General features: G+C 29.6%; 115 protein-coding genes and 1 pseudogene (2 of these 116 cut by a window edge). 74 read left to right on the top strand and 42 right to left on the bottom strand.

The window, feature by feature from the left end:
- From FBE93_RS02620 to luxS, 3 genes are all read right to left on the bottom strand, one after another.
- Positions 1–531 carry the 5' portion of a MetQ/NlpA family ABC transporter substrate-binding protein gene (locus FBE93_RS02620; protein WP_165434156.1) on the bottom strand. 240 nt of this gene lie to the left of the window's left edge, so 531 of the gene's 771 nt are visible here — the first part of the coding sequence; its start codon is at positions 529–531; the stop codon falls past the left edge of the window.
- Between the two features lie 11 nt (positions 532–542).
- Positions 543–1535 carry an isopenicillin N synthase family oxygenase gene (locus FBE93_RS02625; protein WP_002933848.1) on the bottom strand — a complete coding sequence of 331 codons (993 nt, stop codon included), beginning with the start codon at positions 1533–1535 and terminating at the stop codon, positions 543–545.
- 309 nt (positions 1536–1844) lie between these two features.
- On the bottom strand, positions 1845–2339 hold the full coding sequence (gene luxS / locus FBE93_RS02630; protein WP_002933849.1) for an S-ribosylhomocysteine lyase: 495 nt from the start codon (positions 2337–2339) through the stop codon (positions 1845–1847).
- 115 nt (positions 2340–2454) lie between these two features.
- Between luxS and gatB the strand changes: the two genes are divergently transcribed.
- Genes gatB through FBE93_RS02645 form a run of 3 tightly spaced genes read left to right on the top strand, consistent with a single transcriptional unit; the run spans position 2455 to position 5954 of the window.
- On the top strand, positions 2455–3873 hold the full coding sequence (gatB, locus tag FBE93_RS02635) for an Asp-tRNA(Asn)/Glu-tRNA(Gln) amidotransferase subunit GatB (RefSeq protein WP_002933850.1): 1419 nt from the start codon (positions 2455–2457) through the stop codon (positions 3871–3873).
- A complete protein-coding gene (locus FBE93_RS02640) occupies positions 3870–4766 on the top strand; it encodes an NAD(P)H-dependent glycerol-3-phosphate dehydrogenase (protein WP_072225864.1) in 897 nt (298 codons plus the stop codon). The genes gatB and FBE93_RS02640 overlap by 4 nt, the downstream gene beginning before the upstream one ends.
- Before the next feature lie 9 nt (positions 4767–4775).
- Positions 4776–5954 (top strand): metal-dependent hydrolase, encoded by a 1179-nt coding sequence (locus FBE93_RS02645; RefSeq protein WP_002933852.1) that lies wholly within the window; start codon positions 4776–4778, stop codon positions 5952–5954.
- A 7-nt stretch (positions 5955–5961) separates the two neighbouring features.
- Here the strand turns inward: FBE93_RS02645 and FBE93_RS02650 are convergent, their stop codons facing one another.
- On the bottom strand, positions 5962–7488 hold the full coding sequence (locus tag FBE93_RS02650) for an inorganic phosphate transporter (RefSeq protein WP_002852729.1): 1527 nt from the start codon (positions 7486–7488) through the stop codon (positions 5962–5964).
- Positions 7489–7629: 141 nt separating this feature from the next.
- Here FBE93_RS02650 and FBE93_RS02655 point away from each other — a divergent pair, with 141 nt between their 5' ends.
- A complete protein-coding gene (locus tag FBE93_RS02655) occupies positions 7630–8436 on the top strand; it encodes an inverse autotransporter beta-barrel domain-containing protein (RefSeq protein WP_002933853.1) in 807 nt (268 codons plus the stop codon).
- On the opposite strand, the gene FBE93_RS02660 is transcribed toward FBE93_RS02655, so the two are convergent.
- The gene (locus tag FBE93_RS02660; protein ID WP_002933855.1) at positions 8433–9809 is read right to left on the bottom strand and encodes a cation:dicarboxylase symporter family transporter; all 1377 of its coding nucleotides are present in this window, start codon (positions 9807–9809) and stop codon (positions 8433–8435) included. The two genes, FBE93_RS02655 and FBE93_RS02660, sit on opposite strands and share 4 nt — an antisense overlap.
- A 269-nt stretch (positions 9810–10078) precedes the next feature.
- On the opposite strand from FBE93_RS02660, the gene cetC reads away from it, so the two are divergent.
- From cetC to argS, 17 genes and pseudogenes are all read left to right on the top strand, one after another.
- Entirely contained in the window at positions 10079–10573 is a 495-nt protein-coding gene (gene cetC, locus FBE93_RS02665; protein WP_002866202.1) for an energy taxis response protein CetC, read from the top strand.
- 100 nt (positions 10574–10673) lie between these two features.
- Positions 10674–12052: pseudogene (cetA, locus tag FBE93_RS02670) on the top strand (bipartate energy taxis response protein CetA).
- A 17-nt stretch (positions 12053–12069) separates the two neighbouring features.
- Entirely contained in the window at positions 12070–12567 is a 498-nt protein-coding gene (gene cetB / locus FBE93_RS02675) for a bipartate energy taxis response protein CetB (RefSeq protein WP_002866200.1), read from the top strand.
- An 87-nt stretch (positions 12568–12654) separates the two neighbouring features.
- Positions 12655–14514: a tRNA uridine-5-carboxymethylaminomethyl(34) synthesis enzyme MnmG gene (gene mnmG, locus FBE93_RS02680; protein ID WP_002933856.1), complete on the top strand. Its 1860-nt coding sequence runs from the start codon at positions 12655–12657 to the stop codon at positions 14512–14514.
- Positions 14515–15801, top strand: a complete 1287-nt coding sequence (locus FBE93_RS02685; protein ID WP_002933858.1) for an arsenic transporter — start codon at positions 14515–14517, stop codon at positions 15799–15801.
- A gap of 90 nt (positions 15802–15891) precedes the next feature.
- A complete protein-coding gene (locus FBE93_RS02690; protein ID WP_002933860.1) occupies positions 15892–16395 on the top strand; it encodes a ubiquinol-cytochrome c reductase iron-sulfur subunit in 504 nt (167 codons plus the stop codon).
- Between the two features lies 1 nt (position 16396).
- Positions 16397–17647, top strand: a complete 1251-nt coding sequence (locus tag FBE93_RS02695) for a cytochrome bc complex cytochrome b subunit (RefSeq protein WP_002852758.1) — start codon at positions 16397–16399, stop codon at positions 17645–17647.
- The gene (locus FBE93_RS02700; protein WP_002933862.1) at positions 17644–18768 is read left to right on the top strand and encodes a cytochrome c1; all 1125 of its coding nucleotides are present in this window, start codon (positions 17644–17646) and stop codon (positions 18766–18768) included. The genes FBE93_RS02695 and FBE93_RS02700 overlap by 4 nt, the downstream gene beginning before the upstream one ends.
- A gap of 125 nt (positions 18769–18893) precedes the next feature.
- Complete coding sequence (locus FBE93_RS02705; protein WP_002933865.1) at positions 18894–20057, top strand: cyclopropane-fatty-acyl-phospholipid synthase family protein; 1164 nt, start codon at positions 18894–18896, stop codon at positions 20055–20057.
- Between the two features lie 115 nt (positions 20058–20172).
- A complete protein-coding gene (gene rpsB / locus FBE93_RS02710; RefSeq protein ID WP_002933867.1) occupies positions 20173–20964 on the top strand; it encodes a 30S ribosomal protein S2 in 792 nt (263 codons plus the stop codon).
- Complete coding sequence (gene tsf / locus FBE93_RS02715) at positions 20964–22037, top strand: translation elongation factor Ts (protein ID WP_002933869.1); 1074 nt, start codon at positions 20964–20966, stop codon at positions 22035–22037. The genes rpsB and tsf overlap by 1 nt, the downstream gene beginning before the upstream one ends.
- Positions 22038–22048: 11 nt before the next feature.
- On the top strand, positions 22049–22684 hold the full coding sequence (locus tag FBE93_RS02720; protein ID WP_002933871.1) for an ABC transporter ATP-binding protein: 636 nt from the start codon (positions 22049–22051) through the stop codon (positions 22682–22684).
- On the top strand, positions 22671–23438 hold the full coding sequence (gene fliR, locus FBE93_RS02725) for a flagellar biosynthetic protein FliR (RefSeq protein WP_002933873.1): 768 nt from the start codon (positions 22671–22673) through the stop codon (positions 23436–23438). Before FBE93_RS02720 ends, fliR begins: the two co-directional genes overlap by 14 nt.
- A 56-nt stretch (positions 23439–23494) precedes the next feature.
- Positions 23495–25135: a highly acidic protein gene (locus tag FBE93_RS02730; RefSeq protein ID WP_165434157.1), complete on the top strand. Its 1641-nt coding sequence runs from the start codon at positions 23495–23497 to the stop codon at positions 25133–25135.
- Entirely contained in the window at positions 25132–25755 is a 624-nt protein-coding gene (gmk, locus tag FBE93_RS02735; RefSeq protein ID WP_072225865.1) for a guanylate kinase, read from the top strand. The genes FBE93_RS02730 and gmk overlap by 4 nt, the downstream gene beginning before the upstream one ends.
- Position 25756: 1 nt before the next feature.
- Positions 25757–25996 (top strand): twin-arginine translocase TatA/TatE family subunit, encoded by a 240-nt coding sequence (locus FBE93_RS02740; RefSeq protein ID WP_165434158.1) that lies wholly within the window; start codon positions 25757–25759, stop codon positions 25994–25996.
- Between the two features lie 11 nt (positions 25997–26007).
- Positions 26008–27600, top strand: a complete 1593-nt coding sequence (gene argS / locus FBE93_RS02745; RefSeq protein WP_144662241.1) for an arginine--tRNA ligase — start codon at positions 26008–26010, stop codon at positions 27598–27600.
- A gap of 17 nt (positions 27601–27617) precedes the next feature.
- Here argS and FBE93_RS02750 read toward each other — a convergent pair whose 3' ends face one another.
- Together FBE93_RS02750 and FBE93_RS02755 are read right to left on the bottom strand one after the other, a co-directional pair.
- Positions 27618–27926: a multidrug efflux SMR transporter gene (locus tag FBE93_RS02750; protein WP_002933241.1), complete on the bottom strand. Its 309-nt coding sequence runs from the start codon at positions 27924–27926 to the stop codon at positions 27618–27620.
- Entirely contained in the window at positions 27926–28267 is a 342-nt protein-coding gene (locus FBE93_RS02755) for a multidrug efflux SMR transporter (protein ID WP_002783013.1), read from the bottom strand. Before FBE93_RS02755 ends, FBE93_RS02750 begins: the two co-directional genes overlap by 1 nt.
- Before the next feature lie 108 nt (positions 28268–28375).
- On the opposite strand from FBE93_RS02755, the gene FBE93_RS02760 reads away from it, so the two are divergent.
- The 12 genes from FBE93_RS02760 (at position 28376) to FBE93_RS02815 (ending at position 37682) form a co-directional block, all read left to right on the top strand.
- A complete protein-coding gene (locus tag FBE93_RS02760; RefSeq protein WP_002933240.1) occupies positions 28376–29083 on the top strand; it encodes a YebC/PmpR family DNA-binding transcriptional regulator in 708 nt (235 codons plus the stop codon).
- A gap of 9 nt (positions 29084–29092) precedes the next feature.
- Positions 29093–29575 carry a peptidylprolyl isomerase gene (locus tag FBE93_RS02765; protein ID WP_002933238.1) on the top strand — a complete coding sequence of 161 codons (483 nt, stop codon included), beginning with the start codon at positions 29093–29095 and terminating at the stop codon, positions 29573–29575.
- Positions 29576–29730: 155 nt separating this feature from the next.
- Positions 29731–31182 carry a DUF3373 family protein gene (locus tag FBE93_RS02770; RefSeq protein WP_165434159.1) on the top strand — a complete coding sequence of 484 codons (1452 nt, stop codon included), beginning with the start codon at positions 29731–29733 and terminating at the stop codon, positions 31180–31182.
- Between the two features lie 10 nt (positions 31183–31192).
- Positions 31193–31420: a hypothetical protein gene (locus tag FBE93_RS02775; protein ID WP_002822505.1), complete on the top strand. Its 228-nt coding sequence runs from the start codon at positions 31193–31195 to the stop codon at positions 31418–31420.
- Positions 31421–31499: 79 nt separating this feature from the next.
- On the top strand, positions 31500–32099 hold the full coding sequence (locus tag FBE93_RS02780) for a DedA family protein (protein WP_002933233.1): 600 nt from the start codon (positions 31500–31502) through the stop codon (positions 32097–32099).
- A gap of 81 nt (positions 32100–32180) precedes the next feature.
- Positions 32181–32957 (top strand): threonine/serine exporter ThrE family protein, encoded by a 777-nt coding sequence (locus FBE93_RS02785; protein ID WP_002933231.1) that lies wholly within the window; start codon positions 32181–32183, stop codon positions 32955–32957.
- Entirely contained in the window at positions 32954–33448 is a 495-nt protein-coding gene (locus FBE93_RS02790; RefSeq protein ID WP_002853757.1) for a threonine/serine exporter family protein, read from the top strand. The genes FBE93_RS02785 and FBE93_RS02790 overlap by 4 nt, the downstream gene beginning before the upstream one ends.
- Positions 33449–33517: 69 nt before the next feature.
- On the top strand, positions 33518–33781 hold the full coding sequence (locus FBE93_RS02795) for a zf-TFIIB domain-containing protein (protein WP_002933229.1): 264 nt from the start codon (positions 33518–33520) through the stop codon (positions 33779–33781).
- A gap of 74 nt (positions 33782–33855) precedes the next feature.
- Entirely contained in the window at positions 33856–34806 is a 951-nt protein-coding gene (gene czcD / locus FBE93_RS02800) for a CDF family cation-efflux transporter CzcD (RefSeq protein WP_002933228.1), read from the top strand.
- Positions 34796–34990, top strand: coding sequence for a cation transporter (locus FBE93_RS02805; protein ID WP_002933227.1), 195 nt, complete (start codon positions 34796–34798; stop codon positions 34988–34990). The genes czcD and FBE93_RS02805 overlap by 11 nt, the downstream gene beginning before the upstream one ends.
- Positions 34990–37089 carry a copper-translocating P-type ATPase CopA gene (copA, locus tag FBE93_RS02810; protein WP_165434160.1) on the top strand — a complete coding sequence of 700 codons (2100 nt, stop codon included), beginning with the start codon at positions 34990–34992 and terminating at the stop codon, positions 37087–37089. Before FBE93_RS02805 ends, copA begins: the two co-directional genes overlap by 1 nt.
- A gap of 71 nt (positions 37090–37160) precedes the next feature.
- Positions 37161–37682, top strand: a complete 522-nt coding sequence (locus FBE93_RS02815) for a DUF2165 family protein (protein ID WP_165434161.1) — start codon at positions 37161–37163, stop codon at positions 37680–37682.
- Here FBE93_RS02815 and FBE93_RS02820 read toward each other — a convergent pair.
- The gene (locus FBE93_RS02820) at positions 37679–39208 is read right to left on the bottom strand and encodes a DNA polymerase III subunit gamma/tau (RefSeq protein ID WP_002933222.1); all 1530 of its coding nucleotides are present in this window, start codon (positions 39206–39208) and stop codon (positions 37679–37681) included. The genes FBE93_RS02815 and FBE93_RS02820 overlap by 4 nt on opposite strands.
- A 3-nt stretch (positions 39209–39211) precedes the next feature.
- Complete coding sequence (rho, locus tag FBE93_RS02825; protein WP_002853705.1) at positions 39212–40510, bottom strand: transcription termination factor Rho; 1299 nt, start codon at positions 40508–40510, stop codon at positions 39212–39214.
- 108 nt (positions 40511–40618) lie between these two features.
- Here rho and FBE93_RS02830 point away from each other — a divergent pair, with 108 nt between their 5' ends.
- Both FBE93_RS02830 and ccoS read left to right on the top strand, forming a co-directional pair.
- Positions 40619–42976 (top strand): heavy metal translocating P-type ATPase, encoded by a 2358-nt coding sequence (locus tag FBE93_RS02830; protein ID WP_072225866.1) that lies wholly within the window; start codon positions 40619–40621, stop codon positions 42974–42976.
- Positions 42973–43179, top strand: coding sequence for a cbb3-type cytochrome oxidase assembly protein CcoS (gene ccoS / locus FBE93_RS02835; RefSeq protein WP_002933213.1), 207 nt, complete (start codon positions 42973–42975; stop codon positions 43177–43179). The genes FBE93_RS02830 and ccoS overlap by 4 nt, the downstream gene beginning before the upstream one ends.
- Before the next feature lie 23 nt (positions 43180–43202).
- On the opposite strand, the gene FBE93_RS02840 is transcribed toward ccoS, so the two are convergent.
- The gene (locus FBE93_RS02840) at positions 43203–43505 is read right to left on the bottom strand and encodes a cytochrome c (RefSeq protein WP_002852762.1); all 303 of its coding nucleotides are present in this window, start codon (positions 43503–43505) and stop codon (positions 43203–43205) included.
- 80 nt (positions 43506–43585) lie between these two features.
- On the opposite strand from FBE93_RS02840, the gene FBE93_RS02845 reads away from it, so the two are divergent.
- Genes FBE93_RS02845 through gmhA form a run of 4 tightly spaced genes read left to right on the top strand, consistent with a single transcriptional unit; the run spans position 43586 to position 47034 of the window.
- The gene (locus FBE93_RS02845; protein WP_002933210.1) at positions 43586–44149 is read left to right on the top strand and encodes an HAD family hydrolase; all 564 of its coding nucleotides are present in this window, start codon (positions 43586–43588) and stop codon (positions 44147–44149) included.
- Positions 44146–45099, top strand: a complete 954-nt coding sequence (gene rfaD / locus FBE93_RS02850) for an ADP-glyceromanno-heptose 6-epimerase (protein ID WP_002933207.1) — start codon at positions 44146–44148, stop codon at positions 45097–45099. The genes FBE93_RS02845 and rfaD overlap by 4 nt, the downstream gene beginning before the upstream one ends.
- Positions 45092–46477, top strand: a complete 1386-nt coding sequence (gene rfaE1, locus FBE93_RS02855) for a D-glycero-beta-D-manno-heptose-7-phosphate kinase (RefSeq protein WP_002933204.1) — start codon at positions 45092–45094, stop codon at positions 46475–46477. The genes rfaD and rfaE1 overlap by 8 nt, the downstream gene beginning before the upstream one ends.
- Positions 46474–47034: a D-sedoheptulose 7-phosphate isomerase gene (gene gmhA, locus FBE93_RS02860; protein ID WP_059110944.1), complete on the top strand. Its 561-nt coding sequence runs from the start codon at positions 46474–46476 to the stop codon at positions 47032–47034. The genes rfaE1 and gmhA overlap by 4 nt, the downstream gene beginning before the upstream one ends.
- Positions 47035–47037: 3 nt before the next feature.
- On the opposite strand, the gene FBE93_RS02865 is transcribed toward gmhA, so the two are convergent.
- The 3 genes from FBE93_RS02865 to waaF all read right to left on the bottom strand — a co-directional run bounded on the left by FBE93_RS02865 (position 47038) and on the right by waaF (position 50664).
- Positions 47038–48015 carry a hypothetical protein gene (locus FBE93_RS02865; RefSeq protein WP_207307190.1) on the bottom strand — a complete coding sequence of 326 codons (978 nt, stop codon included), beginning with the start codon at positions 48013–48015 and terminating at the stop codon, positions 47038–47040.
- A 147-nt stretch (positions 48016–48162) separates the two neighbouring features.
- Positions 48163–49662, bottom strand: coding sequence for an MBOAT family O-acyltransferase (locus FBE93_RS02870; protein ID WP_002933196.1), 1500 nt, complete (start codon positions 49660–49662; stop codon positions 48163–48165).
- 51 nt (positions 49663–49713) lie between these two features.
- On the bottom strand, positions 49714–50664 hold the full coding sequence (gene waaF / locus FBE93_RS02875) for a lipopolysaccharide heptosyltransferase II (RefSeq protein ID WP_002933188.1): 951 nt from the start codon (positions 50662–50664) through the stop codon (positions 49714–49716).
- Between the two features lie 58 nt (positions 50665–50722).
- On the opposite strand from waaF, the gene FBE93_RS02880 reads away from it, so the two are divergent.
- A complete protein-coding gene (locus tag FBE93_RS02880) occupies positions 50723–51541 on the top strand; it encodes a glycosyltransferase family 2 protein (RefSeq protein WP_002933186.1) in 819 nt (272 codons plus the stop codon).
- 2 nt (positions 51542–51543) lie between these two features.
- Here FBE93_RS02880 and wlaTC read toward each other — a convergent pair whose 3' ends face one another.
- The 3 genes from wlaTC to FBE93_RS02895 are packed head-to-tail and all read right to left on the bottom strand — an operon-like array spanning position 51544 to position 54222.
- Complete coding sequence (gene wlaTC, locus FBE93_RS02885) at positions 51544–52503, bottom strand: class E lipooligosaccharide biosynthesis protein WlaTC (RefSeq protein WP_048818625.1); 960 nt, start codon at positions 52501–52503, stop codon at positions 51544–51546.
- Entirely contained in the window at positions 52500–53456 is a 957-nt protein-coding gene (wlaTB, locus tag FBE93_RS02890; RefSeq protein ID WP_165434163.1) for a class E lipooligosaccharide biosynthesis protein WlaTB, read from the bottom strand. Before wlaTB ends, wlaTC begins: the two co-directional genes overlap by 4 nt.
- Entirely contained in the window at positions 53449–54222 is a 774-nt protein-coding gene (locus FBE93_RS02895) for a glycosyltransferase family 25 protein (RefSeq protein ID WP_002866160.1), read from the bottom strand. The genes wlaTB and FBE93_RS02895 overlap by 8 nt, the downstream gene beginning before the upstream one ends.
- A gap of 70 nt (positions 54223–54292) precedes the next feature.
- Here FBE93_RS02895 and FBE93_RS02900 point away from each other — a divergent pair, with 70 nt between their 5' ends.
- The gene (locus FBE93_RS02900) at positions 54293–55306 is read left to right on the top strand and encodes a hypothetical protein (protein WP_002932637.1); all 1014 of its coding nucleotides are present in this window, start codon (positions 54293–54295) and stop codon (positions 55304–55306) included.
- The gene (locus FBE93_RS02905) at positions 55303–56556 is read left to right on the top strand and encodes a DUF2972 domain-containing protein (RefSeq protein WP_002932640.1); all 1254 of its coding nucleotides are present in this window, start codon (positions 55303–55305) and stop codon (positions 56554–56556) included. Before FBE93_RS02900 ends, FBE93_RS02905 begins: the two co-directional genes overlap by 4 nt.
- 33 nt (positions 56557–56589) lie before the next feature.
- Here FBE93_RS02905 and wlaRG read toward each other — a convergent pair whose 3' ends face one another.
- The 11 genes from wlaRG to waaC are packed head-to-tail and all read right to left on the bottom strand — an operon-like array spanning position 56590 to position 65398.
- Positions 56590–57675, bottom strand: coding sequence for a class E lipooligosaccharide biosynthesis aminotransferase WlaRG (gene wlaRG / locus FBE93_RS02910; RefSeq protein ID WP_052861416.1), 1086 nt, complete (start codon positions 57673–57675; stop codon positions 56590–56592).
- Positions 57672–58748 carry a glycosyltransferase family A protein gene (locus FBE93_RS02915; RefSeq protein ID WP_002932642.1) on the bottom strand — a complete coding sequence of 359 codons (1077 nt, stop codon included), beginning with the start codon at positions 58746–58748 and terminating at the stop codon, positions 57672–57674. The genes wlaRG and FBE93_RS02915 overlap by 4 nt, the downstream gene beginning before the upstream one ends.
- Before the next feature lie 18 nt (positions 58749–58766).
- The gene (wlaRD, locus tag FBE93_RS02920) at positions 58767–59585 is read right to left on the bottom strand and encodes a class E lipooligosaccharide biosynthesis sugar-formyltransferase WlaRD (protein WP_165434164.1); all 819 of its coding nucleotides are present in this window, start codon (positions 59583–59585) and stop codon (positions 58767–58769) included.
- Positions 59578–60048 carry an acyltransferase gene (locus tag FBE93_RS02925; RefSeq protein ID WP_002932643.1) on the bottom strand — a complete coding sequence of 157 codons (471 nt, stop codon included), beginning with the start codon at positions 60046–60048 and terminating at the stop codon, positions 59578–59580. The genes wlaRD and FBE93_RS02925 overlap by 8 nt, the downstream gene beginning before the upstream one ends.
- Positions 60038–60442 (bottom strand): class E lipooligosaccharide biosynthesis 3,4-ketoisomerase WlaRB, encoded by a 405-nt coding sequence (gene wlaRB / locus FBE93_RS02930; protein ID WP_165434165.1) that lies wholly within the window; start codon positions 60440–60442, stop codon positions 60038–60040. The genes FBE93_RS02925 and wlaRB overlap by 11 nt, the downstream gene beginning before the upstream one ends.
- A 7-nt stretch (positions 60443–60449) precedes the next feature.
- A complete protein-coding gene (gene wlaRA, locus FBE93_RS02935; protein WP_079460535.1) occupies positions 60450–60881 on the bottom strand; it encodes a class E lipooligosaccharide biosynthesis 3,4-ketoisomerase WlaRA in 432 nt (143 codons plus the stop codon).
- Positions 60882–60883: 2 nt separating this feature from the next.
- Positions 60884–61915: a dTDP-glucose 4,6-dehydratase gene (gene rfbB / locus FBE93_RS02940; protein WP_165434166.1), complete on the bottom strand. Its 1032-nt coding sequence runs from the start codon at positions 61913–61915 to the stop codon at positions 60884–60886.
- Positions 61915–62793, bottom strand: a complete 879-nt coding sequence (rfbA, locus tag FBE93_RS02945; RefSeq protein ID WP_002932653.1) for a glucose-1-phosphate thymidylyltransferase RfbA — start codon at positions 62791–62793, stop codon at positions 61915–61917. Before rfbA ends, rfbB begins: the two co-directional genes overlap by 1 nt.
- Before the next feature lie 10 nt (positions 62794–62803).
- On the bottom strand, positions 62804–63505 hold the full coding sequence (locus tag FBE93_RS02950; protein WP_002932655.1) for a glycosyltransferase family 2 protein: 702 nt from the start codon (positions 63503–63505) through the stop codon (positions 62804–62806).
- Positions 63502–64380, bottom strand: a complete 879-nt coding sequence (gene htrB, locus FBE93_RS02955) for a lipid A biosynthesis lauroyl acyltransferase HtrB (RefSeq protein ID WP_002932656.1) — start codon at positions 64378–64380, stop codon at positions 63502–63504. The genes FBE93_RS02950 and htrB overlap by 4 nt, the downstream gene beginning before the upstream one ends.
- Positions 64370–65398: a lipopolysaccharide heptosyltransferase I gene (waaC, locus tag FBE93_RS02960; RefSeq protein WP_002932658.1), complete on the bottom strand. Its 1029-nt coding sequence runs from the start codon at positions 65396–65398 to the stop codon at positions 64370–64372. The genes htrB and waaC overlap by 11 nt, the downstream gene beginning before the upstream one ends.
- 66 nt (positions 65399–65464) lie before the next feature.
- Between waaC and FBE93_RS02965 the strand changes: the two genes are divergently transcribed.
- From FBE93_RS02965 to pssA, 18 genes are all read left to right on the top strand, one after another.
- Entirely contained in the window at positions 65465–66259 is a 795-nt protein-coding gene (locus tag FBE93_RS02965; RefSeq protein ID WP_002932659.1) for a 3'-5' exonuclease, read from the top strand.
- Positions 66260–66317: 58 nt separating this feature from the next.
- Positions 66318–67304: a UDP-glucose 4-epimerase GalE gene (gene galE / locus FBE93_RS02970; RefSeq protein WP_002891881.1), complete on the top strand. Its 987-nt coding sequence runs from the start codon at positions 66318–66320 to the stop codon at positions 67302–67304.
- Entirely contained in the window at positions 67298–68992 is a 1695-nt protein-coding gene (pglK, locus tag FBE93_RS02975; protein WP_059110942.1) for an ABC-type lipopolysaccharide transporter PglK, read from the top strand. Before galE ends, pglK begins: the two co-directional genes overlap by 7 nt.
- Positions 68989–70068 (top strand): GalNAc-alpha-(1->4)-GalNAc-alpha-(1->3)-diNAcBac-PP-undecaprenol alpha-1,4-N-acetyl-D-galactosaminyltransferase, encoded by a 1080-nt coding sequence (pglH, locus tag FBE93_RS02980; protein ID WP_165434167.1) that lies wholly within the window; start codon positions 68989–68991, stop codon positions 70066–70068. Before pglK ends, pglH begins: the two co-directional genes overlap by 4 nt.
- Complete coding sequence (gene pglI, locus FBE93_RS02985) at positions 70061–70990, top strand: GalNAc(5)-diNAcBac-PP-undecaprenol beta-1,3-glucosyltransferase (RefSeq protein WP_002932672.1); 930 nt, start codon at positions 70061–70063, stop codon at positions 70988–70990. The genes pglH and pglI overlap by 8 nt, the downstream gene beginning before the upstream one ends.
- Complete coding sequence (gene pglJ / locus FBE93_RS02990) at positions 70978–72075, top strand: N-acetylgalactosamine-N,N'-diacetylbacillosaminyl-diphospho-undecaprenol 4-alpha-N-acetylgalactosaminyltransferase (RefSeq protein WP_002932675.1); 1098 nt, start codon at positions 70978–70980, stop codon at positions 72073–72075. Before pglI ends, pglJ begins: the two co-directional genes overlap by 13 nt.
- A gap of 3 nt (positions 72076–72078) precedes the next feature.
- Complete coding sequence (pglB, locus tag FBE93_RS02995; RefSeq protein ID WP_002932677.1) at positions 72079–74220, top strand: undecaprenyl-diphosphooligosaccharide--protein glycotransferase; 2142 nt, start codon at positions 72079–72081, stop codon at positions 74218–74220.
- 9 nt (positions 74221–74229) lie between these two features.
- Entirely contained in the window at positions 74230–75360 is a 1131-nt protein-coding gene (pglA, locus tag FBE93_RS03000) for a N,N'-diacetylbacillosaminyl-diphospho-undecaprenol alpha-1,3-N-acetylgalactosaminyltransferase (RefSeq protein WP_002880710.1), read from the top strand.
- The gene (gene pglC / locus FBE93_RS03005; protein WP_002932689.1) at positions 75353–75955 is read left to right on the top strand and encodes an undecaprenyl phosphate N,N'-diacetylbacillosamine 1-phosphate transferase; all 603 of its coding nucleotides are present in this window, start codon (positions 75353–75355) and stop codon (positions 75953–75955) included. Before pglA ends, pglC begins: the two co-directional genes overlap by 8 nt.
- A complete protein-coding gene (gene pglD / locus FBE93_RS03010) occupies positions 75942–76532 on the top strand; it encodes a UDP-N-acetylbacillosamine N-acetyltransferase (RefSeq protein WP_032598731.1) in 591 nt (196 codons plus the stop codon). The genes pglC and pglD overlap by 14 nt, the downstream gene beginning before the upstream one ends.
- Positions 76533–76629: 97 nt before the next feature.
- The gene (pglE, locus tag FBE93_RS03015; RefSeq protein ID WP_052785356.1) at positions 76630–77790 is read left to right on the top strand and encodes a UDP-N-acetylbacillosamine transaminase; all 1161 of its coding nucleotides are present in this window, start codon (positions 76630–76632) and stop codon (positions 77788–77790) included.
- Between the two features lies 1 nt (position 77791).
- A complete protein-coding gene (pglF, locus tag FBE93_RS03020) occupies positions 77792–79564 on the top strand; it encodes a UDP-N-acetylglucosamine 4,6-dehydratase (configuration-retaining) (protein ID WP_002932693.1) in 1773 nt (590 codons plus the stop codon).
- Complete coding sequence (locus FBE93_RS03025; protein WP_002932694.1) at positions 79564–80457, top strand: PDC sensor domain-containing protein; 894 nt, start codon at positions 79564–79566, stop codon at positions 80455–80457. Before pglF ends, FBE93_RS03025 begins: the two co-directional genes overlap by 1 nt.
- Before the next feature lie 112 nt (positions 80458–80569).
- A complete protein-coding gene (locus FBE93_RS03030; protein ID WP_002866134.1) occupies positions 80570–80962 on the top strand; it encodes a chemotaxis response regulator CheY in 393 nt (130 codons plus the stop codon).
- A gap of 22 nt (positions 80963–80984) precedes the next feature.
- On the top strand, positions 80985–81836 hold the full coding sequence (locus tag FBE93_RS03035) for a 50S ribosomal protein L11 methyltransferase (RefSeq protein ID WP_059110941.1): 852 nt from the start codon (positions 80985–80987) through the stop codon (positions 81834–81836).
- Entirely contained in the window at positions 81833–83770 is a 1938-nt protein-coding gene (gene ftsH / locus FBE93_RS03040) for an ATP-dependent zinc metalloprotease FtsH (RefSeq protein ID WP_165434168.1), read from the top strand. The genes FBE93_RS03035 and ftsH overlap by 4 nt, the downstream gene beginning before the upstream one ends.
- A complete protein-coding gene (locus FBE93_RS03045; RefSeq protein WP_002870515.1) occupies positions 83767–84384 on the top strand; it encodes a phosphatidylserine decarboxylase in 618 nt (205 codons plus the stop codon). The genes ftsH and FBE93_RS03045 overlap by 4 nt, the downstream gene beginning before the upstream one ends.
- Before the next feature lie 9 nt (positions 84385–84393).
- Positions 84394–85122 carry a CDP-diacylglycerol--serine O-phosphatidyltransferase gene (gene pssA / locus FBE93_RS03050; RefSeq protein WP_002932700.1) on the top strand — a complete coding sequence of 243 codons (729 nt, stop codon included), beginning with the start codon at positions 84394–84396 and terminating at the stop codon, positions 85120–85122.
- On the opposite strand, the gene FBE93_RS03055 is transcribed toward pssA, so the two are convergent.
- On the bottom strand, positions 85113–85910 hold the full coding sequence (locus tag FBE93_RS03055; RefSeq protein ID WP_002932704.1) for a ferritin-like domain-containing protein: 798 nt from the start codon (positions 85908–85910) through the stop codon (positions 85113–85115). The two genes, pssA and FBE93_RS03055, sit on opposite strands and share 10 nt — an antisense overlap.
- An 89-nt stretch (positions 85911–85999) precedes the next feature.
- On the opposite strand from FBE93_RS03055, the gene FBE93_RS03060 reads away from it, so the two are divergent.
- The 3 genes from FBE93_RS03060 (at position 86000) to cetZ (ending at position 88370) form a co-directional block, all read left to right on the top strand.
- A complete protein-coding gene (locus FBE93_RS03060; RefSeq protein ID WP_002932707.1) occupies positions 86000–86362 on the top strand; it encodes a methionine-R-sulfoxide reductase in 363 nt (120 codons plus the stop codon).
- An 11-nt stretch (positions 86363–86373) separates the two neighbouring features.
- Complete coding sequence (locus tag FBE93_RS03065; protein ID WP_072225877.1) at positions 86374–87000, top strand: MarC family protein; 627 nt, start codon at positions 86374–86376, stop codon at positions 86998–87000.
- 80 nt (positions 87001–87080) lie between these two features.
- Complete coding sequence (gene cetZ / locus FBE93_RS03070; protein ID WP_002932710.1) at positions 87081–88370, top strand: energy taxis response protein CetZ; 1290 nt, start codon at positions 87081–87083, stop codon at positions 88368–88370.
- Positions 88371–88392: 22 nt separating this feature from the next.
- Here the strand turns inward: cetZ and aat are convergent, their stop codons facing one another.
- From aat to sstT, 13 genes are read right to left on the bottom strand one after another with little or no spacing between them, the layout of a single operon-like run.
- The gene (gene aat, locus FBE93_RS03075) at positions 88393–89040 is read right to left on the bottom strand and encodes a leucyl/phenylalanyl-tRNA--protein transferase (RefSeq protein WP_002932715.1); all 648 of its coding nucleotides are present in this window, start codon (positions 89038–89040) and stop codon (positions 88393–88395) included.
- On the bottom strand, positions 89015–91144 hold the full coding sequence (locus FBE93_RS03080) for an AAA family ATPase (protein ID WP_002932722.1): 2130 nt from the start codon (positions 91142–91144) through the stop codon (positions 89015–89017). Before FBE93_RS03080 ends, aat begins: the two co-directional genes overlap by 26 nt.
- Positions 91141–91431 carry an ATP-dependent Clp protease adaptor ClpS gene (locus tag FBE93_RS03085; RefSeq protein WP_002856038.1) on the bottom strand — a complete coding sequence of 97 codons (291 nt, stop codon included), beginning with the start codon at positions 91429–91431 and terminating at the stop codon, positions 91141–91143. Before FBE93_RS03085 ends, FBE93_RS03080 begins: the two co-directional genes overlap by 4 nt.
- Positions 91431–92033: a TlpA disulfide reductase family protein gene (locus FBE93_RS03090; RefSeq protein WP_002856169.1), complete on the bottom strand. Its 603-nt coding sequence runs from the start codon at positions 92031–92033 to the stop codon at positions 91431–91433. Before FBE93_RS03090 ends, FBE93_RS03085 begins: the two co-directional genes overlap by 1 nt.
- Before the next feature lie 10 nt (positions 92034–92043).
- A complete protein-coding gene (gene smpB / locus FBE93_RS03095) occupies positions 92044–92496 on the bottom strand; it encodes an SsrA-binding protein SmpB (protein ID WP_002852861.1) in 453 nt (150 codons plus the stop codon).
- A complete protein-coding gene (locus FBE93_RS03100) occupies positions 92493–93260 on the bottom strand; it encodes a 4-(cytidine 5'-diphospho)-2-C-methyl-D-erythritol kinase (RefSeq protein WP_002932731.1) in 768 nt (255 codons plus the stop codon). Before FBE93_RS03100 ends, smpB begins: the two co-directional genes overlap by 4 nt.
- Positions 93257–93484 (bottom strand): carbon storage regulator CsrA, encoded by a 228-nt coding sequence (gene csrA, locus FBE93_RS03105; RefSeq protein ID WP_002852854.1) that lies wholly within the window; start codon positions 93482–93484, stop codon positions 93257–93259. The genes FBE93_RS03100 and csrA overlap by 4 nt, the downstream gene beginning before the upstream one ends.
- The gene (truB, locus tag FBE93_RS03110; RefSeq protein ID WP_165434169.1) at positions 93478–94296 is read right to left on the bottom strand and encodes a tRNA pseudouridine(55) synthase TruB; all 819 of its coding nucleotides are present in this window, start codon (positions 94294–94296) and stop codon (positions 93478–93480) included. Before truB ends, csrA begins: the two co-directional genes overlap by 7 nt.
- Positions 94293–96368 carry a 3'-5' exonuclease gene (locus FBE93_RS03115; protein WP_002932734.1) on the bottom strand — a complete coding sequence of 692 codons (2076 nt, stop codon included), beginning with the start codon at positions 96366–96368 and terminating at the stop codon, positions 94293–94295. The genes truB and FBE93_RS03115 overlap by 4 nt, the downstream gene beginning before the upstream one ends.
- Positions 96365–96802, bottom strand: coding sequence for a hypothetical protein (locus FBE93_RS03120; protein WP_002861821.1), 438 nt, complete (start codon positions 96800–96802; stop codon positions 96365–96367). The genes FBE93_RS03115 and FBE93_RS03120 overlap by 4 nt, the downstream gene beginning before the upstream one ends.
- Entirely contained in the window at positions 96796–98517 is a 1722-nt protein-coding gene (locus FBE93_RS03125) for a M3 family oligoendopeptidase (protein ID WP_002932737.1), read from the bottom strand. Before FBE93_RS03125 ends, FBE93_RS03120 begins: the two co-directional genes overlap by 7 nt.
- A 3-nt stretch (positions 98518–98520) precedes the next feature.
- Complete coding sequence (locus FBE93_RS03130) at positions 98521–99408, bottom strand: aspartate carbamoyltransferase catalytic subunit (RefSeq protein ID WP_002855708.1); 888 nt, start codon at positions 99406–99408, stop codon at positions 98521–98523.
- Positions 99409–99417: 9 nt separating this feature from the next.
- Positions 99418–100641, bottom strand: a complete 1224-nt coding sequence (gene sstT / locus FBE93_RS03135) for a serine/threonine transporter SstT (RefSeq protein ID WP_002932741.1) — start codon at positions 100639–100641, stop codon at positions 99418–99420.
- 139 nt (positions 100642–100780) lie between these two features.
- On the opposite strand from sstT, the gene metK reads away from it, so the two are divergent.
- The gene (gene metK, locus FBE93_RS03140) at positions 100781–101977 is read left to right on the top strand and encodes a methionine adenosyltransferase (RefSeq protein ID WP_002866117.1); all 1197 of its coding nucleotides are present in this window, start codon (positions 100781–100783) and stop codon (positions 101975–101977) included.
- A 236-nt stretch (positions 101978–102213) separates the two neighbouring features.
- Here the strand turns inward: metK and FBE93_RS03145 are convergent, their stop codons facing one another.
- Complete coding sequence (locus FBE93_RS03145; RefSeq protein WP_002932742.1) at positions 102214–103539, bottom strand: apolipoprotein N-acyltransferase; 1326 nt, start codon at positions 103537–103539, stop codon at positions 102214–102216.
- Between FBE93_RS03145 and yajC the strand changes: the two genes are divergently transcribed.
- The 10 genes in view from yajC to FBE93_RS03195 are tightly spaced (at most 9 nt apart) and all read left to right on the top strand, a layout consistent with a single transcriptional unit that may run on beyond the window.
- Entirely contained in the window at positions 103512–103784 is a 273-nt protein-coding gene (gene yajC, locus FBE93_RS03150; RefSeq protein WP_002786346.1) for a preprotein translocase subunit YajC, read from the top strand. The genes FBE93_RS03145 and yajC overlap by 28 nt on opposite strands.
- Positions 103777–105357 (top strand): protein translocase subunit SecD, encoded by a 1581-nt coding sequence (gene secD / locus FBE93_RS03155; RefSeq protein WP_002866115.1) that lies wholly within the window; start codon positions 103777–103779, stop codon positions 105355–105357. The genes yajC and secD overlap by 8 nt, the downstream gene beginning before the upstream one ends.
- Positions 105357–106328 carry a protein translocase subunit SecF gene (secF, locus tag FBE93_RS03160; protein WP_165434170.1) on the top strand — a complete coding sequence of 324 codons (972 nt, stop codon included), beginning with the start codon at positions 105357–105359 and terminating at the stop codon, positions 106326–106328. Before secD ends, secF begins: the two co-directional genes overlap by 1 nt.
- A 9-nt stretch (positions 106329–106337) precedes the next feature.
- On the top strand, positions 106338–108767 hold the full coding sequence (gene leuS / locus FBE93_RS03165) for a leucine--tRNA ligase (RefSeq protein ID WP_002892217.1): 2430 nt from the start codon (positions 106338–106340) through the stop codon (positions 108765–108767).
- On the top strand, positions 108764–109276 hold the full coding sequence (gene lptE / locus FBE93_RS03170) for an LPS assembly lipoprotein LptE (protein ID WP_002860199.1): 513 nt from the start codon (positions 108764–108766) through the stop codon (positions 109274–109276). Before leuS ends, lptE begins: the two co-directional genes overlap by 4 nt.
- Positions 109260–110657, top strand: coding sequence for a hypothetical protein (locus FBE93_RS03175; protein ID WP_002858150.1), 1398 nt, complete (start codon positions 109260–109262; stop codon positions 110655–110657). The genes lptE and FBE93_RS03175 overlap by 17 nt, the downstream gene beginning before the upstream one ends.
- Positions 110623–111807 carry a folylpolyglutamate synthase/dihydrofolate synthase family protein gene (locus FBE93_RS03180; RefSeq protein WP_072225868.1) on the top strand — a complete coding sequence of 395 codons (1185 nt, stop codon included), beginning with the start codon at positions 110623–110625 and terminating at the stop codon, positions 111805–111807. Before FBE93_RS03175 ends, FBE93_RS03180 begins: the two co-directional genes overlap by 35 nt.
- On the top strand, positions 111794–112696 hold the full coding sequence (locus FBE93_RS03185) for a M23 family metallopeptidase (RefSeq protein ID WP_002866112.1): 903 nt from the start codon (positions 111794–111796) through the stop codon (positions 112694–112696). The genes FBE93_RS03180 and FBE93_RS03185 overlap by 14 nt, the downstream gene beginning before the upstream one ends.
- Positions 112633–113028 (top strand): polymer-forming cytoskeletal protein, encoded by a 396-nt coding sequence (locus tag FBE93_RS03190; RefSeq protein ID WP_002868630.1) that lies wholly within the window; start codon positions 112633–112635, stop codon positions 113026–113028. The genes FBE93_RS03185 and FBE93_RS03190 overlap by 64 nt, the downstream gene beginning before the upstream one ends.
- On the top strand, positions 113028–115343 hold the 5' portion of the coding sequence (locus FBE93_RS03195) for a DEAD/DEAH box helicase (protein WP_002932752.1). The gene runs 621 nt beyond the window's last position; only the first 2316 of its 2937 coding nucleotides appear in the window; the start codon lies at positions 113028–113030; the stop codon falls past the right edge of the window. Before FBE93_RS03190 ends, FBE93_RS03195 begins: the two co-directional genes overlap by 1 nt.

Genomic DNA, 115343 nt, shown 5'->3' on the forward strand with positions numbered 1-115343 from the left:
ACTCCTTGTAAGTTGAGCGTCTTTTAACTCTACAAATTTAAGCTTCTTAGGATTTTTAGTAATATCTAAAGGAGTGATGAGCTCATTATCCTTAATTTCTATAAGCCCTTTGCTTGCTACAATGCGTAAAGCACGGCTTTCATTTGTAGGATTATTGGGTATAGAAATGTTTTGTCCTTCCTCGGGGTTAAATTCTTTATGTTTTTTAGAATACACCGCCATAGGTTCTATATGAATACTAGCAACTTTTACAAGATGGGTGCTTTGCCTTTGATTGAATTCTTTTAAATAAGGTTCATGCTGAAAATAATTAGCATCCAATTCACCGTTTTCAACCATTACATTAGGGATCACCCCATCATTGAATTCATAAATTTTTAAATCATAACCTTGTTTTTGAAGTTTAGGCTTGATAAACCTTAAAATATCTGCATGAGGTGTTATAGAAGAGCCAACTTTAAGTTCTTCATTTGCCGATGCAAAACCGGTAAAAAGAGTAGCGATACAAAAAGCTTTGGTAAATAAAGTCATTTTTTTCTCCTTTACGCAAATTTAAATTTTTCTATCAAGTCACTATGATAAATGCTTGCTACATCAGGATGTGAGCGTATCATTCTTTTAAAATAATTACTTGCAACATTTCTTAAAAGTGGATTTTTAGGATCAGTATCCACACCTTTGCTTTCTTTGGCAAGCTCTGGGTTTAACTTAAAAATAGGTATATCCTTATCAAGTTGCACTCCAAGAAAATAAGCTATGCTAAAGCGTTCTTTTGGGCTTAAATTCACGCGGTGAATAGTAGCTTTTAAATAGCCATTGGTAGCTAGTTCTAAAAATTCTCCTATATTAACTACAACACTATTTTCAAGTGGGGGTATGCTAAGCCATTTACCATCTATAAAAGCTTCAAGTCCGCTTTGTTTTTCTTGAAAAACAAAAGTGATAAGCCCACCATCTTTATGTGAGCCTACGCCTTGAGTGATATTTTTTGAGCTTTTTGGATAATGTATGATTTTACAATGTTCATAAGAATTTTCTCCATAAAGTTTATCAAAAGCATTGCTAGGTAGATCAAGAGCTTGAGCGAAGGCTTTTAAAAGCTTTAAACAAGCTTTTTTGGTTTGTTCGTGCCAAGTTAAGAAAGTTTTTTTAAGTTCTGGAATTTCACTAGGCCAAAGATTAGGGCCTTCTAGTCTTTGCCATAAAGGTGAGTTTAAATTCCAGTTTAAAGCATCTCTTTCTGTGCCTATATCCAGTTGTTCTCTATAATCCTTAGCTCCTGCTGTGTATTCAAAACCTTCGCTAGTATAACCTCTAAATTGAGAAGAATGCACCATAGAAATAAGCTCTTTCGAACTTCTAGGAAGATTAAAAAATTCTTTGCCAAGTTTGAATAATTTCTCATTTAAATTTTTATCTATACTAGTATTGATAAGATAAAAAAAACCTATTTTAGAAGCAATTTCTCTTAAGTTTTTAAGAAAAGTGCTTTTATCTTTTTCATAAGCTTGTAAATCAAGTATAGGTAAATTCATTTTTGCTCCTTAAATAAAATTAAGGATAAGAAGATATTTTGAATTAAATTTTATTAGAGAAATTTTTGTAAGTTAAGATTTTAAATAAGTATTTTGAAAAAAATAAACTTTTTGACTTTCTTACACATTATATCTCCTTATCCACTTTTTGGACCTTTGGAAACATAATGTTAAGCCAAAGGACGCACTAGATACTACACATCTCGCACATCAGTTTCATTTTTTCTCCTTTTAAAATAATAAAATTTCAAAATCATATATAAAAATATATTAATTAAAGCTTAATCATTTAAAAAATAAAGATTCTTTTTAAGCATTCTCGAGTTTTAATTCTTTGTTATTCATTATGCTAATACCTAGATTTAAAACTTTTTGGGCAATTTGTTTGGCTTCATCTAAAGAATGCATTGCGCAAGTTCCACATTGATAGATATTAAGTTCAGGAATTTTGCTTTGATCGCTTACACTTAAAACATCTTTCATAGCTGCTTCCCAAGCTTTTGCAATACTTTTCTCATTAGGTGTTCCAATTAAACTCATATAAAAACCCGTGCGACAACCCATAGGTGAAATATCAATAATTTCAACTGAATTTGAATTTAAATGATCTCTCATAAATCCTGCAAATAAATGTTCTAAGGTATGAGTACCTTTTTCGCTCATAATGTCTTTATTTGGTATGCAAAAACGCAAATCAAATACACTAATATCATCACCCTTAGGTGTTTTCATAACTTTAGCTAAACGCACAGCAGGAGCTAGCATTTTAGTATGGTCAACTTTAAAGCTGTCTAATAATGGCATTTTAACTCCTTAAAATATAAATTACTTAAGGATTATAGCATTTAAAGTTAATATTTAAAGCCTTTCTAAAAGAAAAAAAGATAAAATAAAACATTTAAAAATTCAAGGAAATTTTATGTTTGAAGTAGTTATAGGTCTTGAAGTTCATACTCAGTTAAATACAAAAACAAAAATCTTTTGCTCATGTGCAACTTCTTTTGGAGAAGCTCCAAATACTAATGTTTGTCCCACTTGTTTGGCCTTACCAGGAGCTTTGCCTGTTTTAAATGAAGAGGCTGTAAAAAAAGCTATAGCTTTTGGAAAAGCTGTCAATGCAACAATTAATAAAAAAAGTGTTTTTAATCGCAAGAATTATTTTTATCCAGATTTACCTAAGGCTTATCAAATTTCACAATTTGATATCCCTATAGTAGAAAAGGGTGAGCTTTTTATCAATGTAAATGGTGAAAATAAACGCATAGGTATTACAAGAGCGCACTTGGAAGAAGATGCAGGTAAAAATATCCATGAAAGTAATTTTTCTAAAGTGGATTTAAATCGTGCAGGAACTCCTTTGCTTGAGATTGTCAGTGAGCCTGAGCTTAGAAGTAGTGATGAGGCAGTAGCTTATCTTAAAAAACTTCATTCTATTATACGCTTTTTAGATATTTCAGATGCAAATATGCAAGAAGGAAGTTTTAGATGCGATGCAAATGTTAGCATAAGGCCTAAGGGCGATACAAAACTTTATACTAGAGTAGAGATTAAAAATCTTAATTCTTTTCGTTTTATCCAAAAAGCTATAGAATATGAGGTGAAAAGACAAAGTGAGGCTTGGGAAGATGGAACTTACGAACAAGAAGTAGTTCAAGAAACCAGACTTTTTGATACGACAAATTTAGTTACGAGAAGTATGCGTGGCAAAGAAGAAGCGGCAGAATATCGATATTTTCCTGATCCTGATTTATTGCCTGTTTTATTAAAAGATGAGTTTTTGGATATTAAAATTCCTGAACTTCCTGATGAGAAGAAAGCACGCTTTATAGACGAGCTTGGTATAAAAGAAAGTGATGCTGAGGTTTTAATCAGTTCTTTAGAAATGAGTCGTTTTTTTGAAAGTCTTATTTCTCAAAATTTAAATCCTAAGCTTTGCGTAAATTGGTTAAATACTGAACTTATGGGACTTTTAAAAGGAGAATTGACTATAGAAAATTCTCCCGTAGATGCTCAAAAGCTTGGAGTTTTAATTAAACGCATAGAAGATGGCACTATCAGTGCAAAAGCGGCTAAAGATGTTTTGGCTTTTGTATTTGAAAATACCAGTGTGGAAATTGATGATGCTATAGAAAAGCTAGGACTTAAGCAAGTAAGTGATGATTCAGCTATAGAAGCGGTGATTGAACAAATTTTAAATGCAAATGCTGATAAGGTTGCAGAGTATAAAAGCGGTAAAGACAAGCTTTTTGGATTCTTTGTAGGTCAAACAATGAAAGAGGGTAAGGGAGCTTTTAATCCTGCAAAAGTGAATGAAATTTTAAAAGCAAAGCTTGGTTGATGCGTATAGCGGTTATTGGTGCGGGAAAATGGGGTAGTGCTTTACATCTAGCCTTAAAAGAAAATCACAATTGTTTTATCAGTTCTTTGCATCAGCGTGATTTAAAAGATTTTGTTAGTATAAAAGAAGCTTTAGAATGTGAATATCTTATTTTTGCTTTAAGTTCTCAAGGAATGCGTACTTGGCTTAAAGAAAATTTCATCAACAAGGAACAAAAAATTTTAATTGCTTCAAAAGGCATAGAAGATCAAAGTTGTCAATTTTTAGATGAAATTTTTTTAGATTTTGTACCAAAAGAAAATTTTTGTGTTTTAAGCGGTCCTTCTTTTGCTGCTGAAGTAATGCAAAAACTTCCTACTGCTTTGATGATTAGTGGGATAAATCAAGAGCTTTGTAAAAAATTTGCAAGTTTTTTCCCTGATTTTATTAAAACTTATATTGATAATGATGTTCGTGGTGCTGAAATTTGTGGTGCTTATAAGAATGTTTTGGCGATTGCAAGTGGGATTAGTGATGGGTTAAAACTTGGTAATAATGCAAGGGCGGCATTGATTTCAAGAGGGCTTATAGAAATGCATCGTTTTGGTAAATTTTTTGGTGCAAAAGAAGAAACTTTTTTAGGATTAAGTGGGGCAGGGGATTTGTTTTTAACCGCAACTAGTGTTTTATCAAGAAATTATAGAGTGGGTTTAAAACTGGCGCAAAATCAAAAATTAGATAGTATTTTAGCCGAACTTAATGAAGTAGCAGAAGGTGTAAAAACTGCTTATGCTATAGAAAAACTAGCAAAAATGAAAGGAATTTATACACCTATTGTAAATGAAGTAGTGGCAATTTTTAAGGGTAAAAGTGTGCAAGAAGCAACGCAGAATTTATTAAAGCAAAATGATTAAGGAAAAATCATGATAATTAAAAATGCAAAAATTTATGGAGATTCTTTACAAGATATAGAGGTTAAAGAAGGAAAAATTACCAATATTGGTTCTAATTTACAAGGTGAAGAAATTTTAGATGCTAAAGGCATGACTTTACTTCCATCTTTTGTGGATTTGTGTGTGAGTTTAAAAAACGATAAATTTTCTTTAGCTAATTTAGAGCTTTTGGAAAATGAGTGTCTAAAAGGAGGAATTTCTAGTATAGTTTTGCGTGATTGCATGGATTTTGATGAAGAAAGTTTTGCTTTATTTTTACAAAATTTAGCTCAAAGAAAGATGCAAATTTTTTCAAGTGTGCGGGTTAAGGATACAAACGGCAAGCTTAAAAATTTAGCCACTCTTTTAAATAAAGGTGCTTGTGCTCTAGAACTTGACAGCTCTTTAGATGCAAATACTTTAAAAGTAAGTTCACAATATGCTTTTATGAAAGACTCTCCAATTTTTGTGCGTTGTTATGACAAGGATTTTGATGATAATGGAGTGATGAATGATTGTGAAATGAGTTTTGAGCTAGGGCTTATAGGCATGAGTAAAATCGCTGAAACTAGCCAGATAGCTAAAATGAAAGAATTGGCTAAATTTTATAAAAATAAAGTTATTTTTGATCTTTTAAGTTTGAAAGATTCTTTAGTATTATTGGATGAAAAGGATTTAAAACTTGTAAGCATTCATCATCTTATCAAAGATGATAGTGCTTGTGAAGATTTTAATACTGCTGCGAAACTTATGCCACCTTTAAGAAGCAAAGAAGATGTTTTGGCTTTAAGAGAGGCTTTAAAAGAAGGAAAAATTAGTTTTTTAACTTCTTTACATAGTGCAAAATCAATTTCTTTAAAAGATTTAGCTTTTGATGAAGCGGCCTTTGGAATCCATAGCGTATGCGAATTTATAAGTCTTTGCTATACTTTTTTAATCAAAGAAGGATTTTTAAATTGGCAAGAGCTTTGTCAATTTACAAGTAAAAATCCTAGTGAATTTTTAGGTTTAAATAGTGGAGTTATAGAAGTCGGAAAAGAAGCTAATCTAGTTCTTTTTGATGAGAATGAAGAAATTTTTGCTCCAAAAAGTTCTCTTTATTCTGAGGATAAACTTTTTGGAAAGATTAAAATGCATATAATTAAAGGAAAAAATATTTTAGAAAAATAAGCTTTACTTAAATTCCTAAAGATAGTTTAAATCCTAAAAATACAAGTGCTGCCATAATACCAGCGGCTGGTAAAGTGATAATCCAAGCCAATCCTATAGGCTTCATCATAATCCAATTTGCATTTTTATTATACACTCCTATACCCAAGATAGCACCTATGAGTATATGGGTGGAGCTAACAGGAATTCCAAATTGTGTAGCTAAGAGTATAACTATGCTTGCACCAAGTTCTGCAGAAAATCCAGTAGTAGGGCGTATGGTTGCAAGTTTTGAACCTACTGTAGTAATCACTTCTTTGCCTAAAAACCAAAGTCCTACAACTAGAGCAACTCCAAACATAGCTAAAGCAGCAAAAGGTACAGGAGAAGTCGCGTTAATTGTGCCGTTTTTTAAGACATCTAAAATCGCTGCAAAAGGACCTATAGCATTGGCTATATCATTGGCTCCGTGTGAAAATGCAAAACTAGAGGCTGTAAATATTTGAAACCATGAGAAAATTCTATCAGTAGTTTTATTAAGTTCTGTTTTTTTAACGATTTTGACTATAGCAAATGTTACAACATAACTTATAGTTCCTATAATTCCGATAATCCAAAAGTTTTGTAAAATATCCAAAGTGCTAACATTATTTAAACCTTTAAATAAAAACATTGCCGAAATGATAGCAGCAGCAATACAAGCAATAATTGGCATATGAGTTTTTAAAATAGAGTAAATATCTATATCTTTTTCTTGATCCTTAAATTCCTTCATTTTATTTCTATAGAAATTATTTTCTTGTTCTTCCTCATCTAAAGCTATAGCGGAAAGTTCTTTAATTTGTTCTTCTTGGGATTTTGTTTTTAAATTTAAAAAATATTCTTCTTTGAATTTTTTTCTTTCTTTTTTGATATTTTTCAAATCATCATTTAGTTTTTCTGATGGTTTTAAAATTTTCTTATCAATATATGAATAAATAATATAAGCTACAATACCCCCTAAAAGAGGCGAGGCTACCCAAGAAATAGCTATTCTTAAAATTTCACTCCATTTAACCATAGAGAGTGTTTGGATCCCATCAAATTTTAAAAGCCCCATCATAATGCTAGCACCTACAATCCCACCAACTATACTGTGTGTGGTTGATACAGGTAAGCCTTTCTTGGTTGCAATAAAAATCCAAACCCCAGAGCTTAAAAGTGCAGCAAGCATAATGATAACAAAAAGCATAGGATCTAAAGAATTTGGAAAAATAACAATACCGCTGCGTATGGTCTTAGTAACTTCTGCGCCTGCGAAGATTGCCCCGCTTAGCTCAAAAACAGCTGCTATAATTAAAGCTTGTTTAATGGTTACTGTTTTTGCACCAACGCTTGTTCCAAAAGAATTGGCTACATCATTTCCACCTATATTAAATGCCATAAAAATGCCAAATATAGAAGCAAGAATAAAAAGAATGAGTTGATGTTGCGAAATATAACCAAATCCCCAAATAACAAATGCGATAGTACTGATAATAAAAATAACAAAAGCTATGAGGTTGTCTTTTTGCATTAATAACCCTTTTTTATTTTAATTATACACTTATTTACTTTAAATTTGCTAATTTTAATTTTTAGTCTTTGTGGAATTTTTATTTATATTATTTTTTTATAATAAATACTCAAACAAGAAATAATAAGGAATATAAGAATAATGAGGGGTATTTTTTATATAATAGCATTGTTTTCTTTACTCAATGCTGATGAACTTACTGAGGCTTTGGTAAAGAATAATAATCAAAATTCTTGGGAGCACTTTGATTATAAAAATACCAAAGAAGCTCCAAAAATTCAAGAAGAGAATGTGGATTTTAAAAGCACTTTTGATAGCTTGCTTTCAAAAACTTTAGAAAATAATAATGGTATAGATAAAACAGATGGGAATTTAGATTTTCAAAATGAAAACGCGCAGGTTAAAAATTTAAGTTCTCTTTATGAGGGAGAGAATAATTCTTTGCTTTTTCAAAAAGAACTTTTTGTGGCTCAAGATAATTATAATTACTCAGGGGGCTTAATCAATCGTTATGAAAAAGATGATTTTTTATTTGGAGTTAATGGTTTTATTGACAAACAAAAGGAACAAAAAGATACTAAAAGCTTTGGTACAGAGTTTGGTTATAGTAAATTTATAAAGGCTTATAGTAATTATTACATACCCAATGAAGCAGAAAAAAATTTACAGCTTGGAATGAGTTTTGTAATTCCAACTTACACCGCTTTTGCTTTTGATATAAGCAAGGATAATGATAAAACTAATTATCAAGTATCTTACTCTCCTTATAGTGTATTTAGTTTAAATTTATTGCGTCGTGATTATAGCGCAAGAGAGACTGTTGATGATACCGTTGTTCAAGTTGGATTTAGTTTTAATTTCAATGAAAGTTTTTTAAAACAATTTAGGAAAAAAGATAATACTTTAGAGGAGGTTAATCGATATGATTTCCTCCAAAGAACCCATTAGTTCATTCCAGCATTATGGAATTTTTCTGGATTATCCATAGCATAGTGGAATTTTTCCCGATCAATTTGTTTATCCCAGATCGCAACGATTAAGGCTGCTACTGAATTTCCACAAAGATTTCCAACAGCCCTCATTTCAGACATAAATTTATCAACACCTAAAAGAACACCTATGGCAGCTACTGGTAGAACTTGCGCTAAGGTTGCATTTGCTTCTGAAATTTCCATATTTCCTAGAGCCGCAAGCGTACTTCCAAGCACTATAAAACCTGATCCAGTTACACCTACTGCACCTTTTGAAGCTATCATTAATACTATTAAAATACTGATTTCGTGTGCTAAACTTAAATTTACATTGAAAGCTTGTGCTAGAAAGATTAAGCTCATAGCTAGATAAATATTTGTACAATCAAGATTAAAACTATATCCCGTTGGTAAAACAAGTCCAACTGTTGCTTTAGAAAGTCCTGCTTTTTCTAGTTTTCTCATTAAAGGAGCAAGTGCAGACTCGCTTGAACTGGTTGCAAAAACGATCAATACTTCTCTTGAGATAAATCTCATAAATTTGAAGATATTTACTTTTGCAAAATAACAAATCAGACCTAAGATTCCAAATATAAAAACAAGACATGAAATCAGCATTACTAAAAGTAAATATGCTAAGTTGATCAAAGAGCCAATTCCGTATTGAGCTATGAGTACAGCCATTGCTGAAAAGGCGGCAATAGGACTAAAATACATAATGATTTGTAGAATTTTAAAAACAAAATTTTGTACCACTTCAAAAACTCTTTGAATTGCCTGTTTATCTTCTATTCTCATTAAAGAAATAATCAAAGCAGTAATTATAGCAATAACTAAAACTTGTATGGTTTTTCCTTCTGTAAAAGGCGTGATAATATCAGTAGGCATAGCATCTTTTAAAATATGCATAATCTCAGAGCTCGCACTTACTTCTGTGGTTTGAGAAATATATTTTTGAACGCTTTTTGTATCAAGTTGACTTGGATCAAGATTCATTCCATGGCCTGGTTGCATAACATTTGCCATAAAAATACCTATAGCAAGTGCTAAAGTACTTACAACTTCAAAGTAGATAACCGCTTTAGCGCCAATACTACCTACTTTTTTTAAACTTTCAAGACTAATGATGCCCAAAACCAAAGTAACAAAAATAATAGGACCTATAAGAACCTTTAAAGCACCTATAAAATAATCAACTCCTGGTTTGCTAGCAATGGCTAATTCTTTATCTGTATAACCAAGTATAATACCTGTAATAATGCCTATAATCACCCAAAATCCAAGACTTTTTATAATACGTTTATATAAAGGCGGTTTTCTTTCAGCTAAAGTTTGACTTAAAGTTTCCAAGTTTATTCACTCCTTGTGATCTTTTGTGAAATATAATTTTAACAATGTGTATTGTAAATTTTAACAAAAAAACAAATCTAGAAATACTTTCTTTTATATGATATGACAATTTTTTATATAAATGTTACAAAATTTCTCATTATTTGCATTATAAAATTTAAAATATTTTTGAAAATTTTATAATTTTGTAATTCAGTTTACTTTTTGTTATTTATTATTGGTAATAATTCTATTTTTGATTTATTTGTTTTATTGGGATGTTTTAAATTATGAAAGAAATAGTTTTGTCTGAAAATGCTTTAATTACTTCTAAAACAGATCTTAAGGGAAATATCATTTATGCCAATAATGATTTTTTAAAATACGCAGGTTATAAAGTCGATGAGCTTTTATATAAATCTCATAATATAGTAAGACATGAAGATATGCCACGTACTGTATTTAAATGTCTTTGGGATTATATTCAAAAAGGAGAAGAAATTTTTGCATTTGTAAAAAATAAAGCTAAGGATGGTAGTTTTTACTGGGTTTTTGCAAATGTAAGCGCTTCATTTAATGCTAATGGAAATATCATCAATTATTATTCTGTTCGTCGTGCGCCTAATAGAAAATCTCTTCCTATAATTGAAGAAGTTTATAAAATTTTACTTGAAAAAGAGCAAAAATCAGGCATTAATGCTGGAGTTTCAGCTTTAATGGATATTGTAAGTTCTTATAAAATGACTTATAATGAACTTGTTTTTAACTTACAAGAAAATAACTAAATAAGATATATTTAATCTTTTTTATTGTATAATTTTCGCCTAAAAATTAAAGTATTACTTTAATTTATGACTTCAAAAATTTTTAATAAAGGGGTAAATTATGATGAAAAATGGATTATTATCAACTATTTTTCTAAGTGTTATCGGTGTTTTAGGTGCCATTTTTATTCATATTTATGTTGGAGCGATAATTTTTGTTTTAATCGCTGTTTTAATGATTTATTTGCTTAGACAACACAAAGATGAGCAAATAATGATAGATAAACTTTTGGTTCTTTGTAGAGAGTTAAAAGAGGGTAATTTTGACAATAGAATCATCTATGTAAAAACAAAAAGCAAAAAATTAGCTGAAATAGCAGATAATCTTAACAATACTATTGATGGGCTAGAAGCTTACTTAAGGGAAATTAATACTTCTATTTCTTGTTCTCAAAAAGGTGAATTTTATCGCAAGGCTTTGCCTGAAGGTTTAAAAGGAATTTTTGCTCATAATATCGAATTTATAAATAAAGCTTTAGCAAACATAGAAGTGACAGCAAGATCTACTTTTAAAAATGCTTTATCAAGAACTTTAATGGATTTAAGCCTTGGAAATCAAAATAAAGACATGTCTCAAATTTCTAGCTCATTAAATCAAGATATTAGTATGATGAAAATGTATATGATACAGTTGATGCCATTACTCATACAGCTACAGAAAATGGCTCAGAGGTGGATTCTTTGCAAAGTGCTATGGGTTCTTTAATGGATGTTGTAAATTCGAGCAAGGAAACAGTGCAAACTTTTGTGGCTAATTCCCAAAATATTACTTCAGTGGTTGAAGTAATACGCGATATAGCCGATCAAACCAATCTTCTAGCTTTAAATGCTGCTATTGAAGCTGCGCGTGCAGGAGAGCATGGTAGGGGCTTTGCGGTTGTGGCTGATGAAGTTAGAAAGTTAGCAGAAAGAACCCAAAGATCTACAAGTGAAATTTCTATTGCAATTCAGACTATGCAACAAGATTTTGTAAATATCCAAAGTGGCAGTGAGCAAGTTTTTAACATTGTTAGTGAATCTGAAGAAAGAATTAATAAATTTTCTCAAGCTTTTAAACGTCTAGAAGAAAATAGTAGTGCGCTTGGTGTTAATTTTGGATCCTTTGCAAAGAGATTGATTTTGTCTGTGGTTAAAATCGATCATATTCTTTATAAATCAAATATATATTTAAATTTAAATGGGGCTCAAAATTTCAATCTTGAAAGTGTAGATCCAATTTCTAATCTTTGTCAAGATGAGAGAGCTCAAGGTGTTATTAATGAGCTTAGTTCTGAAACTGAGTTAAATTTAGCTAAAGAATTTATAAAAGATAACGCTAAAAAAGCAATAGAAGAATCAAGTCAAGATTATATCGATCAAAAAGCTTATGATGCGATTGTAAATGATATTAAATCACTAGAGCAAAGAAGTGCTGAGATCTTAGCAAAATTAAAAATATAAATTAAGAGGGTGGGAAAATGTCAAGAGAAATTTTTTTACAAGAAGATAGTTTAATTACTTCTAAAACGGATTTAAAAGGTAAAATAGTTTATGCAAATGATGATTTTTTAAAGTATGCAGGTTATACTATGGGTGAAGTTTTAAATAAACCTCATAACATAGTAAGACATGAAGAAATGCCAAAAACTGTTTTTAAATATTTATGGGATTATATGAAAGAAGGCAAAGAAATTTTTGCTTACGTAAAAAACAAAACCAAAGATAACAATTACTACTGGGTTTTTGCAAATGTAACCCCATCAATAGACATTAATAATAATATCATAGGCTATTATTCCGTTCGTCGTATGCCAAATAAAAGTGCTATTTCTACAATAGAAAGCCTTTATAGTGATCTTTTAAGAGTAGAACAGCAACAAGGTTTAAATAAGGGTGTTGAGATGCTTAAAAATTTCTGCAAAGATGCAGATAAAACTTATAATGAGCTAATCTTCTCTCTTCAAGAAGCTAAATAAATTTTTGTTAGACTTAAAACGAGTTTGTTTTAAGTCTAAATATTATATAATCTTTCTTTTAAAAATTCACATTTTTCAAGGCAAAATATGTTTGATGTCATTGTTATAGGTGGTGGACATGCAGGTGTTGAAGCAAGTGCTGCTGCTGCTAGAATGGGTAAAAAAACTTTACTTTTAACTACATTGATTGAGCAAATAGGAGCGGCAAGTTGTAATCCAGCTATAGGAGGGCTTGCTAAAGGGCATTTGGTAAAAGAACTTGATGCCATGGGTGGTCTTATGGGTGAAATCACCGATGAAGCAGGGATACAATTTCGCATTTTAAATGAGAGTAAGGGTGTAGCCGTTCAAGGAAGTAGGGCACAAATTGATATGGATAAATACCGTATCATTGCACGTAATAAACTTTTAAAACTTCCAAATTTAGAAATTTCTCAAGAACAAGCGAGTGTTTTAATCGTAGAAAATGATGAAGTTAAAGGCGTAAAAACAAATTTAGAAAATACATATTTTGCCAAAAAAGTGATCCTAACAACAGGAACTTTTTTAAATGGACTTATTCATGTAGGTGAAAATAAACTTCAAGCAGGAAGGGTAGGGGAGCTTGCTTCGGTAAATTTAGGCAATTATTTGCAGACTTTGGGTTTGAAAATGGGGCGTTTAAAAACAGGAACTTGCCCAAGAGTGGATGCAAAAAGTATTGATTTTAGTGTACTTGAAATTCAAGATGGTGATGTAAATCCTAAAGCTTTTAGTTTTCGTTCAAGAAATTTCAATCCTACTCAACTTCCTTGTTATATTGCACGCACTAATACAACTACACATGAGATTATTAAGAATAATTTTTATCGTGCTCCGCTTTTTACAGGACAGATTGAAGGTGTAGGACCAAGGTATTGTCCTTCTATAGAAGATAAAATCAATCGTTTTAGCGACAAAGAAAGTCATCATCTTTTTATAGAACCTCAAACTATCGATGCGACGGAGTATTATATCAACGGTTTTTCTACTTCTTTGCCTTATGAGGTACAAATTCAAATGCTGCGTTCTGTAAAGGGTTTTGAAGATGCTAAAATAACCCGTTTTGGTTATGCTATAGAATATGATTATATAGAGCCAACTGAACTTAAGCATACTTTAGAACTTAAAAAGATTAAAAATCTTTATTGTGCAGGACAGATTAATGGAACTACAGGTTATGAAGAGGCTGCAGCACAAGGCTTTATAGCAGGAATCAATGCAAGTTTAAGCATAGATATGAAAGAGCCTTTGATTTTAAGGCGTGATGAAGCTTATATAGGAGTTTTAATCGATGATTTGGTAGTAAAAGGCACAAAAGAACCTTATAGAATGTTTACTTCAAGAGCGGAATTTAGACTGCTTTTAAGGGAAGAAAATGCTATACTTAGACTTGGAAAATATGGCTATGATTTAGGGCTTTTAAGCGAGCAAGATTTTACTTATATACAAAATATCGCAAACAATCTTCAAAAAGGACTTGAATTTTTACTTTCTAAAGAATTTACGCCTAACAACCAAAATAATGCTTTTTTAGAGAGTTTAGGAGAAGATAAAATTTCTTCTATAGTCAATCTTCAAAAAATTGTTGCAAGAGCAAGTTTTGATATAGAAAAATTAAAAAAACTTGACCCTATATTTGAAACCATGGATAATTATTCTTTAAGAGAAATTTTAAACGAGGCAAAGTATTATCATTATATCAGTATGCAAAAAGCCCAAGTAGAAAAAATGAAAAATCTTAGCGAGCTTAAAATTCCTGAAAATTTTGATTTTAAAAGTGTAAGTGGTTTGAGTAATGAGGTTGTAGAAAAACTTAATCATCATAAACCTCCAACCATTTTTGCTGCAAGTCAAATCAGTGGAATCACTCCTGCAGCGTTAGATATTTTACAAATTTATATCAAAATGCAAAAGAAAAAAGCTTAAATGCTTGCTTTTTTTATTTTTTTATCTACTTTAGTTTTACTTTTTTGGCGTCCATGGAATTTACCTATTTGGGTATTTTCTAGTTTGGGGGCTTTTTTTGTTTTTATTTTTCAATTGGTAGATTTTAAAGATGCTTATTTTGTTTTTTCTTTGGTTTGGGATAGTTCTTTAACTTTAGTTGGGTTGATTATCCTTTCTTTTAGCTTGGAAGCTTTAGGATTTTTTGATTTTATTGCGAGTAAAATTTTGTATTTTTCTAGAGAGAAAAATCAAGAAAAAATTTATATCAGCACAAAAAAATTGATGTTATTTTTGTTGATTTTTGTCTTTTTTCTTTCTGCATTTTTTGCTAACGATGGAGCGATTTTAATCATTACACCTATTATTATAGCTTTATTTTCAACTCTTAAAGATTGTAAAAATCATGCTTTTATTTTAAGTTCTTTTTTGCTTAGTCTTTCTTTTTTATGTGATGCAAGTTCAAACGCTTTGGTTATTTCAAATTTAACCAATATCATTACAGCAAATTATTTTAAGATAGAATTTTTAGAATTTGCTAAAAATATGTTTTTGCCAAATTTTTTTGTTTTGCTTTCTACTATAGTTATGGTTTTTGTGCTTTATGTGAGAGTTTTGCCTAAAAGGCTTGAATTTAAATTAGTTAAAAAAGAGCAAATTTCATCGAAGTTGTTTTTTCTTTGCATAGTATTTTTATTTCTTTTTGTGATCAGTTTTTTTATAGGTGAAATTTTTGATATTAAAATAAGTTTTTTTGCTTTGCTTTGGGCGGGAATTTTTTGGCTTATTGTTTTAAAAATTCAAGGTAAAAAAAGTATTAAAATTCTTTTTGAAGCACCTTATGGAGTTTTGCTTTTTAGTTTTGGGCTTTATATGGTAGTTTTTGCTTTACATAAAATAGGTGTGAGTGAAATTTTGGTTAAAAGTTATGCTTTTTTGATGCAAGATAAGAGTGGAATTTTTGGCGTGGCTTTGATTTCGGCTTTTGGATCTTCTGTGTTTAATAATTTGCCTATGGTTTTAATCGGAGATTTGGCATTAAAAGAATATTTTGAGAATTTTTCTTTTGATTCTTTGATGATTTATGCACATCTTTTAGGAGTAAATATAGGCCCAAAACTTACGCCAATAGGTTCTTTGGCAACTTTGCTTTGGCTTGGAGTTTTGGCTAGAAAAGGCATTAATATTTCTTTTTGGCAGTATTGTAAATTTGGCTTTTTGATAACTTTACCCGTGCTTGTTTTTTCTTTTTTTACTCTTATTGTCTAAATATCAAAACTTATTAAACAAAGAAAAAATTTATTTTAATTTCGATAAACTTTTAACTTGGTTAAAAAAATAAAATTGAAAGGACAAGTTATGGCTACATCTGAGAGTAGACGAAGCTTTATGGGTTTTGCATTTGGAAGCGTAGCTGCTGTAGGTGGTGTTTTCTCGCTTGTTGCGATGAAAAAAACTTGGGACCCGCTTCCAAGTGTTAAAGCTGCAGGTTTTACTACAGTGGATTTATCAGGAATGCAAGATGGAGAGCTTAGAACTTTAGAATGGCGTAAAAAACCTATTTTTATATTAAAAAAAGATGCAAGTATGCCAAAAGATGCAAAACGCGATGTTGTGGTAGATAACGCAGCTTATACTGTGGTTATAGGACTTTGTACGCATTTAGGTTGTATACCTGCTTACCAACCAAGTGAGCAATTGTTTAAATGTGCCTGTCATGGTGGAGAATTTGATACAAGTGGAAAGAATGTTTTTGGACCTCCTCCAAAGCCTCTTGAAATTCCTCCTTTTAAAATTGATGGAACCAAACTTGTTTTAGGTGAAGAGGGTCCTGAATATAAAAAAATGATAGCGGAGGCTTAAGATGGCACAAATTAGAAAAGCTAATGGCCTTGTAGATTGGCTTGATCAAAGACTTGCAGTACATAAACTGCTTGATGTTTTAATGGTAAAGTATTGGATACCAAAGCAAATTAACTTTCTTTGGGCAATGGGGGTTATTTTAACCACTCTTTTTGCAGTGCTTTTTGTTACAGGACTTTTACTTGTAATGTATTATAAACCAGATACCGCACTTGCTTTTGATAGTGTGAATAAGACTATTATGCAAGAAGTGGATTATGGATGGCTTTGGCGTCACATGCATGGTGTTGCTGCTTCTGTTGTATTTTTGATTATATACATACATATGCTAACAGGAATTTATTACGGTTCTTATAAGAAAGGTCGTGAGATGATTTGGGTTAGCGGTATGCTTTTGTTTGTTGTATTTTCTGCTGAAGCTTTTAGTGGGTATATGCTTCCTTGGGGACAAATGAGTTATTGGGCAGCCCAAGTAATCACTAATCTTTTTGGAGGGATACCATTTATTGGCCCTGAGCTTGTGATTTGGATTCGTGGGGATTATGCGGTTTCTGATCCAACTTTAACAAGATTTTTTATGCTTCATGTGTGCTTGCTTCCTATAGTTATCATTGCTATTATAGCATTTCACTTCTATTCTTTAAGAATTCCTCATGTTAATAATGAAATTTCTGAAGAACTTGACTTTGACTTAGAGGCTGAAAAGTACATGGCAGGTGACACAAAGGGTTCTAAAGTGATTCCTTTTTGGCCAGGATTTTTATCAAAAGATTTTATGTATATAAGCTTTTTTATGATTTTCTTCTTTTATTTGGTCTGTTTTAAATTTGAATTTGCAATGGATCCAATTAATTTTGATCCGGCTAATGCGCTTAAAACACCAGCTCATATTTATCCTGAGTGGTATTTCTTATGGAGTTATGAAGTTTTAAGAGGATTTTTCTTTGATATTGCAGGTATTAAAGCTTTTGATATAGGTTTGGCTGCATTTGGTATTGCTCAAGTGATTTTCTTTTTACTTCCTTGGCTTGATAGAAGTGATGTTGTAAAACCGGCTCATGAAAGACCTTTATTTTTCATTTGGTTTTGGATATTGCTTATCGATTTAATTGTTTTAACAGTTTATGGAAAATTACCTCCAACAGGTGTAAATGCTTGGGTAGGATTTTATGCTTCTATAGTATTTTTACTTTTACTTATTGTAGTTTTACCGGTTATTACTATTATGGAGAGAAAAGGAGCTAAACAATGAGAGAAATAAAAATATTTTTAGTTGTAGTAGTTTTTACTGCACTTGTATATTGGGGGGTAGAGCCTTATGCTCATTCAGTAATGAAACCTCATGTTGCTCCTGCAAATTTTGATTTTGCTGTAGAAGATACTACTTTTGCAAAAGGTATAGTTGAAGCTAAAGAATTAGCTCTAAAAGATGCGCAAGCTTCAGGAGACGCTAAAAGAATAGAGAGTGCAAACAAAGAACTTGAAAAAGCAAAAGAAGAATTAAACAAGGTTGAAATACTTTGGGCAGATGTTGCAAAGATCGATTTTGCTAAGGGTGATGCAAAAAAAGGTAAAGAATTTTTTGAAAATAACTGTTTTGCATGTCATGGTCTAAAAGAAGATGGAATAACAGCTAATATTACTGATTCTTCTATGGGAGTAATACCACCTGATCTTAGTGCAGCTGGTGCTATTTTTGATGAAAAATTTTTAGCAGCTTTGATTATGCATCCTGCGCTTGCTTTAAAAGTAGATCATAAATTTGGTGATGCTTTTATTATGACAGCTTACAATAAAGATAGTTCAGGAGAAAGTGAAGAAGCTACAAATGCAAATATAGCCAATGTAATTGCTTATCTTAAAGATGTGAGTGTTAAATTTGAAGCCAATGAAGATGCTACTATTAAGAAAGATGTTGAGGCAAAATATGCTAAAATGGAAAATAGTGCTCAAAAAGTGGCTTTAATGGAAAAAGATATAAAATTTGCTAAAGATAAAGCAACTTTTATTGAGGCTTGCGGACGTTGTCATGATATGAAATACGATAGCTTTTTTACTCCATCAAATCAAAATGATTTAAAAACTTATTTAGGTTCTGTTCCGCCTGATCTTTCTATGATGATAAGATCTCGTGGTGAGCAATATTTACATGATTTTATTAATAACACTCAAAAACTTCTTCCAGGAACCGCTATGCCAAGAGTAGGTTTAACAGAAGCTGCACAGGCTAAGGTTGTATCTTATATTGATCAAGTAGGTGATAGCAAGAAAGAAGAAAGAAAAACTACAGGAATTTATGTAATGATATTCTTTGTAATTTTAAGTATTTTTGCTATAGGTTGGAAGCGCTCTGTTTGGTCTAAATTACATTAATATTACATTTTTTGCCATTATTTAATGATAATGGCAAAAATCTTATTTTTTCTTCATTTTTATTAATTTTTAAACCTAATTAAGAGATACTATCAAATAATAATTCTTATTAATTGGAGTATGTCATGCTTGAAAAACAAATGATTAAATTTATTCTTTCAAAATGGAATTATGGAAATTTTAGAATTGTATTTTGGGATCAAGAAGAATTTCATGTGGGTAATCAGTCTGCTAAATTTTCTTTAATTTTCAAAGAAAAAATACCTTTTTTAAAATTATTTAGTGATACGAGTTTAGTTTTTGCAAAACATTATATGGAGTCTAAACTAGAAATAGAAGGTGATTATGATGAAATAGCTAAAGTTTTGTATTATTTTTCAAATAAGCGTTTTTTAAAAAATACAGAGGATATCTTGAGTAAAATAGCCCAAAAACAGGAAAGTAAAAATATTAAAAGTCATTATGATATAGGTAATGATTTTTATAAGCTTTGGCTTGATGATACTATGAGCTATTCTTGCGCTTATTTTAAAGAGCCTAATAATACTCTTTATGAAGCTCAAATTAACAAAATAGAACATACTCTTAAAAAACTTGATTTAAAAGAAGGAGAAAAGCTTTTAGATATAGGTTGTGGCTGGGGTTGGCTTTCTATTATGGCGGCTCAAAAGTATGGAGTTAGAGTTGTTGGAATTACTATTTCAGAGGAGCAGTGTAAAAAAGCCAAGGAAAGAGTAAAAGAACTTGATCTTGAAGATAAAATAGAAATAAGACTTCAAAATTATCAAGATTTAGAATTTGAAAATTATTTTGATAAAGTTGTTTCTGTGGGTATGTTTGAACATGTAGGCAAAGAGAATTTAGGACTTTATTTTATGAAAGTAAAACAAGTTTTAAAACCTGGAGGTTCTATGCTTTTACATTCTATTTTAGCCATGTTTGAAGGAAAAACAAATGCTTGGATAGATAAATATATTTTTCCAGGAGGATATTTGCCTTCTTTAAGAGAGGTTGTAAGTGCTATGAGTGAATGGGATTTTCATCTTCTTCTAGCAGAAAGTTTAAGAATGCACTATGCAAAAACTTTAGATTTATGGGATGAAAATTTTAATAAAGTATTGGACAAGGTGAGGGAAAAATATGATGAAGAATTTATAAGAATGTGGGATTTATACCTTCGTTCTTGCGCCTCTGCTTTTCGTGTTGGAAGCGTGGATTTGTTCCAATTTTTAATCACAAAGGAAATTAATAATAATTTAAGTCTCACTAAAGAATACATATATAAGTAAAAACTAAACTTAAATTTGATAGAATCTTAGCTTCATTTCACACACATCAATCCTTTTTAGCTTGTGTAAATTAAGGGATGTGGAGGAATAAAGCTAAATTTATAAGGAGAAACTCATGGTTAGTATGAGAGATTTATTAGAATGTGGTGTGCATTTTGGACATCAAACAAGACGCTGGAATCCAAAGATGAAAAAATTCATTTTTGGCGAGAGAAAAGGTATTTATGTAATTGATTTACAAAAAACTTTAAGATATTTTAGATATACCTATAATATCGTTCGTGATGCTGCCGCTGAAGGAAAAACTATACTTTTTGTTGGAACAAAAAAACAAGCAGGTGGAGCGATTAAAGAATACGCTGAAAAATGCGGTATGCCTTATGTAAATCATAGATGGCTTGGCGGTATGATGACAAATTTTGGTACTATTCGCCAATCAATTAGAAAATTAGAAGTAATTGAAAAAATGGAAGAAGATGGAAGTATTAAGCTTTTAACTAAAAAAGAAGCTTTAATGCTTACAAGAAAAAAAGAAAAATTATTAGCTTATTTAGGTGGAATTCGTTATATGAAAACTCAACCTGATATGATTTTTGTTGTTGACACAGTAAAAGAAAAAATTGCTGTTCAAGAAGCAAATAGATTAAGAATTCCTGTTGTAGCTCCACTAGATACAAACTGTGATCCTGATTTGGTAACTTATCCTATTCCAGGAAATGATGATGCAATTCGTTCAGTGCAACTTTTCTGTCAAGAAATGGCTGAAGCGATTAATGAAGGAAAAGCTTTAAGAGAGCAAGATGGTGAAGCTTTAGCAAATGAAGAACAAGAAATTACCGATGAAGAGAAAAAAGAAGTTTTAGATGAAGCGATGAGCGAAGAAGACTTTGGTGAGGAGCAAGAATAATGGCTGAAATTACTGCTGCAATGGTAAAAGAACTCCGCGAAAGTACAGGCGCGGGGATGATGGATTGTAAAAATGCTTTGAGTGAAACTAATGGAGATTTTGATAAAGCAGTACAATTTTTAAGAGAAAAAGGTTTAGGTAAGGCTGCTAAAAAAGCAGATAGACTTGCTGCAGAAGGTTTAGTGAGTGTAAAAGTAAGTGATGATTTTACAAGTGCAACTGTAAGTGAGATTAATTCTGAAACGGATTTTGTGGCAAAAAACGATCAGTTTATTGCTTTAACAAAAGATACTACAGCTCATATTCAAAGCAATAGCTTGCAAAGTGTGGAAGAACTTCATTCAAGCACAATCAATGGCATAAAATTTGAAGAATATTTAAAAAGTCAAATTGCAACTATAGGAGAAAACTTAGTTGTAAGAAGATTTGCAACTTTAAAAGCAGGTGCTAACGGCGTTGTAAATGGTTATATCCATACAAATGGCCGTGTTGGTGTTGTGATTGCTGCAGCTTGTGATAGCGCTGAAGTGGCTTCAAAATCAAGAGATTTGTTAAGACAAATTTGTATGCATATTGCAGCAATGAGACCAAGTTATTTAAGTTATGAAGATTTGGATATGACTTTTGTTGAAAATGAATACAAAGCTTTGGTTGCTGAACTTGAAAAAGAAAATGAAGAAAGACGCAGACTTAAAGATCCAAATAAACCTGAACATAAAATTCCTCAATTTGCAAGTCGCAAACAATTAAGCGATGCAATTTTAAAAGAAGCTGAAGAAAAAATCAAAGAAGAGCTTAAAGCTCAAGGTAAACCTGAAAAAATTTGGGACAATATTATCCCAGGTAAAATGAATAGCTTTATAGCCGATAATTCTCAACTCGATAGCAAACTTACTTTAATGGGTCAGTTTTATGTAATGGATGATAAAAAAACTGTAGAACAAGTAATTGCCGAAAAAGAAAAAGAATTTGGCGGAAAAATTAAAATTGTTGAATTTATTTGCTTTGAAGTTGGCGAAGGTTTAGAAAAGAAAACTGAAGATTTTGCGGCTGAAGTTGCTGCACAACTTTAAAAACGGTTAAAATGGAACTCTTAAGAGCGGAAAATTTAAGCCATAGTTTTGATTATCCGCTTTTTGAGGGTTTAAATCTTACTTTAAATACTAAAGATTGCATTGCTATTCAAGGGAGTAGCGGTTGTGGTAAATCTACTCTTTTACATATACTTTCTTCTTTATTAACTCCAAAAAAAGGTGAAGTTTTTTTTAAAGGTTCTAGTCTTTATCAGATAGATGAAAACGAAAGATTAAAAATTCGCCGTTATGATTTTGGTATTATTTTTCAGACACATTATCTTTTTAAAGGTTTTTCAGCTTTAGAAAATATCGAACTTGCTAGTGTTTTATCGGGTCAAGATTTAGATGAGAAAATTTTAAAAAGGTTAGGTATTGATACGCTTTTACATCAAAAAATAGGAAAGCTTAGCGGCGGACAACAACAGCGTGTGAGTATCGCGCGCGTACTTTGTAAAAAACCAAAGATTATTTTTGCTGATGAAGCAACTGGAAATTTGGATTTTGATAATGCTAAAAATGTTATCGAGCTTTTAATTTCCTATGTTAAAGAAAATGATGCAGCTTTATTTTTTGTAACTCACGATAGCAAGCTTGCAAGTTTTTGTGATAAAACTTATACTATAAACGCCAATGGAATTTGTTAATTATTTAGGAGATAAAAATGTTGTAACTTTTATGTTGCTTCTTGCTAGAATGAGTGGTCTTATAGTTTTTTTTCCTTTTTTTTCACATAATTCTATTCCTATGGTGATAAAAAGTACTATAGTTTTATTTTTGACTATGTATTTATATCCTTTGGCTAGATTAGAATCTTTGCATTTAGATAGTTTTTTTGTTTTACAGCTTATTAGTGAAGTGATTTTTGGAATGATAGCAGGATTAATGCTTCAAATTATTTTTGCTATTATTATGATGGCAGGTGAGCAGATTGCTTTTACTATGGGGTTTACTATGGCAAGTATATTAGATCCAAGTTCTGGAACGAGTATGCCTATTACGGCACAAATTTTAAATTTGCTTGCTTTGATGTTTTTTCTTGCTTTTGATGGCCATCATTTAATGCTTTTGTTTTTAAGTCATTCTTTAGGTTATATCAGTTTAGGTGGATTTTATCCACATGAGAATTTAATGCATTATTTAAATATAGGTATGTTTAATATTTTCATCATAGGTTTTACTATGAGTTTTCCCATACTTGGAATTTCGCTTTTAGCTGATGTTATTTTTGGACTTTTGATGAAAACAATGCCACAATTTAATCTTTTAGTTATTGGCTATCCTATAAAGATAGCTTTAGGTTTTGTAGTTTTAATTGCTATTTTACTAGTTATGATGCAATATTTTAAAAATTTAATTTTAGAACTTTTTACTCATATGCAAACTCTTTTTTTCTCCTAAGGAAAGGATAAATGAAATTATCGTAAAATAGTGATTATTTTTTAAGGATTAAAGTGATGAAAATTTTACTTTTAAATGAAAACCCTGTAGTTTCAAGACTTGTAAGCCTTAGCGCTAAAAAAATGTCTTATGATTTTGAAGAACTTAATGCTTATAGTGAAAATTTGGGTAATTATGATGTGATTATTGTAGATAGTGATACTCCAGCACCTTTAAAAATTCTTAAAGAAAAATGCGATAGATTGATTTTTTTAGCTCCGCGAAACCAAAATATAGATATAGATGCGCAAATTTTACAAAAACCTTTTTTACCTACAGATTTTTTAAATTTACTTAATAATAAAGATGTAAACAAACATACATCTATTGATTTGCCAATGTTAAGTAATGATGAAAATCCTTATGCTGATATAAGCTTGGATTTAGATAATTTAAATTTGGATGATTTGCCTGATGAAAATTCTTTAGATATAAATTCAGAGGGAATAAAAGATTTGAGTTTTGATGATGATGCTCAAAATGATAATGCAAACAAAACTTTAGAAACTCAAAATTTAGAAGATGAAAATTTAGAACAAGAAACAACTAAAGAACAGACTCAAGAAGATACTCAAACTGATTTAGATTTAACTTTAGAAGATGACGAAAGCCAAAAAGAAGACTTAAGCCAAGAACATACAGCTTTGGATACTGAGCCTAGTTTAGATGAGCTAGATGATAGAAATGATGAAGATTTAGAAATCAAAGAAGATGATAAAAATGAAGAATTAGAAAAGCAAGAATTATTAGACAATTCTAAAACAAATACATTAGAAATGCAAGAAGAGCTTAGCGAATCTCAAGATGATAATGCAAACAAAACTTTAGAAACTCAAAATTTAGAAGATGAAAATTTAGAACAAGAAACAACTAAAGAACAGACTCAAGAAGATACTCAAACTGATTTAGATTTAACTTTAGAAGATGACGAAAGCCAAAAAGAAGACTTAAGCCAAGAACATACAGTTTTGGATACTGAGTCTAGTTTAGATGAGCTAGATGATAAAAATGATGAAGATTTGGAAGATAACAAAGAATTACAAGCTAATATAAGCGACTTTGATGATCTTCCTGTGGTCGAAGAGCAAGAAAAAGAAATGGATTTTGATGATCTTCCTGAGGATGCTGAATTTTTAGGTCAAGCAAAAGATAATAAAGAATCAGAGGAAATTTTAGAGGAGTTTGCTCCTGTTGTGGAAGAAGATGTTCAAGATGAAATGGATGATTTTACTTCAAATTTGAGTACTCAAGATCAAATCAAAGAAGAACTAGCTCAACTTGATGAGCTTGATTATGGTATTGATAGTGACAATAGTAGCAAGGTTTTAGAAGATTTTAAAGATGAACCAATTTTAGACGATAAAGAATTAGGAACAAATGAAGAGGAAGTGGTTGTGCCAAATTTAAATATAAGTGATTTTGATGCATTGAAAGAAAGTGATATACAAGAAGCTCTTGGAGAGGAAATCTTAGAAAAAAATGAAGAGCCTATAGTAAGTGATGCAACTAAAGATGATAATAGCGAAGAGATAGTTAATGAGCTTAGCCAAAGCATAGCAGGAGCGATCACTTCAAGTATTAAAGATGATACCTTAAAAGCTGCTCTTAAGGGTATGAATATGAATATAAATATAAACATTAGTTTTAAAGAGGATTGAAATTGCAAGGTTTTGTTTTGTTGATTTCAGGTCCTAGTGGTGCTGGAAAATCAACTCTTTTAAAAAAACTTTTTGATGAATTTGAAGATGAGCTTTATTTTTCTATTTCTTCAACAACTCGCAAACCAAGAGAGGGTGAAAAAAATGGAGTGCATTATCATTTTATATCCCATGAAGAATTTCAAAAAGGTATAGATAGTGATCATTTTTTAGAATGGGCTAAGGTGCATGAAAATTTTTATGGTACTTCTTTAAAGCACACTCAAGATGCTTTAGATAATGGAAAAATAGTTGTTTTTGATATTGATGTGCAAGGATTTAAAATAGCCAGACAAAAAATGGCTGATAAGATTGTTTCTGTTTTTATTACTACAAAAAATAAAGATGAGCTAAAAAAAAGACTTATTAAGCGAAATACTGATACAATAATACAACTAGAAAAAAGATTACAAAACGCTAGTGATGAAATGAAAGAGCTTAGCGAGTATGATTATCTTATCATTAACGATGAGTTAAAGCAAAGTTATGAAGCATTGCGAGCGATTTTAATCGCCCATAAATTTAGAACCAAAGGGCAGAATCTAGGGCAAATTCAAAATATTTGGAATGAAGGAGAATAAAATGGGTGGTTGGTCAAGTCCAAGTCATTGGTTGATTATTTTATTGATTGTTGTATTGCTTTTTGGAGCAAAAAAAATTCCAGAACTTGCAAAGGGTTTAGGTAAAGGTATTAAAACTTTTAAAGATGAAATGAATAATGATGATGAAGTAGCAAAAAATACTCAAAAAATAGAAGAAAACAAAAACATAACTAATAATACAAATGCTGATACAAGTATAGACGAAACAAAAAAAGCTTAAGGTTTAGTCTTTTGAAAAGTATTATTTTTAATGAAATTAAAAAGATTTTAGAGTGTGATTTTGCACTTGAAAATCCAAAGGATAAAAATTTAGCGCATTTTGCTACCCCTTTGGCTTTTTCACTGGCTAAGGAATTAAAAAAATCTCCTATGTTGATCGCTAGTGACTTAGCGAGCAAATTTCAAAATCATGATTGTTTTGAATCAGTTGAAGCTGTAAATGGGTATTTAAATTTTAGAATTTCCAAAACTTTTTTAAATGAACTTGCAAATCAGGCTTTAACAAATCCAAATGATTTTACTAAAGGAGAAAAAAAACAAGAAAGTTTTTTGCTTGAATATGTGAGTGCAAATCCTACCGGGCCTTTACACATAGGACATGCAAGAGGCGCTGTTTTTGGAGACACCTTAACAAGACTTGCAAGACATTTGGGCTATAAATTCGATACAGAATACTATGTCAATGATGCGGGTAATCAAATTTATTTACTAGGGCTTTCTATTTTACTAAGTGTGAAAGAAAATACACTTCATGAAAATGTTGAATATCCAGAGCAATATTACAAAGGCGAATATATAGCGGATTTGGCAAAAGAAGCTTTTGAAAAATTTGGTAAAGAATTTTTTAGCGAAGAAAATATCCCTAGTTTGGCTGATTGGGCAAAAGATAAAATGCTTGTTTTGATTAAACAAAATTTAGAACAAGCAAAGATTAAAATTGACAACTATGTAAGTGAAAGATCGTATTATGATGCTTTAAATGCAACTTTAGAATCTTTAAAAGAGCATAAAGGAATTTATGAGCAAGAAGGTAAAATTTGGCTTGCTTCTTCGCAAAAAGGCGACGAAAAAGATCGTGTAATTATCCGTGAAGATGGACGCGGGACTTATTTGGCAGCAGATATTGTTTATCATAAAGATAAAATGAGTCGTGGTTATGGAAAGTGTATTAATATCTGGGGAGCAGATCATCATGGTTATATCCCTAGAATGAAAGCTGCGATGGAGTTTTTGGGATTTGACTCTAATAATCTTGAGATTATTTTAGCACAAATGGTTTCCTTGCTTAAAGATGGAGAGCCTTATAAAATGAGCAAAAGAGCAGGAAATTTTATCTTGATGAGCGATGTAGTTGATGAAATAGGAAGTGATGCTTTGCGTTATATCTTTTTGAGTAAAAAATGCGATACTCATTTGGAATTTGATATTAGTGATTTGCAAAAAGAAGATAGCTCTAATCCTGTGTATTATATCAACTACGCACACGCTAGAATTCATCAAGTATTTGCTAAAGCTGGTAAAAAAATCGATGATGTAATGAAAGCTGATTTGCAAAGTTTAAATCAAGATGGCGTAAATTTGCTTTTTGAAGCTTTGAATTTAAAGGCTATTTTAAACGATGCTTTTGAGGCTAGAGCTTTGCAAAAAATTCCTGATTATCTTAAAAATTTAGCTGCAAATTTTCATAAATTCTACAATGAAAATAAAGTTGTAGGCTCTGCAAATGAAAATGATTTACTTAAATTATTTTCTTTGGTTGCTCTTAGTATTAAAACCGCATTTTCTTTAATGGGTATTGAAGCGAAAAACAAAATGGAACATTAAAACAGCATTTTGCTGTTTTAATAATTTAGCAAAAATACTGCTATTATTACGATAATGATACCTAAAATTCCTATTTTGTTTAATTTTTCTTTATATAAAATCCATCCACCAAGGCAAGTTCCTATGATGCCTATAGCACCCCAAGTTGAGTAAGCTATGCTTAAAGGAACATATTTTAAAGAAAAAGAAAGTAGAAAAAAAGCAAGTATAGCATTGATAATAGCAGCCAAGCCCCAAATTTTATGCTTAAAACCATCTGATTTTTTTAGTAATAAATTTGCTACGATATCTAACAATGCCGATAGAATAATGATAAAAATATACATTATTCTTTAACCTCGCCTATGTTAATCATGATAATTCCAACGATAGAAAGAATAATGCCTAGAATTTGAGTTAAGGTTAAACTCTCTTTAAAAACTATAAAAGAAACTAAAAGTATAAGAATAATCCCTAAAAGTTCCCATACAGCATAGGCTATGCCTACTTGAATTTTTTTAATCGCCTTACCCATAAAAAAATAAGAAAAAGCTATAAATAAAGCCATAAATATATAGCCTAAAATTTGATTTTCCATTTTTAAAAAACTAGTGCCTAAAACTTCAAATACAATAGCAGCAATCAAGAAAAACCAAGCAACAAAAAGTTCTTTTTTTGCGATATTCAAAAAGCTTCTCCCCAAAAATAAATGGTAAAATCATACCATTTAAAGCTTTAATTAGCCTTTTTAGTTTATACTTTTAAGTTTAAAAATCTTTAAAGAAAGTGAGAATTTATGGGACGAGCGTTTGAATACCGAAGAGCTTCTAAAGAGGCTAGATGGGATAAAATGAGTAAGCTTTTTCCTAAGCTTGCTAAAGCCATACAAGTAGCCGCTAAAGAAGGTGGCACCGATCCTGATATGAATCCAAAATTAAGAAGTGCTATAGCTACAGCAAAAGCAAATAATATGCCAAAAGATAATATAGATGCAGCTATTAAGCGTGCAAGTGGAAAAGATAGCGTAGATATTAAAAACATTCATTATGAAGGAAAAGCTGCACATGGAGCTTTAGTTATAGTTGAATGTATGAGCGATAACCCTACACGCACCGTGGCTAATGTTAAAGCCATTTTTAGTAAAAATGGTGGAGAAGTTTTACAAAATGGATCTTTAGGCTTTATGTTTACTAGAAAAGCGGTTTTTCATCTTGAAAAATTTGCAGGAGATTTAGAAGAATTAGAACTTGATTTGATCGATGCAGGACTTGAAGAATTAGAACAAAATGAAGAAGAGTTGGTAATTAGCGGTAATTATACTGCCTTTGGTGAGCTAAGTTCTGCTATAGAAGCTAAGGGTTTAGTTCTTAAAAAAGCAGGACTTGAATACATACCAAACAATCCTGTAAGCTTTAGCGAAGAACAGCTTAGCGATATAGAAAAACTTTTAGATAAGTTAGATGATGATGATGATGTTCAAGCTGTTTATACAAATATAGATTAAGGAGAAATAATGATAAAAACAATTGACACAAGCAAAGTAAATGAATACAAATTTGCTCTCATAGAAACTGAAAAAGGCACAATGAAACTAAAACTTTTTGGCGATGAGGCTCCACAAACGGTTTGTAATTTTGCTACTTTGGCTAATGAAGGATTTTATAAAGATTTAAATTTTCATCGTGTGATCCCAAATTTTGTTATACAAGGAGGTTGTCCGCACGGCAATGGTATAGGTGGACCTGGATATGAAATCATTTGTGAATGTGATGATCAAGAACATAAACATGAGCGTGGAACTTTATCTATGGCACACGCAGGACGCGATACGGGTGGCTCTCAATTTTTTATTTGTCACAGCCCTCAAGCTCATTTAGATGGAGTTCATACTGTTTTTGGGCAAATTGATCCAAAAGATAAGGAAAGTTTAGAAGTTTTAGACTCTATACGCCAAGGAGATAAAATTCTAGATATAAAAATTTGCGATAAAATTTAAAATTTTAAAACTTTTTTGAAACTATAATTTACAAAGCTAGTCCATAAGTTTGACTAGCTAAAAATAATTAACACATAATTTTTTTTAAAGCTTTTTTTTCTATAATTATAATTTTATTTCAGTTAAATGCAACAAAATTACAAGGAGTTATGATTATGAAAACTAAGTTTTCACTTATTTTAAGTGCTTGTCTTCTTTCATCTTCACTTTTTGCTAAAAATACAGATGATGAAATAACCAAGCTTCAAAAACAGCTTGCACAAATTCAAGCTGAACTTGCACAAATCAGAAAAGAAAGAGAAGCTCAAGCTAAGCAAAATGAAGCTGTAAAAGCCGAACTTGCTGATCTTAATGATAGAGCTGATGAAACAGAATTTCAAGCTGCTTTAAGCAAGGTTAAATTTGGACTTGAGTTTTCAACAGCGGTTTCAAATACAAATTATAAAGTTGGCGGACAAGATTATAGTGCCAATAACAAGTGGATGAATGAGCTTCATTTAAATATGAATGCTGATATTAATGATAAAACAAAATTCTACGGTCGTTTATCTATGGCTAAAAATTGGTCTCAAATGGCTTGGAGTGGCACTCCTTATGACTTAGATGCAGGAAGAAATACAAGAACAAGTGGGCCTGTACTTTATGTAGATAGAGCTTATCTTGATTACTATATCACGCCTGAGTGGATTGCGACTGTAGGAAGACAGCCAGGAACTGATGGTCCAGGAAGTAATCTTAGAAACAATGCTTTAAGACAATCCACTTATCCAGCCTTAGCAATCAATGCTCTAGGTGATGCAGCGGTGATCACTTATAAACCTGAAAGTTTGCAAGATCATAAAGTGGCTATCCGTGCAGCTTATGGTAAAACTTATCAATGGGATGAAGAAGGCAAGGTAAGAGACTGGATGAGCGATCAAAAAGATGCTGATGCAAATCTTTACTATGCTGCAGTAGAAGGAGAGCTTCCTATAGAAGGCATGGGAGATAATTTAATATTATTTAATATTGCATATTTAAGCGATTTTGCTTTGCCGCTTAACAATGGTCCAATTGCTTTACCTGGTAGTGGTGGCGGTGCTACTACTATTCTTGATGATGATGGTGTGGTAAATTTAGGAGATTTAACTATAGCAAATCTTCATTTTGAAAATTACAAAGCTTTTGGAACGAATTTTAATTATTTTGTATCTTTGGGTTATTCTCACGGGAATAACAATCAATTAAGTTCGACATTAAGTGGAATTCTTAAAAGTCAAGGTTATGGCGATGGCAAGTTTAATGAAGAAGATGGCTATGCGGTACATGTAGGTGGACGCTATGATTTTACTAAGGCTTTAAAAGTAGGGTATGAGTTCTTCTGGGGAAGTAGATACTGGTATACTATGAGCCGTCCAAGTATTAATGATCCGCTTAATATAAGAATGACAAGAGGAACGGCTCACGATGTTTATGTGATTTATCAACTTGATAGATATCAATTCTTGCGCTTAAGCTATACCAATATCCAAAATAAATGGGGAAATCGTGGCTTACCATTTGGTGGAGCGAAAAAAGATAAAGCAAGAGCTGATAATATCATGTTAATGTATAATGTAAAATTCTAAGGAGCAAAAGATGAGAAAAATACTTTTTGCAAGTTTATTACCTATCATTGCTTTGGCTGATTGTGCAAGTTTGATGGCAAAATACGAAGCTCCAGAGCCAGAGTCAAAAACAATGAAACAAGTTGAACGTTGGATTAATAAAAAAGTTAGTGATCCAGCTGATGCTGCTGTTTTAAAAGAGTGCATGATCGCTCGTGCAGCAGACAATCCAAATCAAGTTTCAGTTGCAGGTAAATAAAAAAAGCGGTGTAAAACCGCTTTTTACTGTTTAATTTTTTAGCTACAATTTTTTAAAATTTTCTTCAAATAAGGCTAATATGCAAGAAATCATTTCTTTTATTGTTGAGACGGCTAGTGCTTGGGGGTATTTGGGTATTATTATCTTAATGACCTTAGAGAGTTGTTTTATACCTTTTCCAAGTGAAGTTGTTATGATACCTGCTGGATATTTAGCACATAAAGGTGAACTTGATATTACTCTTTGTATACTTAGTGGGACTTTAGGTTCTGTTTTAGGGGCTTTGATTAATTATTATATTTGCTTTTTTTGGGGTAAAAATTTTGTATTAAAATGGGGTAAGTATTTTGGTATAAATGAAGCCAAATTTGCTAAATTTGAAGAATTTTTTAACAAACATGGGGAATTTTCAACCTTTACTTGTCGTCTTTTACCAGGAATTCGTCAGTACATCTCTATGCCCGCAGGTTTGGTAAAAATGAAACTTGTAAATTTTATACTTTTTACTGCGCTTGGTAGTGCTATTTGGGTGGCTATACTTGTATTTTTGGGTTATTATATAGGACAAAATGAAGAGTTGATTAAAACTTATTTAACTCAAATTTTAATCATTATAATTATTTTTGTGATTTTCGCAAGCTTAATTTATATCAAAATCAAAAAGCCTTTTAGTAAATGATTTAAATTGTAAATATTTTTTTCTTTATTATTTTCAAATTTGCTATAATTATAATAAATTCAAATTAAAGATGATTAAAATATGGAAAAACCTGATATACAAAGATTAACTAATTTTTTAATCGTATATGCTAAAACTTTATTAAGCGCTGGAACTTATACAGCTAGGGTAGCAAAATGCGTAGGAAGAATAGCCGAGGTTTATGGCTATGAGATCAATATCAATTTCTTTTTTCATCATATTACTTTAAATATTGTAGATATAGATGATAACTCCATTCAAAGAACTTATGTTATACCTAATCATCATGCCCATGTTAATTTTAAGCTTATTTTTGATTTAAGCGCTTTAAGCTGGGCTATATATGATCACAAATACGATCTTGAAAAAGCAAAAGTCGTTTTTGAGCAAATTTCTCAACAAAAAAAGCATTCTTATTTGCTTAATCTTTTATTTGTTTCTATGGCAAATTCGGCTTTTTGTAGGCTTTTTGGCGGTGATTTTGGCGCTGGAAATTTAGTGTTTTTTGCAACTTTTGTGGGATTGTTGTTAAGATATATTTTAACTAAAGCGAAGATTGATTTAAGAATTCAATACATCCTTTGTTCTTTTGTCTCATCGTGGTTTGTATTTTTTGGACTGGATATGGGATATACCAATACCTCTGATGTGGCTTTGGGTTCTAGTATCTTGTATCTTATACCAGGGGTATTTTTTATAAATTCTGTGATTGATATATTAAAAGATCATATTTTAATGGGGTTTAGTCGTATTATCAGCGTGGCTATTTTGATTTGTTGTATAGCACTTGGAATTTACATGACGCTTAGTATTTCAGATTTTGGGATTTTAAGATGATTGAATTTATTTTAAGAGATATGTTTTTTGCTGCTGTGGCGGGATTTGGCTTTGCTTATGCTTGCAATCCACCTTTAAAAACCCTTATTTTATCTGCTCTTTTAGCGGCAATTGCACATGGGCTTCGTTTTACCTTGGTGGAATATTTTCATTTTCAAACTTTAGCAATTGCAACTTTTGTTGCCTCATTTTGCATAGGATGTTTAGGAATTGCTTTAGCAAAAATCATCAAAACCCCTGCTGAAATTATCGCTTTTCCTGCTCTTATTCCTATGATACCTGGAATTTATGCTTATAAAGCGATTTTGTATCTTATTTCTTTTATACGCAGTGATGATTTGAAGGCTAAGTCTGAATTTTTGGTTCAATTTTTTGATTATTTTTTTACAACCGTTTCTGTGACTTTGGCTTTAGCTATAGGAGTGAGCGTTACTTTGCTTATATTTTTTGAACAAAGTTTTATGATGACTAGACATGCAAAAAAACATTAAAACTTGTTGTAAATTTGTTTAATATTTCTTTTTATAATTTTAAATCAAAAATTTAAAAAAAGGTATTGTATGTTATGTCCAGTTTGTAATGTAGATTTGATTATGAGTGATAGAAGTGGAGTTGAGATTGATTATTGTCCAAAGTGTCGTGGCGTTTGGCTTGATCGTGGAGAACTTGACAAAATCATAGAACGCAGTGTCCCTAATACAGCAAATTTTAACCAAGCTCCAAGACAAGAGTCAAGATATAATGACTCAGCTTATCATCAGCACAATGATTACTATAAAAAGAAAAAGAAAGAAAGTTGGCTAGGTGAGCTTTTTGACTTTTAATTTTTATAAAAATAACAAATATTTATATCTTTTTTAGCTTAATATCTTAAAATGTCAAGCAAAAAGGATATAAGATGTATAAATTTTTATCACACGAGCCTTTAGCTAACAAATCTTGTCATCATAATCACGAAGAACATTCTCATGAACATCATCATTCCCATGCTGATGCAAGGAGTATGGATAAAAAGATTTTAAAAATTTCTCTTTTAATGACTTTTTCTATGATGCTTGTGCAATTTATTTATTCAATCCTTTCAAATTCTTTGGCACTTTTAAGCGATACTTTGCATATGTTTTCTGATGTTTTTGCCTTAGCTCTTAGTTTTTTAGCCATTATAGCTGTAGAAAAATGGCAAGATCATCAAAAGACCTTTGGGTATTTTCGTCTTGAAGTTTTAGTGGCTTTTATCAATGCTTTAACCATTATTTTATCGGCTTTATTTATCATTTATGAGGCTATAGAAAAATTTATTAATCCAAAAGAAATTGACGCTAAAACCATGATAATTGTAGCTATTTTAGGCTTTTTGGTAAACGGGGTTAATGCTTTGATGATGTTTAAGGGTGCAAATTTAGAAAATGTCAATATGAAATCCGCTTTTTTACATATGATGAGCGATTTATTGGGTTCTTTAGCGGTTATTATAGGTGGAATAGTGGTGTATTTTAGCGGTATTGTTTATATAGATACGATTTTAGCTATTGTATTATCAATCTTGCTTTTAAGATGGGCGATTATCTTGCTTAAACAAAGCGCTAATGTCTTGCTTGAAAGTTCTCCTGTGGATATAGAAAAAGTAAAACAAGTTTTGCTTTTAAATCCTAGTGTGGATGAGGTGGTGGATTTGCATATTACTCAAATTACCAATAAAATGCTAGTAGCTTCTATGCATTTAAAAGTGAAAGTTTGTGATCTAAAGGAATTTGAAAAACTATCTCAGGATTTATCCCATAAATTACTACATGAATTTGAAATCGGACACATTACTATACAACCTATAAGGAGTGAAAATGAAATTTAAAGTAAAAAATGTTAATTGCATGAATTGTGTAAATTTGATTAAAAATTCTCTTGAAGATGAATTTGGAAATATAGAAGTGGATTTGGAGCAAAAAATTTTAAGTTTAAATTTAGAAGAAAATCAAGTATCAAAATTTACAAAAGAATTTCAAGATTTAGGTTTTGAGATTGTGGAGCGTTTATAATGGAAGAATTGCGTATAAAAATAGGTAAAATGACTTGCGTTAATTGTTCTAATGCCATAGAAAGATCTTGTAAAAAAATTGATGGTGTTAAAGATGCTAGCGTTTCTTATGTGAATTCTAGCGGGGTTTTTTTACTTGAAAATCAAGAAAAACGCAAAGATATTATTGCAAAAATTAAAAATTTAGGCTTTGAAATTTTAGAAGATGAACAAAGCTTGAATGCATACAAGGCAAAAAAACACTTAGAATTAAGAAAAAATTTGCTCTTAAGTATAGTTTTGAGCGTGATTATTATGTATTTTGAAATGTTTGTTAAAAGTTCTTTTTCACAAAATATCCAAATGGCTTTGAGTTTTTTTGGGATATTTTATTGCGGGAGAGACTTTTTTTCTCATGCTTTTTTAGGCCTTAAAAGCAAAAATTTAGATATGAATACCCTTGTAGCTTTGGGGACTTTGAGTGCTTTTGTGTATTCTTTTTTAGTGTATTTGCAAATTTTTAAAGAAGAAGATTTGTATTTTAGTGGTGCAATGATGATTATTTCCTTTGTGCTTTTAGGAAAATATCTTGAAAGTAAGGCTAAATTTAAAGCACAAGATTATCAAAGGATTTTAGAAAATATAGACACAAAAAAGACAAAAATTTTGCTTGAAGATGAAAGTATTAAAGAAATTCCAAGTTCTTTTGTCAAAAGTGGCGATGTGCTTTTGGTAAAAGAAGGAGAAAGCATTGTTGCAGATGGAGTGGTGCTTTTAGGAAGCGCAGAGCTTGATATGAGTTTTTTAAATGGGGAGTTTTTGCCTGTTTTAAAAAAAGAAGGCGATGAAGTTCAAGCAGGAGCAGTAGTTTTAAATGGTGCTTTAAGGATCAAAGCAAATAAAAAGGCTATGGATAGTACTTTAGAACAAATCAAAAATCTGGTTTTTGAAGCAGGAAATATCAAAAGTCCTTTGGCAAATTTAGCAGATCAAATTTCTAAATACTTTGTAGGGGGTATAATATTTTTTGCTTTTTTAGTTTTTGTTTTTTGGGTGGTAAAAGCAGATTTAAATACAGCTTTTTTACACTCTTGTGCTGTGCTTTTGATCTCTTGTCCTTGTGCTTTAGGGCTTGCAACACCTATAGCTTTGGTTGTGGCAAGTGCAAATGCGGCAAAAAATTTCATTCTTATTAAAAATCCTGCCGCTTTAGAAAAATTAGCCTTAGTCAAGTATGCTTTTTTTGATAAAACGGGTACATTGACAAAGGAAAATTTGAGTATTTTTAAACACAATCTTTCTAAAGATGATTTTGATAAATTATGTCAAATTGAAAATTTAAGCTCTCATCCTATAGCTAAGGCTTTGCATAAAGATCAAATTTTTGATTTAAAGGGTGAAGGGAGAGTGATTGTGGGTTCTGGCATAAAATACAAAGAAGATAGTGATATTTATCTCGCAGGTAGTGCGAAGTTTTTGCACGAAAATGAAATTGACACAAAAGAAAGTGATATCTTTTTTGATACTTTTAAAGAATATGTTAGGGTGTATTTTGCTAAGAATAAAAAGTGTTTAGGTGGTGTTTTGTTAAGCAATGCTTTAAAAGATGGAGCCAAAGAGCTTGTGTTAAATTTAAAAAAGCAAAATCTTAAAACTTTTATTTTAAGTGGTGATCATGTAAAAAATGTAGAAAAAATAGCCAAAGAATTACAAATAGACGAATTTTATGCTCAACTTAAGAGTGAAGAAAAGCTACAAATCATTCAAAAATTTAAAAAAACTCTTTTTGTAGGAGATGGGATCAATGATGCGGCGGCTTTATCTGCTGCAAGTGTGAGTATGAGTTTTTCAAAGGCAAATGAACTTGCAAAAAAAACAGGGGATTTTATCTTGATAAAAGATGATTTATCGGCGATTTTTAAATGTTTTAAACTTGCTAAAAAAACACGCAGTATTATTAAGCTAAATCTTTTTTGGGCTTTTATTTATAATGTGCTTTGCATTCCTATTGCGGCAGGATTTGTACCTTTTATCACTTTAAGTCCTCATATAGCAGCACTTGCAATGTGTTTTAGTTCTGTTACTGTAGTGCTTAATTCTTTAAGACTTAAAAGAATTTAAAAATTTAATTTTTATTAATAATATATTATATATAATTAATATTACAAAAATATATTATTAAAAGAGTATAAATGCAACAAAAATGTTTTTGCATAAGCAAAATGATTAGATTTTCAAAAATTATTATTTTGCTTACCGTTGCATCGTTAGCAGGTATAGTGGTTTTTGGAAATGTGACAGATTACAATTCTAATTTCCAATTTGTTTCGCATGTGATGAGTATGGATACAAAGCCTGATTATTTAGGTAATGCTATAGTTTATAGGGCTATTACTTCTCCTGTGATTCATCATATAGGCTATATAGCAATTATTCTTTTTGAAACTTTTATTACCTTAACAGCTCTAAAAGGTGCTTATGATATGTTTAAAGCTAGAAATTTAGATACCCAAAGCTTTCATAATGCTAAGATTTTTGGGATTATTTCTTTAACTTGTTGTTGTATTTTATGGTTTTTTGCTTTCCAAGTAGTTGCTGCAGAATGGTTTGGAATGTGGATGAGCAAGGTTTGGAACGGTTTACCTGATGCTACAAGATTGGTAACTTATATGTTTTTAGCTTTGATTTTCATCTCTCTTAAAAATGATAATTAATTTTCTATACTAGGCTCTCCAAAACAATCTTTAAGAGCCTCTTTAAGATCTTCTTGTGGGTCAAATTTTTTGGCCCCTTCTTTAAGCATATTAATAGAACTTTGAATATCTATGTTTTTATTTTCATTGTTTGGTAATTCTTGAGTTAAGGATTGAAGCTTATTTTCATCAATTGTTAGTGCTTTTTGCACATTAATTTTAGCATTTTCTCCAAATTTAGCTTTAAAAAGTTCTTGTATGAGTTTAAAACCTTTATTGAGTGTATCGCGATTTTGTCCTTGTGCGTTTGAGCTTATATTTAAGGTATTGTTTTCAAAACTAATCAATTTTGTGCTTTGTTTAAAGCATTCTGCAAGATCAAAATCCCTATCATAAATACTATCAAGCAAGATTTCATAAGCATTTTTTTCTATTTTTTTCTCAAGATTAGGTATGATAGGAGAAGGTGTGATCTTAGGTGTAATATTTGTTGTATTTTCTTGTTTGATTTCTTGGATTTGTGTGTCAATTTCTTTTAAATAGCTTGCTTCCATCATCATAAAAGCCATAACACAAAGCGTAAAGCCATCATCATCGCAAAGCATATTTTTAGCTTTTGATAAAATACGGAAAAATCTTTCATAAATTAAAGTAGAAAATTCTGTACTTTTTGCAAAAAAACTTTCTTTTAAATAAAAAAGCATTTCATCAATCACGCTTGAGGCTTCATAGTCTTGCAATTCTTCTAGATACGCAAAAACTTTTTCTTTGTCTTTTGTTAAGATAGCCCGATAAAAGGCTTTGATTTTTTCAGGATCTAAAAATCCTAGCATATCTGTAATTTTACTAATACTGATTTCATTTTGACAAAAAATAATGGCTTGATCAAGTAAGGTTAAGGTATCTCTTAAAGATCCATTGCCACTTCTTGCTATGAATTTTAAAGCTTCTTCTTCAAATTTAACATTTTCTTTAAGTAAAATTTTTTTAAGATGATTTAAAATTTCACTCTGTGGAATTTGTTTAAAGCGAAAATGTTGTGTTCTTGAAAGTACCGTTGCAGGAAGTTTTAAAGGATCTGTGGTTGCGAGTATAAATTTAACATAACTTGGGGGTTCTTCTAAGGTTTTTAAAAGCGCATTTGCAGCCTGTGGGGTAAGCATGTGTACTTCATCGATGATGAAAATTTTAAATCTTGCCATAGAAGGGGTGTATTTAGTTTGTTCGATTAAAGCTTGTATGTCTTCAAGTCCACGGTTGCTTGCAGCGTCCATTTCTATAATGTCTATATGTTTGCCTTCAAGTGCCGCAAGACAGTGTTTGCAAGTGCCACATGGAGTATCACTTGGCCCTTGTTCACAAACTAAAGCACGAGAAAAAATTCTAGCACTTGAAGTTTTTCCACTTCCTCTAAGTCCTGAAAAAAGATAAGCATGAGCTAAGCGATTATGATTTAGAGCGTATTTTAAACTTACGCTAACTGTTTTTTGTCCTATGAGTTCATCAAAGGTTTTAGGTCTATACTTAATCGCTAAAGCTTGAAGCATTTTCTACTCGTTCATTATAGATAAAAGTTCTACATTGTCTTTGGTTTTAAGCATTTTAGAATATAAAAATTTCAATGCCTCAACATCATCCATTTGAGAAATCGCTGAACGGATCGCCCAAATTTTTTGAAGATTCGCCACGCCTTGGAGTAATTCTTCTTTTCTTGTTCCTGATTTGATGATATTAATCGCAGGATAAATTCTTCTATCAGCGATATTTCTATCAAGAACTATTTCGCTATTTCCTGTGCCTTTAAATTCTTCAAAAATCACATCATCCATTCTTGAGCCTGTGTCAATTAAAGCTGTAGCAACTATGGTTAAAGAGCCTCCATTTTCTATATTTCTAGCTGCACCAAAGAAGCGTTTTGGTTTGTGTAGGGCATTAGCATCCACCCCACCGCTTAGGACTTTTCCACTGCTTGGAGTTGCAGTATTGTAAGCACGTGCAAGTCTTGTGATACTATCAAGTAAGATGATAACATCTTTGCCTGTTTCTACCATTCTTTTGGCTTTTTCTATCACGAGCTCAGCTACACGCACATGATTATAAGCAGGCAAATCAAAAGTAGAACTAAAAACTTCGCCTTTTACACATCTTTGCATATCGGTAACTTCTTCAGGTCTTTCATCGACTAAAAGCACGATTAAATGCATTTCTGGGTGGTTTTTTGCAATAGCAGTAGCAAGTTCTTTCATAAGTTCTGTTTTACCTGTGCGTGGTGGAGCAACGATGAGCCCACGTTGTCCTTTTCCTATAGGAGTAAAAAGATCCAAAACACGACCCGTAAGCTTCATAGCATCGTATTCGAGTTTGATTTTTTCTGTTGGAAAAATAGGAGTTAGGTTGTCAAACAAAGGCCTTTCTTTGGCTTCTTGTAAAGGTAAATAGTTAATTGCTTCGATTTTTAAAAGAGCGTAATATTTTTCTTGATCTTTAGGTTCTCTAACTTGTCCTGTAACGATATCGCCTACACGCAGAGCAAATTTTCTAATTTGTGAATTTGAAACATAAGCGTCATTAACACTATCGCTAAGATTGGAATCCATACCTCTTAGAAAGCCATAACCTTCAGAAGAAATTTCTAAAATTCCTGTAAAAAGTATAAAACCACCTTTTTTTGTTTGTGCTTTTAAAATTTCAAAAATAAGTTCTTGGCGGCGAAATTCTCTTGGGTTTTCGATTTCACATTCATTGGCGATTTTAACTAGATTTTCTAAATCTAATAATTTTAATTCTTCGATTTTATAACCTTCCACTGGAACGTGGGTTCTTTGATGTTGTTTTTTTTCTTTTTCCATAAGTCCTCGTAAGATTTAGCAGAATATTTTTTGTAAAATGTGATTTTAGTAAAAAAATGCACTTTTTGTCAAATTTGTTTATAATTATAAAAAATATTTTTTTAAAGAATGATTATGAAATGTGAACATTGTAAACTTGATTATAAACAAGCCCAAATGATAGAGTATAAGGGTAAATTTTTTTGTTGTAAGGGTTGTGAGAGCGTTTGGGAAATTTTGCATGAAAGTGGATTAGATGAGTTTTATGAAAAGCTTGGAAATCAAACTTTAAGCCCTGTAAATTTTCAAAATGAAATGAAAAATTATGATGAGTTTGTCACTAAAACCAAAGAAGGATTTAGTGAAATTTATCTCATGATACACGGTATAGAATGTGCAGCTTGTGTGTGGCTTAATGAGAAAATTTTAACCAAGCAAGAAGGAATTTTAGAGCTTGATATCAATCACTTAAGCCATAAAGCACGCATTGTTTTTGACGAACAAAGTATTTCTTTGGTGCAAATTTTAAGACTTATTGAAAGTATAGGTTATAAAGCGAGTGCTTATGATGCAAGCAAGGCTTCAAAAAAAGCGGATTTATTAAAAAGGGAATTTTATTCTAAGCTTGTTGTGGCTATAGCTTGTGTGATGAATGTCATGTGGATAGCGGTAGCAAAATACGCAGGATTTTTTAGCGGTATGGATAAGGATACTAAGGATATTTTAAATTTTGCTGAATTTATCCTTTGCTCTCCTGTGCTTTTTTATACGGGATCTCATTTTTATAAAAGTGCTTTAAAAGCTTTAAAAATGCATAGTTTAAATATGGATGTATTGGTTATTAGTGGAGCAAGTTTGGCTTATATTTATTCTTTATGGGCTATGTTTTTTAGAGTGGGAGAGGTGTATTTTGACTCTGTGGCCATGATAATTTGTTTTGTTTTTATAGGCAGATATCTTGAGATGTTTAGTAAAAAACGTGCTTTAGATACTATAGATGGACTTAATGATTTTTTGCAAAATGAAGTTTTGGTTTTTAATGGCAAGGAATTTGTTCCTAAAGAAGTGCAAAAGGTTTGTTTGGGCGATAGAATTTTACTTAAAACTGGAGATAAAATCTTAATCGATGGAATTTGTAAAAGTGGTGAAATGAGTGTAGATACCTCTTCTTTAAATGGAGAAAATACTCCAAAACTCATACAAAAAGAAGATGAAATTTTTTCAGCTTGTATAGTGCTTGATGGAAGTGTGGAGTATGAAGCAACAAAGCTTTATAAAGATTCAAAACTCAGTCAAATTATCCAGCTTTTAGAACTTGCAAGTTCTAAAAAGGCAAGGCTTGAAAGTTTAGTCAATAGTCTTTCGATTTATTTTTCCAGAACAGTTTTATTTGTAGCTTTTGTTTGTTTTAATTTTTGGTTTCTTTATAAAGAAGCAAGTTTTGAACTTTCTTTAGTCAATGCAATTTCTGTTTTGATTATTGCTTGTCCTTGTGCCTTGGCTTTAGCAACGCCAGTAAGCAATCTTGTAGCTTTAGGTAGAGCTTTGAAAAAACATATTTTATTTAAAAGTTCTAGTGTGATAGAAGATTTAAGTAAATGCGATTATATAGTATTTGATAAAACAGGTATTTTAACTAAAATCGAACTTGAGATTAAAGAAGTTTTTTTAGATAAGTTGCTTAATTTAGATGAAATTTATAATTTTGTTAAGCTTTCTAAGCATCCTATTTCTCAAAATATTGCGTCGTATTTAAAGCAAAAAGGAGCTAAGGATTTAAATTTGGATTTTAAAAAGCATTCAAGCATTCAAGCTAAAGGTTTAAGCGCTGAGTTAAATAAAGGGTTGCTTTTAGGTGGAAGTTCTAAATTTTTACAAGAAAAGGGTATTGCAACTAAAGAATTTGATAATACGCATTTTATTTTTGCCAAAGAGGGTAAAATTTTAGCTTTTTTTGAGTTTGATAGTGTTTTAAGAGAGGGTGCAAAAGAGCTTATCGCTTATCTTAAAAAAGAAAAAAAAGAATTAATGATACTAAGTGGCGATCATCAAAAAGCAGTGGAAAAAATCGCTAAAAAATTAGAAATTCAAAATTATCAAGCTTCTTGCTTACCTGAAGATAAGATGAAAGTTATAGAAAATTTGAGTAAAAATTACAAAGTTTTATTTGTAGGTGATGGGGTAAATGATGCATTAGCTTTAAAATACGCAAGTGTTTCGATGACTTTAAGAGAAGGAAGTGATTTAGCTATTGAAAGTAGTGATGTTTTGCTTTTAAAAAATGATTTATTTTCTTTAAAAAAAGCTTTAAAATTATCTAAAAATACTTTTAAAGTAATTAAACAAAATCTTACTTTTTCTTTGTTCTATAATGCTTGTACTATACCTTTAGCTTTTTTAGGTATTATAAATCCTTTGTTTGCTGCTATTTCTATGTCTTTTAGTAGTATAGTAGTAATCTTAAATGCTTTAAGGATTAAAGAATGAATAGTATAATCATGATGATGATAGGAGTTTCTATCTTAGTGTTTTTTATCATTTTGGCAACTTTGCTTTGGGGGATAAAAAATAAACAATTTGATGATGATTATAAATTTACTACTTTAAATGATGATGAGGATTCGTTACGTGATGCTATAGAATTAGAAAGGCGTAAAAAAGAAGCTTTGGATAAAAAAAGGCTTTCTTAAATAAGGAAAGCCTTTTTTAGAAATTATTTTAAAGTTTCAATATGAGCTTCGATAGCTTTAAAATCTTCTTCAGTTAAACCTTTAAGGTTAAGTTTCATGATCGCACCTTGACCATAAGCATTTCTTTTGCCTTCTGAGTATTCTTTCATGTATTGAAGTCTTTCAGCAGAAGAAAGAGTTTTTAAAGCTGGAACTTTGTTTAAGTAAACTTTGTCAGCATTTGCACCATGACATACTGCACACTTTTTAAAAAGTGTAGCACCATCTGCAGCAAAAGCAGAAACGCCAAGACATGCCAAAGCAGAAACTACTAATAATTTTTTCATTTGTTTTCTCCTTAGTAAAAATTAGATTACTAGGTATTATATATCTTTATTTTTATAAAAATCTTAAGAAATTAAAGATAATGTTTATTTTCTTTTTAAAAAAGCTATATTATAATGTTTTTATGAAAACAAAAGCATTATTTTTAGATAGAGACGGTGTGATTAATATAGATAAAAAATATGTCTATAAAATAGAAGATTTCGAATTTTGTGATGGAATTTTTGAGCTTTGTAGATATTTTTTAGCTAAAAATTATTTGCTTTTTATAGCGACAAATCAATCAGGCATAGCAAGAGGATATTATAAAGAAAGTGATTTTTTCAAACTTTGTGATTATATGCTTAAAGAATTTGCCAAACAAGATATAAAAATTAATAAAATTTACCATTGTCCGCATTTAGAAGGTTGTGGGTGTCGTAAACCTAAAGCAGGAATGCTTTTAAAAGCAAAAGATGAGTTTAAGCTAGATATGAAAAATTCTATCTTTATAGGTGATAATCTAAGCGATATGCAAGCGGGGTTAAATGCTAATATTGGTACTTTAATCTTAGTTAACAAGGAAAAAAAAGAGGGTAATTTTTTTAGACAATTTACAAATTTAAAAGAAATTTTGAACTTTTTTAGAAAAAAGGAAAATTCATGAAAATAGTGATTACAGGTGGTGCAGGGTTTATAGGCTCGCAATTGGCTTTAAATTTACAAAAAAAACATGAAATTCTAATCATTGATAAAATGCGTAGCAGCTTGATTTTTGAAAATGGAAATTTGCAAAGTTTTGGTCATTTTAAAAATTTGCTTGAATTTGATGGAGAACTTTTTGTGGGCGATATAAATGATGAAAAAGTTTTGAAAAAAATTGAAGATTTTAAACCAGAGATTATTTTTCATCAAGCAGCGATTTCAGATACAACAGTTTTTGATCAAACTAAGATTTTACAAACTAATTTAAATACTTTTAAAGACTTGATAGAGTTAAGCATCAAACTTCATGCAAAACTTATTTATGCAAGTTCAGCTTCGGTTTATGGTGATGCAAAAAGTCCACAAACCGTCGGCAAAGATGAAGAACCTAAAAATCCTTATGCTTTTTCAAAATTGATGATGGATAAGTTAGCAAAAAAATACTACGATAAAGCCCATTTAGTAGGACTTAGATATTTTAATATTTATGGAAAAGGTGAATTTTATAAAAATAAAACCGCTTCTATGGTTTTGCAATTTGGTCATCAAATTTTAGCTGGGAAAAATCCACGCTTGTTTCAAGGTAGTGATCAAATTTATAGAGATTTTACCTATATTAAAGATGTTATTAGTGCCAATTTAATCGCCCTTGATTCAAAATGCGGGGTTTATAATGTAGGCAGTGGTAAGGCAAGGACTTTTCAAGATATAGTCGATATTTTACAAAAAGAACTAGATACTAATCTACCTTGTGAATATATCCCAAATCCTTATGTAAAATCTTATCAATTTCACACTGAAGCAAAGCTAGATCAAACTTGGGATTATAAGCCAAAATTCAGTCTTGAAGAGGGAATAAAAGATTATCTAGTAGAAATTAAAAGACTTTTTGAAAAGGAAGTAAATGCTTGAGTTTTTAAGCCAGCAAAAACCTAAAATTTTAATTATAGGTGATTTTATGGTGGATAATTACACTTGGTGTGATTGTTCGCGTGTGAGCCCTGAAGCTCCTGTTTTAGTAGCTAAAAATTTAAAAGAAGATAAAAGATTAGGCGGGGCTGCGAATGTTTATGCAAATTTAAAAAGCTTAGGAGCTGATGTTTTTGCGCTTGGTGTTATAGGCGATGATGAGAATGGAAAATTTTTAAAAGAAAATTTAAAAGGAGAATTCTTAATCCAAAAAGGACGTAAAACTCCTTTTAAAAACCGCATTATGGTACATAATCAACAAGTGTTAAGACTAGATAAAGAAGATACAAGTGTAATTTTGCTCGAAGATGAACTTATAAGTTTATTTGATGAAAAGATTAAAGAATTTAAAGCTGTGATTTTAAGTGATTATGCTAAAGGTATTTTAACACCTAAGGTTTGCAAGGCTTTGATAGAAAAAGCTAATGCTTTAAATATCCCTGTTTTAGTTGATCCTAAAGGCAGTGATTTTAGCAAATACAGCGGTGCAACTTTACTCACGCCTAATAAAAAAGAAGCTTTAGAAGCTTTGAAATTTGAAAATTTAGAGGGAGAAAATTTAGAAAAGGGTATTAAAAAATTAAAAGAAGACTTTTCTTTGCGTTATTCTATCATCACTCTTTCAGAAGCTGGAATTGCACTTTTTGATGAGAGTTTAAAAATAGTACCTGCTAAGGCTTTAGAGGTTTATGATGTAACAGGAGCAGGCGATAGTGTGATTGCGGTTTTAGCTTTTTGCTTGGCAAATAAGATTGAAATTTTTAAAGCTTGCGAGCTTGCTAATGAGGCTGCAGCCGTTGTGGTGAGTAAAATAGGTAGCGTGAGTGTAAGTTTTGATGAGATTAAGAGTTTTAAGCGTGTGGATTTTGAGAAAAAAATCAAAAGCAAAGAAGAACTTTTAATGCTTTTAAGACAAAATGATAAAAAGATCGTTTTTACAAATGGTTGTTTTGATATAGTGCATTTTGGGCATATAAAATATCTTGAAAAAGCTAAAAGATTGGGTGATATTTTAGTTGTAGGTTTAAATTCGGATGTGAGCGTGAAAAGACTCAAAGGCGAGAGTCGTCCTATAAATTCAGAGTTTCAAAGAGCTTGTATGTTGGCAGCTTTTTATTTTGTGGATTTTGTAGTGATTTTTGATGAAGATACGCCTTTGGAACTTATAAGTTTTTTAAAGCCTGATATTTTGGTTAAAGGGGCGGATTATAAAGATAAGCTTGTGGTGGGTGCGGATATTGTTTCAAAGGTTGAATTAATCGACTTTGAAGAGGGTTTTAGTACGAGTAAGATCATAGAAAAAATAAAGGATAAAAAATGATAAATTTAGTAGAAAAAGAATGGCAAGAGCATCAAAAAATCATTCAAGAAAGTGAAATTTTAAAAGGGCAAATTGCTAAAGTAGGTGAGCTTTTGTGCGAGTGTCTTAAAAAAGGTGGCAAGATTTTGATTTGTGGAAATGGTGGAAGTGCAGCTGATGCCCAGCATTTTGCAGCTGAGCTTAGTGGGCGTTATAAAAAAGAACGCAAAGCTTTGGCAGGTATAGCGCTTACAACAGATACTTCAGCACTTAGTGCTATAGGAAATGACTATGGTTTTGAGTTTGTTTTTTCAAGACAAGTGGAAGCTTTAGGAAATGAAAATGATGTTTTAATTGGTATTTCAACCAGTGGAAAAAGCCCTAATGTTTTAGAAGCTTTTAAAAAAGCAAAAGAGCTTAATATACTTTGTTTAGGACTTAGCGGAAAAGGCGGTGGAATGATGAATAAACTTTGCGATTATAATCTTGTTGTACCAAGCGATGATACGGCTAGAATTCAAGAAGTGCACATTTTGATTATACATACACTTTGTCAGATTATAGATGAGAGCTTTTAATTTTCAAAAATTTTGATTTTTTATATACTCTACAAATGGTGTTAAGTCAAATTCTTTAATTTTTCTTTCCATTGTATTAAGATATTTAACTATATTTTGGGTATTTAAAATATGCGTATTATCTCTTATGGCATTAAGTTGCATAGAGTTCATATCAGTATTGTAGTGTACAGGATCTTTATAATTTTTTATGTTGTCAGCGTAGTCCAAATCATCAAATCCATATATTTTTACATTAGGATATTTTTGAGTTTCTTGTATAATCCAACTTACAATAGCATAATAGTTTGAAAATAGAGCACTATCTTTATTATAATATTCCCCATAACTGAGTTTTCTATAGTTTAATCTTGAATAACTTGGTATAATAAGATAAAACTGCGTTTTTTGATATTTTTTAATAAAACTTAAGAGATATTTTTTTGTATAATTTTTAAAATGTGAAATATCTATATCAAAATTTGGTTGAAAATTTTGAGCTTGTAAAATTTCATTTTGAAAATTTTTATCATGCCACCATTCTTTACTCCAGTATTCAATACCTCCAAATTGGTTTTTATTTTCTAAAAACCAATTTGTTAAAGTATCTAAATTATCTTTTCCTATACATTTCTCTTTTTTTGAAAAAAATATAGCACAGTTAATAAAACGACTTGAGAGATATAATTTAAATAAATCAATAGTTTTATCATTGTAGAGTGAAATAAAGTTTTTGTCTTTGGGTGTTTCAAGTTCATTTAAAGCTCTGATGTCTAAAGAATAAATAATGTTTTTAATATCTTTATGTTTAAATAAATAATCTAAAATTACCGCTCTTAATGCAAATGTGCTTCCACCTAAAGATAGATTTATCCAATTACCTCCTAGTTTTTTATTTGCTTCTTTAGCTGAGGTATTTTCAAGCATAGAAGTACCTACTATAGCAGAATCAAAATCTTTATACAGAATGAGTCCTCTAGCTTGCATTCTCATATCTTTCATGTAAGTTTCTTTTCTAAAATATGGTGGATGAAAGAACCAAAAAGGATCGCGAATATAAAGCAATGTAAAAAGAATTAGTATGAGAGGCAAAGGACATAATAAAGAAAAAAGAATGAATTTTTTATTAGAAGTGAACAATGTTTTTCCTTAAAAGTTAAAATAGATAAATTCAGTATATGGTATAGCAATGAGAGTAATTAAAGCTATATAAAATAAAAACATTACAATAAGAGAATTTTTAAAGCTTGGTTTAAAATCTTGAAGCATATTAATGCTATTTTTAAAACAAATACATAGTATAAAGGAGACTAAAATAAAACCTACCATTGTATCATTTCCGCCTATTTTTTTAAATAAAATCCCTGCTTTGAATTTTAATGGCAATTCCACCCAAACTACTCCAAACATTGATTTTAAAAAGTTGATAGCTCCTTGCAAATTTTCACTTCTAAAGAAAATCCAAGCTATATTGATAAAATTGAAAGTGATAAACCAAGATATAATTTTATAAATTTTCGAATTTAAAAAAGTTTTGCCTTTAGCCCAAAAACTATAAATTCTATGGCTTATCATAGCTATAGCGTGTAAAATTCCCCATATAACAAAACCCCATCCGGCTCCATGCCATACTCCGCTTAAAAAAGCTACGATAAAAAGATTTCGTAGATTGATAAATTTTCCAAAGCGATTTCCTCCAAGAGGGATATATAAATAATCTTTTAAAAATCTTCCTAAAGTAATATGCCATTTTCGCCAAAAATCAGCAATATTTAAAGCTTTATATGGAGAATTAAAATTTATAGGTAAAACTATACCGAAAAAAAGAGCTAATCCTATTGCCATATCACAATATCCACTAAAATCAAAATAAAGTTGAAAAGTATACGAAAGGCTTGTCGCCCAAGCTTCGAAAATATTTAAAAAATTTCCATTTTGTACAACTGTAAATCCTGCATTTGCCCAAGAAGCAAAACTATCAGCTATGTAAACTTTTTTAAAAAGTCCTATAGAAAATATAAACAAGCCTTTTGCCATTAATTCCCAATCGATTAAAGCCTTTTCTTTATTAAGTAAAGAATGAAATTGCGGCATCATTTCTTTATGATGGACTATAGGACCTGCGATCAGTTGTGGAAAAAAACTGATAAATAAGCAATAATCTATAAAATCAACTTTTTTATTTTCTAATAAATCTTCAATATTGCTTTTTTTATAGCAGTCCACCAAAAATGCAATTTGTTGAAAAGTGAAAAATGAAATTCCTAAAGGTAATAAAATATGTGGCAAAGGAATATTAAAGTCTAAATGAACAAGTTTAGAAAAAAGATTAAAGTTTTCTAAAAAAAAGTCTGTATATTTAAAGATTGCTAGTAAGCAAAGGTTGAAGATAATACCTAGATAAAGTAAAGTATACCCTCCCCCACTATTTTCCTTTCTTAAGATAAGGTTTGCAAGAAAAAAATTTACCAAGGTTGAAAAGGCTAAGATAAAAATATAATCAATTTTAAAATAGGCGTAAAAAAATAAACTAGCTAAAATTAAAAATACTTTTGCACTTGTATAATATTGCAAAGCTTTTAATATGTAAAAGCCTACCAAGGTTAAAGGCAAGAAGGCAAAAATAAAAATAAAAGAGCTAAAAAGCATAAACAACCTTATAAAATTTTACAATAGTTTTTTATTCTAACTAAAATTTTTTTATGGGGTGCTTAATTTTTTAATTTCTTCTATCACTCTTTCAGGCTTTAAATCTTTCATACATTTATGGTGTTTTAAAGGACAGGTTTTTTGCATACAAGGCATACAAGCTAGATCTAAATGCACTAATGTTGCGTTTTCGTTTTGCCAAGGTGAAGTTTGGGTAAATTTTGTGGGGCCAAAAATAGCTACGGTTTTTACCTTATAAACTGCACTTAGGTGCATAGGACCACTGTCATTTGTGATAAAAAGATCGCAAAAAGCGATATTTTGACAAAGGGTTTTGATGGTGGTTTTATTGCAAAGATTTTTTACTTTTATGTTTTGTTCTTTTAAAATTTGATAAATTTCATTACAAAGTTCTTGTTCGGCTTTTCCTGCGCCAAAGATTAAAATTTCATGACTTTGACTGAAATTTAAAGCCACTTTAGCAAAATAACTCGCATCCCATCTTTTTGCACTTCCAAAACTTGCACCAGGGTTGAGTCCTAGAATTTTTTTACCATTTTTTAAGACAAGAGGGTTTTGAAATTTTAGCTTAAAGGGAAGCTTTAAGTCTTTAGAATGAGCTTTTATACTAAGTGAGTTTTCTATAAAATAAAGATATTTTAAAACTTGATGTTCTTCTTTGTGCTTATTTTTGTCAAAAAAATATCTTTGTTTTGTTTTAAGAATATGTAAGATAATCTTAGAAGAAAACGCAGATCTAAAAGCAAAGCTAAGATCAATTTTACCAAGTTCTTTGTGTAAAGATAGGGCTTGTTTGTAGCGAGATTGTTTATTTTCTATGATGATTTTAGAATTAGGAAATTCTTTAAAAAGTGCTGTGGAAACCAAAGAGCCATAAAGGATAAATTGGGCATTTTTAAAATGTTCTTTTATAGTGTATAAAGCAGGTGAAGCCATCACTGCATCGCCTAGCCAAGTGGGAAGATGTATAAAAATTTTCATAAATTTCCTAAACTTTGATAGAATTGTTTTTATTATTTTAACAAAATTTAGGAAAAATATGTCACAACTTTCTATCATAATCCCGCTTTTTAATTCTTATGATTTTATCTTAAGAGCTTTGCAAAGTTGTATAAATCAGACTTTAAAAGATATTGAAATTTTGATTATCGATGATAAAAGTAAAGATAATAGTTTAAATATAGTTTTAGAGTTCGCCAAAAAAGATCCAAGGATAAAAATCTTTCAAAATGAAGAAAATTTAGGAACTTTTGCAAGTAGAAATTTGGGAGTTTTGCATTCTAGATCTGATTTTATAATGTTTTTAGATAGTGATGATTTTTTAACACCTGATGCTTGTGAAATAGCGTTTAAAGAGATGAAAAAAGGTTTTGATTTGCTTTGTTTTGATGCCTTTGTGCATAGGGTAAAAACCAAACAATTTTATCGTTTTAAACAAGATGAGCTTTTTAATCAAAAGGAATTTTTGGAATTCTTAAGCAAACAAAGGCATTTTTGCTGGTCGGTTTGGGCTAAGTGTTTTAGAAAAGATATCATCTTAAAAAGTTTTAAAAAAATTAAAATAGATGAGCGTTTGAGCTATGGCGAAGATGTGCTTTTTTGTTATGTTTATTTTATGTTTTGTGAGAAAATAGCTGTTTTTAAAACTTGCATTTATCATTATGAATTTAATCCAAATGGAAGATATGAGAATAAAAATCAAGAAATTTTAAATCAAAATTATCAAGATAAAAAGAAAAGTAATGAAATCATAAAAAGACTCTCCAGAGAGTTTTTACTTGATGAATTTCATCAGAAATTATTTGAAGTTTTAGAGAGAGAGGAAAAGAGTTTATGTATGAGAGCAAATAAGATTTAGCTTTATAATACTTTATGATTTTTATTTATAAATTTAAAATAGCAATATTTAATTAAATTTATAAATATATTTTTTATATTTTTATTATTAAAATCTTCTTTTAATTTTTCTTTGATTATTTTATAATACTTAATTTGATTTGTATTTATTTTTAATTTTTTTGCAATATTTTGTGGTATAAAATGATATAAAGAATCAAACCAAAAATAAACTTTTATAATGTTATAATTTTTTCGATAATTTCTAGCACACCATAGAAGCATTATTTGATCGTCATCAATTATTCCAAATGAGGTAAAATATTTTATACATTTTTGCATATGATGTTTAAATAAGAGCCAATTTTTTGATTTTGCGAATATAATACCACCCATTAAAAATGTTTCCATGGAAAAGTAAATGTTTGCTAAAGTTTGTTTATCATCATTTTTTATTGAAAAGAGATTAATTTTATTTTCATCTATACTATTTTGTTTTTGTAGATAAAAGTTAAATTGATCTTTATCTACGAAAAAATTTCCTCCATGATTAAAACCAAAATCAAGCCACATTATATTCTCATCAGTCAAACCTCTTTGTATAGCATCACATACAAAAAAAGGTTTTAAATACATAAGGTAGCAATACATAGGAGAAATACATTCTATATTGTTTGGATTTTTTCTATTTATACTTTGATCATAGTTTTTAAAAGTATCTATTATTTTTTTATAACCTTGCTCATCAAATTCTTGTAATTCTTTGGTTATTATTATGGTTTTGTCTTCTAAATTATGTTTTTTTCTTGTATCTAAAATTTTTTCCTTTATATTTTCTTGGGTGTATATAATCATTTTATTTTTGATACCTGCTAAAAAATCAAAATAAGATAAATATTTATCATTATCTCTTTCAAAATTTTTAATATCTTTTCTACCTATATCATAAAAAGCTGTTACTATCGTAATTTCATTATCGATCATATTGTATCCTTAAATAATATTTTATCTATCATGGAATGTTTTCTAATTTTTTTAAAAATTTTTAATGAATGTATGCTTGTTTTATTTTTTATATCATTCCATAATTTATCACTATATTTATCTTTTGCATGATATTGCAAGAGATGAATATCTGTATCATTTGTTATGTATAAATTTAAATTTAAATACTTTTTCTTTAAGGTGTCAAACAATATTTGAAACATAAAATAATATACTAATTTATTCTCATATTTCCAATAATTAATCAATATATCTTGCATTATCTTCATAATCTCATTATTTTTATTTGATAATATAAAACCATTTACAATATTAACTTTAAATTTCTCATCCCAAGAAAAAAAATTATAATTAAAATTTATCCAATTTTTGTAATCTTGCGGTTTTTTTGTAGATCTATGAAAAATAAAAAAATCTTGATCTAAAATTTCTTTTTGAATTTCTCCGCTTAAAAACATACCAGCGTCTAGCCAAATTCCACCATAATTATTGAGCAAAGAAACTCTTAATAAATCAGAAAAAATAGTTATCGTTTTTTCTCCAAATTTTTTATCATCAATTTTTTGATAAATAAAATCAGGAAATATTAAATAATCTTTTATATTATCTTTATCAAGTAAAACAACTTCATAATTACCTTTATATTTTTGAACAGATTTAAAACACTTTTTTATAATGCAAGGTGCATTATCAATACCTTGATACCAAAATTGCCATATTATTTTTTTACCATTTATATTCCGTGTTTTTTTTATCTGTATGTCATCTAATTTATTTTCAAAGTATTTTTTTATATAAGCATTTTCCAAATAATTAGCTATATTCTCATGTTCTTTTTGATGTAAGATCTTACCTTTTATAATTCTTCTATGTTTATTTAAGAAAAATGCAGAATAAATAAAATACAAGCTACATAATACAAAATTATTCATATTTTCTCAATTTTTTTAAACTAGGTATAAAAAATATGATTTTATTTTTTATCTTTTTTATATATTTTGAAATTTTACTTCTTTTTCTATATCTTCTTTTATTATCATCTTGCACATAAGTTTGGGCTCCAAATATCTCATCAGTAGTTATAACAACAGGATATAAAGCATATACATTTATTATATTATCATTACTAGTACAATGATCATATGGAAATATTATTTTTTCTAAGTATTTATACATTTTTAAGGCACCATTTTTATTGATATAATATCCATGGGTTCCATTGCCACCACCAACTAATCTTTTTGCATGATAAAAATCATCTATTTTATAATCATATCTTAAAGAAAATGGGCTTTCTATACGAAATCCATCGTCTAAATAAACCTGCCTATAATGACCAAGTAGGAATAATTCTAAATCTTTTGGAAATTTATCTTTTAAACTTAAAATATAATTTAATTTTTCATCAAAATAAGCATCATCTTCCAATATCAAACACTCATTTAAATTTAACTCAAACATTCTTTCAAAACATTTTTTATGGGATAAAGCACACCCTATCTCACCAAGACTTAAAGTTCTACCTAAATATTTTTCCGATAAAGAAAAATCACTAATATTTTTTACAAAATCACTATCCAACTCTTTTCCATCAACAGCTTGTATGATTTCATAATCTAAGTTATGCTTTAAACATAAATTCTGCATATATTCTTTTCTATCTTTGGCTATTTTTAAATTGATTATAAAAAATTTCATAAATAAAAACCTATCATAATAATTTATAAGATAAAATTATACTATAATATAAATAAAAAAGGTTATGACAATGATATATTATCCGTATTATTTAAAAAAATATTTAGCGAAGATTGCATGCTTGTTTATACCAAATAAAAATATAAGGGCAATAATTAGAGAAAAATTACTCAATCAATTTATGCAAATAAAACTTGATAATTTAAATTCGTATATTCCAAAAGATATAGTAGATAATATAGAAAAATATGATAATGAACATTTTTATAAAATAAATCACATTATAAAATCTAAACACAAAGGATTTTTTGATTTTGACGAAAAATCTAAAAATCCAAAATCACCTTTAAATCCATGGGCTTATATAAGAGTAAAAAATGAAGCATTAACTTTGAAAGCTTCGTTAAAAAGTATACTTCCGGCTATACAAAGAGGGATTATAGGATATAATGATTGCAATGATGGAAGCGAAGAGATAATCTTAGAATTTTGCAAACAGTATCCTTCTTTTATACCAGTAAAATACCCTTATGAAGTACAAATTGAAAATCCGCAAAGTGAAAAAAATAAACTTTATAGTTATTATAATTATGTTGCAAGCTTTATTCCACAAGGAGAATGGCTTATAAAAATAGATGTTGATCATATTTATGATGCTAAAAGATTATACAAAAGTTTTTATATACCTAAAAAAGATTATGATATAGTGGTTTATTCTAAAATGGATTTTCTTATAAATGATGAAGATGCTTTTATAGTTAAGTATAAAAATCTTAATGCTATAATAAACAATAAGAGTAATGATCATTGGTTGATAAAAAATAATCATCTTAAATGGCAGGAAAGTATGCATGAAGATAGGTATTGTATAGAGTATTTAGATGTAAAAAAGTTAAAAATTTATCAAACAGAATTTTTAAATTATCATTTTCCATATTTTAAGAGAAGCTTAGATAAAAATAAGATAGAATTAATTCCCATAGATGATTTTAGTATCAAAGAATATAAAGATATCATATCACCTGATATGGTAACTAAAGAAAAATTGCTATATTTAAAAAAATACATAAAGGAAAATCAATGAAAAAATCGAAATCCATACAAATAATCAAACAACAAGGAATAGCTGAATTTATAAAATATAAAAAAAATAAAATATACACTAAATATGAGAAAAAATTTAATATCAATATTTTTACTCCTTATTTATTAAAATTTTGCAAACCTTTAAAAGATGATTATAAATTTATATTATTTAGTTATGGTGTAAGTGGGCATTGGGCTTTTAAAAGTTTTTTAAAATATTGTGAATTAGATGACTTTGTCTTATATCAGAATAATTATAGTTATTATAAAGAATATAAGAATTTTAATAAAAAAAATTATTATGTAGAAATAGCTTGGTATCAAAGTATGCAGCCAAAATATAAGCATATAAGTAAAATTTTAAATAAAAATAAGCCTGTTGTAATTTTAACAAGAGATCCTATATCTAGATTAAAAACAATGGTTAATCATGGTTCTTATAAGATTGAAGAACTTGGTAAAAATGAATTAAAAAATTTTTATATAAATGAAGATATATTTGAAAATTTAGATAGAATAAGATATACAGATAAAAATGGACATAATGCTAATCTTAAAAAACCTGATTTATCATCTATCTATTTTATCGTAAACGAAGAGCTAAGTTTTAGCTATTTTTCAAATATAAACTTGATTAAAAACAAAAATATATTATATGTAGACACGAAATCAATTTCAAAAGATAATGCATTTGCCACTATAAAAACTCTTGCTAAAGAGCTTAATTTTAAAGAACCAAATGATAATGATGAATATAAATTTAAGCAGAAATTTTGGAATGAATTGTATTATTTACTACCTTATAGACTTATTGTCAATAATGATATTTTGATAATAGTATCTGATGAAAATAAAGTATTTTTAGACAATGATAAGCATTATAATGAGATAAAAGATGATTTAATTGATATAAAAAAAGAACTTGTAAATACAAAAAGCAAGTTATTTGATAAAATTTCGATTAATATAGAAAGTAAAAATTGGACCATTATTAAAGATGATAAAGCTTTAATCAATGATCTTAGAGAATATTTTGAAAAATTTATGATTATTTTAGAGAAAAAAGCGAATGAAAGACTTGAAAATATGGTAAAAGAAGAAGATGTTTTAAATTATTTAAAGGAGCATCAAGATTTAGGAAAAAAAATTAAAAATATTTTGGATTATGAATTACAACATATAAAAGAGCATAGACCAGATATTATTAATAGTTGGGAATACTATAAAAAATTTCTTGAAATTTTTTAAAGAATAAGCGAATAAAATGGAGAGGGCGATCTATCAGACTTTCCATTTGTTTAATATATCAGCCACTTTTTTAAAATCATTTTCTTTCATGGTTGGCGATATAGGTAATGACAAAACTTCTTGATGGATGTTTTCTGTTATGGGTAGCTGTAAATGATTTAAATCTTTATAGCATTTTTGCTTATGAGGAGGGATAGGATAGTGTATAATAGTTTGAATATCATGATTATTTAGATAGTGTTGTAATTTATCTCTAAGTTTTGTTTTGACTACAAATAGATGCCAAACATGATCAAATTTATTACTAGGTAATATAATATTTTCATTTTTTATATTTTGTAGATAAAAATTTGCTATATTTTTTCTTTTATTATTGTCTTCATCTAAATATTTTAATTTTATATCCAAAAAAGCAGCTTGTATCTCATCTAATCTAGAATTTAATCCTGTATATAAATTTTCATATTTTTTATGAGAGCCATAGTTTGCTAAAGCTCTAATTTTAGATGCAAAATTATCATTATTGGTGCAAATACACCCAGCATCCCCTAAAGCACCTAAATTTTTACCAGGGTAAAAAGAAAAACCGGCAGCATCTCCCAAATTTCCAACTCGTTTATCTTTATAAATAGCGCCATGTGCTTGAGCACAATCTTCTATAATTTTTAAATTATATTTATTAGCTAACAACTGAATTTTTTCCATATCACAAACTTGACCATAAAGATGAACAACCATGATAGCTTTAGTTTTTTTTGTGATCTTTTCTTCTATTAAATCAGGATTTATGTTGTAAGTATTGATATCAGGCTCTATCAGTATAGGTTTGCATTTATTATCAGTTATAGCTAAAATTGATGCTATGTATGTATTTGCGGGAACTATGATTTCGTCATTTTCTTTAAAGTCATAAGCTTTTATGATCAATCTTAAAGCATCAAGCCCATTTGCAACGCCTATGCAATGTTTAACCCCACAATATTTTGCAAAATTATTTTCAAATTTTTCACATTGCTTTCCAAGTATATACCAACCACTTTCTAGAATTTCTTTAAATTTTGTTATAAATTCAGTATTAAATCTATCATTTATTTGTTTTAAGTCTAAAAATTTTATCATTTGATTTCCATTATTATAAAATTAAAAATTAAAATAAATGCAATTATACCTAATAATAAAGCTGTATAATTAAACATTTTTTTATATTTTCTATATTTTTTTATAAAAATATCCCCTGTATCGCATTTTTTTGCTAATTGTAGATAGTCTTTAAATGTAAAATTATATTTTTCATATAAAATTTTAGCATTAGCATCATTTTTATAAAATTCCATTATTTTATGATAACCCCAATATTTTTTATATATGTTTTCAGATTCTAAAGCCATTATTCCTAAAAAAAAAGGCAATGTCTCTTGATAAGGTTTTATATTTGTTTTATTTATTTCTTTATGAAAAATTTGCTCTAATAAAAATATATTATCAAATTTTAAGTAAGTATCTAAGAGCATTTCTGTTTCTAGGTTTTCTCGAGTTGTTGTAATACTATTGTGAGCACTTATATTTGTTTTATCCCTAGTTCTTCTGTATCTTATAAGTTGTGTTTCAAGTATTTTAATTTCGCCAATATTTAATATATCAATATGCATCTTCATATCTTGATAGTTGCACATTGAATTTGGCAAAGGATATAATTTTTCAAAAACATCTCTTTTTAAAGATAATCCAACTGATGTTAAGCAGTTGTATCGCATAAATAAATAATATAATAATTCTACCTTATTTCTTTGTTTTAATGGATATAAGTTCCCTAAAATTTCATTATTTTCATCTATACAAATCAAATTTGGATATACAGCTATAATATCATTATCTTTAAATGTTTTATAGATAATTTCTAAAGCATTTTTTTCTAATATGTCATCACTTGCACAAAATACTATGTATTCTCCATTTGAGTTTTCAAAAGCTGTATTTAATGTCGCATTTATACCTTTGTTAAATTCATGTTTTATAAGTTTTATTCTTGGATCTTTAAATTTTTGAATTTCTTTTGTGCTATTATCACTTGAACAATCATCCACTATAATGAGCTCAAAATCACTAAAACTTTGCTCTAAAACACTTTGTAAAAAATAACTCACATATTTTTCATGATTAAAACATGGGGTTAGAATAGAAATTTTTGCCATTACTTTATCCTTGTAATATTATAACTTATTTAATTTTTGAGCGATAATTTTAAATCCATCAATACCTGAAATTATAAAATAGTTTTCAAATTCTTCAAAGACATTATATCCTATAAATTCGTTTGCTAAAATAGATTTAATAATTTTACTATTATTGATAATGGGAAGTTGATATTCTTGAAAAATAAATGCTCGAATTTGATTATGTATTTCAAAGCTTGTTTTTTTAAAATTAATTTTATGGACAAGATTTATATCTTTTCGTGAAAAATAACTTGAATTGATGTTGGTTTGTTTAAGATCTTTATATGAATTATTTATAATTGTTTGTATATTTTTCTTAAAGATAGATTCTCCATATTTTAAATAATTAAAATAGAGATCTCTGGCTGTATCATTAATATCGATTGGAAAACAGTGTTGATCAATAATATTTCCAGTATCTATGCCGTTATCTATACGATGCAAAGTAACTCCAGATTCCAATTCATTATTTAAAATTGGTGTAATTGAGGTAAAAACTCCTTTATACTTAGGTAAAGCGGAAAAGTGTATATTGAACAACCTGTCTGATTTAAAATTTTCTATTTTAATAATTTGATCAAATTCTAAAGAAAAAAATATTATTTGTTCAATATTATATATTTCATCTAAAGTTACAATTTTTATATTATTATCTAAGGCAAATTTTAATAGTGATTTTTGCCAAGAGTTTATGCCCTTGTCATTTTTATTGGGTATAACAACAATTTGATCTGCTTCAAAGTAATTTTTCAAAATAAACTGTAATGAATTAACGGCAATATTGTTTTTTCCAGCTATACATATTTTAATCATGATAATATAACTTTGTTTTGCATAAAGAGTTAGATAATTTTGCAATAATAAGTTGTATTGGCTGCAATATCTTTTGTAACGATAGCCCCCCCCCTACAACTGCATTTTCTCCTATAACCACACCTGGTAAAATAGTAGCATTTGCACCAATACTCGCGCCTTTTTTAATTATAGTTTTTAAAAATTCTTTTGGATATTGTTTTGATTTTGGATATTTATCATTACAAAATGTTACATTTGGCCCTATAAAAACATTATCTTCTATTGTTATACCATCCCATATTTGAACCCCGCACTTAATCGTAACATTATCTCCAATCACAACATCATTTTCTATAAAGCAATGAGAACATATATTGCAATTATCTCCTATTTTAGCATTAGGTAAAACTACGCAAAATTGCCATATATTTGTATTTTTACCTATATTACTACTTTGTACATCTGACATTTTATGTATCATTAATATTCCTTAAAAACTCATCATAATTTCTTATATATTCTTTTTTATCATAAAAATCACTTGCCAAAACTAGCAATTTTGCTCCATAAGAAAAATTTTTCATTTCTCTCCATATATTTTTACCTATATAAAGACCCATATCAGGACGATTTAAACAAATTTTTTCACAATTTTTTCCATCATTTAGTATTATATCACAAGAACCACTCATCATTATAAGCACTTGCTCTAAATTTTTATGTGCATGTGCTCCTCTTGGAAAATTTGGATCTGTATCAAATATATAATACACCCTTTTTATCTCAAATGGAATTTCTTTATTGCTTTCTAAAGCTACTAATTTACCTCTATCATCTTTTATGGCATCTAACTTTAAAATTTTATAACTTTTCATGCCACTTTTAAGGCATGATTTTTATAGCATACCCCCCCCCCATATTATTTTTCAATTCGCAAAAATACTTATAATCATAAATATATTCTTTTTCATCATAGTAAGTATTTGTTAATACCAATAAAATACAATCTTTAGAAAAATTATACATTTGTTTCCATATCATCTTATCTATATATAAACCTTTAGTTTTATCATTTAATATTATTTTTTGTTTTGTTTGTCCATCATCTATTGAAATTTCACAGTTTCCATTTAAAGCTATAAAAATAAATTCTGAGTTTAAATTAGCATGTTCGCCTCTTATTGAATCATCTAAAAAATCATATATATAAAAAATTCTTTTAATTTCAAATGGGCAATTTACATCTTTTTGATGAACACTTAATGTTGAATTTTTACTATTTATAAGTTTAAAATTTAAAATTTGATAATTCAATATCACCCCTTATACTTTTCAATATACCACTTTATAGTTTTTTCTAAACCACTATTGAAATTTTCTTGCGCTTTCCAGCCTATAGTTTTTTGTAATTTTGTAGAATCTATAGCATATCTTCTATCATGACCTGCTCTATCCTTTACAAAAGTAATTTGCTCTTTATAAGAAGTATTTTTTGGCAATACATTATCTAAATAAGAACAAATTTTATTAGCTATGTCTATATTTTGCCATTCTTCATTTGTTCCTATATTAAATACATCAAAAAAGCTATTATTTTCTTTTATCTTTTTAAAAGCATATTTATAAATACTTTCTATAGCCACGCAATGATCTTTTACATATAGCCAATCTCTTATATTCTTACCATCTCCATATATAGGAATTGGAATCTCATTTAAAGCATTTCTTATTATAGTGGGTATAAGTTTTTCATCATGCTGAAAAGGTCCGTAATTGTTAGAACAATTAGAAATAACAGCATTTAATCCATAAGTATGATGATAACTTCTAACAAGCATATCAGCACTTGCTTTTGAAGCTGAATAAGGGGAATTTGGAGCATAAGCGTTATCTTCTGTAAATTTTCCATTTTCTCCCAAAGATCCATAAACTTCATCTGTACTTATTTGATAAAAGAAACTTTGTTTAAATTCGTCTTTTTTAAGAAAAGGTTCGAGAAACCAAGTTTTATAAGCTGAGTTTAATAAATTCCAAGTTCCGTATATATTTGTTTTTATAAAAATATCTGGATTTTTTATAGAATTATCTACATGTGATTCTGCTGCAAAATTTATAACCGCATTTATTTTATATTTACTGAAAATTTCATTAACCAAAAAAACATCACTTATATCTCCTTGAATAAATACATAATTAGGATTATTTTTTAATTTATTTAAATTTGATATATTGCTAGCATATGTTAAAAAATCTAAATTTATAATTTTAGCATCTGGATTTTTCTCAAAAAAATATAATAAAAAATTACTACCTATAAAACCAGCTCCGCCAGTAACTAAAATATACATTATTTTCCTTGACTAAGTATTTTATATAAATATTGACCATAATTACTTTTTGAAAGTAACAATGCTCTTTTTTCTAGGATTTCATTATCTATCCAGTTGTTATTGTAGGCTATTTCTTCTAAGCAGGCAATCTTATAACCCTGCCTTAATTCTATGGTTTGCACAAACGAACTAGCTTCTATAAGACTATCGTGAGTTCCTGTGTCAATCCAAGCAAAACCTCTTCCTAAATGTTGTGATTTTAGCTTATTTAACCTTAAATATTCTATATTTACATCTGTTATTTCAAGTTCTCCTCTTGCACTTGGTTTTATATTTTTTGCAATATCTATAGCGTCATTATTATAAAAATATAAACCAGTTGCCACATGGTTGCTTTTTGGATTTTTGGGTTTTTCTTCCAGGCTTAAAACATTTCCATTTTGATCCATTTCTACCACTCCAAATCTTTCTGGATCTTTTACATGATAAGAAAAAATACTAGCAAACCCTTTTTTTAAGTCATCTTTTGCATTTTCCAAAATATCACTAAAGCCTTGTCCGTAAAAAATATTATCTCCTAAAATTAATGCAATATCATCATTTTGAATAAAATCTTGCGCCAAAATAAGTCCTTGTGCTAAACCTTCTGGACGCTCTTGAATTTTATACTGAATTTGCATTCCAAGAAAAGAACCATCTTTGAATAGCTCTTTAAATCTATCAATATCTTTTGGAGTAGAAATAATCAAAACTTCTTTAATTTTTGCAAGCATTAAAACAGATATAGGATAATAAATCATTGGTTTATCGTATATAGGTAAAAGTTGCTTGCATAAAGTTAATGTGCTAGGATAAAGCCTAGTTCCACTACCTCCAGCTAAAATAATGCCTTTCATTGTTGCACTCCTATTTAATATATTTCCAAAAAGTATATTGTGCATAAAGCTTTGCTATGATAAAACCTCTTTTGCCTTCTAAAAAACCTAATTTTACAAAATAAAGTTTAAAAAAAGTCCAATAAGGATTTATTAAAGCTTTAAGAAGGTTATTTTTTTTAGGATTTAGACTTGAGTATTTGTTTTGTTTATCTATAAATTGCTCGATATTTTCATAAGCATAATGTAAAAAATGATGTTTTAATTTCCCTATTTTTTCTTGACAGATTATGCTTTCGTGAACTTCTCTTTCATTAAATTTGGCATATTTTTTATGAAATAGTCTTATGTTATAATCAGGATATAGCCCCATTTTTGTTATTGCTTCTCCAAAGAAAAAATTTAATCTTGCTACTTTGTATGCTTTAAATGATGGATTTTTAATTATTTGCAATACTTCCTCTTTTAATTCTTCGGTAAAAACTTCATCACTATCTAAAACAAATATCCAGTCATTATTTGCTTTTTCAACTCCAAATTGTTTTTGCTTTCCAAAACCAAGCCAATCTTGATGGAAAATTTTCACGTTTTTAAAAGTTTTTGCTATTATTAAACTATCATCTGTGCTTCCGCTATCTATTAAAATAATTTCATTGGCAAAATTAACACTTTGCAATACTTCTTGAAGATGTTTTTGGCTATTAAAAGTTAGTATTACTATTGAAATATTCATGAGTATATTCCTTGATTATAACTTGCAAAGCGTCTATGGAAAAAAAAGTATTCCCAAGGTCTTTTTTTAATCATTTCTTCGCAACTTTGTGCTTGATAAAGTGTCAGTTCTTCTAAACTTGCATTTTGAGAATCTTTTGCTTTAAAAAACTCTATGCAAAATTTACCACCTTCTTTATAGCCATAAACAGGGATGATCAAAGCATTGCTTCTTTGTGCGATAAGGCTTGCTCCCATTTGATAATTCACTTCTTTGTTAAAAAATTTTAATCTTACGCTTTCGTTTTCTGCGCAGTCTTGATCAGTTAAAATTCCCAAAGCTCGCCCTTTTTTTAGGGCACTTAGCATTTGTCTTATACCGCCTTTTTTGTCAATAAGCTCTATGTCAAATTGAGTACGACTTTGGCTTAAAATTTCATACATAATTTCACTTTTTAACTTTTTTCCCACTATGGAAATCGCACCATATTTAGCCGCATAAGCAAGGCTTAAAATTTCCCAGTTTCCATAGTGTGCAGTTGTGAAGATAATAGGACGCTTTAAAGCTAGAGCGTCTATAAGAAAATTTTCATTGATAAAATTCACTTTATTGAGAATTTTTTCTTTGGTGGTGTTTTGATTTTGCAAACAATCAATTCCAAATTGAGCAAAATTTTCATAAATTTTCAAAGATAGTTTATCGCGTTCTTTTTGAGTGTATTGAGGGAAGCAGATTTGCAAATTTATATCGATGATCTTGCGATGTTTTTTGTTAAGATAAAAAGTGATTCTTGCTACAATCAAAGCTAAAAAATGCAAGATACACTCAGGCATAAAAGTAACAAAAAATTTCAAAATATAATAAAGACTAAGATATATTCTATCACTATTTTTCATTAAGTAAGCCTTTGGCAAGTTTGAAGATATCTTCTTCTTCTATACGCGTGATACAAAAATCACTTTTATCGATATGCTTGGTATTTTGGATTTTTTTACCTGCATCAATGATTTTATTGATATGAGTTTGAAAAGCATTGCGGTAGCTTGGTGTTGCACCAAAAATCGTAATAGATGCCTTATTTAAAGCAAAAGCTAAATGTGTTGGGCCGCTATCATTTCCTATGATAAGATTCATCATTTTTGTAAAAGCCATTAGCTCTTCAAGGCTGAATTTTGGTGCTAATTCTATATGTGTTTCATCAATACCACTAAGATTTAAAACCTCTTTGGCAAATTCGTATTCTTTTACATTTCCCCAAGCGAGCCAAATTTTTGCTTGTTGAAATTCATTGATTAAAAGTTTGCAAAGTATAGCAAGTTTGGTTTTAGGATAGATTTTATTTTCTACACTTGAACCCACGTGTATGAGTATGTTTTTTTCGTTTTTGTCGAGCTTGAGTTTATTGTTTAAGAGTTGTTTTAAATTTTCATCTACGCTAAAAATATCTTGTTTAAAGGCTAAATTTTTGACATTAAAATCAGTATTTAACATAAAGGAGGTAAGACTTAAGTATCTTACAAATACATTTTCATTGTAATCTAACTCAAGTTTTTGGTTGTAGAAATTATGAGCAAAACTTTCTTTAAGACTATTTTTATCAAAACCAAAATTATTTCTACTTAAAATTCGACTTACAATAGCAGATTTTATAAGCCCTTGTAGATCTATTACTGCATTATAGTTGTTTTTTCTTGCTTTAAGAAGAATTTTTAGGCTTTTTAAAATTTTTTTGTCTTTTAAGGGCAGGGCATAGAGTTTGTCTATTAAAGGATGGTTTTTAAGTATACCTTCAAATTTTTCATCTACAAACCAATGAATTTCTATATCTTTTTTAAAATTTTTGATAAATTGCAAAACCACGGCACTTTGGATAATATCACCAAGTGCTGACAAACGAACAATTGCTATTTTCATTAAAAGCCTAATATTTTAAAATTTTTGCTATGATTTTAGCGAAATTATTTAAAAAAAGGTTAAAAAATGGCAAAAAATGAAGGTTATATTTGTGTTTTTGATTGTGAGAGTGTGCCAGATGTTGAGCTTATCCGCAAAACTTTAGGTTTTGAAGGAAGTGATTTGGAGGTAAGTTTAAAAGCACTTCAGTGGCAAAAAGAACAAAGCGGGAGTGAGTTTTTGCCTTTGCCTTATCATAAAATCATCAGTATTTGTGCGGTTTTAAGTGATAATTTTGGAAAATTTATCAAAGTAAATAAAATTGATGGGCAAAATGAAAAAGAAATGATTGAGAATTTTTTCAATTTTATAGAAAATTATGAGCCAAAATTAGTCAGCTTTAATGGTAAAAATTTCGATATGCCTGTTCTTGTTTTAAGGGCTTTAAAATACAATTTAAAAGCAGCAACTTATTTAGATACTCAAAGCGATAAATGGAATAATTATAAAACAAGATTTTCAGAATTAAAACATTGCGATTTATTAGAATCCTTAGGATCTAATGGGCGTGGAATAAAGCTTGATACACTTTGTTCTATGATGGGTTTGCCAGGAAAATATGATGTGCATGGCGATGAGGTGATGAAACTTTTTTATGAAAATGAAATTGAAAAAATCCACGAATATTGCGAAAGTGATGTTTTAAATACCTATATGCTTTTTTTAAAATATGAACTTATTAAAGGTAATGTTAGTGAAGAAGATTACATTGATTTTCTTTCTTATATGAGAGATTTTTTGCGTGAAAAAAAATCAGATCGTTCTTATACAGAAGTTTTTGCAAAAGCTTGTGAGAGTGAAATTTCAAAAGTTCAATCTTAAGTATTTAAGAAAATATATTAAAATTTATTTTTGACATTTTTAGAAAAAAGGAATGATGATGAAAATTCTTATTAGCGGTGGTGCAGGTTATATAGGTTCTCATACTTTAAGACAATTTTTAAAAACAGATCATGAAATTTGTGTTTTAGATAATCTTTCTAAGGGTTCTAAAATCGCAATAGAAGATTTGCAAAAAATAAGATCTTTTAAATTTTTTGAACAAGATTTAAGTGATTTTCAAGGCGTAAAAGCATTGTTTGAGAGAGAAAAATTTGACGCTATTGTGCATTTTGCAGCAAGCATTGAAGTTTTTGAAAGTATGCAAAACCCTTTAAAATATTATATGAACAACACTGTTAATACGACAAATCTCATCGAAACTTGTTTGCAAACTGGAGTGAATAAATTTATATTTTCTTCAACGGCAGCCACTTATGGCGAACCACAAACTCCCGTTGTGAGCGAAACAAGCCCTTTAGCACCTATTAATCCTTATGGGCGTAGTAAGCTTATGAGCGAAGAGGTTTTGCGTGATGCAAGTATGGCAAATCCTGAATTTAAGCATTGCATTTTAAGATATTTTAATGTTGCAGGCGCTTGTATGGATTATACTTTAGGACAACGCTATCCAAAAGCGACTTTGCTTATAAAAGTTGCAGCTGAATGTGCTGCAGGAAAACGTGATAAACTTTTCATATTTGGCGATGATTATGATACAAAAGATGGTACTTGTATAAGAGATTTTATCCATGTAGATGATATTTCAAGTGCGCATTTAGCGGCTTTGGATTATTTAAAAGAGAATGAAAGCAATGTTTTTAATGTAGGTTATGGACATGGTTTTAGCGTAAAAGAAGTGATTGAAGCGATGAAAAAAGTTAGCGGAGTGGATTTTAAAGTAGAACTTGCCCCACGCCGTGCGGGTGATCCTAGTGTATTGATTTCTGATGCAAGTAAAATCAGAAATCTTACTTCTTGGCAGCCTAAATATGATGATTTAGAGCTTATTTGTAAATCTGCTTTTGATTGGGAAAAACAGTGCTAAAAAAACTTTTTTTTATTTTAAGCAAGGAAGATAAAAATTTTTTATTTTTCTTGCTTGTTTTTTCAGTATTTGTTTCTTTTATAGAAACTTTTGCGATTTCTTTGGTAATGCCTTTTATCACTTTGGCTAGTGATTTTTCTTATTTTGATCGTAATAAATATTTAATCAGCCTAAAAGAATATCTTAATATCCCTGTTTTTGAAATCATTGTTTATTTTGGAGTGGGGCTTATTGTTTTTTATGTATTTAGAGCTTTGTTAAATGCGTATTATTTTCATCTTTTGGCAAGATTTTCTAAAGGACGTTATCATGCGATCGCTTATAAGGTTTTTTCTAAATTTTTAAATATTAATTATGAAAAATTTACTCAAAAAAATCAATCTGAAATTTTAAAGTCCATTACAGGGGAAGTTTATAATCTAAGCACTATGATTTCATCATTTTTACTTTTGATGAGTGAAATTTTTGTAGTGCTTTTGCTTTATGCTTTAATGCTTTTGATTAATTATAAAATCACTTTATTTTTAAGTATTTTTATGGTGTTAAATGCCTTTATTTTAGTGAAAATTTTAAGCCCTATCATTAAAAAAGCAGGACTAAGACGCGAAGAAGCGATGAAAAATTTCTTCGAAATTTTAAATACAAATTTAAATAATTTTAAATTTATCAAGCTTAAAACTAAAGAAGATGGAGTATTAAGTCTTTTTAAAGCACAAAGTGAAGCTTTTTCTAAAGCAAATATTACCAATGAAAGCGTAGCTGCGGTGCCTAGAATTTATCTTGAAGGAATAGGTTTTTGTGTGCTTGTTTTTATCGTGGTATTTTTGGTTTTGAAAAATGAAAGTGATATTTCAGGTATTTTATCCACGATTTCTATTTTTGTTTTAGCGCTTTATCGCTTAATGCCAAGCGCAAATCGTATTATCACAAGTTATCATGATTTGCTTTATTATCATTCTTCTTTGAATATTATTTATCAAAATTTAAGACAAGAAGAAGAAAATTTGGGCGAGGGAAAATTAAGTTTTAATCAAGAGCTTAAAATTTGCAATCTTAGCTTTGGTTATGAGGGAAAAAAATATTTATTTAAAAATCTTAATTTAAACATTAAAAAAGGTGAAAAAATCGCTTTTATAGGGGAGAGTGGTTGTGGAAAAAGCACCTTAGTAGATCTTATCATAGGACTTTTAAAACCAAAAGAAGGGCAAATTTTACTTGATAAGCAAGAATTAAATGCAAGTAATGCAAAAAATTATCGCCAAAAAATAGGCTATATCCCACAAAATATCTATCTTTTTAATGACAGTATAGCTAAAAATATCACTTTTGGAGACGCGGTTGATGAAGACAAACTTAGCAAGGTTATCAAACAAGCAAATTTAGAGCATTTTATAAAAAATTTACCTCAAGGAGTGCAAACAAAAGTGGGCGATGGAGGGAGTAATTTAAGCGGGGGACAAAAACAACGCATAGCTATAGCAAGAGCTTTATATTTAGAGCCTGAAATTTTAGTGCTTGATGAAGCAACTTCTGCGCTTGATACTCAAAGTGAAGCAAAAATCATGGATGAAATTTATAAAATTTCTAAAGATAAAACCATGATTATTATCGCACATCGCCTTTCTACGATAACGCAATGTGATAAGGTTTATCATTTAGAACATGGTAAGCTTAAAGAGGAGAAATGATGAAAATAAGCTTTATTATCGCAACTTTAAATTCAGGAGGCGCTGAGCGTGTTTTAGTAACCTTAGCTAATGCGCTTTGCAAAGAGCATGAAGTAAGTATTATTAAATTTCATGCAGGAGAATCTTTTTATAAGCTTGAAAATGAAGTTAAAGTTACAAGTTTAGAACAATTTAGATTTGACACGCTTTATCATAAAATCGCAAGTCGTTTTAAGAAATTTTTTGCCTTAAGAAAGGCTTTGAAAGAAAGTAAGGCTGATGTTTTTATTTCTTTTTTGGATACAACTAATATTGCTTGTATTATTGCGAAAATAGGACTTAAAACTCCACTCATTATAAGTGAGCATAGCAATGAAGCGTATTTAAAACCTAAAACTTGGCGTTTTTTAAGAAGGGTAAGCTATCCTTTTTGTGATGCTTTAAGTGTGCTTGGAAGCAGTGATAAGGTGTATTATGAAAGATTTGTAAAAAGGGTTAAGCTTTTATTAAACCCTTGTCATTTTAGCGATGAAATTCCTTTTGATTCTAGTTTTGAAAAAGAAAATTTGGTTCTTTTTATAGGGCGTTTAGATCACAACAAAAACCCTGTAATGTTTTTAAAAGCTATAGCACATTTGGATAAAAATTTGCAAGAAAATTATAAATTTGTTATAGCAGGAGATGGAGAGTTAAGGCAAGAACTTGAATACAAGATAAAATCTTTAGGAATAAAAGTTGATTTTTTAGGACGCGTTGAAAATGTCAAGGCTCTTTATGAAAAAGCAAAAGTGCTTTGCCTTTGTTCTTTTGTAGAGGGTTTGCCAACGGTTTTAATTGAAAGTTTGTATTTTGAGGTTTGTAGAATTTCAAGTTCTTATTATAATGGTGCTAAGGATTTAATCAAAGATAATCATGATGGGCTTTTGGTAGGTTGTGATGATGAAATAGCACTTGCTAAAAAACTTGAACTTGTTTTAAATGATGAAAATTTTAGAAAAGAACTTGTAAATAATGCCAAACAAAGGTGTAAAGACTTTGAAATTTCTCATATCAAAGAAGAATGGCTTAAGCTTATAGCCGAGGTTAAAAATGCCTAAACTTTCTGTTATAGTACCAACTTTTAATCGTCAAGTTTTGTTAGAAAAGGCTATTAAAAGCATACAAAATCAAGATTTTAAAGATTTAGAAATTATTGTAAGCGATGATAATTCTAGTGATGATACTAAAAGTGTGGTGCAAAATTTACAAAAAGATGATGATCGCATTAAGTATTTTTTAAATCAAAATTACAAACAAGGTCCAAATGGCAATAAAAACAATGGCTTAGATCAAGCAAGTGGCGAGTTTGTAACTTTTTTAGATGATGATGATGAGCTTTTATCCGGGGCTTTAAGTACCTTGATGCAAAAAGCAAATGAGGGTCATGCTCATGTTTTTGGAAATTGTTTGATAGAAAAAGAAGGAAATTTAAGCAAGGAATTTAGCGGCAAGGGCTTGGAAAAAGATAGTGAAATTTCTAAAAAAGATTTTTTAATGGCTAAATTTAGCGGAGAGTTTTTTTCTGTTTTTAAAAAATCTCTACTTGAAAACAAGCGTTTTAATGAAGAATTTTATGGCAATGAAGCCACGCTTTGGGTAAATTTATACAAGGAAAAAAGTTTTTATATCCATAAGGCTTTTAGGATTTATAGGATTTTTAGGCAAGATAGCGTGACTTTAGGGGCGAGTAAAAATGCTCATAGGGTGTATTTGGGATATTTAGAGCTTGCTAAAATTTTAGAAAATGAACTTAGAATGAGTAAGGATAAAGATTATAAAAAAACTTGTGCGAGTTATTATAAAATGGCAGCTTATTATGCAAAACTTGCAAAAAATTATAAAGCTCTTTATAAGTGTTTGTTTAAAAGCCTGAGTATAAAAATCAACGCTCCTGCTTTGATATTACTCATTTTAAGTATAATTCCAAATAATATGATTGAAAAATTATCAAAAATTCGGGTGGCTTTATGCAAAAATTAGGCATTTTTATTTATTCTTTAGGAAGTGGTGGTGCTGAAAGAGTTGTGGCGACTTTATTGCCTATTTTAAGTTTGAAATTTGAAGTGCATTTGATCTTGATGAATGATAAAATTTCTTATGAAATTCCAGAGTGTCAAATTCATTTTTTAGAATGTTCAAAACCTAGTGAAAATCCTATTTTGAAATTTTTAAAACTACCTTTTTTGGCTTTAAAATATAAAAAACTTTGCAGAAATTTAGGCATTGATACAGAATTTGTTTTTTTAAATCGTCCTAATTATATAGCTTTAATGGCAAAAGTGTTTGGGAATAAAACCCGTCTTGTGATCAATGAATGCACTACACCAAGCGTAATGTATGTGAAAAATAATTTTAATTCTTTAGCAAATAAATTTTTGATTTCTTTACTTTATCCTAAGGCAGACTTAATTTTACCTAATTCTAAGGGAAATTTAGAAGATTTAGTAGAAAATTTTAATATAAATCCAAAAAAATGTGAAATTTTATACAATGCTATCGATTTAGAAAACATAGAGCAAAAAGCTCTTGAAGATATAGCTTTAAAAGATAAATTTATTTTAAGTGTAGGCAGGCTTGATAAAGGTAAAAATCATGCCTTATTAATTCGTGCTTATGCGAGATTAAAAACAGATTTAAAGCTTGTGATTTTGGGTGAAGGTGTGCTTAAAGATGAGCTTTTAGCTTTGATTAAAGAGTTAAATTTAGAAGAAAAGGTTTTGCTTTTAGGATTTGATAATAATCCTTATAAATACATGGCTAAATGTGAATTTTTTGCTTTTGCTTCTGTGTTTGAAGGTTTTTCAAATGTTTTAATTGAAAGCTTAGCTTGTTCTTGTGCGGTGGTTTGTACTGATCATAAAAGTGGCGCACGTGAGCTTTTTGGTGATGATGAATTTGGACTTTTAGTAGAAGTGGATAATGAAAATTCTATGTTTCAGGGTTTAAAGACTATGCTTGAAGATGATAAATTAAGAAAAGCGTATAAAAACAAAGCTAAAACTAGGGCTAAAGCCTTTGATAAAATAAAAATTGCACGCGATGCTTTAAAATATTTATTAGGATAAAAGATGTTGAAAAAAGAGTATTTAAAAAAACCTTATTTAGTTTTGTTTGCGATGATTATATTGGCTTATGTTTTTAGTGTATTTTGCAGGTTTTATTGGGTCTGGTGGGCAAGCGAGTTTAATGAGTATTTTTTCAATAATCAATTGATGATCATTTCAAATGATGGCTATGCCTTTGCTGAGGGTGCAAGAGATATGATAGCAGGTTTTCATCAGATTAATGATTTAAGTTATTATGGATCTTCTTTATCCACGCTTACTTATTGGCTTTATAAAATCACGCCTTTTTCTTTCGAAAGCATTATTTTATATATGAGTACTTTTTTATCTTCTTTGGTGGTGATTCCTATTATTTTACTTGCCAATGAATACAAGCGTCCTTTAATGGGCTTTGTAGCTGCTCTTTTAGCAAGTATAGCAAACAGTTATTATAATCGCACTATGAGTGGGTATTATGATACAGATATGTTGGTGATTGTTTTACCTATGTTTATTTTATTTTTTATGGTAAGAATGATTTTAAAAAAAGACTTTTTTTCATTGATTGCTTTACCATTATTTATAGGAATTTATCTTTGGTGGTATCCTTCAAGCTATACTTTAAATGTAGCTTTAATTGGACTTTTTTTAATTTATACACTTATTTTTCATAGAAAAGAAAAGATTTTTTATATAGCTGTGATTTTGTCTTCTCTTACTCTTTCAAATATAACATGGTTTTATCAAAGTGCTATTGTGGTAATACTTTTTGCTTTATTTGCCTTAGAGCAAAAACGCTTAAATTTTATGATTATAGGAATTTTGGGTATTGCAACTTTAGTGTTTTTGATTTTAAGTGGTGGGGTTGATCCTATACTTTATCAGCTTAAATTTTATATTTTTAGAAGTGATGAGAGTGTGAATTTAACACAAGGTTTTATGTATTTTAATGTTAATCAAACCATACAAGAAGTTGAAAATGTAGATCTTAGTGAATTTATGCGAAGAATTAGTGGTAGTGAAATTGTATTCTTGTTTTCTTTGTTTGGTTTTGTGTGGCTTTTGAAAAAACATAAAAGTATGATTATAGCTTTACCTATATTAGTGCTTGGATTTTTAGCTTTAAAAGGAGGACTTAGATTTACTATCTATGCTGTGCCTGTAATGGCTTTAGGATTTGGTTTTTTATTGGGTGAGTTTAAAGCTATAATGATTAAAAAATATAGTCGATTGATTTCAAATGTTTTTATTGTTTTTGCAATCATTTTAACCTTGGCTCCAGTACTTGTTCATATTTATAATTATAAAGCCCCAACTGTTTTTTCTCAAAATGAAGCATCATTATTAAATCAATTAAAAAATATAGCCAATAGAGAAGATTATGTGGTAACTTGGTGGGATTATGGTTATCCTGTGCGTTATTATAGCGATGTGAAAACTTTAGTAGATGGTGGAAAGCATTTAGGCAAGGATAATTTTTTCCCTTCTTTTGCTTTAAGTAAAGATGAACAAGCTGCAGCTAATATGGCAAGGCTTAGTGTAGAATATACAGAAAAAAGCTTTTATGCTCCGCAAAATGATATTTTAAAAACAGACATTTTACAAGCTATGATGAAAGATTATAATCAAAGCAATGTGGATTTGTTTCTAGCTTCATTATCAAAACCTGATTTTAAAATCGATACACCAAAAACTCGTGATATTTATCTTTATATGCCCGCTAGAATGTCTTTGATTTTTTCTACGGTGGCTAGTTTTTCTTTTATTAATTTAGATACAGGAGTTTTGGATAAACCTTTTACCTTTAGCACAGCTTATCCACTTGATGTTAAAAATGGAGAAATTTATCTTAGCAACGGAGTGGTTTTAAGCGATGATTTTAGAAGTTTTAAAATAGGTGATAATGTGGTTTCTGTAAATAGTATCGTAGAGATTAATTCTATTAAACAAGGTGAATACAAAATCACTCCAATTGATGATAAGGCTCAGTTTTATATTTTTTATTTAAAGGATAGTGCTATTCCTTATGCACAATTTATTTTAATGGATAAAACCATGTTTAATAGTGCTTATGTGCAAATGTTTTTTTTAGGAAATTATGATAAGAAATTATTTGACTTGGTGATTAATTCTAGAGATGCTAAGGTTTTTAAACTTAAAATTTAAGGGTTGAAAATGAGAATAGGATTTTTATCACATGCAGGAGCAAGTATTTATCATTTTAGAATGCCTATTATAAAAGCATTAAAAGATAGAAAAGATGAAGTTTTTGTTATAGTGCCGCAAGATGAATACACGCAAAAACTTAGAGATCTTGGCTTGAAAGTAATTGTTTATGAGCTTTCAAGAGCTAGTTTAAATCCTTTTGTGGTTTTAAAGAATTTTTTTTATCTTGCTAAGGTTTTGAAAAATTTAAATCTTGATCTTATTCAAAGTGCGGCACACAAAAGCAATACCTTTGGAATTTTAGCAGCAAAATGGGCAAAAATTCCTTATCGTTTTGCTTTGGTAGAAGGCTTGGGATCTTTTTATATAGATCAAGGTTTTAAGGCAAATTTAGTGCGTTTTGTTATTAATAATCTTTATAAATTAAGTTTTAAATTTGCACACCAATTTATTTTTGTCAATGAAAGTAATGCCGAGTTTATGCGGAATTTAGGACTTAAGGAAAATAAAATTTGTGTGATAAAATCCGTAGGGATCAATTTAAAAAAATTTTTTCCTATTTATGTAGAATCGGAAAAAAAAGAGCTTTTTTGGAAAAATTTAAACATAGATAAAAAACCCATTGTGCTTATGATAGCAAGAGCTTTATGGCATAAAGGTGTAAAAGAATTTTATGAAAGTGCTGCTATGCTAAAAGACAAAGCAAATTTTGTTTTAGTTGGTGGAAGAGATGAAAATCCTTCTTGTGCAAGTTTGGAGTTTTTAAACTCGGGTGTGGTGCATTATTTGGGTGCTAGAAGTGATATAGTCGAGCTTTTACAAAATTGTGATATTTTTGTTTTACCAAGTTATAAGGAAGGCTTTCCTGTAAGTGTTTTGGAGGCAAAAGCTTGTGGTAAGGCTATAGTGGTAAGTGACTGCGAAGGTTGTGTAGAGGCTATTTCTAATGCTTATGATGGACTTTGGGCAAAAACAAAAAATGCTAAGGATTTAAGCGAAAAAATTTCACTTTTATTAGAAGATGAAAAATTAAGATTAAATTTAGCTAAAAATGCCGCCCAAGATGCTTTACAATACGATGAAAATAATATCGCACAGCGTTATTTAAAACTTTATGATAGGGTAATTAAGAATGTATGAAAAAGTTTTTAAAAGAATTTTTGATTTTATTTTAGCTTTAGTGCTTTTAGTGCTTTTTTCTCCGGTGATTTTAATCACTGCTTTGCTTTTAAAAATCACTCAAGGAAGTGTGATTTTTATTCAAAATCGCCCTGGGTTAGATGAAAAAATTTTTAAAATTTATAAATTTAAAACCATGAGCGATGAAAGAGATGAGAAGGGTGAGTTATTAAGCGATGAACTTCGCTTAAAAGCTTTTGGAAAAATTGTTAGAAGCTTAAGTTTGGATGAGCTTTTGCAACTTTTTAATGTCTTAAAAGGGGATATGAGTTTTGTGGGGCCTAGACCTCTTTTGGTTGAGTATTTACCCCTTTACAATGAAGAGCAAAAATTGCGTCATAAAGTGCGTCCAGGTATAACAGGATGGGCGCAGGTAAATGGCAGAAATGCTATTTCTTGGCAGAAAAAATTCGAACTTGATGTGTATTATGTGAAAAATATTTCTTTTTTGCTTGATTTAAAAATCATGTTTTTAACGGCTTTAAAGGTTTTAAAACGAAGTGGGGTAAGCAAAGAAGGCCATGTTACAACAGAGAAATTTAATGGCAAGAACTGAAAAAATTTATATTTATGGTGCTAGTGGTCATGGGCTTGTTTGTGAAGATGTGGCTAAAAATATGGGTTATAAAGAATGTATTTTTTTAGATGATTTTAAAGGAATGAAATTTGAAAGCACCTTGCCTAAGTATGATTTTTTTATAGCCATAGGAAACAATGAAATTCGAAAAAAGATTTATCAAAAAATTTCAGAAAATGGCTTTAAAATCGTTAATCTTATTCATAAAAGCGCGCTTATAAGTCCTAGTGCAAGTGTGGAAGAAAATGCAGGAATTTTAATCATGCCTTATGTAGTAGTTAATGCTAAAGCCAAAATAGAAAAAGGCGTGATTTTAAATACTTCAAGTGTGATTGAACATGAATGCATGATAGGGGAATTTTCTCATGTGAGTGTGGGGGCTAAATGTGCAGGTAATGTAAAAATCGGTAAAAATTGTTTTTTAGGGATTAATTCTTGTGTTTTGCCTAATTTAAGCTTAGCAGATGATAGTATTTTGGGTGGTGGAGCAACTTTGGTTAAAAGTCAAGATGAAAAAGGTGTTTTTGTGGGAGTGCCTGCAAAAAGAAAAATATGAAATGATTATAAAAAGATTTTTGTTTGATTCTTTGTAAATTTTTTTAGGTAAAATAGAGTCAATTTATAAAAATTTTGTTTTATACAAAGGATAAATCATGAGATTTTTTCTTTCTCCTCCGCATATGGGCGGCAATGAATTAAAATACATAGAAGAAGTTTTCAAAAGTAATTATATAGCACCTTTGGGTGAATTTGTAAATCGCTTTGAACAAAGTGTAAAAGATTATAGCAAAAGTGAAAATGCCTTAGCTTTAAATTCAGCTACAGCGGCTTTGCATTTAGCTTTAAGGGTGGCGGGGGTAAAACAAGATGATATTGTTTTGGCTTCTTCTTTTACTTTTATCGCTTCAGTAGCACCTATTTGTTATCTTAAAGCAAAACCTGTATTTATAGATTGTGATGAAACTTATAATATCGATGTAGATTTGTTAAAGCTTGCTATTAAAGAATGTGAAAAAAAACCAAAAGCATTGATTTTAACTCATCTTTATGGTAATGCTGCAAAAATGGATGAAATTGTTGAAATTTGCAAAGAAAATGACATTGTTTTAATCGAAGATGCTGCCGAAGCTTTAGGAAGTTTTTATAAGAATAAAGCTTTAGGAACTTTTGGAGAATTTGGAGCTTATTCTTATAATGGTAATAAAATCATCACCACTTCAGGTGGAGGTATGCTTATAGGAAAAAATAAAGAAAAGATTGAAAAGGCAAGATTTTACAGCACTCAAGCAAGGGAAAATTGTTTGCATTATGAACATTTAGATTATGGTTATAATTACCGTTTAAGCAATGTTTTAGGAGCTATTGGTGTAGCACAAATGGAGGTTTTAGAGCAAAGAGTGCTTAAAAAAAGAGAAATTTATGAGTGGTATAAAGAATTTTTAGGAGAGCATTTTAGCTTTTTAGATGAGTTAGAAAATTCAAGAAGTAATCGTTGGTTAAGTACAGCTTTGATTGATTTTGATAAAAATGAACTTAATGCTTGTCAAAAAGATATAAATATCAGTCAAAAAAATATTACTTTACATCCAAAAATTTCAAAACTCATAGAAGATTTGAAAAATGAACAAATAGAAACAAGACCATTATGGAAAGCTATGCACACTCAAGAAGTATTTAAAGGAGCTAAGGCTTATCTTAATGGCAATAGTGAGTTATTTTTCCAAAAAGGAATTTGTTTGCCAAGTGGTACGGCGATGAGTAAAGATGATGTTTATGAAATTTCAAAACTGATCTTAAAGAGCATAAAGGCTTAAAATGATTTTTTATAAAAGCAAAAGATTAGCATTTTTTTTAACTTCAGATATTGTTTTAATTTTACTTAGTGTTTATCTGGCTTTTTCTTTGAGATTTAGTGGAGATATTCCGAGTATTTTTTATCATGGTATGATGGTTTCTGCTATTATTTTGCTTATTTTAAAACTTTCATTTTTGTTTATTTTTAGAATTTATAAAGTAGCTTGGAGATTTTTTTCTCTCAATGAAGCAAGAAAAATTTTTATTGCTTTGTTTTTAGCTGAGTTTTGTTTTTTTCTTATTTTTTATTTTTTTAGTGATTTTTTTAATCCTTTTCCAAGAAGTGCTATTGTGATAGATTTTGTTCTTTCTTATATGTTTATAGGTACTTTAAGAATTAGCAAAAGAATGCTTGTGGATTTTAAACCTTCTAGAATGAAAGAAGAAGAAACTCCTTGTATTGTAGTAGGGGCAACTTCTAAGGCATTGCATTTGTTAAAAGGTGCAAAAGAAGGTTCTTTGGGACTTTTTCCTGTGAGTGTGGTTGATGCGAGAAAAGAGCTTATAGGGACTTATTGTGATAAATTTGTTGTAGAAGAAAAAGAAAAAATAAAATCTTATGTAGAACAAGGGGTAAAAACTGCCATTATTGCTTTAAGACTTGAACAAGAAGAGCTTAAAAAACTTTTTGAAGAACTTGTAGCTTATGGTATTTGCGATGTAAAAATATTTTCTTTTACAAGAAACGAAGCAAGAGATATTAGTATAGAAGACTTGCTTGCTAGAAAACCAAAAGATTTAGACGATAGTGCTGTGGCAGCTTTTTTAAAAGACAAGGTAGTTTTGGTAAGTGGGGCAGGTGGAACTATAGGCAGTGAACTTTGTAAACAATGTATTAAATTTGGCGCTAAGCATCTTATTATGGTTGATCATAGTGAGTATAATCTTTATAAGATCAATGATGATTTAAATTTATATAAAGAAAAAATTACTCCTATTTTACTGAGTATTTTAGATAAGCAAAGTTTAGATGAGGTATTAAAAACTTATAAACCTGAGCTTATTTTACATGCAGCCGCCTATAAACATGTGCCTCTTTGTGAACAAAATCCACATTCAGCAGTAATTAATAATATTTTAGGAACTAAAATTTTATGTGACAGTGCTAAAGAAAATAAAGTAGCTAAATTTGTGATGATAAGTACAGATAAAGCAGTGCGACCAACAAATATTATGGGTTGCACTAAGAGAGTTTGCGAGCTTTATACTTTAAGTATGAGTGATGAAAATTTTGAAGTTGCTTGTGTGCGTTTTGGTAATGTTTTAGGTTCTAGTGGTAGTGTGATACCGAAATTTAAAGCACAAATTGCCAATAATGAGCCTTTAACTTTAACACATCCTGATATAGTGCGTTATTTTATGCTTGTGGCTGAGGCAGTGCAACTTGTTTTACAAGCTGGAGCTATCGCAAAAGGGGGAGAACTTTTTGTTTTGGATATGGGTAAGCCTGTGAAAATCATAGATTTAGCTAAAAAAATGCTTTTGCTTTCTAATCGCAATGATTTAGAAATTAAAATCACAGGCTTAAGAAAAGGTGAGAAGCTTTATGAAGAGCTTTTAATTGATGAAAATGATGCTAAAACGCAATATGAGAGTATTTTTGTAGCAAAGAATGAGAAGGTTGATCTTGATTGGCTTAATAAAGAGATAGAAAATTTACAAATATGTGAAGATATTTCAGAGGCTTTATTAAAGATTGTACCTGAATTTAAACACAATAAAGAAGGTGTATAATGTATATAAAAGATATACAAAGATTTGAAGATAATCGCTATCGTGCTAGAGCTTATATGAGTTATATTTTAACAAGAAATTTGCCTAATAAACTTCCTGATATTCACCTTGAAACGATTAAAATAGCTTTGGATAAAATAGCTCATGAAGTTGTTGTTTTTGATGCTTTGTATATTTTAGATATTTCAGGCATGCAAATAGAAAATGCGATTTCCTTAAATAAGGCTCATGAAATAGGACAGGGTGAGGATAGAAGTACTCGTTCTTATTTTTATAGAGCTGTAAAATTAAGACGATGTGTTTTGAGCGATCCTTATCCTTCAGTTTTAAACAACGAACTTTGCGTGACAGCTTCTATGCCAATTTACGATGATAAAAATAACTTACTTTTTGTTGTTTGTATTGATATCAAGCTTGAAGATATTTTAAAGATTATTCAAGCAGGAAAATTTGAGTTTGTTTTTACTCAATTTAGTCGTTTGGTATATTTTTGTTTCGCACTAGTTTTATTTGTGATTACTTGTTTTTTATTTCAAAAAGGTTTTTTTAGTCTTTTTGATAATCAAGCTATAGGTATAGAACATATGTTTGAAAGTACTATTGCTATAACTTTAGCTTTGGCCATTTTTGATTTGGCAAAAACTTTGATCGAACAAGAAGTATTAGGAAGGACAAAAAAAGAAGAAGGTGGAATTCAAAAAACTATGGTGAGATTTTTAGGTTCTATTATCATTGCTTTAGCTATAGAAGCTTTGATGTTGGTATTTAAACTTGCTATTGGTGATCTTTCTCAGATGATTTATGCGATTTATCTTATCGGTGGAGTGAGCTTACTTCTTTTGGGTTTAAGTGTATATTTATTTACGGTTAAGTATAAAAATAATAATATTTGAGTAAAAATTTAAGTAAAAGATGATATAATGCTGTTTTTTAAAATTTTTTAGCTTGATTAATAAGGCTAAAAAGGGTAAAATAAAACTATAAAAACTTTGAAAGGACGAAATTGTGAAATTGTTAGTTGTTGATGACAGTTCTACTATGAGAAGGATTATTAAAAATACCCTAACAAGACTTGGACACGATGATGTTTTAGAAGCTGAGCATGGCGTTGAAGCTTGGGATTTATTAACTAAAAATGAAGATGTAAAAGTTTTAATTACAGATTGGAATATGCCAGAAATGAATGGCTTGGAGTTGGTAAAAAAAGTAAGAGCAGAGAAAAAATATGAAGATATGCCTATTATCATGGTTACAACTGAGGGCGGAAAAGCTGAAGTGATTACTGCTTTAAAAGCTGGCGTAAATAACTATATTGTAAAACCTTTTACTCCACAAGTTTTAAAGGAAAAACTTGAAGATGTTTTAGGAACAGGAAGTGGAGAAGGTGCAGCTGAGTAAAGGCTGATTTTTAAAATTCTAAATGCAAAAAAAATATTACGAATTGTTCTTTATCGTAGAAGAGCGGTATAAAAATTTATTTCTTGATTTTGCTTTTGATTTAGGTATAGAAGCCATAGAAGAGAAAGATAATGGTGTTTACATTAGATCCCATGAAAGTTTAGAAGAGCTTTCATGGGCACTTGAAATATTTGCTCAAAAACTTACAACTACTTTCAATTTAAACCATAAAATTATTTCTAATTTAAGTCTTGTAGAGAAAGAAAACAAGGACTGGATACAAGAATATAAAAAAGGCATAAAACCTATTTTAGTGGATAATGTTTACATCCATACCACTTGGCAAGAAGAAAAAAAGAATTTTATAAATATAAAGATTAATCCAGCCTTAGCCTTTGGCTCAGGACATCACGAAAGCACATATTCTTGTGTAAAATTTTTACAAAAATTTTCTAAAAGTAAATTAAGAGCTTTAGATCTTGGTTGTGGTAGTGGAATTTTGGGTATTATTATGGCAAAGTTTGGCTGTAATGTTGAAATTTGTGATACTGATGAGTTGGCTATTGATAGTTCTTTGGAAAATGCAAGATTAAATGGTGTCGATTTTCACAAGGCTTGGTGTGGATCTATAGATAAAGCAAATGGTTTATATAATCTAATTGTTGCAAATATCATTGCAGATGTGATTTTAATTTTAGAAAAAGATATTAAAAACCATTTAGAAGATAATGCTATACTTATTTTGTCAGGAATTTTAGATAAATATTCAACAAGAATTAAAGAAAAATTTCAAGATTTGAAACTCATTGATGAAATGCAAATCAATGAGTGGTGTAGTTTTGTATATAAAAATAATAAAAAGGATAAGCAATGAATAATAATACCCCAAATAATAAGGGTAATCCGCAGGGTAATAATTTTTTTAACAAAAATCCCATTTTTATTTTTGCGATTTTTGCAATTGTAATGATAATTATTTTTAAGGGATTTTTTGATGGCAATGGTTCTTTTGGCGGGGCATTGAATGGCAATGAAGTAAATAAAAATGTCCCTTATTCTGAGTTAAAAAAGCTTATTGAAAGTGGACAAATCAATCAAGTTAGCATAGGACAAACAACAATCAAAGCGATTTCAAGCTCTCACAATACTGTTTATACAGCAAAAAAAGTTAATGATCCTGAGCTTGTGAGTTTACTAGATAGTAAAAATATCGCTTATGGTGCGTATTCTGAAACAAATTGGTTTACAGATATACTTTTTTCATGGGTTTTGCCAGTATTTATTTTCTTTGGTATTTGGATGTTTTTGGCAAGTCGTATGCAAAAAAATATGGGAAGTTCTATATTGGGTATAGGAAGTTCTAAGAAGCTTGTAAATTCAGAAAAACCTAAAGTAAAATTTAGCGATGTAGCTGGTGTTGAAGAAGCTAAAGAAGAAGTAAAAGAAATTGTAGATTTTTTAAAGTATCCTGAAAGATATATTAAATTGGGAGCTAAAATTCCAAAAGGGCTTTTACTTGTTGGGCCTCCAGGTACAGGAAAAACTTTGCTTGCAAAAGCAGTTGCAGGTGAAGCTGATGTGCCGTTTTTTAGTGTTTCAGGTTCTTCTTTTATAGAAATGTTTGTGGGTGTAGGTGCTTCTCGTGTGAGAGATTTGTTTGAAAATGCAAAAAAAGAAGCTCCCGCTATTGTTTTTATAGATGAAATAGATGCTATTGGTAAAAGTCGTGCAGCAAGTGGCATGATGGGTGGAAACGATGAAAGAGAACAAACTTTAAATCAGCTTTTGGCTGAAATGGATGGCTTTGGGACAGAAAGTTCCCCAGTTATTGTTTTAGCAGCAACAAATCGCCCAGAAGTTTTAGATGCAGCGCTTTTAAGACCAGGAAGGTTTGATAGACAAGTTTTAGTTGATAAACCTGATTTTAAAGGTAGGTGTGATATTTTAAAAGTGCACATGAAAGATGTCAAAATTTCCCCAAAAGTTAAGGTAGAAGACATAGCACGCTTAACCGCAGGGCTTGCAGGAGCTGATCTTGCAAATATTATTAATGAAGCGGCACTTTTAGCAGGTAGGGATTCTAAAAAATATGTAGAACAAAATAATTTAGTTGAAGCTGTTGAAAGAGCTATAGCAGGACTTGAGAAGAAATCACGTCGTATTAATGAAAAAGAAAAGAAAATTGTTACTTATCATGAATGCGGTCATGCTTTAATCGCTGAAACTACCAAAGGTGCAAAACGTGTAAGTAAGGTTTCTGTGATTCCGCGTGGTCTTGCGGCTTTAGGTTATACTTTAAATACTCCTGAGGAAAATAAATTTTTAATGCAAAAACATGAACTTATCGCTGAAGTAGATGTACTTTTGGGTGGTCGTGCAGCTGAAGAAGTGTTTATAGGTGAAATTTCAACGGGTGCAAGTAATGATTTAGAAAGAGCAACCGATATCATAAAAGCTATGATTTCTATGTATGGTATGAGTGAAATTGCAGGACTTATGGTGCTTGAAAAACAAAGAAATACTTTCTTAAGTGGTGGACAAACCATAAAAGATTATTCTGAAAAGATGGCAGAATCTTTAGATGATTATGTAAAGAAAACCTTAGATGAACGCTATAAAGATGTTAAAGATACTTTAAATACTTATAAAGGAGCGATTGAGACTATGGTTGCAGCCCTTTATGAAGAAGAAACTATTGAAGGTACTAAAGTGCGCGAGATTATTAAAGAGTTTGAGGATCAAAATAGTCTACCAAGTCGTTTACAAGAACTTGAAGAAGTTAAAACTGAAGTTAAAGTAGAAGAATGAAAGATTTTATTGCAAAAGATGGATATTTAAGTCTTATTATTTTAAGCTTGATTTTTATTTTTGTGTGGATTTTTTATTCTTTTTCCATCTTGCTATTAACATTAATTGTAATTTGTATTTTTCTTTTTAGAGTGCCTAAAAGAGAACTTGTTTGTAGTGATGAAAAAGCTATTTTTGCACCTATAGATGGTAGGGTTACTAAAATAGAAAATATTCATCATAAAGATTTGGGTGAATGTGTTGAAATTACTATTAAAAATGCTCTTTATGATGCTGGAAATTTTAATACACCTTTTGCAATGTCTATAACAGATATTCGTTTACGACATGGCCTTTTTTTGTGCAGTGAATTAAAATCTGCAAAAATGATGAATCAAAGAGTTTTTATTTTGGCAAAAGTTAAAGAGAATAAAACGATAGCTTTGCGAATCTATGCAGGTTCTTTTGATAGAAAATTAAAGCTCGATAATATTTCTCATGATTTAAAAGCAGGAGATAGAATGGGTTTTTTAATTAATGGCTCTATAAGTTTACTTTTACCAAAAGATACTAGAATTCATATAGGCTTAAATGATGAAATTAAAGCAGGTTCATTGTTAGGCTATTTTGCGTAAGGAAAAATAATGAATAACAGACCGCAATTAATTTATATTTTACCCAATCTTTTTACAGCTGCTTCAGCTTTTTTAGGGGTTATTTCTATTATAGCTTCAATACATGGAAATTATTATACAGCTTTGATTTATATTATTTTATCTTTGATTTGCGATGGGCTTGATGGCCGTGTTGCAAGACTTACAAATTCCACTTCAAAATTTGGAGTAGAATTTGATTCTTTAGCTGATCTAGTAGCTTTTGGAGTTGCTCCAGCGGTTCTTTTTTATATGGCTATAGGTTATGATTTTGGAAAACTTGGATCTTTGATTACAGCTTTTTTTGTGGTTTTTGGAGCTATTCGTTTGGCGAGATTTAATGTTACCACGGGTACTTATGAACCTTCTGTTTTTATAGGTCTTCCTATACCTACTGCAGCAGTTGTGAGTGCTATATGGACTTATGCGTTTATCAGTTATGATTTTTTAAAGCCTTATGGCGTAGTTTTTTTGGTGCTTCAAGCAATTTTAGGGCTTTTAATGGTAAGTAATATACGCTATCCTAGCTTTAAAAAGCTTGATTTTAATCGTTCTAGTGTTTTAAAAGTTTTGATTATTTTAATTATAATATTTTCATTTTTATATCTTTACCCCCTTGAAAGTTTAGTAATTTTAGCAAGCTTGTATGTGCTTTATGGAATTATTCGGGTTTTATATACCATTATTGTTTCAAAATTTAAAATAAAAAATCAAGAGTAAAATTTTTCAATAACTTCGCATTCTTCTTGAGTGAAGCCAGCTTTGATTCTTGCTTGAATGTTAAGTTTTTTTCCTGCAAGAGAGAATTGTTTAAACGTTTTGCAAAGCTCGATAAAATCACACTTATTTTGATTTGAAAATTTCCACCAAGTATCTCCTTTTTTAACGTGTTTTATTTCATCATTAAGTATAATTTCAAGATATTCCATTAAAAGATTTTTAATGGAATGATTGGAACTCTCAAGTTTTTGAACAACAAAGGGGTTGGCATCAAGTCCTTTAGCTTCTAAACCTCTATGAACCACTCCCATTCTAAAGCTTAAAGAGTCTTTTGTAGCTTCTAGAGCAGATTCTAAATTATCATGCACTGGAAAATCTCCATATTTGTAACCAAGTTCTTCAAGTGCTGAATTTAAAAGTTTGAAATGTTTAATTTCCTCATCTGCTACCTCCAGCCAATCATAATAAAATTGCAAAGGTAGATTTTTAAAACGATAACTTGCATCTAAAGCTAGGTTAATTGCATTAAATTCTATATGAGCGACTGAATGAATTATTTTAGCAAGTGCATGAGTTGAATTGACAAATTTAGGTCTTCTTATACGTGTAGGATGAAGTAAGGTAATTTGTTGCGATGTATTTTTTTTGAAAATGCTTTGATGCTCGTGATTAAAAATAAATTTGTGGCTTTTAAAGTTTTCATAAAAATTTTGAAAAGAGTGAAATTTTATAGTTGTATTTTTTTCATATAAAATATTTTGAAGTTCTTGAAAAAATTCTTTTTGCATTTAAAACTTTCTTGAAAATTATAAAAATTTATCATTTAAAATTGAAATTTTAATTATATAATATAAAAATTATTTTACAAGGGTAGATCATGAAAGAATTAAATGAAGAAGAAAAAAAAGTAATTTTAAATAAAGGAACAGAAGCTCCTTTTAGTGGGAAATATAATGATTTTTATGAAAAAGGAATCTATCAATGCAAGCAATGTGGAGCTTCGCTTTATAAATCCGAAGATAAATTTAAATCAGGTTGTGGATGGCCTAGCTTTGATGATGAAATAAGAGGGGCTATTAAAAGAATTCCTGATAAAGATGGGATTAGAACCGAGATTGTATGTGCAAACTGCAATGGACATTTAGGTCATGTTTTTGAAGGAGAAGGATTTTCTGCTAAAAATGTAAGACATTGTGTAAATTCTATTTCTTTGGAATTTGTAAAAGCTAAGGATTTATAGTGTTTTCTAGTATGGGTTCTGAGCTTTATTTGATGTTCTTTGCTGCAATTACTTTACTTGCCATATTAAATCCTTTTGGTAATTTAACTCAATTTTTGGCTATGAGTGATGGATTGCCTTTAATGCTTCGAAAAAAACTTTTTAGAACTATTCTCTATACAGCTTTTACTATAGTTTTGGTATTTTTACTATCAGGATCTTTATTTATGAACTATATTTTTAGAGTTTCATTAGATGATTTAAGGGTTTCTGGTGGCTTAGTCCTTATTATAATGGCTATTAAAAATTTACTTTTTTCAACAAAAATTGCAACTAAGGATTTTAGTTCTTATCAGGATATGGATGATAAGGAAATTTTAAGACAGAGTTTAATACCTATGGCATTTCCTATGCTTGTTGGGCCTGGAACTTTAGCTAGTATTATCGTTATAGCCGAAGATGGTGGGCTTGATGTTGCTCTTGGCGGAGTAATGATAGCTTTTATTTTTATGTTTATACTTTTTCATTTTGCAGCTACTATAGAAAAAATAGTTGGAAAATTGATTTTACATGTTTTTTCTCGTATAGCACAAGTATTTATTGCTGCTATGGGGTTTAAGATGATTATTGTAGGTTTAAAAGATATATTTAACTTATAAATTAATATAATTTTAAGTAAATAATACTATATAAATATGATATAATTTTAAAATAATTTATTATTAAAAAGGTGAGTTTTATGTTTGGTGCTAAGAAAAACAATACTGAAATAATTGAACAACTTGAAAAAAAGTGTAATGGTTTAGGAGATATTTTAAGATCTATTGGGAATACCATGGCGGTAATTGAATTTACCACCGATGGCGTTATTTTAGAGGCAAATCAAAATTTTTTAATAACTATGAAATACTCCCTTTCAGAGATCAAGGGCAAGCATCATAGTATGTTTTGTTTGTCTGAAGTTGTTAATTCTTCAGCATATAGTGATTTTTGGAAAGATTTAAGAGATGGAAAAGCTAGAACTGGTCTTTTTAGACGTATAGCTAAGGGAGGGATAGATGTTTATTTAGAAGCAAATTATCTTCCAATTAGTGATAATAATGGTCATGTTTATAAAATTATTAAATTTGCCAATGATATAACTCAAAGACATTATGAAATGCTTGATCTTAGAAATACTATTGCTGCTGCTAATCGTTCTATGGCTATTATTGAATTTAAACCTGATGGGACTATTATTACGGCTAATGAAAATTTTTTAAGAACTATGGATTTTAATATTGATGAGATTAAAGGAAAGCATCATAGTATGTTCTGTGATTCTAATTATAGACACTCTAAGGACTATGTTCAATTTTGGGAAGATTTAAGAGAGGGTAAATTTCAATCAGGTAAATATATAAGATACGGAAGAAATAATAAAAAAGTATACCTTGAAGCAAGTTATAATCCGGTTAAAAATGATGATGGAAAAATTTACAAGGTTATTAAATTTGCTACAGATATAAGCGAACAAGTTAAAAAAGATCAAGAAAAACTTCGCCTCATAAGCGAACTTGCAGAAAAAAATGATAATCTTACTCAAGATGGAGATCGTGTAATTGAAAACACTGTTTCAAATGTTCAGAATATTGCTGATATGATGTCTCAAAGTTCAAATCTTGTTTCCTCATTAAATCAACAATCAGATGAAATTAAATCTATTATTCAGACTATTAGTGATATTGCTGATCAGACTAATCTGCTTGCTTTAAATGCTGCTATTGAGGCAGCACGTGCTGGTGAACATGGTAGAGGTTTTGCTGTTGTTGCTGATGAAGTAAGAAATTTAGCTGAAAGAACAGGGCATTCAGTTAATGAAATTACCACTACGATTAATTCTATTCGTAATGTTACATCACAAGTGGTTGAGAGTATTAAAAGCGGTTTAGAGGATGTTAATCAGAGTGTTGAACTTGCAAAAGAAGCAAGAGAATGTATGGAGAAAATTCGTGAAAGCTCTGCTGAAGTTGCTAAAGCAATGTCATAAGCGTGATTTTCACGCTTATTTTTTAAGTCATTAAATCTTTAAAATTTTTAAAACCACTTTCTTGATTGCATTTTTCTTTTAAAATATTTAAAAATTCTTTCCTAGAAATATTATGAGCACCCATGAATTCTAAATGTTGGTTATAAACTTGACAATCTATGATAAAATCATAAGGTTTTAATAAATCACAAAGTTTAATCATGGCAACTTTAGATGCATTTTTTTTAATGCTTACCATACTTTCACCAAAGAAAACCTTGCCTAAAATTAAACCATAAATTCCACCTATAAGTTCATTATTTTCATAAAGTTCAAGGCTATGCGCATAGCCTTGGGTAAATAACTTATAATAAGTGGTAATAAATTCATCATCTATCCAGCTTTGAGAGCGTGTATCGCGACATAATGTAATTAATTTTAAAAAATCATAATCAAGTTTAATTTGATAGAGATTAATAAATTTTTTCATATTTTTTTGGATGTGAATTTGATTTGGAATTAAAATGCATCTAGGATCTGGACACCACCAAGTTACAGGTTTACTTGTCCATGGGAATAGACCAAAAGTATAAGCTTTTACAATAAAATCAGCTTCTAAATTTTGACTTAAAAATACAGGAGCATTTTTAGGTGCATTGAGTAATTTAGAATATAAATTCGAGCTTTCCATTTTTACCAAGTTTGATTTTAGCTATACCGCCTTTTTTAAGCTTTCCGAATAAAATTTCATCACTGATTTTTTCTCCTATCTCCTCAGAAATTATGCGTTTTAAAAGCCTTACTCCAAATTCTTTATTATAGGCTTTTTTAGCTAAATAAATTTTAGCTTTATCATCCGCTGATAATTTTATATTATTTAAATTTTTAGAAATTTCATCAAGTTCTTTTTCGATAATTTTAACAAGTATAGCATCGTTTAAATCATTAAAATGTAAAATTTTATCAATGCGATTAATAAATTCTGGAGCAAAAAAGTCTTTGATAGCACGATTACTTTTTTCTTCATTTTTACTTAAAAAACCAAGCTCATTGCTTTCTTTAAGTCCTAGATTAGATGTCATAATAATGATTGTATTTTTAAAATCTACTTTAAGACCGCTATTGTCGGTGAGCTCGGCATTGTCAAAAATCTGTAAAAAGGTATTGCTTAAATCAGGATGAGCCTTTTCTATTTCGTCAAAAAGAACAAGACTGAAAGGATTTTTGCGAATAGCATTGCTTAAAAGTCCACCCTCTTCAAAACCTATATATCCAGCTGGAGATCCTATTAGTTTACTTATAGCATGTTTTTCTGCATATTCACTCATATCAAAGCGTTCTAAATTTAAACCTAAAAATTCAGCTAAAGCTTTGCAAAGTTCTGTTTTTCCAACTCCACTTGATCCAGTAAACAAAAACACTCCGCGTGGTGTATTGGAATTTTTAAATCCTGCGAAACTTTGCTTAAGTGATGAAACAAGGCTATCTATAACTTCATCTTGGCCAAAAATTTTTGCTTTTAAATTTGTTTTTAAATTCATTAAAGCTTTATTTTGATCGAATTCAAACATTTTGTGATGGTGGGTCATTTTTGCTAAAACATTTTCTAAATCTTTTAAATTGGCATTTTTTCTAGCTTTTGGATTTAAAGCAAAAGAAGCACCAAGTTCATCGATCAGATCTATAGCACAATCAGGTAAAAATTTATCATTAAAAAATTTTTTACCCCAAATTACAGCATATTGAAGAATTTCATCGTTTAATTTTATATGATGAAATTCTTCATATTTGTTTTTTAATCCTTTCAGAATTTGCAAGCTTTCTTCTTGGCTTGGTTCATCTACATTTATTTTAGCAAAACGGCGACTTAGGGGTTTATTTTTATCAAAAGTATTTTTATATTCCATAAAAGTTGTTGCACCTATGCATTTTAAAGTTCCATTGCTTAGAGCCGGTTTCAAAAGATTGGAAAAATCAGCATGAGATTCTCCTGTGCTTCCAGCTCCTACTATAGTGTGAATTTCATCAATAAATAAAATAGCATTCGGTATTTTCTCAAGTTCATTTAAAATTTCTTTAATTCGTTTCTCAAAATCTCCACGGTATTTTGTTCCCGCAAGTATACTAGCCATATCAAGACTAAAAATTTTTGCATTTTGTAAGTTTTTAGGCACCTTTTTTTCCGCAATAGCCAATGCTAATCCTTCTACAATGGCTGTTTTGCCAACTCCTGCTTCTCCTACTAAAATAGGATTATTTTTCTTGCGACGTGAAAGAATTTGCATCATTCTTTCAAGTTCAAATTTTCTTCCTATTAAAGGATCAATCTTGCCGTTTTGAGCTAAAAGTGTTAAATCACTTGTGTGGTTGCTTAAATTTTGTATATTTCCATGATTTTGAAGTTCTTGAATTTTGGTAAGATTTATGTTGTGTTTTTTTAAGAGATAGCTAGAATAACTTCTTGAATCCTGTATGAGCTTTTCTAAAAAATCTATAATTTTAATTTCATTATTTTTATTTTTAGATGAAAGTAAGATTTCATCTAAAACAATAGATATTGTAGGTTCTATTTCTTGTTTAATAACTTGATTGTTTTGAGAAATGTAATTTTTTAATTCAGTTTCTAGAAGTTCAAGATCTCCATCTGAAAATTCTTTAAATATATCCTTAAAATCAGTGCTTAGTTTTAGTAATGCAAACAGTACATGCTCACAGGTAACAAATTCATGGTGGTTTATTAAGCTTAGATTTTTGGCACTATCAAGATATTTTTGTAAATTTTCTTGGTATTTCATTCTTCTTCTACCTTTGCTTGTAGCGGAAAATTAGCAAGTTTAGCCGCATCTATAACTTTTTTTTGTTTTGAAAGAGCTATTTCTTGAGTGTAAATGCCACAAATTCCAGAACCATTGTGATGAATTTCTAACATTGTTTGACTTGCTTTTTCAAGGTTTTGATGAAAAATATTCATCAAAATTTCTATGACAAAATCCATGGTTGTTACATCATCATTTAAGAGTATAACTTTATACATTTTTGGTTCACTAAGTTTTGTCTGCTCTAGAGTCTGGGTTTTTGGCATTATTTTCCTTTGTAGATTTTATTTAAATCTTCTTGCATGAGTTCTGTTGGAATTTTGCCAAGATAAAAATTTGTTGGAGCATTATTATTCCAGTAATCGCTTATTTTTTGATAAATTCCATTTTTTAAAACAACTTTAAAAGGAAGTTGCTCCATATTTTGATAGTCTATATCTTTTAAAATTTGAGCAATAATACGATCATTAGAACCGCCATTGCTTAGAAAATAGTAAGCACCATAATCATCCGCGAATTTTTTAACTGTTTCATCGCTAACATCTTCAAAATGTGTAAGTCCTATAATGATAAATTTGCTAGAATTATTTTTCCAAAGTTTGCTAAGATCTAAAGCTTCTTCTTTGCATGGGGTGCAAAAAGTGCCAAAAAAATCAAACATTAGAACTTTTCCTTCCTCTCCTTCTACCACAAAACCTTTATCTGTTCTTATTAAAGTTTTGCTTCCACCATTTACACTATTTAAGACTATTTTATCTCCTTTGTGATACTCTTCAAACATGAAATCATTTTGAATTTCTTCTTCTTTGGAGCAAGCATTAAGAAAAAATGCTAAACTTATTAAAAATAGGGTTAAAATTTTTTTCATTTAATTTCCTTTATTTATAATTTTTCATAGCAGCTCTAGCTTCTAAATCGGCTTGCTTTTTCTTTAAAGTTTCACGCTTGTCGTGCAAATTTTTCCCTTTAGCTAAAGCAAGGGTAGCTTTTACTTTATTTTTTGTGTTAAAATAAAGATCTAATGCAACGATAGTATATCCTTCTATACTTACTTTACCTAATAATTTATCAATTTGCTTTCTATGCATTAAAAGCTTTCTAGCACCTCTTTCTTCGTGTTTATAGAAAGAATGTGTAGTATGAAGCAATGAAATATGAGAATTAAGTAAAAAAATCTCATTTTTTATAATGCGAACAAAAGAGTCTTTAAGATTTGCTCTTCCTGCTCTTAAGGCTACAACTTCACTTCCTTTAAGGACAATTCCGGCTTCAAAGCGTTCTATGATGCTATAATCAAATAAAGCTTTTTTATTTCTCGCAATAATTTTCATCGATCAACCTTAAAAACACTACTACCGCTACCGCTTAGAAAAAAATCTTCTTGTAAGTAAGACTTCATTTTAGGATATAAAGTTGCACAAGGAGTAAATAAATCATTTAATTCTTTGTTTTTAAAATTTTGTAACAACTCTTTTGTGCTGAGTTTTTTGTAGATTTGCGCTTGATTATTGTTTTTTTGAAAGTCAAATATTCCTCTATCAAATTCATCATAAACAGCTTTAGTTTGGCAAGATATTTGTGGAAAAGTCCATTTTAAATTAGGTATGTCATCTTCAAATTCTTTTATAATTTCACCACAGCCACTTACATCAGCAGAGTGAAAGCCACTTAAAAAAAAGGCAATATCACTTCCTAGTTGCATGCTTAAATTTATAAGTTCTTGTAGGTTTAATTTTAAATTTAGGGTTTCATTCATTAGCAGTAAAAAACTCGCACAATCGCTACTTCCACCGCCAAGTCCAGCACATACTGGGATATTTTTTGTGAGTTTTAGGCTTTTTTTACTAAATAATTCTTTTAATTCGTTATTATATCTTTTAGAAAGTAGCAAATAAGCCTTTTGAATAATATTATTTTCGCATTTAAAATTACTAATGATTTCAAATTCTTTTTTAGAATCTGATTCTTTATCAATAAGCTCAAGCTCATCAAAAAGATCTTTTAAAAGTATAAATCGTGATTCTAAAAGATGATATTTTCTTGAGTCAAAACCGGTAAGTTTTAAAAAAATATTTGCTTTAGCGTAAGCTTTCATTTGATTAGTTTTTTGCTTAAGTCATCAAGTTTAATATCATTCTGAACAACAGAATGCAAATTTTCATCCTTTACTTGTTGAACAAGTTCTTTTCTAAGTATCATAAGGGATTTTGGAGCTTCTATACCTATTTTGGCATATCCTTTCCCTGTTTGAACGACTTTGATTTCTATACCTTCTCCGATAATTATACTTTCATTTTCTTTTCTTGATAATATTAACATTTTTCAACCTTATTTAGAAGATATTTTACTGTATTTTCTTTAATATTAATTATGCTAAAATATTTTTCTGTTTCAATATAATAATCTCCTTCATCATGAAATTCTAATTCTTCGACAAAAATTTTAGCACCATTTTCGAGTTTATTTAAATCCTTGATAAAATTTGGCTTTAGGTTAATGTATTTTAACACATTTAAGCTTTTCTCATTATTATAAACAAATTTGCCTTCTTTAATGCGCTCTAAAGAGCTTAAAGTCGCATTAATACCTAGTTTTCTAGCAAAAAGTTCACAATAAGATCTTATATAAGCACCTTCACTGACTGTGATTTCGATATTTAAAAAAGGATGATTATAGCTTAAAATCTTGCAATCAAATACTTCCATTTGGCAAGGTTTTAAATTTGCTTCTATACCTTTTTTTGCAAGTTCATAGGCGCGAGTTCCATTGATTCTTTTGGCGCTAAATTGCGGTGGTGTATAGGAGATAATTCCTTGCATTTGATCAATGATTTGTTGTAAATTTGCAAAGTCAAATTCTTTTATATTTTTAATTTCTTTTATATTTTGATCATCAAGACTTAAGGAGTAAACTCCAAGCCATAAAGTAGCTTTATAGGTTTTTGGAGTTTTTTTTAAAAAACGGAAAAGTTTTGTATATTGTCCAAATGCAACGATTAAAACCCCTTTGGCGAAAGGATCAAGAGTGCCAGAATATCCTGCTTTTTTATTTTTATATTTTTTCTTTAAAGTGCCTAAAAAGGCATTAGAACTCAAACCCCTTGGTTTAAAGGCTGCAAAGATCTTGTTCATACTGCTTTTTCCACAAAGCTTGCCATGATTACACGCATTATGCCACCAAAATTAATATTAAGCTTTTCCTCTTTTCCGCTTTTATTAACTTCAACAACCCTGCCAATGCCAAAAATTTTATGTTTAACTAGATCTCCTTTGCAAAAACTAGTTTTTTGTATATTTTGATTTTTTGATTTTTCATTGATTAATTTACTTTCTTCTAAGAAGCGACTAGGATTGATATTTGCTCTTGAACCATGATAAAAACGAGAATTTGCAACACTTATTGTGAGAAATTTCTTGGCGCGAGTGATGGCAACATAAGCAAGACGGCGTTCTTCTTCGAGATTTTCTTCGCTATTTAAAGGAAAAAATCCTTCATCAAAGCCTATTATAAAAACATAATCAAATTCCAAACCTTTGCTAGCATGAATACTCATCAAACAAACACATTCTTCATCTAAATTATCTTGATCACTTAATAAAGAAATTTCACTAAGTAGATCTTCTAAAGAAGCTTCGGGATCTTCTTTGAGTTTTTCTCTTAGATTGGCATAAAACTCATCAAGATTTCTGATTCTTTCATCTCCATCATCTTGTTCTGAAAAATAATCTTTGATTTTAAATAATTCTTCTATATTGTCAAAAACTTTTTTTGCATTATCGTAGCTTTTTAGAGTGTGAATATTTTGTATAAAAATATTTGCTTCATTTTGTGCTTTTTTTGTTGTTAAAATTCCTACACCGCCATCGCTTTCACATAAGGCATCAAAAAGTGAAATTTGACGTTTTTTTGCATATTCTTCTAAATTTTTTAAGGCTTTTTCTCCTATGGATCTTTTAGGGCGATTAATAATACGCCTAAATGACAAATCATCGTTTGGATTTAAGATAAGTCTAAGATACGAGATTAAATCTTTTATTTCTAATCTCTCATAAAAACGCATACCGCTAAGCAGTTTATAAGAAATTTTTTCCTTCATAAATGCTTCTTCTATTGCTCTTGATAGTGCATTAACTCGAAATAAAACGGCGATCTCTTTAGCTTCTACTCCAGAATTTAGCAATTTTTTTACTTCTTGAGCGATATATAAACCTTCATCTTTTTCGTTTTCGTTTTTTAATATTTTAATATTTTCCCCAGTATCTTTAGTGCAGATTAAAGTTTTTCCAAGTCGTTGCTCATTGTGAGATATGAGATTATTTGCTGCTTGTAAAATAGTCCCTACTGAACGATAGTTTTGTTCAAGTTTTACAAGTTTAACATTTTTAAAATCGTTTTGAAAATTTAAAATATTTTCAATTTTTGCTCCACGCCAACTATAAATACTTTGATCATCATCACCAACAACTGTGATATTTTCATGCATACAACATAGATTTTTTAGAATTTTATATTGCAAGGTATTAGTATCTTGATACTCATCAACTGTAATGTAATTATAAAGTAAGCTTTGTTCTTTGGCAAAATTTATATCATTTTCTAAAATGAGATTGCTTAGCAATAAAAGATCATCAAAATCTACAAAATTTTGCTTTAATAAGTATTCTTCATAAGCACGGTAATAGTTGGCAAATTTGTATTCATTTTGATATTTTTCAAAATTATGTTCTTTTAGTAAATTTAAATCTTCAAAGACATTGCTTACTCTTTTGCCTTCATTTTTGCAATAAGATATGTATTTGATAATATCATAGACATTATCTTTGTTTTTATCATGGATTAAGTCTTTAATTATTTTTTTTGTATCATCTGTATCGATAACAATAAAACTATTTTTACGCTCCAATCTTTCAAAATGGAGTTTTAAAAATAAAAGTCCAAATTTATGAAAGGTGCAAAGCAAAGGATTGTGATTGCCTTGTAGAAAATTTAATGCTCTATGACGCATAACACTAGCTGCTTTATTTGTAAAAGTAAGAGTAAGAGTGTTATGCGAGGGGATGCCTACTTCACCGATAAGATAAGTAAGACGAGTGGTGATAGTTTTGGTTTTTCCACTACCTGCACCCGCTAGGATAAGCATAGCTCCATCAATGTGACTTACCGCTTGTTTTTGACTATCATTTAAATCTTCAAATAGATTCATTTTTTGAAAATATCTTTATTTTTTGGATTATTTAAAAATATATTTTTAGATTTTTGTAAATTTTTACTATCTTCGCGTTTATAAAGGCTAAAATTAACAAATAAAATGCTATTTTCTATTTGAATTTGCGTGATAGCTCCTAAATCAACCTTTACAAAACTATCAAAATCATCATTTCCAAAACCTGCGTGAAATTGAATGAAATCTTTATTTAGTTGTATGGATTCAAAGGTGTATCCTCCAAGAGCAAAAAGAGCATAAGGATTTTGTTTAACATCAAGCTCTTTGGGAAGTTCAGGGTTAAAATCTATGAAATTTGTATTTGCAACTATGGAAAATTCTATATTTTCTTCTATAAGGTGTGAAATAACTTCATAGCAATGCTTTTGCATGGTATGGATAAAATTTTCATTTTTTAAGATTGTTTCTAGCATGATTGTAACTCCATAAATTCATTGATGAGTTTTTGAATTTCTTTTATGCCTATTTCCCAAAAATTTTCATCTTCTATATCAAAGCCAAACATTCCTACTAATTCTTTTGGACTCACGCTTCCACCTAAAGAAAGCATTTTGATATAAAGTTCTTTAAAATTTTCACATTTTTTACTTTTGTAAAGTCCATAAAGAGCTAAAACTAAAAGTTGTGCATAAGCATAAGCATAGCAGTAAAAAGGAGAATGGATAAAATGAGGAATATAACTCCACCAAGAAGCATAATTTTTTGTAAGTTTTACGCTGTCTTGAAACATCTTTTGAGATTCTTCCATCCAAATTTTATTGATTTCTTCGGTGCTAAGTTCATTTTCTTGAGCATGTAAGCGTCTTTCAAAACAAGTAAAATTAATTTGTCTATAAAAAGTTGCAAAAATATCTTCGATTTTATTTGCATATAAAGATAGGAGTTCTTCTTTTTTTAACTTATCTTTAATAAAATCAAATACGAGCATTTCAGCAAAAACTGAAGCTGTTTCTGCGGTGGTTAAAGGCGTGTTTTGATTTAAATAGCTTACATTATAAGAAAGTTTTTGATGGATGGTGTGTCCTAATTCATGTGCAAGTGTAAAAAGATCACGCCTTTTATCGGTGTAGTTTAATAAAACAAAAGGATGTGCATCAGAAGTTGCAGAATGTGAAAAAGCACCCCCTTGTTTATTTTCTTGTGGATAAACATCAATCCAGCCTTGATTAAAAGCATTTTTTGCTATATCATAAAATTGCGGAGAAAAAGCTTGAAATGCCTCTAAAACAATATTTTTACTTGTTTTAAAATCAAAACTTGCTTCTTTTCCTATGGGTGCATATCTGTCGTAGTCTTTAAGCTCATCATAGCCTAAAATTTGTTTTTTTCTTTTGTAAAATTGCGATACTAAGTTAAAATGTTTTTGTGCGCTTGCTATCAAAGAATCAACGCTTTTTTGTGAAATTTGATTACTGATATGTCTTGAAATTTCAGCATTTTCATAACCTCTTAATAAGCTTATATTTTTTCTTTCTGTTTTTATCATATTGATAATAAAACTTAAAAGTCTGCTATTTTTTTGTAAAACTTTACTGAATTTTTTAGCAGCTTTTTTGCGTATCTTTCTATCTTCATCATACATTTTGCTTAGAATTTTTTCTTCGCTAAGTTTTTTACCTTCAAAAGGGATTTTTAAAGCACTCATACTTTCATCAAAAAGTCTACTAAAAGCATTTGCACCTGTATTTGAAAGATAAAGCATAATGCGTTCTTCGTTTTTGCTAAGATTATAGCGTTTGTTTTGCAATAAATTAGAAAGATAAAAATCATAATCTTTACAAAAAGTTGTAAATTCTCGACTTTTCTCAGGAGCTAACTCGCAAAATTCAAGCTCGAAAAAGAGTAAATTTTCTTCTATTTTTTTGCATTCTTCTTCGTATTGTGCATAAAAAGAACCATTGTGAGTGTTTTTAGCAAAAAGTAAATAAGCATAAGTCATGATTTTACCAAGAGCTTGATTTAAATTTTCATAATCTTTTAAAGCTTGCAAAAACTCATTAGCATTTAATGTATAAAGTTTATTTTCATAGTTTTTTTTGAAATTTAAACTTTGTTGGATTTGATCTTGTGTAAAATTTTGCAATGCTTCTTTATTGTGAAATAAAGCACTTAAATCCCATTCTAACATTTTTTATCCTTCATTTTCTAGTATGAGTTTTTTAAGAACAGCCATTCTAATAGCCACTCCATTTTTAACTTGTTTTAAAACTAAAGTCCTTTCATCGCTCATCATTTCATCGCTTATGTCAATATTGCGATTTACAGGGCCTGGATGTAGTAAAATAAGCTTTTTATCTTTTACTAAGCTTTTTTGAATGCAAAAATCATTTGCATAGTCTTTAAGTGAAGCATAAACGGTTTTATTATGTCTTTCTGTTTGTGTTCTAAGACTCATGATGATATCTGAATTTGCTATGATATTCTCATCAAGCTTATAATGTTTTTTAAGATGGGTATTAGGCATAAAATGTGGTGGAGCTACTAGGGTAATATCAAGATTAAATCTGCTTAAAAGTTCTATATTGGACGCTGCAACGCGGGAATTTTTAATATCACCTACGATGCAAATTTTTTTACCTTCGACATCGCCTTGAAAATGATTATAAATAGTAAATAAATCTAGCAAAGCTTGGGTAGGATGGGCGTGTTTTCCATCTCCTCCATTAACAACTGGACAATGCATATGCTTTGCTAATATTAAAGGAACTCCTGAGTTTGCGTGTCTTACAACAATAGCATTAGGACTCATGGCATCTAAATTAGCAGCAGTATCATAAAGAGTTTCTCCTTTGCTAGAGCTTGATCTTGAAACATCAAGGCGTAAAACCCTAGCACCTAATCTTCTTGCAGCGCTTTCAAAAGATGAAAGGGTGCGTGTAGAGTTTTCAAAAAAAATTGTCGTGATACTTTTTCCTTTAAGAAAAGTTCTAGGTTTTTCATCTAAGAAATCACTTGCTTCTTTAAAAAGCTCCATAATTTCGACTTTATTAAAATCCTTTGTAGTGATGAGATGACGCATGTTTTTACCTTATTTGATATTGTAATTTAATTCATTTTTAGAACAAATTGCTGTAAAAAGAACATCTGTAGAACTATTTAAAGCAGTTTCAACACTATCTTGAATAACCCCTATAATAAAACCTATGGCAACTACCTTCATAGCAATATCATAGTCTATATTAAATAAAGAACAAGCCAAAGGTATAAGCAGTAAAGATCCGCCCGCAACTCCGCTAGCCCCACAAGCTGCAAAGGTAGCAATAATGCTTAATAAAAAGGCTTGTAAAAGATTGATTTCTATACCAACGGTATTGGCTGCAGTAAGACTTAAAATAGCTATAGTAACTGCCGCTCCTGCCATGTTGATAGTAGCTCCTAAAGGTATAGAAATGCCATAAAATTCTTTATCTATGCCAAGTTTGGCGCAAAGTGCCATATTTACAGGAATATTTGCTGCCGAACTTCTTGTAAAAAAAGCAAAAAATGCACTGTGCCTTAAGCAGATAAAAATCAAAGGAAAAGGATTTTTTCTTGTATAAAAAAAGACTATTAAGGCATTGATAACAAAAGTAACAAAAAGCATAGTAGTTACAAGTAAAATTAAAAGTTTTGCATAACTTAGTAAACCTTGCGCTCCTGTTTGTGCTACAGAATTAGCTACAAGTCCAAAAATTCCAAAAGGAGCAAGTTTTACTATAAATTCAACAATTTTTAAAACCCCTTCATTGATATCTATAAAAACTTGTTTTGCTTCGTTAGAACAGTGTTTTAATGCTATACCTCCAGCTATTGCCCAAGTTAAAATTCCTAAATAATTTCCACTTGAAAGAGCATTTATAGGATTATCGACAATTTTAAATAAAAGATCTTTGAAAATCTCACTCATGTGGGTTGGAGATGAGTTTATAGCGGTTTGAACTCCATCTAAAACAAGCTTTACAGGGAAGAAAAAATTAGCAAGAACCGCACAAGCTGAAGCAAGAAAGGTGCCTACTATATACAAAATAATAATATTTTTGATCTTAGCACCACTTTGAGAAAAATCTTTAGTGCAAATTGAGGTTAAAATTAAAATAAAAACAAGCATAGGAGCGATAGCTTTTAAGGCACTTGTAAAAAGTATTCCGAGTAAATTTGCAATTTCAGATATTTCTTTAGAACTAATGCCTATAAGCATTCCTAGTACTATACCTATACAAATTTGAACTATGAGGTTGCCTTTAGCGTAGCTTTGAATGATTTTAGAAAACATAAAAACCTTTTAAATATTTTTTATATCAGAAGTTGATTTTAACTAACTTTTGCTTAATTTTAGTAAATTTTTAATTTATCAAGCTTTGATAAGTTTATTTGGATATAATTGTGGTTCATTTTAAATGAAAGGACTTTTTATGTATCTATTCACTTCAGAAGTCGTAAGTGCAGGTCATCCAGACAAGTGCGCTGATATAATCGCTGATACGATAGTGGATATACTCTTGAAAAATGACAAAAATTCAAGGGTGGCGAGTGAGGTTTTTGTCGCAGGAAATAAGGTTGTGATAGGAGGCGAAGTTAAGTCAAATCACAAGCTTAGTAAAGCTGATTACGATAATTTAGTTAAAGATGTTTTAAAAAACATTGGTTATGACGGAGCAGGGCATTTTAGTAAAGAGCAGTGTTTGCATCCTGATGAAGTTGATGTTATGGTGTTTTTAAATGAACAAAGCCCTGATATCAATCAAGGTGTCGATCAAGAAGATGGCGAAACAGGAGCAGGTGATCAAGGTATTATGTTTGGTTTTGCAAGTTGCGAAGCTGAAGAATACATGCCAGCAGCTATTAGTTATGCAAGAATGCTATGTGATAGAGTTTATGCTTATGCAAAAGCAAATCCACATGAACTTGGAGTAGATATTAAAACTCAAGTAACTATTGATTATGGTACTAAGGCGAATTTTGAAAATTGCGAACCGCAAAGTATCCATACTATAGTAGTTTCTGCACCTTGTGTTGAAAGTATGAAAATAGAAGATTTAAGATCTTTGGTGATGAAACTTATCTTAGATAGTAATTTACCAAAAGAACTTTTTGATCCTAATAAAACTAGAATTTTAATTAATCCAACCGGTAAATATGTTAATCATTCTTCTTTGCATGATAGTGGTTTAACAGGAAGAAAGCTTATAGTAGATAGTTTTGGAGGTTATTCTCCAATAGGTGGTGGCGCACAATCGAGCAAAGATTATACTAAGGTTGATAGAAGTGGGCTTTATGCAGGTAGATGGCTAGCTAAAAACATAGTTGCAGCAGGGCTTGCTAAAAAATGTATTGTTCAACTTAGCTATGCTATAGGTGTTGCAAAACCTACTTCGGTAAGCGTGGATTGTATGGGCACAAATACTAGTGTAAATGACGATGTTTTAAGTGATTTTGTTATGCAAAATTTCTCTTTAACACCAAATTGGATTCGTGATAAATTTCATCTGGATAAACCAAGTAAAGAAACTTTTCTTTATGCGGATGTAGCAGCTCGTGGGCAAGTAGGACAAAAGGACTATCCTTGGGAAAAACTTGATGCTCTAGAACAGTTTAAAAAGCTACTTTAAAAAATTGACAATATTATACAAGCTTAAATAAGGCTTGTATAATTATAAAGAATTAATGAGGTTATATTAATTTTTGACTTAGAGGGATATTTTTCAATATCCCCCATAAATATAAAAGTTAGGAAGGAAGCTAAATTAATTTAGCTTTGGGGTAAAAACCCCTCTAAGTCAAAATATTGTTTGACAGAATTATAATATAAAATAACTTAAATTACTTTAAAATTAAAATTTTAATATTATTTTTTATCATTAAATATTTCTTTGGATAAATTTTTCCAATCTTTATTTAAAAGCTTTTTAGGGAGTATAACTATATTCTCTTTGCCATTTGTAGCATGATAAACACTAACCCCATATTTACTTGCATAAAATTTCATTAAGAGTTGCTGGAGTTTGTATTCGCTGCTATTATTAAACCAAGCATTGTTGCTTAGGGCTATAATAATTTGTGAATTTTGATAGTTTTGTTCTTTGGTAGCTTCATAACAAATTGCATTTGTGATAATTTGATTATCTAATTTATATTTGCTTTGTATAGGACCTTTAGAAAATTCTTCAATATTTTTAAGAAAATATTTTTTTGTTAAGTCTTTAAAAAATGGAATTTCTTCACCAAAGGGAACTAAAAAATGCTTATTTAAAATATAGACATTGCCTTTTTTAAAGATATAAGTGCTATTGTAAGTATGTTCTTTTTCAACATGAAATGCTCCTGTAATAATGGTGATTTTATAAGATAATTCTTTAAGCATGAGCTCATATTTGGTATTTTTTAAATCAAAAGCAAAAGCGGTTTCAGGCAAGATTACAAGTTCTTTTTTTTCATTTATAGCTTGAAGTATATCTTGAATTAAGATATCAGAATTTGATTTTAAATTTTCTTGTAAAAATTTTTGATCTTGAGAGATATTAGTATTGATGAGTTTATAGTTTAAATTAAGAGTTTGAGCTTGTTTTTCATTATATTGAAATCCACTAAAGAATAAAATAAGAACAATGGCTATTTTATAATATCTTGATATATAACCCTCATAGATGAAATATGCTATTAAAAATATGCAAATAATGCCACGATAACTTGGGTCAAAAAAACCATAAACTGTAAAAATTCCCCAATTAAGCCAATCAAATCCTAAAGGATGAATAAAACTTATGCAAAAAATTCCACAAAGCCTTAAAAAATCAAATTTTAATAAATAACATAATCTAAAAAGTAGTCCATAAATAAAACCAATGATAATTGGTATAATTGGCACTAAATAGTTTAGATTAAAATAAATTGAAGATAAACCAATCCACCAAAACCAAAGAATCCCTACAAAAAAACCTATCCAAAAATATTGTTTAGAATTTTTACTTTTTAGAAGTAAAACTAACCCCCAAATAGCTAAAAATGGGCTAATAGTTTGTGTAAAAATATTTTCAAAAAATGATAGATAAATAGAATTTGAAAGTAAAATTGCAATAAAAAAGACTTTTATTATTTTAAAAATGATAGAATTAGTGTTTAATTTTTTTGGAATAAAGGAAAAATATGGCAGAAAATTCAATTTTAACTTCATTGTTACCTCTTGTAGTGTTATTTGCAATTTTTTATTTCTTGGTGATCAGACCGCAACAAAAACAAGCAAAAGCACATAAACAAATGCTTGAGTCTTTGCAAAAAGGAGATAAAATCATCACTAATGGCGGACTTATTTGTGAAGTCGTAAAACCAGAGGAGGATTTTATCAAAGTTAAGCTTAATGAAGACAATGTTACTGCAAAAATTTCAAGAGAATTTATAGCAAAGAAAATTGATGCGTAATTCTAAAATCAATTATCGCTTGATTATTTTTATAGCGGTATTTATTTTTGGAGTGGCTTTTTCACTCCCTTCTTTTTTGCAGTCAGAACGTGGTGCGAAGATTAATTTAGGGCTTGATTTGCAAGGCGGGCTTTATATGCTCTTAGGTGTAGATAATGAAGAAGCTGTAAAATCTAAAATAAAATCAATTGCATCTTCATTGAGTTATTCTTTTAATAAAGAAAATATTTTAAATGATGGCTTAAATACCCATGATGATATTTTAGAATTTACTTTGCTTGATAATGCAGATATTGCAAAAGTTGAAAATTTGCTTAAAGAAATAAAAGGAATTAATATACAAAGTGAAAATATGCACTATAAAATTTCTTTTACCTCAGAAGAAGTAAAAAATATAGAAAATTTTGCACTTTTGCAAGCAGTTGAAACCATAAGAAATAGGCTTGATCAATTTGGTTTAGCAGAGCCAACAGTTGCTAAACAAGGTGATGATAAGATTTTGGTTGAACTTGCAGGGATTAAAACCAAAGAAGATGAACTAAGAGCAAAAGAACGCATCACAAAAGCAGCACATTTGCAACTTATGGAAGTTGATGATTCTAAAATGGGTCAAGCTTCTACAATGAGTGATGCTGAGGCTGCGAGTTATGGACTGATTTTAGTGTCTGATTCTAGAAATCCAAATTTAAAATATACCTTAAAAAGCATACCTATTTTAGATGGATCTATGCTTACTGATGCTAGAGTAGGGATTAGTGATAAGAGTAATTATCCTGTAATTAATTTTACTTTAAATGCCGAGGGTTCTAAAAAATTTGCTGATTATACAGGAGCAAATGTTGGAAAGCGTCTTGCTATTGTACTTGATAATAAAGTGTATTCTGCTCCATCTATCAATGAACGCATAGGTGGAGGTAGTGGGCAAATCAGTGGAGCTTTTACCCAAGAAGAAGCGCGTGATGTGGCGGTAGCTTTAAGAAGTGGAGCTTTGCTTGCGCCTGTAAAATTACTTGAACAAAGAAGTATAGGACCATCTTTAGGTGCTGATAGTATTAAAATGAGTATGATAGCCTTAATCGGTGCATCGGTTTTTATTGTAATATTTATGATGATGTATTACGGTGTGGCAGGAATTTTTGCAAATATTGCAATGTTGGTTAATGTTTTGGTAGTAGTGGCTGTTATGGCTATGTTTGGAGCAACTTTAACTTTACCAGGGATGGCAGGACTTGTTTTAACTGTGGGTATGGCGGTAGATGCAAATGTGATTATCAATGAGCGCATACGAGAACTCTTGCGAGATGGAGTAAATATAAGAGCTAGTATAGAACAAGGTTATAAAAATGCTATGAGTGCGATTATAGATTCAAATATCACTTCTTTAGTTACTTCGGTAGCACTTTATGCCTATGGAACAGGAGCAGTTAAAGGTTTTGCTGTGACTTTGGGAATTGGTATTGTCGTTTCTATGATTACAGCTATTTTAGGAACTCACGGAATGTTTGATTATTTTATGCAACGCATAGAAAAAAGTAATAATACAAGATTTTGGTTTGGTTACAGGAGAAGATAATGCAGTTTTTTAGCGAAAAGAAAATTTATGATTTTATGAGAATGCGTTTTGCTGCTATTTCTCTTTCTTTTATTTTGTTTTTTGGTTCTATTTATTTGCTTTGGGATAGGGGTTTGCAATATGGTATTGATTTTAGCGGAGGAACTTTAGTTCAGCTTAAATATGAAAATGCAGGTCCTATAACACAAATCCGAGAAATTTTAGAAAAACAAGGAACTTTTCAAAATTTATCTGTAACTGAATTTGGAAGCAATGAAGAAGTAACCATACGCTTTTTAGGAAGCAACGATAATGTAAGCAATGATATAGGCGAGCATATAAGCACTCTTTTAAAGGATACGGGAAAATTTGAAGTGCGTCGTGCTGATGTGGTAGGTCCAAAAGTAGGTGATGAACTTAGAAATAAAGGACTTATGGCTATAGCTGTATCTTTGATAGCAATTTTAATTTATATAGCGTTGCGTTTTGAGTGGCGTTTTGCTCTTGCGGCTATAATCAGTGAAATTCATGATGTTGTGATTACTTTAGGGGCAATTTCTTTATTTAAAATTGATGTTAATTTAGATACTTTGGCTGCTGTTTTAACTGTGCTTGGGTACTCTTTGAATGATACAATTATTATTTTTGATAGAATCAGAGAAGGCATTAAAACAAGTAAAAAAACCGAACTTGCACCTATTATCAATGAAAGTGTTTCAGCAACTTTATCAAGAACGGTTTTAACTTCAGGGTTAACTTTAGCAACCGTTGTGATACTTTATTTCTTTGGCGGGGAAATGATACAAGGATTTTCTTTGGCTTTAATTGTAGGTATTATAGCGGGAACTTTAAGCTCTATTTTTGTTGCAAGTCCGACATTATTATGGTTTAAATTTAGTGTGCTTGAGTTTAGAAATAAAGAAATTGAAAAAGCAAAAAGAAAACAAGATAAAGAACACAATCGTGCAATGTATGAAAAAGGAACAGTGTAAGGAGAATTTATGGCTTATGAAGCAAGTTTAATAGAAAAAAAATGGCAAAAAATTTGGGATGAAAATGAATATTTTGAGCCAAAAGATGATTTAAATTTGCCTAAAAAATATATTTTATCGATGTTTCCTTATCCTAGCGGACGCATTCACATGGGGCATGTAAGAAATTATACTATAGGTGATGCTTTAGCAAGATATTATCGCAAGATAGGATTTAATGTTTTACATCCTATAGGTTTTGATAGCTTTGGTATGCCTGCTGAAAACGCAGCTATTAAACATAAAATTCATCCTAAGTCATGGACTTATGAAAATATAGCTTATATGAAAAAAGAACTTTTTTCTTTAGGTTTTTCTTTTTCTAAAAAAAGAATGCTTGCTACTTCAGATCCACTTTATACAAAATTTGAGCAAGAATTTTTTATTAAGATGTTTGAAAAAGGTTTGATTTACACTAAAGAAGCAAATGTGAATTGGTGTGAGCAAGATCAAACGGTTTTGGCTAATGAGCAAGTTGAAGACGGAAAATGTTGGCGTTGTGGTCATGAAGTGGTGCAGAAAAAAATGCCAGGTTATTATGTAAAAATCACTGCTTATGCTGAGGAACTTTTAAAAGATTTAGAAGAATTAAAAGATAAATGGCCTAATCAAGTTTTAACTATGCAAGAAAATTGGATTGGTAAAAGCGAAGGTTTGGAATTTTCTTTAAATTTAGACGAAGAAAGCAAGCAAAAAACTAAAGAAAGTTCTTTAGAAGTTTTTACTACAAGAGCAGATACAATTTATGGAGTTTCGTATATCGCTTTAGCTCCAGAACATAAAATTGTTCAAAATTTGCTTTCGCAAAATTTATTAAATCAAGATGTATTAAATAAAATCAAAGCTATTCAAAATCAAAGCCCAAGAGAAAGACAAAGTTCTGAAAAAGAAGGTTATTTTTTAGGAATTTATGCCATTCATCCTTTAAGCGGAGAAAAAATTCCTTTATGGGTGGCTAATTTTGTCTTGGCTGATTATGGTAGTGGAGCGGTTATGGCTGTTCCAGCTCATGATGAAAGAGATTTTGAATTTGCAACAAAATATAATCTTGCCATCAAACAAGTTATTCAAACTCAAGAAAATTTACCTTATACGCAAAAATCAGGAAAATTAATCCATAGTCAAGAATTTGATAATCTTGATTGTAATGAGGCAAGATTAAAAATTATTTCTCAGTTTGAAGCTAAAAATATAGGAAAAAGGGTTGTAAATTTTAAAATTCGTGATTGGGGTGTTTCGCGTCAAAGATATTGGGGTGCGCCTATTCCTATGATTAAATGTCAAAGCTGTGGTATAGTACCTCAAAAACTAGAAAATTTACCTATTACTCTGCCTGAAGATGTGCAAATTACAGGAGAGGGCAATCCACTTGATAAACATCCAACTTGGAAAAATTGTATTTGTCCCAAATGTGGCAAAGAGGCTCAAAAAGAAAGCGATACTTTAGATACTTTTTTTGAAAGTTCTTGGTATTTTGCACGTTTTGCAAGTGATGAGAAAACTTGGCAGGAAAAAGCTTTAGATGAAAAAAGTGTGAAGTATTGGATGAGTGTGGATCAATATATAGGTGGTATTGAACATGCAATCTTGCATTTACTTTATGCGAGATTTTTCCAAAAAGCTTTAAGAGACTTGGGTTATTTAACGCAAAATGAACCTTTTGATAGACTTTTAACTCAGGGTATGGTGTTAAAAGATGGTGCTAAAATGTCAAAATCAAAAGGCAATGTTGTAGATCCTGATGAGATTATAGAAAAATACGGTGCTGATACCGCAAGACTTTTTATACTTTTTGCTGCGCCTCCGGCTAAAGAGCTTGAATGGAATGATGATGCTGTTGAAGGGGCTTATAGATTTATTTGCAAACTTTATGATAGGGCGCAAAATGTTAAAAAAGGTGAGCTTGTAGAATTAAAACAAGAAAATTTAAACAAAGAAGAAAAATATGCAAGATTAAAGGTATATGAAGCTTTGAAAAAATCTTTTGAAGTTTATCATCAAAGTTTTGCTTTTAATACTTTAATTGCAGCTTGCATGGAAGCTTTAAATGCTTTAGCGCTTTGTAAAAATGAAGCTTTGGAGCAAGAGGCTTTTTATATTATTTTAAATATTTTAGAGCCTATTATTCCTCATGTTTGTTTTGAGCTTAGCGAGGAGCTTTTTAAATGTAAAAATTTCAAAAAATTAGAACTTAAAGAAGAGGTTTTTGTAAAAGATACTTTAAATTTAGCTGTAAGTATTAATGGTAAAAAAAGGGCTGAATTTGAAATTTCAAGTAGTGCGAGCAAAGAAGAAATTTTAGCTTTTGCAAAAGAAAATACTGCTAAATGGCTTGAAGGTAAGAGTATAGTTAAAGAAATTTATGTGGAAGGAAAGCTAGTTAATCTAGTGATTAAATGAAAAAGATTTTAATTTTTTGTATAGGTTTATTTTTAGGTGCTTGTGGATATGTTCCTACATCAAAAATCGCTAATAATATTTTCGATGAGAAGGTTTATGTTAATGTTGAATTAAGTCAACAAGATCCAAAAAATAGTATCTATGTTGCCGATACTTTAAAAGAAATGGTAATTTCAAAATTAGGGCGTAAACTTGCTTTAAAACACGAGGCAGATGATGTAATTAATGTTAAAATGAATAATTTAGAATTTATTCCTTTAGCTTATGATAAAAATGGCTATGTTATTAGTTATAAAGCTAAATTAAATTTAGATTTTAATGTTGTCTTTAAAGATGGTTCAAGTCAGGCTTTTAGTACAAGTGGAAGTTATAATTTTGAAATTTCTCCAAATAGTATTATTAGTGATTCTGCAAGGTATGAGGCTATTCGAGCAGCTTCAAGCGAGGCATTTGATGAGTTTATTTCCGTAATTGCTATTAAAGGGCAAAAACGTGATTCCAAATACTAATGAAATAGCAAAGCAAACTTTAATTGCATTAAAAGAAAGAAAACTAAAACCAACTCCTGAAAATTATACGGAAATTTTTGAAGAATTATCTTTAAAATATGGTATCACAAGCTCAAATAAAGCTAAACTTGACAAATACAAAACCTTGCTTTTGCCGATTTATCAACAAGAATTAAATTCTAAAACTATAAGAAGTTTAGAAGAACTAATTAGTTTTTTAATTTCTGTTTTAAATAGACAAAGCGGAAAACAATTTAGTGAATTTTTTGATTTTTTATATACCATATCTAAAACTTTGCAAATAAGTAAGGATAAAAAAATAAGAGATTTGGCTAAGGTGACTTCGATTAGAATTTCTAAAACTATGGATAGTGAAAGTATTTACTTGCTTACTAAAAAATGGAAAGAGCTTGAAAGAAATTACGATGAAAATGACTTAGAAGAACAAGCTCGTAAATATGGCATTAGTAAATATGATGATTATGATAGCGTGATTAAAAAACTCTTAGTCAAGCTTGAAGAGCGTAGTTATGAGCACTTTAGTGAATTATTATGCTTGGGTTTAAATCCTTCATTGGTAGAAGATTTAAAAATTCAAGGTTTTATACAAAATTTAACACAAAAGCCTTTTGTAATAGGCGAAGAAAATTTTAAAAATGAACTAATGGAATTTATAAATCATCGTATAATGGTTGATAATATGTATGTCCAAAAAAATTTAAATTTTTTTAATGATAATCTAAAAAAAATTTATGAATTGCTTGTCTTGCTTAATAAATCGAATGAAAAAAATATGGATTTTATCAATACCTTAAAACCAGATGAAAATGGGGAAGTAAAACTTAGTTTTGAGGATTTAAAACTAAAATTTAAACAACTTGGAGAAAAAATTACATCTTTAAATAATCAAATTGAATTCACGCAAAGCTTAGAGGAGAGAGAGGCTTGGAGTGTTCTTAAAGAGCTTGATAAAATGGATGAAAATTTTAATAAGTATAAAGTTAATTATTCTTTAGCTTTATTTTCTATAGTAAATTACCGTTTCATTATGGAAAAATACGGTATGGGAAGTTTGAATGAAATTTTTGTTCGATTTAAAAAAATTTTAAAAGATTCTTGTAGCGAATTTGATGAACTGTGGATGATAGATGAAAAGAGTTATTTGATTGTTTCGCCAGGAAAAAGCAAAGATGAAATTACACAGCTTGTAAATACAAATCTTAAAACTATAGAAAATTTTAGATTTATTTATAAGCAAGATATTATAACTCCTAAAATTCACGTGGCTTATCTTGATAAGCAAAGTAAGCCAAGTATTAATATTTTAGATGAGTTAATAAAGCAAATTGCAGCGGTTAATGAACAACATAATGAAAGTTGAGAATTTTTTAGCTCAAAAAAGTATAAATTACGATAAAATTGATCGTTTTTTGATGTTTAGAATGTATGAAAAATATAAGAAATATTTTAAAAATATTCCTATAATTCAACTTATAGGTACAAATGGTAAAGGTAGCACGGGTAGATATTTAACCCAACTTTTAGAAAATTTAAATTATAAAATAGGGCATTATACTAGCCCGCACATTTTCAGTTTTAATGAAAGATTTTATCTTGATGGTAAGATTGCAAATGATGAAGAATTAGAACAAGCTCATATAAGACTTGAAGAAATTTTTAAACAAGACTTGCAAAAATTAAGTTATTTCGAATATGCTACTTTTTTAGCTATGATTTTATTTCAAAAATGCGATTTCATTGTTTTAGAAGCAGGAGTGGGTGGAGAATATGATGCTACTTCTGTTTTTGAAAGAAGAATGAATATTTTTACAAGAATTGGATTTGACCATATTCAAATTTTGGGCAATTCTTTAGAAGATATTGCAAGAACCAAGCTTAAAGTTATGGCGCCTATAGCACTTATAAGTGATGAGCAAGAGCAAAATGTTTTAAATTTAGCAAAAAAAATTGCTTTTTTAAAAAAAGCTAATTTACAAGTTTCTTCCTTAAATCCTTTTTTGAAAGAAAAATTTGAGATTTATTGTAAAAAGTTTGTTTTACCTTGTTTTTTAAAGCATAATTTAAAGCTTGCATTAAAGGCTTGTGAAATTTTAACTTCACAAGAAAAAACCTTAGAGGCTTTAAAAAAGTTACAAGAGTTAAATTTACAAGGAAGATGCCAAGAAATTTCTCCAAATTTTTTTGTTGATGTGGGTCATAATCCCATGGCTGCTAAGGCTATGCTTGATAAATTTCAAGGAGAAAAAATAAATCTTATTTATAATGCTTATTTGGATAAGGATATTTTTCAAATTTTAAATACATTAAAGCCTATTATTGATACAATACAAATATATAAATATAAAAGTGCAGAACGAAAGCTGGCCGATGATGAAATTTATGATATTGCATCAAAGCTAGGCATACAATGTAAAGAATTTGTAAAATTAGAAGAGAATAAAAAAAATCTAGTTTTTGGTTCTTTTATGCTGGTAGAAAATTTTTTAAAGGAGTGGTGTGGTAAAAAATAAATTCACTATTACCATTACAGATATTAACGGTTCAAGACATTTTTATTTAAATCAAATAATCAAAAAAATAGTTTTTTATACTATTGCTTTTATTGTTTTATTTTTAGTTTTTAGTGGTTTTTATATCAAATATCTCGATAGCAAACTTAGCGATATCAGCGAAAAGCGTGAGGAGCTTTTGAAAAAAAGCAAAGAATTGGAATTATCTAATTCGCAAATGCAAAAAAGCATAGAAGAAAAAACTCAGCAGTATGCAGCTATAGAAGATAAAATAGCTTCTTTTGAAGAGGCTTTGGGCTTAGAAGCAGAAAATAATCTTACAATTAGTGCAAGACTTGATAATCTTCAGCTTACCAATGAGCAGCAACTTGGAATTTTGGGACAAATTCCTAATGGATGGCCTATTGAAAATAAAGGCATTACAGGAAATTTTGGCTGGAGAGAGCATCCGCTTTTAAAAAGAAGGGAATTTCATCCTGGTATTGATTTAAGAGCAGAAATTGGTACTCCTATTTATGCACCAGCAAGTGGAGTAGTGGAATTTTCAGGTTATAGTGATAATGGCTATGGCTATAATGTAATTTTATTGCATAATTTTGGTTTTAAAACAGTATTTGCTCATATGATGCGCAAAGAAGTAGTCAAAGCAGGTCAATTTGTTAGCAAGGGGCAGTTGATAGGTTATAGTGGCAATACAGGTCTTTCTACGGGACCGCATTTGCACTATGAGGTAAGGTTTATTAATAAAACTTTAGAACCTTTGTATTTTTTAAATTTGCAAAGAAAAAATATGAATGATTTTTTTAATCAAGAAAGGAGAGTTCCATGGCAATCTTTAATAAAGGCGGTATCAGCCCAACATCCAGCTCTAGCTCAGAAACAACAGTAATTTCTTCAGGTGCGAGAATTGAGGGTAAATTTTATTTTGCTTCTATGCTTCATGTTGATGGAGAGTTAAGTGGTATTATTCATTCTGAAAGCATTGTGGTTATCGGAAAAAATGGAAATTTAAAAGGTGAATTACAAGCAGATAAAATTGTAGTAAATGGGTATTTTGAAGGGCAACTTGAGGCCAATAGTTTAGAAATTTTAGCGGGCGGAGTTGTTAATGGCGATATTTCAACGCAAAAAATTTCTATAGAAAATGGCGGTCGCTTTAATGGAACTAGTAAAATTAAAGAAGATACTATCAAACTTATTGAAAATAATAACGAAGAATAATGCAAGCTTCATTTTATGAATACCTACAAAATCCAAAAATTTGTGAACTTTTGCTTTGTAAAGATGAAAAACAAGCAGATTTACTCGCTCAAGTTTCACGATTTAAGGGTTTAAAAACCTTTGTTTTACCTGATTTTAGAGCGCAGTTTGGAGATGATTTAAGGGCTTTTTCCAAAGAACTTTTTGATCTTTGCAAGATTTTAAATGCTTATCATAAAGAAGAAGAAAAAAAAATCCTTATTTCTCCTTTAAATACTGTTTTAAAAAAACTTCCTTCAAAAAAACATTTGCAAAATTATCATATCGATAAAAAACAAAATTTTGATTTGAAATGTTTTGAAGATGAAATTTCAAGATTGGGATATGAATTTGTAGATATAGTTCAGGATAAAGGTGAAATTTCAATTCGTGCGGATATTATTGATATTTTTTGTATCAATGAAGAAAATCCTATTAGAATTTTGCTTTTTGGCGAAGAGATTGAAAGTATAAGATATTTTGATTTGCAAAGTCAAAAGTCTATTCCTAACGAACTAGAACATTTTGAAATTTGTCCTTTTTTAAAATATTTTGACAAAGAAAATTATGAAATTTTTAAGGACAAATTAGAAGATTTTCAAAGTGATACTTTAATACATGATATCAATTCTTTAGGGTTTTGGTGTATTGATGATTTTTTTGATTATTTAGAACTTGATTTTTTAGCTTGTGAAAAGTTTGATATTAACGAATATGAAAAAGATATAAGTTTTGTGAATGCAAAAATTTTACCTCAAGCTAAAAAATTTAAAGAATTGCAAAGTTCTTACAATAAAGATTTTTTTGAATTTCATAAAAATAAAAAAATCACACTTTTAGCTAAAAACGAAGCTTTATTTAAAGCTTTAGAGCTTGAAGATACTCAAAATATCTATTTTGTAAAAAGTGATTTAAGGCTTAATCTTATTAGTCCTGAAGAGCTAATCATTTCTTTAAATCAAAAAGAAAAACAAAAAACAAGAAAAAAAGCTAGTTTGATTATAGATGAGCTTAAAAATGGGGATTATATAGTACACGAAGATTATGGGGTAGGTAAATTTTTAGGTCTTGAGATGATAGTGATAAGCGGAGCAAAAAAAGAGTTTGTTGCTATAGAGTATCAAAATTCTGATAAGCTTTTATTACCAGTGGAAAATCTTTATTTGATTGATAAATATTTGGGCGTGAGTGGATCTATTCCAAGTTTAGACAAACTAGGTAAAACAAGCTTTATTAAACTTAAAGAAAAATTAAAAACTAAACTTTTAGCCATAGCTTCTGAAATTGTTATTATGGCAGCTAAAAGATCTTTAGTGCAAGCAAAAAAAATCACAGTGGATTTAAGTAGACAAGCTGATTTTATAACTAGTGCGGGTTTTATTTATACAAGCGATCAAGAGAAAGCTTGTCATGAAATTTTGCAAGATTTTCAAAGTGGAAAAGTTATGGATAGGCTTTTAAGTGGTGATGTGGGCTTTGGAAAAACTGAAGTTGCTATGAATGCTATTTATCCAGTAGTTAAAAGTGGATTTTGCGCATTTTTATTTGCGCCTACAACTTTGCTTTCTCATCAGCATTATAAAACCTTAAAAAAGCGTTTTGATCCTTTTGATATAGAGGTTTTTAAACTGGATCGCTTTACAAGTAGTGCAGAAAAAAAACAAGTTTTACAAAATTTAAAAGAAAATAAAGCTTGTGTAGTTGTAGGAACTCATGCGCTTTTAAGTGTAGAATGTGAAAATTTAGCTCTTGTTATTATTGATGAAGAGCATAAATTTGGAGTAAAGCAAAAAGAAAAGCTTAAAGAAATCACTCAAAATTCACATATTTTATCCATGTCAGCAACCCCTATACCAAGAAGCTTAAATCAAGCTTTAAGTTCTATAAAATCTTATAGTGTTTTACAAACTCCACCAGAAGATAGAATGGATGTAAGAACTTTTGTCAAAGAAAATGATGACGCACTTTTAAAAGAAGCTATAGCAAGAGAGTTAAGACGTGGTGGGCAAATTTTTTATATTCATAATCATATTGCAAGTATAGAGCAGTGTAAAAAACATTTATTAGAACTTTTTTCTACTTTGCGTATTTTGATTTTACATTCTAAAATCGATGCCAAGGTGCAAGAAGAAGAAATGCTGAAATTTGAAAACAAAGAATATGATTTGCTTTTAAGTACCTCTATCGTAGAAAGTGGGATTGATTTACCTAATGCAAATACTATCATAGTAGAAAAAAGCGATCGTTTTGGTATGGCTGATTTGCATCAATTGCGTGGGCGTGTAGGAAGAAGTGAT

Origin of the sequence: Campylobacter sp. CFSAN093229, from assembly GCF_011068225.1 — a bacterium.
GTDB classification, from domain to species: Bacteria; Campylobacterota; Campylobacteria; order Campylobacterales; family Campylobacteraceae; genus Campylobacter_D; species Campylobacter_D jejuni.

Coding starts and splice junctions, on each gene's coding strand:
- FBE93_RS02625 (WP_002933848.1), bottom strand. CDS start 1,535: ATGAATTTACCTATACTTGATTTACAAGCTTATGAAAAAGATAAAAGC.
- luxS (WP_002933849.1), bottom strand. CDS start 2,339: ATGCCATTATTAGACAGCTTTAAAGTTGACCATACTAAAATGCTAGCT.
- gatB (WP_002933850.1), top strand. CDS start 2,455: ATGTTTGAAGTAGTTATAGGTCTTGAAGTTCATACTCAGTTAAATACA.
- FBE93_RS02645 (WP_002933852.1), top strand. CDS start 4,776: ATGATAATTAAAAATGCAAAAATTTATGGAGATTCTTTACAAGATATA.
- FBE93_RS02650 (WP_002852729.1), bottom strand. CDS start 7,488: ATGCAAAAAGACAACCTCATAGCTTTTGTTATTTTTATTATCAGTACT.
- FBE93_RS02655 (WP_002933853.1), top strand. CDS start 7,630: ATGAGGGGTATTTTTTATATAATAGCATTGTTTTCTTTACTCAATGCT.
- cetC (WP_002866202.1), top strand. CDS start 10,079: ATGAAAGAAATAGTTTTGTCTGAAAATGCTTTAATTACTTCTAAAACA.
- cetB (WP_002866200.1), top strand. CDS start 12,070: ATGTCAAGAGAAATTTTTTTACAAGAAGATAGTTTAATTACTTCTAAA.
- mnmG (WP_002933856.1), top strand. CDS start 12,655: ATGTTTGATGTCATTGTTATAGGTGGTGGACATGCAGGTGTTGAAGCA.
- FBE93_RS02685 (WP_002933858.1), top strand. CDS start 14,515: ATGCTTGCTTTTTTTATTTTTTTATCTACTTTAGTTTTACTTTTTTGG.
- FBE93_RS02690 (WP_002933860.1), top strand. CDS start 15,892: ATGGCTACATCTGAGAGTAGACGAAGCTTTATGGGTTTTGCATTTGGA.
- FBE93_RS02695 (WP_002852758.1), top strand. CDS start 16,397: ATGGCACAAATTAGAAAAGCTAATGGCCTTGTAGATTGGCTTGATCAA.
- FBE93_RS02700 (WP_002933862.1), top strand. CDS start 17,644: ATGAGAGAAATAAAAATATTTTTAGTTGTAGTAGTTTTTACTGCACTT.
- FBE93_RS02705 (WP_002933865.1), top strand. CDS start 18,894: ATGCTTGAAAAACAAATGATTAAATTTATTCTTTCAAAATGGAATTAT.
- rpsB (WP_002933867.1), top strand. CDS start 20,173: ATGGTTAGTATGAGAGATTTATTAGAATGTGGTGTGCATTTTGGACAT.
- tsf (WP_002933869.1), top strand. CDS start 20,964: ATGGCTGAAATTACTGCTGCAATGGTAAAAGAACTCCGCGAAAGTACA.
- FBE93_RS02720 (WP_002933871.1), top strand. CDS start 22,049: ATGGAACTCTTAAGAGCGGAAAATTTAAGCCATAGTTTTGATTATCCG.
- fliR (WP_002933873.1), top strand. CDS start 22,671: ATGGAATTTGTTAATTATTTAGGAGATAAAAATGTTGTAACTTTTATG.
- FBE93_RS02730 (WP_165434157.1), top strand. CDS start 23,495: ATGAAAATTTTACTTTTAAATGAAAACCCTGTAGTTTCAAGACTTGTA.
- FBE93_RS02740 (WP_165434158.1), top strand. CDS start 25,757: ATGGGTGGTTGGTCAAGTCCAAGTCATTGGTTGATTATTTTATTGATT.
- FBE93_RS02750 (WP_002933241.1), bottom strand. CDS start 27,926: ATGTATATTTTTATCATTATTCTATCGGCATTGTTAGATATCGTAGCA.
- FBE93_RS02760 (WP_002933240.1), top strand. CDS start 28,376: ATGGGACGAGCGTTTGAATACCGAAGAGCTTCTAAAGAGGCTAGATGG.
- FBE93_RS02765 (WP_002933238.1), top strand. CDS start 29,093: ATGATAAAAACAATTGACACAAGCAAAGTAAATGAATACAAATTTGCT.
- FBE93_RS02770 (WP_165434159.1), top strand. CDS start 29,731: ATGAAAACTAAGTTTTCACTTATTTTAAGTGCTTGTCTTCTTTCATCT.
- FBE93_RS02775 (WP_002822505.1), top strand. CDS start 31,193: ATGAGAAAAATACTTTTTGCAAGTTTATTACCTATCATTGCTTTGGCT.
- FBE93_RS02780 (WP_002933233.1), top strand. CDS start 31,500: ATGCAAGAAATCATTTCTTTTATTGTTGAGACGGCTAGTGCTTGGGGG.
- FBE93_RS02785 (WP_002933231.1), top strand. CDS start 32,181: ATGGAAAAACCTGATATACAAAGATTAACTAATTTTTTAATCGTATAT.
- FBE93_RS02790 (WP_002853757.1), top strand. CDS start 32,954: ATGATTGAATTTATTTTAAGAGATATGTTTTTTGCTGCTGTGGCGGGA.
- FBE93_RS02795 (WP_002933229.1), top strand. CDS start 33,518: ATGTTATGTCCAGTTTGTAATGTAGATTTGATTATGAGTGATAGAAGT.
- czcD (WP_002933228.1), top strand. CDS start 33,856: ATGTATAAATTTTTATCACACGAGCCTTTAGCTAACAAATCTTGTCAT.
- FBE93_RS02805 (WP_002933227.1), top strand. CDS start 34,796: ATGAAATTTAAAGTAAAAAATGTTAATTGCATGAATTGTGTAAATTTG.
- copA (WP_165434160.1), top strand. CDS start 34,990: ATGGAAGAATTGCGTATAAAAATAGGTAAAATGACTTGCGTTAATTGT.
- FBE93_RS02815 (WP_165434161.1), top strand. CDS start 37,161: ATGCAACAAAAATGTTTTTGCATAAGCAAAATGATTAGATTTTCAAAA.
- FBE93_RS02820 (WP_002933222.1), bottom strand. CDS start 39,208: ATGCTTCAAGCTTTAGCGATTAAGTATAGACCTAAAACCTTTGATGAA.
- rho (WP_002853705.1), bottom strand. CDS start 40,510: ATGGAAAAAGAAAAAAAACAACATCAAAGAACCCACGTTCCAGTGGAA.
- FBE93_RS02830 (WP_072225866.1), top strand. CDS start 40,619: ATGATTATGAAATGTGAACATTGTAAACTTGATTATAAACAAGCCCAA.
- ccoS (WP_002933213.1), top strand. CDS start 42,973: ATGAATAGTATAATCATGATGATGATAGGAGTTTCTATCTTAGTGTTT.
- FBE93_RS02840 (WP_002852762.1), bottom strand. CDS start 43,505: ATGAAAAAATTATTAGTAGTTTCTGCTTTGGCATGTCTTGGCGTTTCT.
- FBE93_RS02845 (WP_002933210.1), top strand. CDS start 43,586: ATGTTTATTTTCTTTTTAAAAAAGCTATATTATAATGTTTTTATGAAA.
- rfaD (WP_002933207.1), top strand. CDS start 44,146: ATGAAAATAGTGATTACAGGTGGTGCAGGGTTTATAGGCTCGCAATTG.
- rfaE1 (WP_002933204.1), top strand. CDS start 45,092: ATGCTTGAGTTTTTAAGCCAGCAAAAACCTAAAATTTTAATTATAGGT.
- gmhA (WP_059110944.1), top strand. CDS start 46,474: ATGATAAATTTAGTAGAAAAAGAATGGCAAGAGCATCAAAAAATCATT.
- FBE93_RS02865 (WP_207307190.1), bottom strand. CDS start 48,015: ATGAAAGATATGAGAATGCAAGCTAGAGGACTCATTCTGTATAAAGAT.
- FBE93_RS02870 (WP_002933196.1), bottom strand. CDS start 49,662: ATGCTTTTTAGCTCTTTTATTTTTATTTTTGCCTTCTTGCCTTTAACC.
- waaF (WP_002933188.1), bottom strand. CDS start 50,664: ATGAAAATTTTTATACATCTTCCCACTTGGCTAGGCGATGCAGTGATG.
- FBE93_RS02880 (WP_002933186.1), top strand. CDS start 50,723: ATGTCACAACTTTCTATCATAATCCCGCTTTTTAATTCTTATGATTTT.
- wlaTC (WP_048818625.1), bottom strand. CDS start 52,503: ATGATCGATAATGAAATTACGATAGTAACAGCTTTTTATGATATAGGT.
- wlaTB (WP_165434163.1), bottom strand. CDS start 53,456: ATGAATAATTTTGTATTATGTAGCTTGTATTTTATTTATTCTGCATTT.
- FBE93_RS02895 (WP_002866160.1), bottom strand. CDS start 54,222: ATGAAATTTTTTATAATCAATTTAAAAATAGCCAAAGATAGAAAAGAA.
- FBE93_RS02900 (WP_002932637.1), top strand. CDS start 54,293: ATGATATATTATCCGTATTATTTAAAAAAATATTTAGCGAAGATTGCA.
- FBE93_RS02905 (WP_002932640.1), top strand. CDS start 55,303: ATGAAAAAATCGAAATCCATACAAATAATCAAACAACAAGGAATAGCT.
- wlaRG (WP_052861416.1), bottom strand. CDS start 57,675: ATGATAAAATTTTTAGACTTAAAACAAATAAATGATAGATTTAATACT.
- FBE93_RS02915 (WP_002932642.1), bottom strand. CDS start 58,748: ATGGCAAAAATTTCTATTCTAACCCCATGTTTTAATCATGAAAAATAT.
- wlaRD (WP_165434164.1), bottom strand. CDS start 59,585: ATGATTAAAATATGTATAGCTGGAAAAAACAATATTGCCGTTAATTCA.
- FBE93_RS02925 (WP_002932643.1), bottom strand. CDS start 60,048: ATGATACATAAAATGTCAGATGTACAAAGTAGTAATATAGGTAAAAAT.
- wlaRB (WP_165434165.1), bottom strand. CDS start 60,442: ATGAAAAGTTATAAAATTTTAAAGTTAGATGCCATAAAAGATGATAGA.
- rfbB (WP_165434166.1), bottom strand. CDS start 61,915: ATGTATATTTTAGTTACTGGCGGAGCTGGTTTTATAGGTAGTAATTTT.
- rfbA (WP_002932653.1), bottom strand. CDS start 62,793: ATGAAAGGCATTATTTTAGCTGGAGGTAGTGGAACTAGGCTTTATCCT.
- FBE93_RS02950 (WP_002932655.1), bottom strand. CDS start 63,505: ATGAATATTTCAATAGTAATACTAACTTTTAATAGCCAAAAACATCTT.
- htrB (WP_002932656.1), bottom strand. CDS start 64,380: ATGAAAAATAGTGATAGAATATATCTTAGTCTTTATTATATTTTGAAA.
- waaC (WP_002932658.1), bottom strand. CDS start 65,398: ATGAAAATAGCAATTGTTCGTTTGTCAGCACTTGGTGATATTATCCAA.
- FBE93_RS02965 (WP_002932659.1), top strand. CDS start 65,465: ATGGCAAAAAATGAAGGTTATATTTGTGTTTTTGATTGTGAGAGTGTG.
- galE (WP_002891881.1), top strand. CDS start 66,318: ATGAAAATTCTTATTAGCGGTGGTGCAGGTTATATAGGTTCTCATACT.
- pglH (WP_165434167.1), top strand. CDS start 68,989: ATGATGAAAATAAGCTTTATTATCGCAACTTTAAATTCAGGAGGCGCT.
- pglI (WP_002932672.1), top strand. CDS start 70,061: ATGCCTAAACTTTCTGTTATAGTACCAACTTTTAATCGTCAAGTTTTG.
- pglJ (WP_002932675.1), top strand. CDS start 70,978: ATGCAAAAATTAGGCATTTTTATTTATTCTTTAGGAAGTGGTGGTGCT.
- pglB (WP_002932677.1), top strand. CDS start 72,079: ATGTTGAAAAAAGAGTATTTAAAAAAACCTTATTTAGTTTTGTTTGCG.
- pglA (WP_002880710.1), top strand. CDS start 74,230: ATGAGAATAGGATTTTTATCACATGCAGGAGCAAGTATTTATCATTTT.
- pglC (WP_002932689.1), top strand. CDS start 75,353: ATGTATGAAAAAGTTTTTAAAAGAATTTTTGATTTTATTTTAGCTTTA.
- pglD (WP_032598731.1), top strand. CDS start 75,942: ATGGCAAGAACTGAAAAAATTTATATTTATGGTGCTAGTGGTCATGGG.
- pglE (WP_052785356.1), top strand. CDS start 76,630: ATGAGATTTTTTCTTTCTCCTCCGCATATGGGCGGCAATGAATTAAAA.
- pglF (WP_002932693.1), top strand. CDS start 77,792: ATGATTTTTTATAAAAGCAAAAGATTAGCATTTTTTTTAACTTCAGAT.
- FBE93_RS03025 (WP_002932694.1), top strand. CDS start 79,564: ATGTATATAAAAGATATACAAAGATTTGAAGATAATCGCTATCGTGCT.
- FBE93_RS03035 (WP_059110941.1), top strand. CDS start 80,985: ATGCAAAAAAAATATTACGAATTGTTCTTTATCGTAGAAGAGCGGTAT.
- ftsH (WP_165434168.1), top strand. CDS start 81,833: ATGAATAATAATACCCCAAATAATAAGGGTAATCCGCAGGGTAATAAT.
- FBE93_RS03045 (WP_002870515.1), top strand. CDS start 83,767: ATGAAAGATTTTATTGCAAAAGATGGATATTTAAGTCTTATTATTTTA.
- pssA (WP_002932700.1), top strand. CDS start 84,394: ATGAATAACAGACCGCAATTAATTTATATTTTACCCAATCTTTTTACA.
- FBE93_RS03055 (WP_002932704.1), bottom strand. CDS start 85,910: ATGCAAAAAGAATTTTTTCAAGAACTTCAAAATATTTTATATGAAAAA.
- FBE93_RS03060 (WP_002932707.1), top strand. CDS start 86,000: ATGAAAGAATTAAATGAAGAAGAAAAAAAAGTAATTTTAAATAAAGGA.
- FBE93_RS03065 (WP_072225877.1), top strand. CDS start 86,374: ATGGGTTCTGAGCTTTATTTGATGTTCTTTGCTGCAATTACTTTACTT.
- cetZ (WP_002932710.1), top strand. CDS start 87,081: ATGTTTGGTGCTAAGAAAAACAATACTGAAATAATTGAACAACTTGAA.
- aat (WP_002932715.1), bottom strand. CDS start 89,040: ATGGAAAGCTCGAATTTATATTCTAAATTACTCAATGCACCTAAAAAT.
- FBE93_RS03080 (WP_002932722.1), bottom strand. CDS start 91,144: ATGAAATACCAAGAAAATTTACAAAAATATCTTGATAGTGCCAAAAAT.
- FBE93_RS03085 (WP_002856038.1), bottom strand. CDS start 91,431: ATGCCAAAAACCCAGACTCTAGAGCAGACAAAACTTAGTGAACCAAAA.
- FBE93_RS03090 (WP_002856169.1), bottom strand. CDS start 92,033: ATGAAAAAAATTTTAACCCTATTTTTAATAAGTTTAGCATTTTTTCTT.
- smpB (WP_002852861.1), bottom strand. CDS start 92,496: ATGAAAATTATTGCGAGAAATAAAAAAGCTTTATTTGATTATAGCATC.
- FBE93_RS03100 (WP_002932731.1), bottom strand. CDS start 93,260: ATGAAAGCTTACGCTAAAGCAAATATTTTTTTAAAACTTACCGGTTTT.
- csrA (WP_002852854.1), bottom strand. CDS start 93,484: ATGTTAATATTATCAAGAAAAGAAAATGAAAGTATAATTATCGGAGAA.
- truB (WP_165434169.1), bottom strand. CDS start 94,296: ATGAACAAGATCTTTGCAGCCTTTAAACCAAGGGGTTTGAGTTCTAAT.
- FBE93_RS03115 (WP_002932734.1), bottom strand. CDS start 96,368: ATGAATCTATTTGAAGATTTAAATGATAGTCAAAAACAAGCGGTAAGT.
- FBE93_RS03120 (WP_002861821.1), bottom strand. CDS start 96,802: ATGCTAGAAACAATCTTAAAAAATGAAAATTTTATCCATACCATGCAA.
- FBE93_RS03125 (WP_002932737.1), bottom strand. CDS start 98,517: ATGTTAGAATGGGATTTAAGTGCTTTATTTCACAATAAAGAAGCATTG.
- FBE93_RS03130 (WP_002855708.1), bottom strand. CDS start 99,408: ATGCGTCATCTCATCACTACAAAGGATTTTAATAAAGTCGAAATTATG.
- sstT (WP_002932741.1), bottom strand. CDS start 100,641: ATGTTTTCTAAAATCATTCAAAGCTACGCTAAAGGCAACCTCATAGTT.
- metK (WP_002866117.1), top strand. CDS start 100,781: ATGTATCTATTCACTTCAGAAGTCGTAAGTGCAGGTCATCCAGACAAG.
- yajC (WP_002786346.1), top strand. CDS start 103,512: ATGGCAGAAAATTCAATTTTAACTTCATTGTTACCTCTTGTAGTGTTA.
- FBE93_RS03145 (WP_002932742.1), bottom strand. CDS start 103,539: ATGAAGTTAAAATTGAATTTTCTGCCATATTTTTCCTTTATTCCAAAA.
- secD (WP_002866115.1), top strand. CDS start 103,777: ATGCGTAATTCTAAAATCAATTATCGCTTGATTATTTTTATAGCGGTA.
- secF (WP_165434170.1), top strand. CDS start 105,357: ATGCAGTTTTTTAGCGAAAAGAAAATTTATGATTTTATGAGAATGCGT.
- leuS (WP_002892217.1), top strand. CDS start 106,338: ATGGCTTATGAAGCAAGTTTAATAGAAAAAAAATGGCAAAAAATTTGG.
- lptE (WP_002860199.1), top strand. CDS start 108,764: ATGAAAAAGATTTTAATTTTTTGTATAGGTTTATTTTTAGGTGCTTGT.
- FBE93_RS03190 (WP_002868630.1), top strand. CDS start 112,633: ATGGCAATCTTTAATAAAGGCGGTATCAGCCCAACATCCAGCTCTAGC.